111 protein-coding genes, 1 tRNA gene and 2 pseudogenes (1 of these 114 cut by a window edge) are annotated in these 115,343 nt (G+C 45.3%); 48 read left to right on the top strand and 66 right to left on the bottom strand.

Features of this window, described 5'->3' with window-relative positions:
- Positions 1-90: the 5' portion of a formate dehydrogenase accessory sulfurtransferase FdhD gene (gene fdhD, locus CSHOW_RS02270; protein WP_004321086.1), read on the bottom strand. It extends 693 nt beyond the left edge of the window; the window shows 90 of its 783 coding nt (coding positions 1-90); its start codon is at positions 88-90; its stop codon lies off the left edge, out of view.
- Positions 91-547: 457 nt separating this feature from the next.
- Here fdhD and CSHOW_RS02265 point away from each other — a divergent pair, with 457 nt between their 5' ends.
- Positions 548-967, top strand: a complete 420-nt coding sequence (locus CSHOW_RS02265; protein ID WP_004321088.1) for a TOBE domain-containing protein — start codon at positions 548-550, stop codon at positions 965-967.
- Between the two features lie 142 nt (positions 968-1,109).
- Here the strand turns inward: CSHOW_RS02265 and CSHOW_RS02260 are convergent, their stop codons facing one another.
- The 20 genes and pseudogenes from CSHOW_RS02260 to CSHOW_RS02170 all read right to left on the bottom strand — a co-directional run bounded on the left by CSHOW_RS02260 (position 1,110) and on the right by CSHOW_RS02170 (position 20,837).
- Entirely contained in the window at positions 1,110-1,691 is a 582-nt protein-coding gene (locus CSHOW_RS02260; RefSeq protein WP_232501993.1) for a class I SAM-dependent methyltransferase, read from the bottom strand.
- On the bottom strand, positions 1,633-1,887 hold the full coding sequence (locus CSHOW_RS10390; RefSeq protein WP_004321090.1) for a hypothetical protein: 255 nt from the start codon (positions 1,885-1,887) through the stop codon (positions 1,633-1,635). Before CSHOW_RS10390 ends, CSHOW_RS02260 begins: the two co-directional genes overlap by 59 nt.
- Positions 1,884-2,384 (bottom strand): ABC transporter ATP-binding protein, encoded by a 501-nt coding sequence (locus CSHOW_RS02255; protein ID WP_232501994.1) that lies wholly within the window; start codon positions 2,382-2,384, stop codon positions 1,884-1,886. Before CSHOW_RS02255 ends, CSHOW_RS10390 begins: the two co-directional genes overlap by 4 nt.
- On the bottom strand, positions 2,330-2,626 hold the full coding sequence (locus tag CSHOW_RS02250; protein ID WP_004321092.1) for a hypothetical protein: 297 nt from the start codon (positions 2,624-2,626) through the stop codon (positions 2,330-2,332). Before CSHOW_RS02250 ends, CSHOW_RS02255 begins: the two co-directional genes overlap by 55 nt.
- Positions 2,627-2,636: 10 nt before the next feature.
- A complete protein-coding gene (locus CSHOW_RS02245; RefSeq protein WP_004321093.1) occupies positions 2,637-3,692 on the bottom strand; it encodes an ABC transporter substrate-binding protein in 1,056 nt (351 codons plus the stop codon).
- A gap of 64 nt (positions 3,693-3,756) precedes the next feature.
- Positions 3,757-4,591, bottom strand: a pseudogene (locus CSHOW_RS02240) (IS1595 family transposase).
- A 229-nt stretch (positions 4,592-4,820) separates the two neighbouring features.
- Positions 4,821-5,486 (bottom strand): M48 family metallopeptidase, encoded by a 666-nt coding sequence (locus tag CSHOW_RS02235; protein ID WP_004321095.1) that lies wholly within the window; start codon positions 5,484-5,486, stop codon positions 4,821-4,823.
- Positions 5,476-8,559, bottom strand: coding sequence for a type I restriction endonuclease subunit R (locus tag CSHOW_RS02230; RefSeq protein WP_004321096.1), 3,084 nt, complete (start codon positions 8,557-8,559; stop codon positions 5,476-5,478). Before CSHOW_RS02230 ends, CSHOW_RS02235 begins: the two co-directional genes overlap by 11 nt.
- A 17-nt stretch (positions 8,560-8,576) precedes the next feature.
- Positions 8,577-9,818, bottom strand: coding sequence for an HAD family hydrolase (locus CSHOW_RS02225; protein ID WP_198400665.1), 1,242 nt, complete (start codon positions 9,816-9,818; stop codon positions 8,577-8,579).
- A gap of 2 nt (positions 9,819-9,820) precedes the next feature.
- Positions 9,821-11,038 carry a restriction endonuclease subunit S gene (locus CSHOW_RS02220; protein ID WP_081451799.1) on the bottom strand — a complete coding sequence of 406 codons (1,218 nt, stop codon included), beginning with the start codon at positions 11,036-11,038 and terminating at the stop codon, positions 9,821-9,823.
- A complete protein-coding gene (locus tag CSHOW_RS02215; protein ID WP_004321099.1) occupies positions 11,035-12,525 on the bottom strand; it encodes a type I restriction-modification system subunit M in 1,491 nt (496 codons plus the stop codon). The genes CSHOW_RS02220 and CSHOW_RS02215 overlap by 4 nt, the downstream gene beginning before the upstream one ends.
- Position 12,526: 1 nt before the next feature.
- Positions 12,527-13,114: a restriction endonuclease subunit S gene (locus tag CSHOW_RS02210; protein WP_004321100.1), complete on the bottom strand. Its 588-nt coding sequence runs from the start codon at positions 13,112-13,114 to the stop codon at positions 12,527-12,529.
- A gap of 265 nt (positions 13,115-13,379) precedes the next feature.
- Positions 13,380-13,454, bottom strand: a tRNA-Asn gene (locus CSHOW_RS02205).
- A gap of 116 nt (positions 13,455-13,570) precedes the next feature.
- A complete protein-coding gene (locus CSHOW_RS02200) occupies positions 13,571-14,476 on the bottom strand; it encodes a radical SAM protein (protein WP_004321101.1) in 906 nt (301 codons plus the stop codon).
- A gap of 264 nt (positions 14,477-14,740) precedes the next feature.
- The gene (locus CSHOW_RS10690; protein ID WP_004321105.1) at positions 14,741-16,693 is read right to left on the bottom strand and encodes a methyl-accepting chemotaxis protein; all 1,953 of its coding nucleotides are present in this window, start codon (positions 16,691-16,693) and stop codon (positions 14,741-14,743) included.
- 10 nt (positions 16,694-16,703) lie between these two features.
- Positions 16,704-17,726: a uroporphyrinogen decarboxylase gene (gene hemE / locus CSHOW_RS02190; protein WP_004321107.1), complete on the bottom strand. Its 1,023-nt coding sequence runs from the start codon at positions 17,724-17,726 to the stop codon at positions 16,704-16,706.
- A gap of 48 nt (positions 17,727-17,774) precedes the next feature.
- Complete coding sequence (locus CSHOW_RS02185) at positions 17,775-19,073, bottom strand: dicarboxylate/amino acid:cation symporter (RefSeq protein WP_004321109.1); 1,299 nt, start codon at positions 19,071-19,073, stop codon at positions 17,775-17,777.
- Positions 19,074-19,192: 119 nt separating this feature from the next.
- Positions 19,193-19,615: an Rrf2 family transcriptional regulator gene (locus CSHOW_RS02180; RefSeq protein ID WP_039895152.1), complete on the bottom strand. Its 423-nt coding sequence runs from the start codon at positions 19,613-19,615 to the stop codon at positions 19,193-19,195.
- An 80-nt stretch (positions 19,616-19,695) separates the two neighbouring features.
- Positions 19,696-20,331 carry an NAD(P)-dependent oxidoreductase gene (locus CSHOW_RS02175; RefSeq protein WP_039895147.1) on the bottom strand — a complete coding sequence of 212 codons (636 nt, stop codon included), beginning with the start codon at positions 20,329-20,331 and terminating at the stop codon, positions 19,696-19,698.
- A gap of 131 nt (positions 20,332-20,462) precedes the next feature.
- Entirely contained in the window at positions 20,463-20,837 is a 375-nt protein-coding gene (locus tag CSHOW_RS02170; protein WP_004321117.1) for a cupin domain-containing protein, read from the bottom strand.
- A 166-nt stretch (positions 20,838-21,003) separates the two neighbouring features.
- Here CSHOW_RS02170 and CSHOW_RS02165 point away from each other — a divergent pair, with 166 nt between their 5' ends.
- The 15 genes from CSHOW_RS02165 (at position 21,004) to CSHOW_RS02100 (ending at position 38,683) form a co-directional block, all read left to right on the top strand.
- Positions 21,004-21,879, top strand: a complete 876-nt coding sequence (locus tag CSHOW_RS02165; RefSeq protein WP_004321118.1) for an ABC transporter six-transmembrane domain-containing protein — start codon at positions 21,004-21,006, stop codon at positions 21,877-21,879.
- A gap of 52 nt (positions 21,880-21,931) precedes the next feature.
- Positions 21,932-22,888: a cation diffusion facilitator family transporter gene (locus tag CSHOW_RS02160; protein ID WP_004321120.1), complete on the top strand. Its 957-nt coding sequence runs from the start codon at positions 21,932-21,934 to the stop codon at positions 22,886-22,888.
- Between the two features lie 123 nt (positions 22,889-23,011).
- Positions 23,012-23,395 (top strand): hypothetical protein, encoded by a 384-nt coding sequence (locus tag CSHOW_RS02155; protein WP_004321121.1) that lies wholly within the window; start codon positions 23,012-23,014, stop codon positions 23,393-23,395.
- 135 nt (positions 23,396-23,530) lie between these two features.
- Positions 23,531-25,321 carry a translation elongation factor 4 gene (gene lepA / locus CSHOW_RS02150; protein WP_004321122.1) on the top strand — a complete coding sequence of 597 codons (1,791 nt, stop codon included), beginning with the start codon at positions 23,531-23,533 and terminating at the stop codon, positions 25,319-25,321.
- A gap of 275 nt (positions 25,322-25,596) precedes the next feature.
- Positions 25,597-26,286, top strand: coding sequence for a hypothetical protein (locus tag CSHOW_RS02145; protein WP_039895153.1), 690 nt, complete (start codon positions 25,597-25,599; stop codon positions 26,284-26,286).
- Positions 26,287-26,295: 9 nt separating this feature from the next.
- A complete protein-coding gene (locus tag CSHOW_RS02140) occupies positions 26,296-26,856 on the top strand; it encodes a YajG family lipoprotein (RefSeq protein WP_004321126.1) in 561 nt (186 codons plus the stop codon).
- Entirely contained in the window at positions 26,856-27,428 is a 573-nt protein-coding gene (locus tag CSHOW_RS02135) for a ComF family protein (protein WP_004321127.1), read from the top strand. The genes CSHOW_RS02140 and CSHOW_RS02135 overlap by 1 nt, the downstream gene beginning before the upstream one ends.
- Positions 27,429-27,613: 185 nt before the next feature.
- The gene (gyrA, locus tag CSHOW_RS02130) at positions 27,614-30,232 is read left to right on the top strand and encodes a DNA gyrase subunit A (protein ID WP_004321129.1); all 2,619 of its coding nucleotides are present in this window, start codon (positions 27,614-27,616) and stop codon (positions 30,230-30,232) included.
- Between the two features lie 73 nt (positions 30,233-30,305).
- Positions 30,306-30,812, top strand: coding sequence for an LPP20 family lipoprotein (locus CSHOW_RS02125; protein WP_004321130.1), 507 nt, complete (start codon positions 30,306-30,308; stop codon positions 30,810-30,812).
- Entirely contained in the window at positions 30,788-31,186 is a 399-nt protein-coding gene (locus CSHOW_RS02120; RefSeq protein WP_004321131.1) for a hypothetical protein, read from the top strand. Before CSHOW_RS02125 ends, CSHOW_RS02120 begins: the two co-directional genes overlap by 25 nt.
- A gap of 3 nt (positions 31,187-31,189) precedes the next feature.
- Positions 31,190-32,359: a sigma-54-dependent transcriptional regulator gene (locus tag CSHOW_RS02115; RefSeq protein WP_004321132.1), complete on the top strand. Its 1,170-nt coding sequence runs from the start codon at positions 31,190-31,192 to the stop codon at positions 32,357-32,359.
- Positions 32,360-32,755: 396 nt separating this feature from the next.
- Positions 32,756-33,781, top strand: a complete 1,026-nt coding sequence (locus tag CSHOW_RS02110; RefSeq protein WP_004321134.1) for an aspartate-semialdehyde dehydrogenase — start codon at positions 32,756-32,758, stop codon at positions 33,779-33,781.
- 441 nt (positions 33,782-34,222) lie between these two features.
- Positions 34,223-35,605, top strand: coding sequence for a hypothetical protein (locus tag CSHOW_RS10310; protein ID WP_004321136.1), 1,383 nt, complete (start codon positions 34,223-34,225; stop codon positions 35,603-35,605).
- Positions 35,583-38,078: a hypothetical protein gene (locus tag CSHOW_RS10305; protein WP_198400666.1), complete on the top strand. Its 2,496-nt coding sequence runs from the start codon at positions 35,583-35,585 to the stop codon at positions 38,076-38,078. Before CSHOW_RS10310 ends, CSHOW_RS10305 begins: the two co-directional genes overlap by 23 nt.
- 101 nt (positions 38,079-38,179) lie before the next feature.
- A complete protein-coding gene (locus CSHOW_RS02100) occupies positions 38,180-38,683 on the top strand; it encodes a YqhA family protein (RefSeq protein WP_004321139.1) in 504 nt (167 codons plus the stop codon).
- A 413-nt stretch (positions 38,684-39,096) separates the two neighbouring features.
- Here CSHOW_RS02100 and CSHOW_RS02095 read toward each other — a convergent pair whose 3' ends face one another.
- A complete protein-coding gene (locus tag CSHOW_RS02095; protein WP_004321147.1) occupies positions 39,097-40,026 on the bottom strand; it encodes a ribose-phosphate pyrophosphokinase in 930 nt (309 codons plus the stop codon).
- A 462-nt stretch (positions 40,027-40,488) separates the two neighbouring features.
- Positions 40,489-43,899, bottom strand: a complete 3,411-nt coding sequence (locus CSHOW_RS02090) for a DUF748 domain-containing protein (protein WP_004321150.1) — start codon at positions 43,897-43,899, stop codon at positions 40,489-40,491.
- Between the two features lie 268 nt (positions 43,900-44,167).
- Here CSHOW_RS02090 and CSHOW_RS02085 point away from each other — a divergent pair, with 268 nt between their 5' ends.
- A complete protein-coding gene (locus CSHOW_RS02085) occupies positions 44,168-44,530 on the top strand; it encodes a DUF488 domain-containing protein (RefSeq protein ID WP_004321159.1) in 363 nt (120 codons plus the stop codon).
- 333 nt (positions 44,531-44,863) lie between these two features.
- Positions 44,864-49,138, top strand: coding sequence for a beta strand repeat-containing protein (locus CSHOW_RS02080; RefSeq protein ID WP_171992803.1), 4,275 nt, complete (start codon positions 44,864-44,866; stop codon positions 49,136-49,138).
- Positions 49,139-49,590: 452 nt separating this feature from the next.
- On the opposite strand, the gene mnmA is transcribed toward CSHOW_RS02080, so the two are convergent.
- Positions 49,591-50,607, bottom strand: coding sequence for a tRNA 2-thiouridine(34) synthase MnmA (gene mnmA / locus CSHOW_RS02075; protein ID WP_002947569.1), 1,017 nt, complete (start codon positions 50,605-50,607; stop codon positions 49,591-49,593).
- 641 nt (positions 50,608-51,248) lie between these two features.
- Between mnmA and CSHOW_RS10515 the strand changes: the two genes are divergently transcribed.
- Entirely contained in the window at positions 51,249-51,383 is a 135-nt protein-coding gene (locus CSHOW_RS10515; RefSeq protein WP_002947564.1) for a hypothetical protein, read from the top strand.
- 9 nt (positions 51,384-51,392) lie between these two features.
- On the opposite strand, the gene CSHOW_RS02070 is transcribed toward CSHOW_RS10515, so the two are convergent.
- The 10 genes and pseudogenes from CSHOW_RS02070 to aroQ all read right to left on the bottom strand — a co-directional run bounded on the left by CSHOW_RS02070 (position 51,393) and on the right by aroQ (position 59,755).
- Entirely contained in the window at positions 51,393-51,989 is a 597-nt protein-coding gene (locus CSHOW_RS02070) for an LOG family protein (RefSeq protein WP_039895134.1), read from the bottom strand.
- A gap of 381 nt (positions 51,990-52,370) precedes the next feature.
- Positions 52,371-53,204, bottom strand: coding sequence for a flagellar motor switch protein FliY (gene fliY, locus CSHOW_RS02065; RefSeq protein ID WP_002947560.1), 834 nt, complete (start codon positions 53,202-53,204; stop codon positions 52,371-52,373).
- Positions 53,197-54,303 (bottom strand): flagellar motor switch protein FliM, encoded by a 1,107-nt coding sequence (gene fliM / locus CSHOW_RS02060; RefSeq protein ID WP_002947559.1) that lies wholly within the window; start codon positions 54,301-54,303, stop codon positions 53,197-53,199. Before fliM ends, fliY begins: the two co-directional genes overlap by 8 nt.
- On the bottom strand, positions 54,303-54,998 hold the full coding sequence (locus CSHOW_RS02055; RefSeq protein WP_171992833.1) for an RNA polymerase sigma factor FliA: 696 nt from the start codon (positions 54,996-54,998) through the stop codon (positions 54,303-54,305). Before CSHOW_RS02055 ends, fliM begins: the two co-directional genes overlap by 1 nt.
- Positions 54,982-55,335, bottom strand: coding sequence for a hypothetical protein (locus CSHOW_RS02050; protein WP_002947554.1), 354 nt, complete (start codon positions 55,333-55,335; stop codon positions 54,982-54,984). The genes CSHOW_RS02055 and CSHOW_RS02050 overlap by 17 nt, the downstream gene beginning before the upstream one ends.
- A gap of 15 nt (positions 55,336-55,350) precedes the next feature.
- Positions 55,351-56,217, bottom strand: coding sequence for a MinD/ParA family protein (locus tag CSHOW_RS02045; RefSeq protein WP_002947552.1), 867 nt, complete (start codon positions 56,215-56,217; stop codon positions 55,351-55,353).
- Positions 56,210-57,618 (bottom strand): annotated as a pseudogene (gene flhF, locus CSHOW_RS02040) (flagellar biosynthesis protein FlhF). The gene CSHOW_RS02045 and the pseudogene flhF overlap by 8 nt, the downstream one beginning before the upstream one ends.
- Positions 57,619-57,730: 112 nt before the next feature.
- Positions 57,731-58,231, bottom strand: coding sequence for a 2-amino-4-hydroxy-6-hydroxymethyldihydropteridine diphosphokinase (gene folK, locus CSHOW_RS02035; protein ID WP_002947549.1), 501 nt, complete (start codon positions 58,229-58,231; stop codon positions 57,731-57,733).
- On the bottom strand, positions 58,228-59,253 hold the full coding sequence (locus CSHOW_RS02030) for a M24 family metallopeptidase (protein ID WP_002947548.1): 1,026 nt from the start codon (positions 59,251-59,253) through the stop codon (positions 58,228-58,230). The genes folK and CSHOW_RS02030 overlap by 4 nt, the downstream gene beginning before the upstream one ends.
- A gap of 13 nt (positions 59,254-59,266) precedes the next feature.
- The gene (aroQ, locus tag CSHOW_RS02025) at positions 59,267-59,755 is read right to left on the bottom strand and encodes a type II 3-dehydroquinate dehydratase (protein WP_002947547.1); all 489 of its coding nucleotides are present in this window, start codon (positions 59,753-59,755) and stop codon (positions 59,267-59,269) included.
- 91 nt (positions 59,756-59,846) lie between these two features.
- Here aroQ and mqnF point away from each other — a divergent pair, with 91 nt between their 5' ends.
- From mqnF to CSHOW_RS02005, 4 genes are all read left to right on the top strand, one after another.
- Positions 59,847-61,073: an aminofutalosine deaminase family hydrolase gene (gene mqnF / locus CSHOW_RS02020; protein ID WP_002947546.1), complete on the top strand. Its 1,227-nt coding sequence runs from the start codon at positions 59,847-59,849 to the stop codon at positions 61,071-61,073.
- 155 nt (positions 61,074-61,228) lie between these two features.
- Positions 61,229-62,098: a signal peptide peptidase SppA gene (sppA, locus tag CSHOW_RS02015; RefSeq protein WP_002947545.1), complete on the top strand. Its 870-nt coding sequence runs from the start codon at positions 61,229-61,231 to the stop codon at positions 62,096-62,098.
- A gap of 15 nt (positions 62,099-62,113) precedes the next feature.
- Positions 62,114-62,428, top strand: a complete 315-nt coding sequence (locus CSHOW_RS02010) for a hypothetical protein (RefSeq protein WP_002947544.1) — start codon at positions 62,114-62,116, stop codon at positions 62,426-62,428.
- 107 nt (positions 62,429-62,535) lie between these two features.
- Complete coding sequence (locus CSHOW_RS02005; protein WP_002947543.1) at positions 62,536-62,835, top strand: hypothetical protein; 300 nt, start codon at positions 62,536-62,538, stop codon at positions 62,833-62,835.
- 371 nt (positions 62,836-63,206) lie between these two features.
- Here CSHOW_RS02005 and thiF read toward each other — a convergent pair whose 3' ends face one another.
- The 3 genes from thiF to ribD all read right to left on the bottom strand — a co-directional run bounded on the left by thiF (position 63,207) and on the right by ribD (position 66,018).
- On the bottom strand, positions 63,207-64,061 hold the full coding sequence (gene thiF, locus CSHOW_RS02000) for a sulfur carrier protein ThiS adenylyltransferase ThiF (RefSeq protein ID WP_002947541.1): 855 nt from the start codon (positions 64,059-64,061) through the stop codon (positions 63,207-63,209).
- A 127-nt stretch (positions 64,062-64,188) separates the two neighbouring features.
- Positions 64,189-64,725: a hypothetical protein gene (locus CSHOW_RS01995; protein ID WP_002947540.1), complete on the bottom strand. Its 537-nt coding sequence runs from the start codon at positions 64,723-64,725 to the stop codon at positions 64,189-64,191.
- A gap of 177 nt (positions 64,726-64,902) precedes the next feature.
- Entirely contained in the window at positions 64,903-66,018 is a 1,116-nt protein-coding gene (gene ribD / locus CSHOW_RS01990; protein ID WP_002947538.1) for a bifunctional diaminohydroxyphosphoribosylaminopyrimidine deaminase/5-amino-6-(5-phosphoribosylamino)uracil reductase RibD, read from the bottom strand.
- A 162-nt stretch (positions 66,019-66,180) separates the two neighbouring features.
- Between ribD and CSHOW_RS10375 the strand changes: the two genes are divergently transcribed.
- A complete protein-coding gene (locus CSHOW_RS10375) occupies positions 66,181-67,002 on the top strand; it encodes a DUF3137 domain-containing protein (protein WP_002947537.1) in 822 nt (273 codons plus the stop codon).
- A 289-nt stretch (positions 67,003-67,291) separates the two neighbouring features.
- Here CSHOW_RS10375 and bamA read toward each other — a convergent pair whose 3' ends face one another.
- Complete coding sequence (bamA, locus tag CSHOW_RS01975; RefSeq protein ID WP_002947535.1) at positions 67,292-69,562, bottom strand: outer membrane protein assembly factor BamA; 2,271 nt, start codon at positions 69,560-69,562, stop codon at positions 67,292-67,294.
- A gap of 80 nt (positions 69,563-69,642) precedes the next feature.
- On the opposite strand from bamA, the gene CSHOW_RS01970 reads away from it, so the two are divergent.
- The 16 genes from CSHOW_RS01970 to CSHOW_RS01895 all read left to right on the top strand — a co-directional run bounded on the left by CSHOW_RS01970 (position 69,643) and on the right by CSHOW_RS01895 (position 84,043).
- On the top strand, positions 69,643-70,473 hold the full coding sequence (locus tag CSHOW_RS01970) for a prephenate dehydrogenase (RefSeq protein WP_002947534.1): 831 nt from the start codon (positions 69,643-69,645) through the stop codon (positions 70,471-70,473).
- A 73-nt stretch (positions 70,474-70,546) separates the two neighbouring features.
- Complete coding sequence (pgp6, locus tag CSHOW_RS01965) at positions 70,547-71,914, top strand: peptidoglycan metallopeptidase Pgp6 (protein WP_002947533.1); 1,368 nt, start codon at positions 70,547-70,549, stop codon at positions 71,912-71,914.
- Between the two features lie 63 nt (positions 71,915-71,977).
- Positions 71,978-72,862, top strand: coding sequence for a UDP-3-O-acyl-N-acetylglucosamine deacetylase (gene lpxC / locus CSHOW_RS01960; protein ID WP_002947532.1), 885 nt, complete (start codon positions 71,978-71,980; stop codon positions 72,860-72,862).
- A 125-nt stretch (positions 72,863-72,987) separates the two neighbouring features.
- Positions 72,988-73,314, top strand: a complete 327-nt coding sequence (locus CSHOW_RS01955; RefSeq protein ID WP_002947521.1) for a hypothetical protein — start codon at positions 72,988-72,990, stop codon at positions 73,312-73,314.
- An 8-nt stretch (positions 73,315-73,322) separates the two neighbouring features.
- Positions 73,323-74,207 carry a homoserine kinase gene (gene thrB, locus CSHOW_RS01950; RefSeq protein WP_002947519.1) on the top strand — a complete coding sequence of 295 codons (885 nt, stop codon included), beginning with the start codon at positions 73,323-73,325 and terminating at the stop codon, positions 74,205-74,207.
- Between the two features lie 25 nt (positions 74,208-74,232).
- Positions 74,233-74,517, top strand: a complete 285-nt coding sequence (locus CSHOW_RS01945) for a YlxR family protein (protein ID WP_002947517.1) — start codon at positions 74,233-74,235, stop codon at positions 74,515-74,517.
- On the top strand, positions 74,483-77,179 hold the full coding sequence (infB, locus tag CSHOW_RS01940) for a translation initiation factor IF-2 (protein ID WP_002947516.1): 2,697 nt from the start codon (positions 74,483-74,485) through the stop codon (positions 77,177-77,179). The genes CSHOW_RS01945 and infB overlap by 35 nt, the downstream gene beginning before the upstream one ends.
- Positions 77,176-77,547, top strand: coding sequence for a 30S ribosome-binding factor RbfA (gene rbfA / locus CSHOW_RS01935; protein ID WP_002943703.1), 372 nt, complete (start codon positions 77,176-77,178; stop codon positions 77,545-77,547). The genes infB and rbfA overlap by 4 nt, the downstream gene beginning before the upstream one ends.
- Positions 77,534-77,962 (top strand): ribosome maturation factor RimP, encoded by a 429-nt coding sequence (rimP, locus tag CSHOW_RS01930; RefSeq protein WP_002947514.1) that lies wholly within the window; start codon positions 77,534-77,536, stop codon positions 77,960-77,962. Before rbfA ends, rimP begins: the two co-directional genes overlap by 14 nt.
- Positions 77,963-78,270: 308 nt before the next feature.
- Positions 78,271-79,164 carry an acetyl-CoA carboxylase, carboxyltransferase subunit beta gene (gene accD, locus CSHOW_RS01925; RefSeq protein ID WP_002947513.1) on the top strand — a complete coding sequence of 298 codons (894 nt, stop codon included), beginning with the start codon at positions 78,271-78,273 and terminating at the stop codon, positions 79,162-79,164.
- Between the two features lie 2 nt (positions 79,165-79,166).
- Complete coding sequence (locus CSHOW_RS01920) at positions 79,167-79,622, top strand: 23S rRNA (pseudouridine(1915)-N(3))-methyltransferase RlmH (protein WP_002947511.1); 456 nt, start codon at positions 79,167-79,169, stop codon at positions 79,620-79,622.
- Positions 79,623-79,631: 9 nt separating this feature from the next.
- On the top strand, positions 79,632-79,985 hold the full coding sequence (dksA, locus tag CSHOW_RS01915) for an RNA polymerase-binding protein DksA (protein WP_002947510.1): 354 nt from the start codon (positions 79,632-79,634) through the stop codon (positions 79,983-79,985).
- Between the two features lie 9 nt (positions 79,986-79,994).
- Positions 79,995-81,032, top strand: a complete 1,038-nt coding sequence (locus CSHOW_RS01910; protein WP_002947508.1) for a hypothetical protein — start codon at positions 79,995-79,997, stop codon at positions 81,030-81,032.
- Entirely contained in the window at positions 81,029-81,946 is a 918-nt protein-coding gene (locus tag CSHOW_RS01905) for a tRNA dihydrouridine synthase (protein ID WP_039895141.1), read from the top strand. The genes CSHOW_RS01910 and CSHOW_RS01905 overlap by 4 nt, the downstream gene beginning before the upstream one ends.
- A 2-nt stretch (positions 81,947-81,948) precedes the next feature.
- A complete protein-coding gene (gene recO, locus CSHOW_RS01900; protein WP_002947505.1) occupies positions 81,949-82,563 on the top strand; it encodes a recombination protein RecO in 615 nt (204 codons plus the stop codon).
- 190 nt (positions 82,564-82,753) lie between these two features.
- On the top strand, positions 82,754-84,043 hold the full coding sequence (locus CSHOW_RS01895) for an ankyrin repeat domain-containing protein (RefSeq protein WP_002947500.1): 1,290 nt from the start codon (positions 82,754-82,756) through the stop codon (positions 84,041-84,043).
- Positions 84,044-84,151: 108 nt separating this feature from the next.
- On the opposite strand, the gene CSHOW_RS01890 is transcribed toward CSHOW_RS01895, so the two are convergent.
- The 27 genes from CSHOW_RS01890 to CSHOW_RS01760 all read right to left on the bottom strand — a co-directional run bounded on the left by CSHOW_RS01890 (position 84,152) and on the right by CSHOW_RS01760 (position 105,108).
- Entirely contained in the window at positions 84,152-84,919 is a 768-nt protein-coding gene (locus CSHOW_RS01890) for a tRNA 2-thiocytidine(32) synthetase TtcA (protein ID WP_002947499.1), read from the bottom strand.
- The gene (locus CSHOW_RS01885; protein ID WP_002947498.1) at positions 84,916-85,599 is read right to left on the bottom strand and encodes a 5'-methylthioadenosine/adenosylhomocysteine nucleosidase; all 684 of its coding nucleotides are present in this window, start codon (positions 85,597-85,599) and stop codon (positions 84,916-84,918) included. Before CSHOW_RS01885 ends, CSHOW_RS01890 begins: the two co-directional genes overlap by 4 nt.
- The gene (gene fabD, locus CSHOW_RS01880) at positions 85,596-86,516 is read right to left on the bottom strand and encodes an ACP S-malonyltransferase (RefSeq protein WP_002947497.1); all 921 of its coding nucleotides are present in this window, start codon (positions 86,514-86,516) and stop codon (positions 85,596-85,598) included. The genes CSHOW_RS01885 and fabD overlap by 4 nt, the downstream gene beginning before the upstream one ends.
- Positions 86,517-86,526: 10 nt before the next feature.
- Entirely contained in the window at positions 86,527-87,108 is a 582-nt protein-coding gene (locus tag CSHOW_RS01875) for an FKBP-type peptidyl-prolyl cis-trans isomerase (protein WP_002947496.1), read from the bottom strand.
- A gap of 59 nt (positions 87,109-87,167) precedes the next feature.
- Positions 87,168-88,064: a tetratricopeptide repeat protein gene (locus tag CSHOW_RS01870; protein ID WP_002947495.1), complete on the bottom strand. Its 897-nt coding sequence runs from the start codon at positions 88,062-88,064 to the stop codon at positions 87,168-87,170.
- An 8-nt stretch (positions 88,065-88,072) separates the two neighbouring features.
- A complete protein-coding gene (locus tag CSHOW_RS01865) occupies positions 88,073-88,591 on the bottom strand; it encodes an OmpA family protein (protein ID WP_039895131.1) in 519 nt (172 codons plus the stop codon).
- A 53-nt stretch (positions 88,592-88,644) separates the two neighbouring features.
- Positions 88,645-89,919 (bottom strand): Tol-Pal system protein TolB, encoded by a 1,275-nt coding sequence (tolB, locus tag CSHOW_RS01860; protein WP_002947485.1) that lies wholly within the window; start codon positions 89,917-89,919, stop codon positions 88,645-88,647.
- A gap of 10 nt (positions 89,920-89,929) precedes the next feature.
- A complete protein-coding gene (locus CSHOW_RS01855) occupies positions 89,930-90,754 on the bottom strand; it encodes a TonB C-terminal domain-containing protein (RefSeq protein WP_002947484.1) in 825 nt (274 codons plus the stop codon).
- Positions 90,747-91,139 (bottom strand): biopolymer transporter ExbD, encoded by a 393-nt coding sequence (locus CSHOW_RS01850; RefSeq protein ID WP_002947482.1) that lies wholly within the window; start codon positions 91,137-91,139, stop codon positions 90,747-90,749. The genes CSHOW_RS01855 and CSHOW_RS01850 overlap by 8 nt, the downstream gene beginning before the upstream one ends.
- A complete protein-coding gene (locus CSHOW_RS01845) occupies positions 91,136-91,600 on the bottom strand; it encodes a MotA/TolQ/ExbB proton channel family protein (RefSeq protein WP_415874024.1) in 465 nt (154 codons plus the stop codon). The genes CSHOW_RS01850 and CSHOW_RS01845 overlap by 4 nt, the downstream gene beginning before the upstream one ends.
- A 116-nt stretch (positions 91,601-91,716) precedes the next feature.
- On the bottom strand, positions 91,717-92,106 hold the full coding sequence (gene atpC, locus CSHOW_RS01840; protein ID WP_002947478.1) for an ATP synthase F1 subunit epsilon: 390 nt from the start codon (positions 92,104-92,106) through the stop codon (positions 91,717-91,719).
- Between the two features lie 17 nt (positions 92,107-92,123).
- Positions 92,124-93,521, bottom strand: coding sequence for a F0F1 ATP synthase subunit beta (atpD, locus tag CSHOW_RS01835; protein ID WP_002947477.1), 1,398 nt, complete (start codon positions 93,519-93,521; stop codon positions 92,124-92,126).
- Between the two features lie 13 nt (positions 93,522-93,534).
- On the bottom strand, positions 93,535-94,419 hold the full coding sequence (gene atpG / locus CSHOW_RS01830; RefSeq protein WP_002947474.1) for an ATP synthase F1 subunit gamma: 885 nt from the start codon (positions 94,417-94,419) through the stop codon (positions 93,535-93,537).
- Positions 94,420-94,428: 9 nt separating this feature from the next.
- Positions 94,429-95,946 (bottom strand): F0F1 ATP synthase subunit alpha, encoded by a 1,518-nt coding sequence (gene atpA, locus CSHOW_RS01825; RefSeq protein ID WP_002947472.1) that lies wholly within the window; start codon positions 95,944-95,946, stop codon positions 94,429-94,431.
- A gap of 12 nt (positions 95,947-95,958) precedes the next feature.
- Positions 95,959-96,489, bottom strand: coding sequence for a F0F1 ATP synthase subunit delta (locus tag CSHOW_RS01820; RefSeq protein ID WP_002947471.1), 531 nt, complete (start codon positions 96,487-96,489; stop codon positions 95,959-95,961).
- Entirely contained in the window at positions 96,489-96,986 is a 498-nt protein-coding gene (locus CSHOW_RS01815; protein WP_002947469.1) for a F0F1 ATP synthase subunit B, read from the bottom strand. The genes CSHOW_RS01820 and CSHOW_RS01815 overlap by 1 nt, the downstream gene beginning before the upstream one ends.
- A 1-nt stretch (position 96,987) precedes the next feature.
- Complete coding sequence (locus CSHOW_RS01810) at positions 96,988-97,410, bottom strand: F0F1 ATP synthase subunit B family protein (RefSeq protein ID WP_002947466.1); 423 nt, start codon at positions 97,408-97,410, stop codon at positions 96,988-96,990.
- 98 nt (positions 97,411-97,508) lie between these two features.
- Positions 97,509-98,363, bottom strand: coding sequence for a ParB/RepB/Spo0J family partition protein (locus CSHOW_RS01805; protein WP_002947464.1), 855 nt, complete (start codon positions 98,361-98,363; stop codon positions 97,509-97,511).
- 3 nt (positions 98,364-98,366) lie between these two features.
- The gene (locus CSHOW_RS01800; RefSeq protein WP_002947459.1) at positions 98,367-99,149 is read right to left on the bottom strand and encodes a ParA family protein; all 783 of its coding nucleotides are present in this window, start codon (positions 99,147-99,149) and stop codon (positions 98,367-98,369) included.
- Positions 99,150-99,308: 159 nt separating this feature from the next.
- Positions 99,309-99,944, bottom strand: a complete 636-nt coding sequence (locus CSHOW_RS01795; protein WP_002947452.1) for a biotin--[acetyl-CoA-carboxylase] ligase — start codon at positions 99,942-99,944, stop codon at positions 99,309-99,311.
- 91 nt (positions 99,945-100,035) lie between these two features.
- Positions 100,036-100,956: a methionyl-tRNA formyltransferase gene (fmt, locus tag CSHOW_RS01790; RefSeq protein WP_002947451.1), complete on the bottom strand. Its 921-nt coding sequence runs from the start codon at positions 100,954-100,956 to the stop codon at positions 100,036-100,038.
- 114 nt (positions 100,957-101,070) lie between these two features.
- Positions 101,071-101,412: an EF-hand domain-containing protein gene (locus CSHOW_RS01785; RefSeq protein WP_002947450.1), complete on the bottom strand. Its 342-nt coding sequence runs from the start codon at positions 101,410-101,412 to the stop codon at positions 101,071-101,073.
- Between the two features lie 127 nt (positions 101,413-101,539).
- Positions 101,540-102,595 carry a GTPase ObgE gene (gene obgE, locus CSHOW_RS01780; RefSeq protein ID WP_002947449.1) on the bottom strand — a complete coding sequence of 352 codons (1,056 nt, stop codon included), beginning with the start codon at positions 102,593-102,595 and terminating at the stop codon, positions 101,540-101,542.
- A gap of 274 nt (positions 102,596-102,869) precedes the next feature.
- Entirely contained in the window at positions 102,870-103,127 is a 258-nt protein-coding gene (gene rpmA / locus CSHOW_RS01775) for a 50S ribosomal protein L27 (RefSeq protein WP_002943616.1), read from the bottom strand.
- Between the two features lie 11 nt (positions 103,128-103,138).
- On the bottom strand, positions 103,139-103,453 hold the full coding sequence (gene rplU / locus CSHOW_RS01770) for a 50S ribosomal protein L21 (protein WP_002947447.1): 315 nt from the start codon (positions 103,451-103,453) through the stop codon (positions 103,139-103,141).
- Between the two features lie 100 nt (positions 103,454-103,553).
- Entirely contained in the window at positions 103,554-104,552 is a 999-nt protein-coding gene (locus CSHOW_RS01765) for a hypothetical protein (RefSeq protein ID WP_039895129.1), read from the bottom strand.
- The gene (locus tag CSHOW_RS01760) at positions 104,497-105,108 is read right to left on the bottom strand and encodes a hypothetical protein (RefSeq protein ID WP_039895128.1); all 612 of its coding nucleotides are present in this window, start codon (positions 105,106-105,108) and stop codon (positions 104,497-104,499) included. Before CSHOW_RS01760 ends, CSHOW_RS01765 begins: the two co-directional genes overlap by 56 nt.
- 89 nt (positions 105,109-105,197) lie before the next feature.
- Here CSHOW_RS01760 and flhB point away from each other — a divergent pair, with 89 nt between their 5' ends.
- Positions 105,198-106,274: a flagellar biosynthesis protein FlhB gene (gene flhB, locus CSHOW_RS01755; protein WP_002947441.1), complete on the top strand. Its 1,077-nt coding sequence runs from the start codon at positions 105,198-105,200 to the stop codon at positions 106,272-106,274.
- Between the two features lie 519 nt (positions 106,275-106,793).
- On the opposite strand, the gene CSHOW_RS01750 is transcribed toward flhB, so the two are convergent.
- A complete protein-coding gene (locus tag CSHOW_RS01750; RefSeq protein WP_002947435.1) occupies positions 106,794-108,473 on the bottom strand; it encodes an anaerobic C4-dicarboxylate transporter in 1,680 nt (559 codons plus the stop codon).
- A 214-nt stretch (positions 108,474-108,687) separates the two neighbouring features.
- On the opposite strand from CSHOW_RS01750, the gene CSHOW_RS01745 reads away from it, so the two are divergent.
- From CSHOW_RS01745 to ttdB, 7 genes are read left to right on the top strand one after another with little or no spacing between them, the layout of a single operon-like run.
- The gene (locus CSHOW_RS01745; RefSeq protein WP_002947429.1) at positions 108,688-109,938 is read left to right on the top strand and encodes a lactate racemase domain-containing protein; all 1,251 of its coding nucleotides are present in this window, start codon (positions 108,688-108,690) and stop codon (positions 109,936-109,938) included.
- A 2-nt stretch (positions 109,939-109,940) separates the two neighbouring features.
- Positions 109,941-111,185 carry a nickel pincer cofactor biosynthesis protein LarC gene (gene larC, locus CSHOW_RS01740; protein ID WP_002947427.1) on the top strand — a complete coding sequence of 415 codons (1,245 nt, stop codon included), beginning with the start codon at positions 109,941-109,943 and terminating at the stop codon, positions 111,183-111,185.
- Positions 111,157-111,939, top strand: a complete 783-nt coding sequence (gene larE, locus CSHOW_RS01735) for an ATP-dependent sacrificial sulfur transferase LarE (RefSeq protein ID WP_002947426.1) — start codon at positions 111,157-111,159, stop codon at positions 111,937-111,939. Before larC ends, larE begins: the two co-directional genes overlap by 29 nt.
- Positions 111,926-112,672 (top strand): nickel pincer cofactor biosynthesis protein LarB, encoded by a 747-nt coding sequence (gene larB, locus CSHOW_RS01730; protein WP_002947425.1) that lies wholly within the window; start codon positions 111,926-111,928, stop codon positions 112,670-112,672. Before larE ends, larB begins: the two co-directional genes overlap by 14 nt.
- A 51-nt stretch (positions 112,673-112,723) precedes the next feature.
- On the top strand, positions 112,724-113,182 hold the full coding sequence (locus tag CSHOW_RS01725) for a ribosomal maturation YjgA family protein (protein WP_002947424.1): 459 nt from the start codon (positions 112,724-112,726) through the stop codon (positions 113,180-113,182).
- On the top strand, positions 113,175-114,068 hold the full coding sequence (gene ttdA / locus CSHOW_RS01720) for a L(+)-tartrate dehydratase subunit alpha (protein WP_002947423.1): 894 nt from the start codon (positions 113,175-113,177) through the stop codon (positions 114,066-114,068). The genes CSHOW_RS01725 and ttdA overlap by 8 nt, the downstream gene beginning before the upstream one ends.
- Positions 114,065-114,676 (top strand): L(+)-tartrate dehydratase subunit beta, encoded by a 612-nt coding sequence (gene ttdB / locus CSHOW_RS01715; RefSeq protein WP_002947422.1) that lies wholly within the window; start codon positions 114,065-114,067, stop codon positions 114,674-114,676. Before ttdA ends, ttdB begins: the two co-directional genes overlap by 4 nt.
- The last annotated feature ends 667 nt before the right edge of the window (positions 114,677-115,343 follow it).

Below are 115,343 nucleotides of genomic sequence, written 5' to 3'. Positions count from 1 at the left end.
AAGCTTGATCTCGCGCACCAAAATATCATCAACGGCACTTTTTTGCGCGCCTTTAAATTTGATGATTTGCGTCGTAAAAATAGGTTGCATGATTTTCCTTAATTTTTGCGAAATGATAGCTTGAAAATCTAAATTTAAGATTTGATTGTAGTGAATTATTGCTTAAATCAAGCAAAAACTTAAACTATTTTTAGTGCGATTTTATCGGTATCTGATGATGATTTATATATGCGAATTTAGCATATATCTTAAATACAAAATTTCCGTAACCGCCACAAAAAGCTTCACTACTAGTTTAGTCTAAATTTGACTTTTTCTTTCCGCATTTAACTCAAAAAATATTTGCCCCGAATTCCAATTTACGAAATTAAATTTTTCTACTTCATTTATCAAAATACCTAAAATTCCGATAATCGTTAATGTAGAATATTTTAGTGACAAAGTTAGAATTTTGCATATTCGTTTTTTAAGTTTTATAAAAGTTTAAGTTGTTAATATTCGCTCAGATTTTAATACGAAATCAAATTTAATCACAAAGGAAAACGCAATGTTTAGCGCAAGAAATCAACTGTCAGCTCAAATCACAGAGGTAAGAGAGGGAGCGGTAAACTCTCTAGTAGTAGCAAAGTTGCAAGGCGGAGAAACTGTAAAAGCAACCGTAACCGTAGATAGCCAAAAGGCTCTAGATCTAGTAGCAGGTAAAAAGGTAGTTTATCTATTTAAAGCTTCTTATATCATAGTAGCTAAAGGCGAGAATGGTCTAAAGCTAAGCGCTACTAACCAACTAAAAGGTAAGGTAGTAAAAGTAGTAGAGGGTGCGGTAAACGCTGAAGTAGATATCGAGATAGCAGGTGGCGATAAGCTAAGCGCTATCATCACTAACGAGTCTGCTAAAAACCTAGCTCTAAAAGCAGGCGATGAAGTAACGGCTATAATCAAAGCTAGCCACATCATTATAGGTGCTTAATTTCTTTAAATAGCGAGCGTTTTAATTAATGCTCGCTATTTCAAATTTGCTAACTCAAATTTACTAACTTAACTAGCAAGGCGGAGCGGCTTTGCTGATTTAAATTTGATCCCAATTTATCTTACTTAATCAAAAACCAAATTTAACCGTTTTTATCTACCTGCACGAACGCCCAGTGCATAAATTCTTGCCTCGGTTTGTATTTACCGCTGTTAAAATACTCCGCTAGCCGCGCCTCCTCCGTTTCGCTTAGCTCGCCGCCAAGCCCCCAGCGCGTCTTTTGTATGAGCTCCTGCGCGCTTGTTTCCGGGCCCGCATGGCACTTAGCTTTTATGTAGCTTAGGCTTGGCAAATAGCCCATTTGAAACAAGATGTTTAAAAGATAGACGAAGTCGGGCTTTTGCTCTATCTTGCGCCCTATCGCATCCAAAATCTCGTCATCCACGAAGCTTCCGCCGACCTTAAATGTGATATAAAGCGATTTTTTGGTCTTTGAAAGAAGCTTGTTAAGTGCGGTTTTTAGATCGCCCACCTCAAGGCAGCGCGAGGCAAAAACCACGTCGCACGCGGGCACGTCCGACCAGTCGTCCTCAAAGGCTTTTTGCGCAAATTTAACGTTTTTTACGCCGTAAATTTGAGCGTTTTGCCTGGCAAACTCTAGCATCTTAGGCGAAAAGTCGTAGCCGCAAATTTGATCCGCTTTTTTCGCCGCAAGCAAAATCAAGCAACGTAGAAACGCCCGTAAAATCGACCTTATCTATAAATTCTTGCGCGTAGACGCTTTTCATCACGCCCTCGTTGAAGCTGGGCGCCTTTTTGTCCCAATCCGCGGCAAATTTTTTACCAAACGAGCTTCTTGCCTTTTGCGCCTTATAAAGCGCGTCAAAGTCGATCTCGTCGTAGTTTGAAGGTAAAATCATAATCTATCCTCGTATCTTTCGTAGTTTATGCCGTATATTTTATCGATATTTTCGGCGTTTATGAGCTGCTCGCTGCGCCCAAAGGCTAAAATTTCGCCATCCTTTATAAATAGCGTCAAATTTGAAACGAACTTCGCGTGACGCGGGTAGTGCGTCGTCTGTACGAAGGTGTATCCCTCATCCCCCAGCGCCTTTATCATCTCGAGCAATTTGATTTGATTGCCAAAGTCCAGCCCGTTTGTAGGCTCGTCCATAAAGATCACTTTCGCGCCCTGAACCAGCGTGCGCGCGATGTACGCCAGCTGCCGCTCGCCGCCGCTGACCTTTGTGTAGGACGCATTTTTTAGATGCGCGATGCCCATCTTTTCCAGCGCCTGCTCGGCTAGCTTTTTATCCGCCGCGCTAAAGCTAGAAAACAGCGGCGTCCTGCACAGCGCGCCCATCAGAGCGACGTCAAAGACGCTGTAGTCATACGACGGCGCGTGTGTCTGCGGCACGTAGGCGACGAGGGATGCGAGCTCGCGTTTGCCGTAGTCGCGCACGCAAGTATGCGCGGCAGGCGGATCTCGAGCAAGAGCGTGTGCATGACCTCGAAATCTTTTAAGCTTTCGCCCCGCAACAGCGCCGTGACGTAGCGCGCGTAGTCCTCTGCGCCAAAGCCGTATTTGCCAAGCAGCAGCGAACCTGCGACGCAAAGCGCCAGCAGTAGGGCTAAAAATGCAAACGCCTTTTTACTCATTTTTCTTTACTCACTCCGCACCCCGTCCTAAAATTTTATAAATTTGCGCGTCTGTAAGCTCAAGGTCCAAAAATAGCTTGTAAAACTCGCGCGTCTCGCGGACCATGTCAAATTTAAACGCTTCGGGGTAGATTAAATTTACCAGCCATTTTAACCCCAAAAACCTCATAAACGAAGGCGGGCGGTCAAACCACGAAAAAGGCTCGCGCGGGATGTAGTAGGCCTTTTTGTTTTTCACCGCGCCCAGCAGCTGCCACTTCGGATCGCCGTAAATTTTATCAAACAGCTCTTTTTCGTAGATGAGGATGACGTCGGGGTCGTATTTAACGAGCTGTTCGAAGCTGATCTTTACGCGCCCGAAGGATTTGGCGTTTGGATCCTCGCTGCACTTATGCACGTTCTGTGCGCCGGCTCGCTCGATGAGCGTCGCGTGCCACGAGCCCTCGCACTCGGTGGCTAGCCCGTCGCCGCCTTGCGCGTAGTAAATTTTCACCTTTTGCAGGTTGTTTTTCTTGATGTATTCCTCGATCTGCGCGGTCAAATTTAGCGACTCTTTCGCATAGTTTATGAGACGTGCGGCGCGCTCCTGTTTACCCGTCACTTCGCCTAAAATTTCAAACCCGTCCAGATAATCCTCGAGCTTCGTCGCGCTTAGATAGAGCATCGGTTTTTTGATAGAGCCGAAAACCTCGCTCATCTTTTTGGTGTTGCGCGAGCTTGCGTTTACGAGGATGAGATCGGGATTTAGGCGTAGCAGCATCTCGACGTTTGGAATTTTACCCTGACCGAAAAAGCCGCCCACGACGGGCTGCTCTTGCACCTCTTTTTTGACGTAGGGCCGCTCGTAGTCGTTCCACTCGAAATTCGTACCGCTGATTTTAGCGGGATCAAGCGCGTAGAGCATATATAAAAGCGGCGGCGAGCTGGCGTAAATTTTAGACGGAGTGCCTTGCAGCTGCTCTATGTTTTCGCTATTTTGGGCGATGTAGTCCTTGATCTGCTCAGGCGTCATCGCAAAGCAAAAGCCCAAAAACGCAAAGAAAAACAACATGATTTTTTTAAACATTTTTCGCCTTTAAATGATTTTGTAAAGTATAGCTAAAGAAATTTTAAAATAGATTTTATTAGGCTCAACGGAACTTAAGCGGATTCTCTATTATCATCTTTAGTAGAATATGATAGAACTCCTTCGTATCTTTACTGTTATTGTATCTAAATTCACATTCTTTTAAATGAAGCAAGAAATTTTCTTTCTTTATCCCTTTAAATTTAGCTAGTCTATGTTTAGCATATCCCCGTCTGTTTACAGTAGCAAGACGAAGTCGCAGCTAAAAGTTTTCTATACCGTTTATATGATTTTTACCATTAGCGAATTCATTTTTAGAGTGCTTCACTCTGTAGTGAGCCAAGGCTGCGTAATCAACCAATCCGTCATAAGCTTTCCAGCAATCAGAATAAATCACACTCTCGTCTAATTCACTCTTGTGCTTGCACTCTCTTTGAGAAACTCCGATAATATCGGTATCAGTTCATTTGCAGAGCAGTTTTTAACTATTTGGGTATAGACTTTACCGTCACGCTTTAGCATTCCGAACACTGGTGTTTTATTTGCTGCTCCTCTACCTCTTTTCTCAAAGAGAGTGCAAGCACAAGACCTCTTACTCTTTTAGATCCAAAGTAACTTTCATCTATTTCAAAGCGGAGCTTCTAGGCGAGCTTGCGAGCTGGAAATTTCACCTGAAAACTTAGATATCTTCTCACACTCTTTAGACATCAAAATTCTGATATTTTTAGTTATTTTCTCAAAGAGAGTGCAAGCGCAAGGTTGATTGTTTTTTCTGAGATATCAGTAAATTCTGCTATTTTTACAGCTTCTATATCGGCTGAGAAATACCATAGAATTTCTCTAAATTTCTTTTCCGAAATTCGGGAACGGACTATATATTTATTTTTCATCGAACTCATCGTAACTTAATGCTCCTTGTATTTGTATTAAGTTCCGTTGAGCCTTTTATTATATAAATAGAGTCGAATTTTAAGCGGAATCGCCCTTTTTAGAGCGATCTCCGTACGACTGTGCTTTTAGGCACTGGAGCGCGGAGGGCTTTACCTGCGCGATTTTTCTAAAAACTTAACCGCTCGGCAAAATCATATTTCTTACGCTTTTTTAGAAAACTCGAGTCTCAAAAATATTTTACGACACGGCTCTATCTAAAATTTCCTTGCGTTTTTGCCAGTCGGGCATATAAAGCGTCAGATAGTCATAAAATTTCTTTGAGTGGTCGAGATACAGCAAGTGAGCTAGCTCGTGAAATACGACATACTCGATACACGCCTTTGGCTTTTTTATAAGCTCTATGTTTAAATTTATATATGATTTATATGGATTGCAGCTTCCCCATCTTGTTTTCATCTGCCTTATTTTTACGCTTTTGATATCTTGCTTTACTATCTTGTTAAACTCTTGCAAGATGTTAAAAAAATATAGCATCGCCTTTTCATGATACCACTCATAAATCAAATTTTCTTTTCGCTTTAGGTCGCTTTTATCTTTTACAAATAGCTCTAGATAACCCCTTTGAAGCTTTACGCACTCCTCCTTAGACTGCACCACTTTTAGCCGGTAACTTCGCCCAAGATATCTAAAATCCTCGCCGCTTACATACTCTTTTTGCGGCGTCTTAAACGAAGCAAAAAACGCCCGTTTTTGCGATATCCACTGGGCTCTTTTTTGCATGATAAATTTTATATGCTCATCGTTTGCCGAATTTGGCGCAGTTAGTATCGCTTCGCCGTTTGGCCTAACTTTTAAAGTGATATTTTTTACATCTTTTTTGATGATTTTTACGTCACTTTGCATAAAAGCTTATCCCTATACCACGGATAGTTTGATAAATTTTCTCTTTATCATCGATAGAAACACCGTATTCATCCTCTACGTCCCAAAGAGCGTCTTCCATCGCGCTTGTTATCTCGTTTTCCACGTCCATATTTTTGTGCCATTCTGGTTTTTTAGAGGCTTCTTCATAAATTTCATAAAATTTCACGCTCAAATTTTTAGCAACTACCTCAACATCCACAAGCTCCACATCTGCCAAAATGTCAAGCAAATTATCATAAATAGCAAATAAAATTTTCTTACCATTAAATTCTTTTGGATACCTGTCTTCATTTGGCTTTAAAGCACCAGTTATTAGGTCTTTTAGTAGTTTTGCTTTGGCAAGTTTTTCTTCCTCACTTAGCCTTTTTGCTTTATACTCGTCGATGATGTCTTGTATCTGCTGCGCTATTGATTTATAAAATGCTGGATTTGAGTCCATTTTCTCTTTTACCACCGCACTTACGGCGCTGATAATCGTATCAGCCTTTGCGTTTTTGCCCTCTACCCTTTGCACCTCATCGTCAAATTCCGTCTCAAAGATATTTACAAGCTTCGTAAGCTCATTGACCCCTTGTGCATTTACGTAAGTATCGAGCAGCTTTTGCATCTGCGCTTCGTATTTGCCAAAGTCACAAGCCTCGTGATATCTTAGCTGTACCGCCTTTCTTAGCTCGTTATAAAATTTAACCCTCTGCTTATAAGCTTTGATCTCCTCTTCGCTTAATATGTCATAAATTTTCTCACTTGAAAGCGCTAGTTTAAACGCCCTAGCAAACTGTGATAGCCACTCTTTAAAGTCATCTCGTTTTTGCACGTCCTCTAAAACCGCCACGTAGCTTTCTAGATCGTCTTTAAATTTCACACTGCTAAAAAGATCGTCCAGATGAGTATAGTAAGTCTTTGCCTTTATTATCTCGCTTCTTACATCTATCACGGCTCCAGTTATATCTTCTGGGTCAAAGCCACTTAGCGAAGCATAGCTAGTAAGCGCCTGATCAAGCTCGCCTAAAAGCCCTCTATAATCAATAATGTAGCCGTAGTCTTTCCCGTCATAAAGCCTATTTACTCTAGCTATTGCTTGGAGCAAATTGTGCTCTTTTAGCTGTTTATCTATATAAAGCGTGCTTGCTCTCGGTGCGTCAAATCCCGTTAAAAGCTTATCCACAACAATAAGCAAGTCTATCTCGTCGCCATAAATAAATTCATCCTTCACATGCTTTAGATACTCTTCCTCGCTGCCGTAGCCCCTTATAGTCTCTTGCCACGCTTTTGCGACATACTCTTTATGTCCGCCCTCAAGCTCCTCATGCTCGTTACTTGATATCACATAAGCACTTTTTATCTCTCCAAATTCTTCAAATATCTCATAATATTTTATGGCGTCATATTTTCTTTGCGTTGCTAGCATCGCCTTAAAACCGCCTTTTGCCATCTTTAAACTCTTTTTAAAATGCTCATTTATATCAACCGCTATTAGCTCTAGCCTTTGCTCGCTTGATGCCACACGCTCAAACCTTGCCCACTTTTGCTGCAAGTCCCTCTTAGCTTCATCGCCAAGCTCTCTTGATATGAGGTCAAATTTCCTAGTTAGCCCCTCAGGGTCTAGCACCTCTTGACCCACATATCGCCCCTCGTAAAGTAGTGGCAACACAGCTCCGTCTTTTACCGCGTCATCTATCGTATATCTATGAATTTCTCCGCCAAATTTAGCAAAGCTGTTTTTCTCACGCTTTAAAAGCGGCGTGCCGGTAAATCCTATATAACAAGCAAGAGGCAGCGCTTTTTTCATAGCCTTATGTAAATCTCCGCCTTGCGTGCGGTGGCTCTCATCCACTAGCACAAATATATCGCCATCTCTTATCACTACCTTTTGATTTTTCACCTTTTCAAATTTATGCACGAGCGTAGTTATCACGCTAATGCCGCTTTGTAGCTTTTCTATCAGATCGCTTCCGCTACTTGCTCGCCCTGCTTTCATGTCCGTATTTTCAAAAGTCTCGTGTATCTGTCCATCTAGATCTATCCTGTCAGTTACGACGATGATCTTTGAGTTTATGTAAATTTGCTTTAAAAGCTTTGTTAGCATCACCATCGTGAGCGACTTGCCGCTTCCTTGCGTGTGCCAGATGAGTCCGCCCGCTCTTGCTCCGTCTTTTTTCGCCGATACCCTCTTTAGCGTCTCTTCGATAGCGAAGAACTGCTGATATCTGCAAACTTTTTTCATCCTTTTATCAAACACTATATAGTGCCTAACTAGCCTTAGCAGCCTATCTTTAGATAGTAGCGCAAAGAGCGTCATATCAAGCGCGCTTACCTCTCTACCATTTATCACGCTTTTTAAGCTCTCTTTTGCCTTGGCTTCGTCCTGCTCTTTCCACACGCTATAAAATTTAAACGGCGTACCAGTAGTGCCGTATCTTGCCCCACTTCCATTTGCCGCGATGGTTAGCTGGATGTATTTAAAAAGGTGCGCTATCTCATCTTTGCCCTGCTCTTTTTCAAGCTGCTTTATGCCGTTTTCAAAGCTCACGCTTGATTTTTTAAGCTCGATCACGACTATTGGTATGCCGTTTATAAAAAGCACGAGATCAGGCCTTCTGTGCTTTTGTGCGTCGCTCTGGCTTACTCTGCTTACTTCAAATTCTTCCGTTACATAAAAATCGTTGTTTTGTAAATTTTCAAAGTCTATAAATTTAAAAGAGAAGCTCCTTTTTGTCTCATCTTCTAAATTTTCTTCTAAACTAGTGCCAAGCAAGAGTAAATTTGTGATCCTTTCATTTGCGACCATTAGCCCTTCGTTTAAAGATACCCCAGCTAGCTCATCGACCGCTTTTAAGACATTACTTTGGCTAAATTTATACCTCTTGCCCTTATACTCGTAGCCGTTTATCTCGCCAAGCTTTTGGGTTAAAATTTCCCTAAACAAAACCTCGCTTGATTTACCGCCACGAAGCCTTAAATTTTCCTCCCTGCTTATAAATTTATAGCCCAAGCTTTGAAGTAAATTTATGCTGTTTTGCTGGATCTTATTTTCTGAAGTATCTGGGGTCATTTGGTATCCTTATTTGGCTAACTTCTCTTTAAAGATTTTTTTACAATTTCATTATTATCGTATTTATTAGTATTACTAATATCATTCAATAAAAACCTCAATGCCTCTTTAGTCTCTTCATCTATCTCATCTTTTTTAAAGCGTATAACAGAGAAAAAATCATCATCTAACTTATCAAAATTCTTCTCCAGTAAATCTGCAGTATGCTCATTTTTATTTTGATTTAATTTCGCTATTTTAGCTGTTCCAATATAATTTCCATTATTCCATATATAAAACGAGGTTTGATATCTGTGGTCATCCCATGAATATTTTTTTAAATATATTTTATTTGTTTTGTTAGTATCTTCTAATTTAAATCCTTCCGTTTTAAGAACACTTAAATAATATTGTTTATTCCTTGCTTGATTATTGGATTTTTGTATGTTTTTTTCTACAATATTTTGCTTATTATATATTTGCAATTTTCCATTTTTTAAATTTAAACTAATTCTATCTATCGTAGATTTTATAATAGCATCTATCTCCGATCCATCAGTATAATCAGCTTTGGCAATATAATTAACTCTATTTTGCTCCAAAAGTGTTTTGGCAGTCTCTTTATTTTCATCATAAACAGCAATTGAAGTTCCACCATTAGTTTTTAGTAACTTCATAGCTGGAACATCAGTTTCTCCATCACCTATATATATCATGTTCTCAAATAAAATACTTCTTTCATTCTCTGGTATATATTTATTAATTAGTTTATTGTCCCAAGCGTTAAGAATTCCTTTGCTTATCCTGTATAAATATTGAGTTTTTGTCGTATAGTTAATTGCCAAAGCTGGCCAAGTCGGTTTGCCGTATTCATCATACATAAATGATGACGCATAAATATTTTTAAATTTATTCGCTATAGTCGTTCCATCGATCATTTCTTTGGTACCTGATGATACTATATAATGCTCAATCGATATCCCCTTTTGTGCAGCATAATCATTAATCCTTTCAAAAAACTCTTCCACGCCGTTAAAGTATTTAACAGTTTTACCGTGTTTGCTAAGCTCCTCTCTTGTAATTTTTGCACCAGCACCATATGCTTTTGTCACAATCAAATACATATATGACAATATCTCATCCATATTGTTTTCTTCAGATAGTTCCTTTACGTTGTTCCAAAAATCTTCTTTTTTTATACCTAGCGTTGTTGGTATAAAAGAATTTTCTTGTATATTGCCTCTTGCTAGTGTTCCGTCAAAATCATATGCGATTGCCATTATTACATTGCTTTTTTCACATAACATGTTCTTATTTCTCCTTTTAGTAGTTTTTGCATCAAGCCTTGTTTTTGTTTTTTCAAATTTTCCAGCTTTAAATTTAGTAAATTTATCTCATCATCGCAAGCCATTAAAACCTCTGCGATTTTTTGTTGCTCGTCTAAATTTATAGGCACTAGAATGCTTCTTGATAAAAAAGTATCATTACTAATATTTATGGTGTTTTTTGCCCCCTTTTGTATAATTGGCTTCAAATAGTTATTTGTCCTTATTGATGATTCAAAAAAGTAATGCAATAAAGTACCTAAAAATTTATTTATCGGCTCAAATACTCCATACAATGGAGAAACAATAACATTAAAAGGGTTTAAATTTTGCTTTATAATGCCGAATGGAAAGTCCCCCGTTGGACTTTTTGTATACACCAAATCAAATGGCTTTACCAAATTATAATTTGATGTATCTTCAGCTGAAAAACTACGTCCCAAATGTTCTATTTGGTTAATAATCCCCTTATGAACAGATACAGAAAAAACCTCACTTTTGTTATCACTTTTAATTTTATGCTCTTTTAAAATTTTACCCAGCTTTGTTTCCTTCCACTCGTCTTTGAACTGGGGAAAGCGGATCTTGGCCGTGAGTAAATTTTGCATAAGAGCTTTTTTAAACTGCTTTTTGCTTTCTATCAAATTTATAGTTAAATTTATAGCCTCATCCCAAGTAGATAAAATTTCCGCTATCTTTTTTTGCTCGTCTAATGGCGGAAGTGGAATTTTAAAATTTAATAAATTACCATTATTGATTGAATTTATCGTTGCCCCAAGATCGTTTTTTACTTGTTTAAAAAACGTATTTGTTTTAAAGATATGTATCAAGAATAAATTATAGTTGCTTCGAAAAATAGCCATAAACGCACCAAATGCTAAATCCTTATATTTTTCTGTAATTAATGCACTTTTACCAATTAAATTTTTACTACCATTTCTCACGCAAATTAAAATATCATTTTCTAGCGTTTTATTAAATTTTGATATGCCTTTTACATATACATCATCATTATTAAGAACAATAGAATTATCATTTATGTTTGACGAGCGTAAGACCAACAATCCATTATTTGAAACATTTTCAGGACTATATGTTAGCCCGTTTACTATTTTTCCAATTTCCCCGAGTCTCACGACTTTCCACCCGCTCGGTAAATTTTTAAATTCGCTCATAATCCAAGCTCCGCAAGATATTCGCTCATCTTGCCTTGAACGCTTTTTAGCTCGGCTTCAAGGCGTGAAATCTCAGCCTTCGTCGCCTCGATATCCACAGCCTCTTCTTCCTCAAATGTATCGACATAACGAGGGATATTAAGGTTGTAGTCGTTCTCTTTTATCTCGCTAAGGCTTGCTAGGTGGGAGTATTTTTCTATCTCGCTTCTATTTTTATAGACTGAGACTATTTTGTCGATATTTTGAGCAGTTAGGGAGTTTTGGTTTTTGCCCTTCTCAAATTCTTTGCTAGCGTCGATAAATAGCACGTCTTCGTTTGAGCGGTTTTTCTTAAAAACGAGTATGCAAGCAGGTATGCTCGTGCCGTAAAATAAATTTGCCGGTAGGCCGATAACGGCGTCAAGCAAATTTTCCTCGATCAGCTTTTGGCGTATCTTGCCCTCGCTAGATCCGCGAAATAGCACGCCGTGCGGAAGCACGACGCCCATTTTGCCGTTTTTATTTAGGCTTTTTATCATATGCACGACAAATGCGTAGTCGCCCTTACTCTTAGGCGGTAAAGCATAGCTGCTAAATCTCATAAAAGGATCGTTCCCAGCAAAATCAGCGCCCCATTTATCTAGGCTAAATGGGGGATTTGCCACGACAATATCAAATGTTTTGATGAGGTTATCATGCAGGTGGAGCGGATTTCTGATCGTGTCACCCCACTCGATAACGGCGTCGTTTATCTCGTGTAAGAACATATTCATCTTGCAAAGCGCGTGAGTTTGGCCGTTTTTCTCCTGTCCGTAAAGGCGGAAATTTTTGCTGCCGACCTCTTTTGAAGCCTTGATAAGAAGTGAGCCGGAGCCACAAGTAGGATCATAGATCATGTCGCCGTCTTTTGGCTCGACTAGCTTTGCAAGAAGCGTAGAAACCTCGCTAGGCGTGTAGAACTCTCCGCCTTTTTTGCCTGCGTCGCTTGCAAAATGAGCTATGAGATACTCGTATGCGTCGCCGATTATGTCGTTGCCCTCTAGCATAGATGGGCGAAGGTCTAGCCTGCTATCGTTAAAATCCTCTAGTAAATTTTGCAAGATGGCGTTTCTCTCTTTCGTGTCGCCGAGCTTATTTTTGTTGTTAAAATCTATACTTCTAAATATGCCTTCAAGCTTGTCTTTGTTGTCTTCTTCGATCTTTTCTAGCGTTTTGTTCATTATCTCGCCTAAATTTACCGCCTCTTTGTGCGCCAAAAGATACTCAAATGTGCAGCTCTCATCAAGCTTAAATTTCTCTTTCTTTAGCTTTGCTTCGATCCTCTCGGTCTTGTCGCCGTACTCTGCTCTGAGCTGCTCGAGCTTTTCTTTGTAAAAATCAGATAGGTATTTAACGAAAAGCATAGTTAAAACATAGTCTTTATAATCGCTTCCGTCCATCGTGCCGCGAAATGTGTCGCAGGCTTTCCAAACTACGTTGTTTATGGTCTCTTGTGTGGTCTTTTGCATTTTAGTTCTCCTCTTTTTTTATCAAATTTTCAAATATGCTTTTGTTGTATTTTTGCTTTGCTGCCATCAAAATTTGTAAAATTTCGCTCTCTTGGCGGACTAAATTTAGGTATTTTACTATCTTGTTTTGAGTTTGCAAATTTAGCGTCGGTATTTTTATGTTGTTTATGCTTGCGACGCTTATCATCGCTATAGTAGTGCCTGAAACATCGGGTGCAAGAGCTTTTTTAACGGCGCTGCTATTTAGATAATGCGCCACAAAATGCGGATCAAATTTATCGCTGCTAACCCTTATGCGAACCATCAAAGACGTATAGACAAGGTCACTATAATCCTTGTCTATGTAAACGGCAAAATTTGGCTCCCTAAGCCGTAGCAAGATATCGCCTCGGCTCACTTTATAATCTTCGTTTATTTGCTCGCTCGATATAAATTCATCAGCAAAAGCGTCGTCGTAATATGTATCTTCTGCAAACGACTTTAGCGATACGATTTTATACGAGTGCTCGGACGGACTATGTGCCTCGGCCTTTTTTCTACTTAACACTAAGCCAGTTTTTATTTCGGCTATTTTGTTTAAATTTATCATTATAAAGCCTTTTATGTATTACTTGTAGATAATACTAGGCGAAGTATATCAAGTAAGATAGAAAATGTCAAGATTTTTTATATTATTTGCAAATAATACAATAGAAATAATATAGTGAGAAAAAATTATTTGATAGAATTTTGGCTTGTAAAATATTTGATAGTGAAATAAATTGTTCTGAAAATATTTTAGAATATTAAATAAAGATTGGAAAACTGCTGAAAATATTTTAAAATTTGGATTTTGAATGGATTTGATAGTAAAATGGCTCCGGATGCTGGATTCGAACCAGCGACCAATCGGTTAACAGCCGACTACTCTACCGCTGAGCTAATCCGGAACGTTTTAAAAGAAGTCGTATTATAGGCAAAAAAACATAGTTTGTCAATAAATTTTAGCTTAATTTTTTGGATATCAAAAAAATTAGTAGAAAAAGAGTAAATTTTACCGTAGAAATCACGCAAGTCGGTAAAATTTAGTCCCCGCCGCATCTACTACTTTTATCATTCCGTCCGCTAAAAGCTCATGCAAATTTTGCTTCGAGCTTTCAGAGAAGCTATTTATCACGTCGTTTTCGCTTTGCGGACGGCGTTTTAATAGCTCAAGTAGCTCCTCTTTGCTAAGCTCGAATTTTTCATCGCCGTATTTTGCCGACGCTATCACGCACAGTACGCCGGAAATTTGCTGCGCAAGCTCATGCAAGAGCTCACGGCTCACGCCTTTGACCGGGTATGCGGGAGGGCGGTCGATGGTACTTATATCCACGCGGGCTGGTGAAATTTGATTTAGCGCCGCATTTAGCGCCACAAATTCCACCTTCGTATCATTTAACCCCTTTACGACCAGGATTTCAAGCACTAGCTCGCCTTTAAATTCTCGCCTAAATTTAGCCATCGCAGCCACCAGCTCGCCAACATCGATATTATCGTCCGAACGGTCGATCCTAGCAAAGGTTTTTTGCACAGCGCTATCAAGGCTAAATTTTACGATATCAAGCCCCTTTAGCGCCTCGCAAATTTTAGGATCAAGCGCGCCCGAGCCATTTGAGAGGATGAGCGTTTTAGCCCGGCCTTTTATCAAATTTAGCTCGCGTACTAGCCGCGCCAGATCCGGGTAGAGCGTCGGTTCGCCGTTTGCCGTGAGCGTGATGACGTCGATATGCGGATGCACGACAAGCGCGGCCTTCACCTCGGCGATCACTTGCTCTACGCTTGGCGGATTTTTTATAGCCGCGACGGGTTTTGCCGCCGTGAGTTCACAGTAAACGCAGTCAAAGTTACAGCATTTTTGCGCGGGCGACAGATCGACACCCAGCGAAACGCCAAACCTGCGCGAGCTAACGGGACCAAAGACGATTTGCATTGATTTTCCTAAATTTAAGATGTGCGATTATACTAAAAGCGGGGATAAATTTTATTAAAGCAGATAACAAGAAAAGTATTTAAATTTAATACAACCTGGTAGCAAATTTTAAAACGAAATTCATCTACCACACAAAAGTTTTTTAAAAGACATAAAGCAAAATTTGAAAATTTAGTTTCTCTCAAATTTTGCTTTACCCCAATTTAAAAATCATACATAAGAGTCAAATTTGACGGTTCTGCACAAAAAGAACCGTCAAAATGGCTAAAATTTCTTACGTCTTACATCTTCTACTATCGCCTTTGCCATGCTGTCTACCTCGGCGGTTACGACGCTCGTATCGTTTGCGACCCTTACGTTTTGCTTAGTTAGCTCATCGACCTCGGCTACGCCTTGATTTATCATATTGATAGCTTCACTTTGCTCCCTGATGCTTTCGCTCATCTCATTGATGCTTTGAGCTAGCACGTTTGCGTTGGCTTCGATTTCGCCGAGAGATTTTTGCGTACGTTCGGCTAGTTTTCTTACCTCGTCGGCCACGACGGCAAAGCCTCTGCCGTGTTCGCCTGCGCGCGCTGCTTCGATGGCTGCGTTAAGCGCTAGCAAGTTTGTCTGATCGGCGATATCGCGGATGATGACGATGATGTTTTTGATCTCCTCGCTTTGGCGCGTTACATCTTCGGCCTTTTGGCTGATAGCATTCATAGAGCTACTCATCTCCTCGACTGCTGCGGCGCTCTCTTGTAGCGAATTAGCCTGCGAATTAGCGCCTTGCGTGACTTGCTGCATCGAACGAGCCAAAAACTCCGCCTTTTCTTCAAGCGTATGCGCCTGCTCTAAATTTGCCCTTAGCATCCCGGCTATCTCTTCGCCTAAAGCATTGATACCGGCAGCTACTTTACCTTCATCGTCAAGCCTTTTTGTAAAATCCTGATTTTTAAAGCTTTCGAGCAAATTTAAGACCTCGTCGCCGCTTGCGGCTATGGCTTGTTTTAGCGCGACTTGTAGGTCTTTAAAAGTCTGTTTTAGCTGGCTAAGAGCCGGATTTGAGGTATCGGCGTTTAGCTGGGCTACATAGTTGCCCTTGCCTATCTGCCCTACAAATGCGTTTGCCTCTTTTATGAAGCTATTTTGCTCGGCGAGATTTGCCTCGATTTGCCTGATATTTTCGTTTATTAGCGTGCTCATCTGTCCGATCTCGTCGCTCCCGCTGCGCTCTAACGTTTCGGCTTTGTCGGTTTTATTGTTTAAAAATTCGAAAAATCTCACAAGGCCGTTTTTAGTCTGATCGATACCTGAGATTAAATTTTTACCGATTATGATAGAAGCCAGCAACATCAAAAGCACACACACGGCGATAATAATACCGCTAAATACGAGCTGTGCCGTCGCTTCACTTTTTACCTGCGAGGCTGCATTTTTCATATCGCTTAATAGCTTTAGCTCTAGCTCCCTCATCGCATCTATAGATAGAGTTATTTTTGAGAACCAAGTCGCGGGGTCGTATGATATATCCTCGGTAGCGACTACGTTTTTGATGATGTTCATCGCATCGTTAAAGTCCGCTTTTTTTCTAGCGATAGTATCAAATTCAGCGCTAAATTCTTTTGGATTGTAATCGTCGAAATCCTGCATAAATTTATTGATTACGCTATTTAGGGCGACTACTTTGTTGTAGTCTTCTTTGCTTATACTTTTTTTAGTAAAAACTCCGTTTAGCGTAGCGCGTAAGATACCAAACGATTCCTTTATCTCCCCGACGATAATAATGCGTTCTAAATCATCAACGAGGCTAGGCTCTAGTTTGTCGCTATATCCGTTTATAGCGATTACCTCTTTTCTTAGTATTTTAGTTATACGTCCGATTAGATTATCGCCGCTCCTTTGATCTACGCCTGAGCGAATGCTAGCTATCTCCGGAGCTATTTCGTTCTTTTCCGCAAGCTTCTCAAGCGCCGCATCCACGTTCTTGCGCTGAACCACGAGTTTAGCATTATCTCCGCCGGCTAACACTCCAGAGCTAAAACCGCGCTCTTTTTGCATCTCGTGAATGAAGTCGTTTTGATTTATGATCGTATCTACTATACGCTCGCTGTAATCGGCTTTATCGCGAGTTTTGATAATACCGTTTAACATATAGGCGCTAATGATACCAAGACCTATTAGCCCGACTAGAGCTATGACTAAAATTTTAAGTTTTATGCTCAGATTGTTCATCTTTCCTCCTTTATCTTGCGCTTTTTTCTTGCACTCGTTTTATAAAATATTTCGCGTTTTCTACGGGAACGTCGGGCAAAATACCGTGTCCGAGATTAAAGATATGCGGCGCGTTTTTCATCGTTTGCAAAATTCGTTCCACACCCGCGTCGATCGCCTCTTTGCTATAAAGGCGCGTAGGCTCCATATTTCCTTGAAGGACGTATTTTGGGCTTAGTTTTTCTTTAGCAAGCTCGATCGGCGTACTCCAATCGACGCCAAAAACCTCAAAATTTCCCGAAATTTTATCCAGATATCCGCTTATACCTTTTGGAAAAACGATAACCGGAATTTGAGGAAATTCGGCCTTAAGCGCATCCACTATATCCATGATATACTTCCAGCCAAACTCAAAATACGCCTCATCCTCCAGCGCAGCCGCCCAGCTATCAAAAATTTGCACAGCATTTACGCCGGCTTTTATCTGCTCTTTCATGTAGCCTATGAGCGCGGCCGTGACCTTGGCTAAAATTTGATGCATAAACTCGGGGTTTGAATATAAAAGCTTTTTGCTAACCGCATAGGTTTTCGTCCCGCCGCCCTCGATCATATACGTAGCTATCGTCCACGGCGCCCCGCAAAAGCCGATCAGAGCCTTATCCTGCACCAAATTTTCGCGCGTTAGCTTAATCGTATCGTATACGTAGTCTAAATTTTTGATTGATTTTTGAACATCCAGCCTATCTAGATCATCTTTCGTCTTGATAGGATCGCTAAATACGGGTCCTTCGCCTTGGACAAATTTAAGATCCATGCCCATCTCAAGCGGTACGACGAGGATATCGCTAAAAAGTATCGCCGCATCGACGCCTAAAATTTCAACCGGCTGGATTGTGACCTCGCTGGCTTTTTTATAATCCTTGCAAAGTGATAAAAAATCTCCTGCAGCAGCTCGAACCCTCATGTACTCGGGTAGATACCGACCCGCCTGCCGCATCATCCAAACAGGCGTATAGGGTGTCGGTTTTTTTAAACAAGCGTCGATGAAAATCATATATTTCCTTTAAATTTTTAGCGATTTTATCTAAATATTTATTAAATTCTAATCCGCCCACTTGCTTTCGTCTAATTTTTTTTCATTTTTGGCCACAACTAGCGCGCCCAGCATATCTCCCGTCACGTTCATCGACGTGCGTCCCATATCAAGGATCGCATCGATGCCCAAAATCAGCGCATACGCCGCAGCTACTGCGCTTCCGCCCTCGACTTTTAGACCGACTGATTCAAGCACCATCAAAAGCATTATCGCGCCCGCTCCAGGCACTCCGGCAGTTCCCACGGCGGCAAGGACGGCCGTTAGTATTATGGTCATTTTAGCCCCAGAGTCAAGCTCCACGCCTACAGCGTTAGCGATAAACATCGCGCAGATGCCCAGATATATGATCGTGCCGTTCATATTTACGGTGGCGCCCACGGGAAGCGCAAATCCGTAAATTTGCTTTGGGATACCCATGTCTTCTTCGGCCGTTTTCATCGAGATAGGCAGCGTTCCGCCCGAGCTTCTGGTTACAAAAGCCGTCAGCATAGGCGATCGAACTTTTTTTAGAAATTTAAACGGATTGATTTTAACGATCAAGCAAATCAAGAAATAAACGACGAAAATTTGAGCCGCAAAGCCGATATACACGCTAACCGTGACGCCTAAAAGCGGTCCGAAAGCCTTTACGCCCTGCTGCGAAAATACGATAAATATAAGAGCGAAAACGCCAAACGGCGCGTACTCCATGATCCATCTTATAATGTAAAACATGATATGGTTGATTCCGTCAAATACGTCGTAGATCAAATTTCCAAGCTTACTTAGCCTCTCGTCTTTGCTATCTTTTAAAAACGAAAGCGCGACGCCGAAAAATAAGCTAAAAGTTATGATTTGTAAAATTTCGCCCTTTGCAATAGCTTCAAAAGGGTTGGTTGGAAATAAATTTACGAGTATCGACGACATACTAGGCGCATTTGCAGCCTTGCCTGCTACGTCGCCGCTGCCGGTTATATGCAGTCCGGCTCCCGGTTCCAAGATAAGCCCGACCGCAAGCCCGACTATGATGGCTAAAAACGACGTCAATATGTAAAAAATCAGCACCTTTGCCCCCACTCTGCCAAGATCGGAAGGCGAGATGGAGCTACAGCCCACGATGAGCGAGGCCATAACGATAGGCACGATGATCATTTTAAGAAGCCTTATGAACACGTCGCCAAAAGGCTTTAGGATAACTATCGCGTCCTTTGCGTCTTGAAAAATGATGCCGCAAACAGCGCCCAAAATAAGCCCGGCTAAAATTTTTAGAAGCAAATTCGCCTCGAAATATTTCTGAACTATTCCGCGTTTAGCGTTTGATTGCACGAAATCTCCTTTAAATTTAATCCGTGAATTATAAGTAAATTTTTCTTAAACTACAAATACTTCTGTTTTTTGAATTACGGATTAAATTTAAAGCGAGAAAAAATTAAAAGGCGCAAATTTTAGTTTTTAGCCGCCAGTTCGTCTAGCAAATTTTGCAAATTTACGCCCGCTAAGCTATCAAACATCGCTTGTTGCGCGGAGCCAAATTTAGGCGTCAAAAGCGCCTCGATCCTGCCTCCTAGCGGACAAGGCGGCGGCGAGTTTTTGTGGATTTTAAAGATATCGTTTTCGCCCTCATTTACCGCCGAAAATATATCAAAAAGCGTGATCTGCTCAGGCTTCTTAGCTAGGCTCGCCCCGCCCGTGCCCGCACTCACGTTTATTAAATTTGCCGATTTTAAAAGCCTGATTATATTTCGCACGATGACGGGGTTCGTGCCGATCGTGCCGGCTAAAAACTCACTCGTGTTTTTCTCGTCCTTAAAAAACTCGCAGCTAAGTAATATATGTATAGCGATGGAAAATTTTTGTCCTATTTGCATAACCGGCCTTGGTTTAAATTTAAAACCGCACATTAGTTCCGTGCGACGTTATTTTAGCTAAATTACGCAAAATTTTAAACTCACGCTCTCTCGCCGACTGCGGTAAAGCGCTTTTGCACGAAATTTCTATTTTTTAGCTCGTCGATGATCGCGATTGCAAGATCGGCGTAGCTGATGTAGCTATCGTTTTGCGAGTTTAATATGACGTGATCGTTGCCAAGGACGTATTTGCCCGTGCGAGCGCCCTGATCGTCGTATTCGCCGGCCGGGCTTACGTAAGTCCAAAGCACATCGGTTCTGCCTTTTAGCTCGAAAAACGACTCCGCCGTAGCCTTTGCGACGCCCATATACTCAGGCGGGAAGCCCGGCGTATCCATAGCCATAGTGCCTTTATCGTCCACATATAGCGTACCCGCGCCGCCGATGACTAGTAGCCTCGTTTTCGTACCGCTAAGCGCGTCCGCGAGGTGCTTTGCTACCTTTTTATGAAGCCCAAATGTTTCGGGCGTCCATGCCGCAAATGCGCTGATAACGGCGTCAAAGCCCTCCAAATCGGCTTTGCTAAGCTCAAAAACGTCTTTATAAACGACTTTTACGTCGCCGTTTTTATACTCTTTGTTTCGCACGATAGCCGTTACGTCGTAGCCTTGCTTTAGGGCTTCTTGCACCAAATTTGAACCTGATTTTCCGTTTGCTCCGATGATTGCTACTTTCATTGTTTTTCCTTTAAATTTGATTTGTTTGATCGCACAGCCGCTGCGGTTAATGCGCTCGCACATTTGGCGTCGTCTTGCCGCGCTGCGCAGTTTAAAATTTACGCTCGCGTTTGCCGCGCGCCTTGCGAAATTTACAGCCAGCTCGGCTTTACATCGTCGTTTATCACGCCGTCGCCGTTAGTGTACTGCTCCAGGCTGCCGCGTTTGGTCTGGATGCAGATAAATTTCATCCCCTGCGCGCCCGCCTTGAAGCACCTTTTGCCCGCGGGATCGATGCGTATCGCGTCGCCCTCACCGACCGCCTTCTCCTCGCCGTCTATAAAAAGCGTGCCGCCGCCTTTTAGCACCAAGTAAAGCTCCTCGTTTTGCTTGTGCGAATGCACGAAAGGCACGCTCGCGTTTGCGGGGAGCTCATTGATAGAAAGCTCGCAGCCGCTTAAATTTAGAGCGGTTTTCAGCTCGACTCTCGGCGCATTTTTGGTTGAAACGATCTTGTAGTTTGACATCTTTGTCTCCTTAGATTTTTTGTTGTAATGCTATAATTTACAACCGATGAGCGAAGTATAATAAAATTTTGTTGTAATGTCAAGAGTTACAGCAAAAAATTTTCAAAAATTTGACGCGAATTTTAAAATCAGCTAGAATCCGCGCGATTTTAAACAAAGGAATTTTATGCAAAATAGCGCATTTAAGACACTAACGCTCATAGCAAAGAAAAACTTTAAAAAGCTGTTCTTGACGTTTAGCCTGGTTTTAGCGGAAAACGGGCTATTTCTCGTCTATCCCGTGCTCGCTGGCATCGCCATAAACGCCATCGTAGCGGGCGACACGCTTTTGGCACTTAGCTACTCGTGCATGGTGTTCGTGGGTTGGGGGCTTGGCTCGATTAGACGGCGCGTGGATACGCAGGTGTTTACTAGGATATATGCAGGACTTGCCGTAAGCGTGATAATGAACGAAAAAAGAGCCACGAAAGACGAAAGCGCCGTAATCGCAAGAGCAAATTTATCTCGCGAATTCGTGGATTTTTTCGAGCAGCACTTTCCCGTGTTTTTCACCTCGGTCGTCTCGATTTTCGGCTCGGCGATCATGCTTTTATTTATCGAGTTCTACGTGGGTTTGGCTGTTTTTGCCCTGCTCGTGGTTTTTGGAGTTTTGCTACCCAAATACATCGCCAAAAACGACCGCTTGTATCTCAAGCTAAACAACCAGTTAGAGCGCGAGGCAGGACGCATAAGCGCAGGCGATGAGCGCACGCTAAAGCGCCACTACGACGTACTTTCAAAGCTTCGTATCCGCATATCAAACAGAGAGGCGATGAGCTTTTTCATCATCGGGGCGAGCGCGGCGGCGATTTTTAGCTTGGCGATATTTATGCTATCACACAAGCAGGCAAACGCGGGCCACATCTACTCGGTGCTTACCTACCTCTGGACGTTTGCAATCAGCTTAGATGACGCGCCGAGACTGATAGAGGAGTTTAGCAAACTAAAAGACATCGGCAAGCGCGTAGATGCCGGGCTAGAAGGCGATATAGATAAAATTTAAGCGCTTTTTTGAGGTATAATTTAACTAAAATTTGCCCAAAAGCGAGGTCAAAATGCACGAAAATCACGCCCACTGCGCGCATTCGCACGCGTCAAACAAGGTCGTTTTGAAAAATTCCTTCCTTATAATCTCCGCTTTTATGCTAGTCGAGATCGCGGGCGGCTTTGCGACAAACTCGCTCGCCCTGCTTTCCGACGCCGGACACATGCTATCAGACGCCGCAGCGCTCGGGCTTTCGCTGTTTGCGTTTAAATTCGGCGAACGCAAGGGCAATCTGCAAAAGACCTTCGGCTACAGGCGGATCGAAATTTTAGCCGCGACGATAAACGCCGTCACGCTCATCGTCATCGCCGTTTTTATCGTCATCGAGGCGGCGAGGCGCCTGCAAAATCCGCCCGAAGTAGCCACCGCTGGCATGCTCGCTATCAGCACGCTGGGTCTTGCCGTAAACATCGTCGTGGCGCTATACATGCTGCGCGGCGGCGACGTAAGAGAAAACGTCAATATGCGCGGCGCCTACCTGCACGTGCTGAGCGACGCTGCGGGCTCGGTGGGCGCGATCGCGGCTGCGCTAGCGATGATGTGCTTTGGCTGGGGCTGGGCGGACGCGGCAGCTAGCCTGCTCGTGGCTGCGCTCATCGTAAAAAGCGGCTGGGGCGTGCTAAAAGACAGCCTAAACATCCTAATGGAGGGCTCGCCAAAAGGCGTGAGCCTAGACGCGCTCGTCACGCAGATCAGGGGTGTGGACGGAGTACTTTCGGTGCACGACCTGCACGTCTGGAGCATAACAAGCGGCGCAAACGCGCTCACGGCTCACGTGGTGGTCAGCGGCGAGCTGCGCGTGCGCGAAGCGGAGCGGATCATGGCCGAAATATCGCACGAAATGGAGCATCTGGGCATCACGCACACGACGCTGCAGCTTGAGAGCAGCGAGAGCGAATGCGCCGACGAGCTCATCTGCGAAGTAAGATCAAGCGATACGGGCGGGCATTTGGGGCATAGTCATTAAAATTTAGGCAAATTTGGGGCGAAATTTTGCGATCTAGCATATCAAATCAAATCCGTAGCCCGAAACAAATAAATTTTTGCTAAAATTTAAATCGACTCATTTTTATAAAAGGGGCGAATTTAGATGAAAAAATATATACTAGTCGTGATTTTCGGCCTGCATTGCGCCCTTGGGGACGGCAACTATACAGGTTTTCTCATCGCGTTAAATTTCGCGGTAGCCTTGGTTTGCGCCGCTTTTCCTTTTATAAAAAAGAATTATATATTTTTGTTACTGCTCGCGCTAAATTTAACCTTGTATTTCAACACTATCGACACTCCTTTTGAAAAGCCTGAGCTTTGGACGTATCATATACCCGCACTCGCAAACGCGACATACGGGCTAATCACTCTAGTTTACGCCTCGGGATTCGTAGCTTTTGCTCCGCTTGCGGCATATATCTGTTTTTTATATTCGCTCTGCGTCGTTATCTGTGCCGTGCGCGAAAGACTTCAAAATTTACGTTAAATTTTACGAACCGAATCCGCGTCAAATTTATTCCAAATCCCCCGCCTCAAGCAGCCACCCGTTTAACGAAAGCTAAATTTACTCTACTTTAACGAAAATTTTTATACAATCGCCCAAAATTTAACTAGGGATTTCATGAAAAACATCAGAAATTTTAGCATCATCGCTCATATCGACCACGGCAAAAGTACGCTCGCAGACCGCCTGATACAGGAGTGCGGCGCCGTCAGCGACCGCGAGATGAGCAGCCAAATCATGGACACGATGGATATCGAAAAAGAGCGCGGCATCACGATCAAGGCTCAGTCCGTGCGTCTAAACTACGCGCTAGGCGGGCAAAATTTCGTCCTAAATTTGATCGACACTCCGGGCCACGTGGATTTTAGCTACGAGGTGAGCCGTTCTCTTGCTAGCTGCGAGGGCGCGCTGCTCGTGGTGGATGCTTCTCAGGGTGTAGAGGCGCAAACCATCGCAAACGTCTACATAGCACTTGAAAACAACCTCGAAATCATCCCCGTTATCAACAAAATCGACCTCCCCGCAGCAGACCCGGAGCGCGTAAAAAATGAGATCGAGCACGTTATAGGGCTTGACTGTAGCGGCGCGGTCGAGGTTAGCGCCAAAAGCGGCATCGGTATCAAAGAGCTGCTAGAAGCCATCATCACGCGCATCCCGGCTCCTGGCGGCGAGGCGGAAAAACCGCTAAAAACTCTCATCTACGACAGCTGGTTTGACAACTACCTAGGTGCGCTGGCACTCGTGCGCGTCTATGACGGCGAGCTAAAGAAAAACGACGAGATCCTAGTCATGGGCACGGGCAAAAAACACATCGTGCTAGACCTCATGTATCCAAACCCTATCGCGCCGATAAAAACGGCAAATTTGGGCGCGGGCGAGGTCGGTATCGTGGTGCTGGGGCTAAAAAACGTCAGCGACGTACAGGTAGGAGATACCATCACGCTGGCTCGTAATCCCGTAAAAGAGCCGGTCGGCGGCTTTGAGCGGGCTAAACCGTTCGTATTTGCGGGACTCTACCCGATCGAAACGGATAAATTTGAAGATCTGCGCGACGCACTTGATAAACTAAAGCTAAACGATAGCTCTATCAGCTACGAGCCCGAAACCTCGGTCGCGCTTGGGTTTGGCTTTCGCGTCGGATTTTTGGGGCTGCTGCATATGGAGGTTATCAAGGAGCGCTTGGAGCGCGAATTTGACCTCGACCTCATCGCCACGGCTCCGACCGTGACCTATGAGGTGGTGCAAACCGACGGTCAAATTTTACGCATCCAAAACCCGAGCCAGCTCCCTCCGGTCAATAAAATCGAGCACGTCAAAGAGCCGTACGTAAAGTCCACGATCATCACGCCTAGCGAGTTTTTGGGCAACATCATCACGCTGCTAAACAACCGCCGCGCCGTGCAGACCAAGATGGACTACATCACGCCCGAGCGCGTGCTGCTCGAGTACGACATCCCGATGAACGAGATCGTGATGGACTTTTACGACAAGCTAAAATCGAGCACCAAAGGTTACGCGAGCTTTGACTACGAGCCTAGCGACTACCGCGTGGGCGATCTGGTGAAGCTTGATATCAAGGTCGCGGGCGAGACCGTGGACGCGCTCTCCATCATCGTGCCAGAGTCCAAAGCCCAGTCCAAAGGACGCGACTTCGTAAAAGCAATGAAAGAGATCGTGCCGCGCCAGCTCTTTGAGGTCGCGATACAAGCCAGCATCGGCAACAAAGTCATCGCGCGCGAAACGGTAAAATCAATGGGCAAAAACGTAACCGCCAAGTGCTACGGCGGCGACATCACGCGTAAGCGCAAGCTGCTAGAAAAGCAAAAAGAGGGCAAAAAGCGCATGAAAGCCATCGGCAAGGTAAATTTGCCGCAGGAAGCCTTTCTCTCGGTCCTAAAAATAGACTAGCGGTATTTCGCGAGCGTTTTTGCTGCGCTCGCGGCTGCTTATTTATTATCTCGCAGTCAAATTTGAGCTCAAATTTACAAAATTTGATCCGCCCATACCCGCACCGCGAAAATGCCAAATTTGACGCTATATCCGCTTTTAAAATCTCAAAAGTCAAACTTAATAAAATTTATACAAATTTCCAATTTCCCCCAAATTTTACGCAAATTTGGAAATTCATCTCAAATTTGGATAGAATTTTGCTTGCGCGATGTAAAATTTACGAAAGGATTTTTATGAAAAATTTTATACTTTTATTTGCGGTGTTCCTTTTTACGGGATGTTTTGGGCTTTTTGAGAGCTCGCCGGAGGTCGCTCAAACCGAGGACGGCAACGCCAAAGGCTACAAAGAGGTGATGCGTATCAAAGCAGACTGCTCCTCGTGCGCTAGCGGCGGTCAAGACATCAAGATAAACGGCACGGACTACACTAGCGACGTCGCGATAAAATGCTGCATCGCTCAAAGCAGGATCGACACGAACGCGGCTATCAAAAAAGTCTATATCCACAAAATAGCCGACGAAAGAGTAGCGGATAGCGGTATAAAATTTATCTCCAAAAACGGCGCGAAAATGCTCTATCCAAAAGAGCGCCTTGAGAGGCTTTTTCATCTTTTCTTGCAGGACGAGCTGTTAAATCGCGGCATCATGGTCGTAGATAGCCAGACCTCGCCTTACACCTACCGCGTGGATTTTGCATTTACCGATTATGCAGCCTCGTATAGCGAGCCGTCGCAGTATCTAAGCGCGGCGATGAAGGGCAAACTAGGCGTCAAAAACATAAACAAAACCCGCGTGCTAAACATCTCCACCAGACAAGACGTACGCAAGCTTGAGGCCGAGGATACGGATGATTTTAATCTCTACGTCTACCTTCTCGTTAAACAAGCCGCCAACAAAGCCGCCGAAGAGATATCAAAACTATAAAGGAAAAATATGAAAAAATTAGCTTTTTACGCCATTGCCGCCGCGCTTTTTGCTGCGGTCATGAGCGGATGTTCGCAGCGCAGCTCGGTGTTAAATTTGACCCCGTATCAATCAACCTCAAACCAGATGGGCTACCAAAAAAATATCCGAATAAATAGCATCGAGGACGCTCGCGCAAACAAAAGCATCGTCGCCACGATCACGGGTAGCAACGGCAACGTCAAAGAATACGTCACGCTGCAAAACAGCATAGAGAGCTGGCTGCAAGACGGCCTTAGCACCGAGCTAAAGCGTCTGGGAGCAAATTTGAGCGACTTTGGCGATATCGTCGTGGACGTGAGGATCGTCGAGCTTAAAGCAAATCTAAGCGGCTACTCCACGGACAATCTAAAGGGCTCGGCAAAGCTTGCGATAACGGTACATAGAGGCGATCAAACCATCACCAAAAACGTCTCGCAGGAGCAGACCAAATTTGCCCCGATTCACACGAGCGGCGCGTTTAAGAGCTTCTTTGACGAGCTACTCCAAGACATCGTAAAACGCGCGGCGATCCAGATCCTAAAAAGCTAATGAGATGCGCTAACTGCGGGCATCTGAGCCTCGGCGTGATCTGTCAAATTTGCAAAGATCACCTGCTCGCCTCGCCCGCAAGAACGCGCGTTTTGGACGGCGATTTTAAAATTTACAGCTTTTTTGACTACTCCGAAGTTAAAAATTTACTCCACTCAAAGCACCTATTTCACGGCTCTTTCGTTTATAGCGCGCTCGCAAATTTGAGTTTTAAGATTTTTGCGCGAAAATTTAGCTTCGGCTCGCCAGTAAATGCCGTACCTATCGACGACAAAACAACTAGCGGCTACTCGCATACGGCGATCCTAGCTCGCGCGTTAAAAAGTGCGGAAATCCATCCACTTTACGCCTGTTTGCACGCGTGCTCAAACGTCAGCTATCACGGCAAAGACCTCGCCTTTCGCCTAAAAAATCCGAGAAATTTTAAGCTCTTAAAAACGCCAAAATTTCCCGTTATCTTGATAGATGATATCGTGACGACGGGCACTACGATAGACGAAGCCAGACGGACGCTAGAAAAATCAGGCTACGAGGTGCTTTTCGCGCTAACGCTTGCGGATGCGAGATACTAAAATTTGACTCAATCAAGGTAAAATGCGGACTCAAATTTAGCATTTTAAAGCTAGCAAAGTAAAATTCTCAAACATCCCCAAATTTCGGTCAAATTTAACCTCATCAAGCCACTATAAAACATATCTATTTAGCAAGTTTTTATCAAATTTAAGCTAAAATCGGCAAGTAAATTTTAAGGAAAAATATGGAAAATATATTTGAAAACAATCAAGACATCCAAGCCGTCGATATCGAAGAGTCGATAAAAACGAGCTACCTCGACTACTCGATGAGCGTCATCGTCGGTCGCGCCCTGCCAGATGCCAGAGACGGTCTAAAGCCCGTTCATAGACGTATCCTCTACGCGATGAACAACCTCGGAGTCGGCAGTCGCAGTCCGTATATGAAGTCCGCGCGTATCGTGGGCGACGTCATCGGTAAGTATCACCCGCACGGCGACACGGCCGTTTACGACGCACTCGTGCGTATGGCGCAGAAATTTTCCATGCGCTATCCGGCGGTCGACGGCCAAGGCAACTTCGGCTCCATCGACGGCGACGGCGCGGCTGCGATGCGTTATACCGAAGCTAGGATGACCAATCTCACCGAAGAAATCCTGCGCGATATCGAAAAAGACACGGTCGATTTTATCCCAAACTACGACGATAGAGAGACCGAGCCCGACGTCCTGCCTAGCCGCGTGCCAAATTTGCTGCTAAACGGCTCTAGTGGTATCGCCGTCGGTATGGCGACGAATATCCCGCCGCACAGCCTCGACGAGCTAATCGACGGGCTTTTGCTAGTGCTCGAAAATAAAAACGCGACGCTAGAAGAGGTGATGCAGTACATAAAAGGGCCGGATTTCCCGACTGGCGGGATAATATTTGGCAAAAAAGGCATCATCGAGGCCTACCGCACGGGACGCGGCCGCGTAAAACTACGCGCCAAAACCCACATCGAAAAAAAGCCGAACAAAGACGTCATCGTCGTAGACGAGCTGCCGTATCAGACAAACAAAGCCCGCCTCATCGAGCAAATCGCCGAGCTAGTCAAAGAAAAACAGATTGAAGGCATCAGCGAGGTGCGCGACGAGTCCGATAAAGACGGTATCCGCGTCGTCATCGAGCTAAAACGCGATGCGATGAGCGACATCGTGCTAAACAATCTCTTTAAATCCACGACGATGGAGAGTACGTTTGGCGTCATTATGCTTGCGATAAACAACAAAGAGCCGAAGGTATTTAACCTAATCGAGCTTTTGAAGCTATTTTTAAATCACAGAAAAACCGTCATCATCCGCCGTACGATATTTGACCTGGAAAAAGCCAGAGCTAGAGCGCATATCTTAGAGGGTTTAAAAATCGCGCTGGATAATATCGACGAGGTGATCGAGCTCATCAAAAATAGCGCCGACACGCCGAGCGCTCGCGAGGGATTGGTGGCGAAATTCGGCCTTAGCGAGCTACAAGCAAACGCCATCCTAGATATGAGGCTAAGCAAGCTAACGGGTCTTGAGCGCGAAAAACTAGAAGCCGAGCTAGCCGAGCTGATGGCCGAGATCGCGCGCCTTGATGAAATTTTAAAGAGCGAAACCTTGCTAGAAAAACTAATCAAAGACGAGCTGCTTGAGATAAAAAATAAATTTAAAGTGCCGCGCATCACCGAGATCGTAGACGACTACGACGACATCGACATCGAGGACCTCATCCCTAACGAAAACATGGTCGTAACCATCACGCACCGAGGCTACATCAAGCGCGTGCCGAGCAAGCAGTACGAGAAGCAAAAACGCGGCGGCAAGGGCAAGGTCGCGGTAACTACGTACGACGACGACTTCATCGAGAGCTTCTTTACGAGCAACACTCACGATACGCTGATGTTCGTGACTGATCGCGGACAGCTCTACTGGCTAAAAGTCTATAAGATCCCTGAAGGAAGCCGCACCGCAAAAGGTAAAGCGGTAGTAAATCTCATCCAGCTGCAGCCTGACGAAAAGATCAAAGCGATCATTCCGACGACTGATTTTGCCGAAAGCAAATCGCTCGCGTTTTTCACTAAAAACGGCATCGTAAAACGCACGAATTTAAGCGAATTTAAAAACATCCGCTCTATCGGCGTGCGCGCTATCAACCTAGACGAGAACGACGAGCTAGTAACGGCTCTCATCGTCGAGGGCGAGGAAGAGCCGATAAATCTAATCGACGAGCTTGGCGTAGAGACCGAGATAAACGAGATAGAGGCGATAGAAGCTCAGATCGATGAAGAAAATAGCGAGGAAAACGACGAGAACGCGGCCGAAGGAAGCGACGATAGCGAAAAGATGCTATTTATCGTAACCAAAAAGGGAATGTGCCTCAAATTTAAACTCAGCAAAGTTCGCCAGATGGGCAGAACGGCCCGCGGCGTGACGGGTATCAAATTTAAAGAAGCCGGCGACGAGGTCGTTGGCGCTGCCGTCATCGAAAACAACGATCAAGAGGTGCTAAGTATATCTCAAAAAGGTATCGGCAAGCGTACTACCGCAGAAGAATACCGCCTAACAAATCGCGGCGGAAAGGGCGTAATCTGCATGAAGCTAACGAATCGTACCGGCGATCTAATCGGCGTCGTAATGGTCGATGACGAACAAGATCTGATGGCTCTAACCTCAAGCGGCAAGATGATTCGCGTCGATATGCAAAGCATCCGCAAAGCCGGCCGTAACACTAGCGGCGTCATCGTCGTAAACGTGGACGGCGACGACGTAGTCAGTATCGCCAAGTGTCCGAAAGCCGATGATGGCGAGGATGAGAGCAGCGAAGAGACGCTAGAAAATTTAGAATGAATTTAGTGTTTTTGGAATACAATTTGCTAGTAAATTTGCAAACAAAAAAACAACTAAATTTAAAGGTTCAAGAATGAAAAAAATTACATTCGCGGTTTTAGGCGCAGTAGTATTTTTGACGAGCGGTTGCTCTTTTAACAACCCTTTTGCTTCCGACGACGCAACATCGGCAAAGCAAGACATCGTCATCCAAAAGGTCGATAAAGAAGACATCAGAAGCGTGATGAAACAAGAAAAGATGATATACGATATCGAACCGGCCGATGCGGTATTTGGCGCCGTGGGTGAGGGTATCGCTCCGACCAACACCGTCTCTCACGCCCAGTCTCTAGCACTAGCTAAACGCGCGGCCATCGCGGATGCGCACAGACAGCTAGCCGAGAAACTCTACGGAGTCAAGATAAACTCCAAAGATACGGTTAGAGACGCGATGCTTAGAGACTCGACCATCACGGCTCAAGTAGCAGGCCTCATTAAAAATGCTTCCATCGTCGAGCACGACTTTAAAGACGGGCTATATCGCGTCAGAATGGAAATGAAAATAGACCAAAGCAAGTGGCAAGAAATTTTTGCTTACTGATTGCCGCTGCGGCGCTTCTTTACAGCTCGGAGGAGTTTATCCTCTGGGCTAAAATCTCTACTAAAAATCACACCGTCGTTTACGACGATATCGCGCTTTCAAAGGCAATGGTTCTAAGCGAGCTAGAGTACGAGTATCTATGCGAAATAGACGCCTCAAAGCAGCCCGCGCAAAGTTCGCTGGATTTTTTAAATTTACATAAAAACGAGCTTTTCGAGTGCTTTTTGCCATACAAATTTAAGGTCGAAGATCGCTTCGTCCAACGCAACAAAAATATGAACTCCGCAACCGATCTCACGCTGCTTCCCGTGCGATTTACGGTGAAATTTAAGCTCTCTTCGGCTATCATAAGCGTATTTAAAAACAAAGAGTAAAAGATGAACATCGTAATAGTAGAAGACGACATAAACATGCGCAAGTCCCTAGAGATCGCGCTTGGCGAATACGACGATCTAAAAATCAAAAGCTACAAAAGCGCGGTCGAAGCGCTTAAAAAAATGGGCGAGGACGTCGATCTCATAATCACCGACATCAACATGCCCCAGATGGACGGGCTGGAGTTTATCAAGCGTCTGGAGGGCAAATTTGACGTCATCATAATGACGGGCAACGCGACGCTAAACAAAGCCATCGAGAGCGTGCGCCTTGGCGTCAAGGACTTCCTCACGAAGCCTTTTGACGCGCAAACGCTATATGAGGCGATAAAAAGGGTCGAAATTTTACGCCGAAAGCTACCTGCTGCGAGCCTAAAAGCCGCGCAAAACGGGTCAAATTCGCAGGCCGATTCGACCGATTTCGTAGCTAGCTCGCCCGCGCTTGCTAACGCGCTAAATTTAGCCTCGCGCGTCGCAAAAACGGATGCTTCGGCGATGCTAATGGGCGAAAGCGGCGTGGGCAAGGAGCTGTTTGCTAAATTTATCCACAAAAACTCGCCGCGCAAGGACGGTCCGTTTATCGCGATAAACATGGCTGCAATCCCCGAAAATTTGATAGAAAGCGAGCTTTTCGGCTTTGAAAAGGGCGCATTTACCGACGCCTCGGCGATGAAAAAGGGGCAGTTCGAGCTAGCAAGCGGCGGCACGTTATTTTTAGACGAGATCGGCGAGATGCCGCTAAATTTGCAGCCAAAACTCCTGCGCGCGATCCAGGAGCGCGAGATCACGCGCCTTGGCGCCACAAAGAGCGTCAAAATCGACGTTCGCATCATATCCGCGACGAATGCAAACCTGCCCGCGATGATCAGCGAGGGTAAATTTAGAGAGGATCTGTTTTACCGCCTAAACACCGTGCCCGTCGCCATCCCGCCGCTAAGAGAGCGAAAAGAGGAGATCTTGCCTATCGCAGAGCGCTTTTTGAAACAAAGCTGCGAGGAGTTTAATCTCGGCGCAAAAAGCTTTTCCGAAGCGGCGGTAAAAGAGCTTGAGAACTACGATTTCCCGGGCAATATCCGCGAGCTCATCTCCGTCGTGCAGCGAGCAGCGATACTGAGCGAAGGCGAGGAAATACAACCCGGCGATCTTTTTTTGCAGGCTCGCAGCAGAAAATAGCTTAAATTTAAGCTTTACGCGAGTAAAATAAGCAGAATTTTAGTTTAAATTTAGCCGGCCGAGACGGCGACGCTGAAAATGCGGCGTGCAGTTTGGCAAATTTGAGCAGGCGAGAAGCAAAATTCAATCGCAAATTGGAGTTAAATTTAGCGAACAAGAGCGGTAGCGATTAGCTTTTTATGCCAAAAACCTAAATTTAGCCCGCGAAACAAGTTTGGTCTTAAGCGCGCGACGCAACCGACGAGGCTAACCGCAAGACGGCAAGCCGTCTAAGAAACAAACAAAATTTAGTCTGCAAAGCCTGAGGAGTCTTTGGCGCCGGGTCAAGCCAAATAGGCTTGTCGCGAGGGCTTTGCCGACCGAGAAGTAAAAACAAAAATCAAAAAAGGAGCCAAAATGAGAAAATTTAACGTTGCCGTCGTAGGCGCGACTGGCGCAGTCGGAGAGGAGCTTTTCCGCGTCATGGAGGAGGTGGATTTCCCGGTCGGCGAGCTACTACCGCTAGCAAGCGCGAAAAGCGCGGGCACCCAAATAGAGTTTAAAGGCAAAAACCACAAAGTCGTGGAGCTCACCGAGACCGTTTTTGACGAGCATGAGATCGATATAGCGTTTTTTAGCGCGGGCGGATCGGTATCCGAAAAATACGCTAAATTTGCAGCCGCCAGCGGTGCCGTCGTCATCGACAACACCAGCCACTTTAGGATGGACGCAGACGTGCCGCTAGTCGTACCCGAGTGCAATCCCGAGGACATCGCCCAGTGGAAAACCCGCGGTATCATCGCCAACCCAAACTGCTCGACCATCCAGATGGTACAAATTTTAAAACCGCTAGACGACGCATACGGCATCAACCGCGTGGACGTCTCCACCTATCAGGCGGCTTCGGGTGCCGGTAAAGAGGGTATGGAGGAGTTAGTCACGCAGCTACAAAAGTTTTTCGAGTTTAAGCTTGATGAGTGCGAGCCAAAGGTCTTCGCGCACCAGCTAGCCTTTAACGTCATCCCGCACATCGACGTGTTTTTAGACAACGACTACACAAAAGAGGAGATGAAAATGGTCAACGAGACCCAAAAAATCCTCCACAAAAATATGGAAGTGAGCGCGACCTGCGTGCGCGTGCCGGTGCTTCGCAGCCACTCTGAGGCAATCACGATTCATTTTGATAGAGACGTGGACGCCGCAGCCGCCCGCGAAATCTTGCGCAAAGCGCCTAGTATCGTGGTCGTGGATGAGCCAGCCGCGAAAAAATACCCGATGCCGAGCATCTCAAGCGATACCAACGAGACCTACGTCGGACGCATCCGCACGGATAACTACCGCAAAAACGTCCTGCATCTATGGTGCAGCGCCGACCAGATCCGCGTGGGAGCAGCGACTAATGCCGTAAGAATCGCGCAAAAATGGATAGAGATGCAGGAATAATTGGCCCGCGTTTTTTAAATTTGCCGAATTTGCGCTTTGGTTTGGCAGGCACAACTTGCCGCGCTTTGGCGTAAATTCGGCTAAATTTTGTCTAAATTACGCTTATCTTACTTGAGCATAAATTTGGTGTAGGTTTTGGGCGTGGGTTAGTTTTCAGCTCTCTTGTCAAAGCCTTGCAAAGCTTGGATTTTCAGATTAAATTTTGATTATTTTAGAAAATGAAACCGTGTTTTTGTCGTATTAATTTTTTGATCTGCACACGATCTTTTGTAAATTTCACATATACATTTACCTGCATCTTTGCGATAAACAGTTACAAATAGGTCTTAAAATTGCTATACCATATTAAAGCACAATTTACTTAAAAATTTTAGAAAGCAAATTTTGTGAAATAAAGCTAAAAATATATAAAATGCTATCAAAAAAAAGGATACTTGAATCATGAAATACACAAGCATTATAACTCCTAACGATTTGGCACGATATGCAGATACGCGTGAAAGCCAGGGAATAATTCCGGAGCTTATTTATCTACTTATCAAGCAATCTGCACCCGATATAAAGGAGTGTCGCATACCTTACGGCGATGCCGTAAATCAATCCGGTATGGATGGTCTTGTATATTGCGAGACCGGATTTTTGGAATTTGTTCCTGCGGGGAAATCCTATTGGGAAATAGGCACCGGAAAAGATCCTCAAGAAAAAGCAAGTAGCGACTTTCAAAAAAGAACTGATGAACTGAGCAATGAAGAGCGGGCAAATTTCACTTTCGTCTTCGCTACTCCGCGTTCGGCCGAAGCAAATGGTTGGGATGAGCCAAAACAGAGGGCTTGGATTAAAAGGCGGCAAAATACAGGATGGAAACGAATTATAATAATAGATGGGGTAAAGCTAGCGGATTGGCTTAGAGAATTTCCCGCTATCGGTAAGTGGATGGCTTGCAAAATAGGAATTTCGTCAAATTTAGGTGATATCATAACCCCGCTTGAACACTGGAATTTAACTCAATCTAAATTTAAAAATTGCAACTTGATCCAGTCACAATTTAATGGGCTGGCTCTTACGCCCGAGCTTTTTATCTCTTCTCGCGATAAGGCTTGTAGTGCGCTTGAGAGTATCTTTTTGGGCAAAGCCAAAAAGCTATTTATTATTGCTGAGAGCGAAAATGACGTAGATGATTTTGTGGCGGCTTACCTTATGACGCTTGGAAAAGAAAAGGCGCAAAAATATGCAGATAAGTGTCTTTTTATAAAAGATAAAGATACATGGCAAGCGATATCCGAGTTGCGACGATCACATGTATTGGTTGCTAGCCCTAGATTGGATTTAGATGATGAGCAACAAAATTTGCTTACGTTGGCTATAGAAAAAGGGCATGGAGTGATCGTGCCGTTTTGCGATGCCTCATCAAACGGCAATGACGATGTTATAGACCTTAAAAGTCCTCCATCATATCAGATCAAAGAGATACTGACGAAAGCGCAATTTCCAGATGCTCTTGCAGAGGAATTTGCTAAAATAGGAAATAGGAGGCTGTCTGCACTTATGAGGTATCTCGTAGGAGCCGCTGCGCCGTCATATGCGAAACGAAATACTGCTCGCGAATTGGCAAAAGCCTGTTTAATAGGTCGTTGGGACGAGGAAAACAAAGCGGACATTCAAGCCATAGAAGAATTTGTCGGCAAAAGCTATAAAGAATGGATAGAAAAATTTAGGGCTGACGCACTGCGTCCAGACTCTCCACTTGCTTTGATAGAAGGAAAATGGAAGGTTGTTTCTCGTGATGAGGCATGGGATGTCCTTGGAGGTAATGATCTCGAATGACGATCTAGCCCGTTTTAAGAATATGGCGATTTCATCTTTAGAAGAAAGAGATCCGGCGCTTGATCTACCAAAGGAAGAACGATGTGCCGCTAGTATTTATGGAAAACAATTAAACTATTCGCAAAATATTAGAAAAGGAATTTCTCAAACGCTTGCTTTGATGGGTAGTCGCCCTAAAGCGCTTAGTAACTGCTCTTGCAATGAGGCTTTAAACACTGTAAATTTTATTGTGCGCACATTGCTTGATGGGGCGGATTGGGAGCGATGGGCGAGTATAGATTACTACTTACCGCTTTTAGCAGAAGCCGCGCCCAGCGAATTTCTTGATGCTGTAGAGTCGTCATTGGTTGATATTTCAAATTCCCCTTTTCATGAAATATTTGAACAAGAGGGAGGCGGAATCGAAGGTCGTAATTATATGTGCGGCCTGTTGTGGGCTCTTGAAGGGTTAGCATGGTCCCCTGATTATTTATCAAGAGTAGCGGTTGTCTTGGCGGATCTTGCCTCTATTGATCCCGGCGGATCTTGGGCAAATCGTCCTATAAGATCGCTTGTGAATATATTTTTACCTTGGCATGTGCAAACTGCCGCAAAATTTGATAAAAGAAAAGCGGCGATCAAAGCCGTGATAAAAAATCAACCCAAAATCGGATGGTCCCTGCTGCTAGAGTTGCTTCCGGAAGGTTGCCACACTACAAGCGGAAACTACCGTCCTATTTGGCGAGATTTTATACCTTTAGATTGGAAGGATGGCGTATTTCAAGATGAATATTTGGAGCAAATTACCGTGCTATCTGAGCTTGTGATTGATTTAGCAAAAGAAGACGTGGATAAATTTATTGAGCTTATAGAAAGGCTTTCAAATTTACCCAAAAATGCATATGATTTTATTCTTGATCATTGCTTATCGGATAGCATAATAAATTTGCCCGAAGAAAAGCTCTATTTAGTTTGGGAAAAACTTGATGAGATTGTGCGTCGCCATAGAAAATTTTCTGATACTAACTGGGCATTGCTCGAAGAAGAACTTTGCAAAATCGAAAACTTAGCCGATAGTCTTGCGCCATCTTCGCCGGAAATAAAATATCGTTATTTATTTAATGGCGTAGTTTTTGAGTTGTTGGACGAAGATGATAGCTATGATAAACAAATAGAAAAGCTCGCTAAAAAACGCAATTCCGCCATAAAGGAAATTTTGGATATCGGAGGCTTGATGAGTTGTATAAATTTTGCCAAAAAAGTAGCTTCGCCATTTGATGTAGGTCGAGCTTTGGACGAAATAGAATATGATTTGATTGAAAATGAACTATTGCCAACATTTCTTGATTCAAATGATGAAGTTGAAAAGCAGGTTTTAAGCGGGTATGCACGGATCAAATTTTATAAAATCGGCATTGATTGGGTTGATATGATTATGCAAAAAGATTGGTCTTTAGAGCAACGCGCTAAATTTCTGTTGCTTTTACCTTTCAATGAAGAGGTATGGGAAACGGTTTCTAAATATTTAGGAGAAAATAGCGAGGGTCTGTACTGGAAAAACGTCAAAGTTAATCCTTATGAATCAGACGGCTATCTAAATGAAGCAACCGAAAAATTGCTTATGCATGGGCGCGAAGGTGCAGCCGTCATCTGCGCTGCTCACAGGGCAAATAAAGCCGAAATTAATGAAGCCTTAGCGGTTCGTTCGCTTATCTCGGTCCTTGATAGTAAAAGCGGTAAGCAAGAACTTACCGACTATAGCTATGTGGCCTATGATGTAGTTGAGCTAATTAATTGCCTTCAAAAATCAAAAACGATTGATCAAGACGTGCTACTTAAAATCGAATTTAATTTCTTTCCTTGGTTAAAAAGATTTTCAAGAGAAAAATCCCATACCGCAATCGAGAAAAAACTCGCTTCTGATCCGCAATTCTTTGCCGATATGATTGCCCTTGCCTTTCGGTCCAAACATGACAAAAGCGACGATACTAAAGAAATAGATGAGAATAAACGCTATCTGGCCGAAAATGCCTGCGATATTTTATATGAATGGAAACTTTGTCCAGGAGTTAAAGAAGATGAAAATTTCGACGAAAATACGCTTAAAGAGTGGATCAAAGAAGCCAAAAGGATCACCGAAGAGATGGGGCATATAGGAGTTGCCAGGCACTATATCGGACAAAGTTTAACCTACGCGCCTGCTGATCCGGGCGGGCTTTGGATACATAAGGCCGTGGCCGATATTTTAGATGAGCGGGATGCCGACAAAATACGCTCCGAATTCACGCTCGCGCTTTTTAATCGGCGCGGAATGCATACCTTTACTTACGGGTGGGAAGAGCGAGAGCTTGCTAAGAAAAATCAAGAAAAAGCCGAAGCCCTTGATGCGGAAGGTTTTACTAGATTTGCAGCAGCTATGCGCAAGTTTGCCGAGCAATATACAAAAGAAGCGGAAATGGAAGAAAAAAGAGATATTTATGAAGAATACGATTAAATTTTTACTTTTTAGCTCCAGTTATCTTTGCTAGTTTATGAGCCTAATCTTTAAGGAAAATATTATAAAATACGCGTTTTATTTTTCAACAAAGGAAATTAATGCGTAAATCTTTTGAAAAAATTCTGCTCTTTAGCAACAACTTCACGCTGCTTCCCGTGGTGTTTGGCTTGCTCGGCGCTATCGTGCTTTTCGTCATCGCCAGCTACGACGTAGGCAAGGTTTTCGTCGCCGTTTATCACTACTTTTTCGGCGATTTTCACCCGGAGAACTTCCACTCAGAAGTCGTCGGCGAGATCGTGGGCGCGATCGACCTCTACCTCATGGCGCTCGTGCTTTACATCTTTAGCTTCGGCATTTACGAGCTGTTTATCTCCGAAATCGAGGAGCTCAAGCAGTCCAAACAGAGCAAAGTCCTCGAGGTGCACTCGCTCGACGAGCTTAAGGATAAACTTGGCAAAGTCATCATCATGGTGCTTATCGTTAACTTTTTCCAGCGCGTTTTGCACGCAAATTTCACTACGCCGCTTGAGATGACCTACCTTGCGGCCTCGATTTTGGCGCTTTGCTTGGGGCTTTATTTCCTACACAAGGGCGAGCACTGATGCCATTTGCGAGCCTGGATTCGGGCTCGCTTTTTAAATTTCGATTCAAATTTTACCGCTTCGCTATATGTGAATAACTTTTAAATTTTGCTTTTATCGTTAAGTTTGATTTCGAAATTTTGCCAAATTTAAAGCTATATAAATTTAAGTTATTTTTTAGTGACAAATGCCGATTTTATGGGCTTTTGGGATTAAATTTAAGATTACAAAATTAACCAAAATAATATAAATTATTTCACTTTTCACTCCGTGAAAAAAACGTGAAAAGTTACGTTTAATTTCAGTCCTTTTTGAGTAAATTTGACGCAGTTAAATTTGATCGGCACGAGCCGCATCTTTACGGCGCAAACTCGTCGCATGCGCCGTTAAGGGGTAAATTTAATCAAAACCGGCGACCAAAGCACCGCCTAAAATCAGTCAAATAGCGAATTTACGCTTTCGTTATGATACACGCGCCTGATCACTTCGCCAAAAATCGGAGCTACGCTGAGTACTTTTATCTTTTCGTTTTCCTCGCGTAGCGGTATCGTGTCGGTCACCACTAGCTCGTCTAGCGCGCTATCTGCGAGGTTTTCGTAGGCCTTACCCGAGAGTACCGCATGCGTGCAGCACGCCATCACCGAGGTTGCGCCGCGCTCTTTAAAGACTTTTGCCGCCTTTACTATCGTGCCGCCCGTATCGATCATATCATCGACCAGGATCACGTCCTTGCCCGCCACGTCGCCGATTACGTTCATTACTTCGCTTTCGTTAGCTTTTTCGCGGCGTTTATCGACGATGACGATATCGAGATTTAGGGCTTTTGCGACGCTTCTAGCGCGCGCGACGCCGCCGATATCGGGGCTAGCGATGATTGGATTTTTGAGATTTTTATTTTTGATATGGTCGTTAAAGATGATCGAACCGTAGAGGTTATCGACGGGGATATCAAAAAAACCCTGAATTTGGCCCGCATGAAGATCGATCGTGACGACACGGTCGATGCCCGCCGTTTGCATCATGTTTGCCACGAGTTTTGCCGTGATAGGCACGCGAGGAGCGGCTTTGCGGTCTTGGCGCGCGTAGCCGAAGTACGGCACCACCGCCGTTATCGAGCTAGCCGAGCTGCGCTTAAGCGCGTCGGTTAGGATCAAAAGCTCCATCAAATTTACGTTTGCCGGCGCGCAGGTAGGCTGGATGATGAAAATGTCCTTGCCGCGCACGCTCTCGCCGATCTGTACGCTGATCTCGCCGTCGCTAAAGCGCTTGATCGTGGCTTCGCTGAGCGGAAGCGATAAATAATGCGAAATTTTCTTTGAAAACGCCGGATTTGCGGTACCCGAAAAGATTTTGTAACCTCTCATAACGATTAACCTTTATAAAATTTTTATCTAATTTTACCGAACTAAAACTTAAATTCGTAGATTTTTGCGGATAAATTTTATCTTTTGTCGGCTCAAATTTCAGTTTCTAGCGCGCTAACTCGGGCTGTCGGCAAACTAATCTTTTTAAAAATTATACGACGCTGACTACCTTAATAGAGCTATTTTTGAGTCAAATTTTATCTCTAGCTTTAAAATATCGCGAATTTATCTCGCGTCAAATTTGGCCTTAAAAACTGCAATCCTGAAAACGCGAAATTTAAGCCTCGCTAGAGCTTGGCGTCAAATTTAACTAAATCAAATTTAGCGTTTTGCCGTACGGGTCTGGGAGGGTCAAATTTGCAAATTTATCCGCAAGATGCTTTTGGCGTAAGCAAAGCGGATAAACGATTACGCACTCAAAATCAAGCAAAACCATACGACAAAGGCCGCAACCGCGCAAATTTAGTCCGCCACGCCCATCATCACGCTTGAGTATTCGCCCTGTTTGACGTCCGTTTTTTCGGGCTTTTTAACCGTCACCCTATCTTCGGCCAGTCCAGCCTGCGCTAGGGCCGCCTTGATAGCCTGAGCTCTTGCGTTAGCGAGATCTAGCAGCTGCTCTTTTTTCACCTCGATGCCTTTTAGCGCAGCCTCCCGCAGCGCCTTTTCGTCGCTGCTTTTTTCTTTTGGAGCTAGCGATGCGAGCGCTCCTGCGTAGTCCTTGCCCGTTTGCGCCATCGTTTGACTGATTTTTTCGTTTAGTTTCGCGTTTTTTAGCGCCGTTACGTCCACGTCCGAGTAGGCCGGAGTGATGCTTAGCTTCATCTTAGGTTTTGCCGTCGTTAGCTTGATAAAATCAGCTATCTTAGCCTGCTCGGATACGATTAGCTCGGCATTTGCTGGCATAAAGTCGATAGTATTTAGATCATTGCTGCTTAACCCTAGCATATTACCCAAAAATCTAAACGGAGCCAGCGTGATGTCGGCAAATAGCTTCTTAACCGCTTCCCAGACGATACCGCCGTATTTAAAGTCTGGGTCGTTTAGGTCGCCCGTCACCGGCAGATCGATGTTTATCTGATTGTTTTGATCGCTCAAGATCGAGATAGCAAGCGATAGAGGTAAATCTACCGCGTCTTTAGACTCGACCTTTTCGCCAAGCGTTAGCGTGTCTAGATTTACGACATTGCTACCGTTTAGCTTAGAGTCCTTAACATCGTAGTTTAGAGTCAAATTTAGCTTGCCTTTTTCTATCTTGTAGCCCAAAAACTGCCCGCTATAAGGCGTCACGTCGACTAGATCGATATCTTTAAAGCTAAATTTGACCTCCGTGCTCTTTTTCGGGTCGTACGGCAGTAGCTTGAGCCCGATCTTGCTAAAGCCGCTCTTGCCGACCACGCCCTCAAACGTACCCATCGTCGGGCGAGTACTGTCGATATCCATCAGCACGCCTTCTAGCTTGGTGATCTTAGTCGCAAACGGCATAAATAGCGACGCGTCGGAGAAGTCTACATCGCCGTTTTCTACGAGGATGTTCTTGATAGCGAAGTCAAACTCGCCCTCTTTTTTCTGCTGTTTTGCTGCCTCTGCGGCCTTTTCGTTTTTAGGGGCGGCTTGTTTTACGTCCGCATTTTGCGTACTTTCGCTCTCACTCTTTTTCACTAGACTGCTTAGATTTAGTTCGCGTTCTTTATTTAAATGCGCCTTTAAAAACGGTGCGCTCAGAGTCACTCGCTCTAAATTTAAAAAATTTTTCGCAAACGAAATTTTAGATAGCTTGAGGTTTTTAAAGGCAAAAACCTTATCGCCAGAGCCGTCCGCAAGCTCGATATTTGCGATGTTTGCCTTACCGCTTACGGAGGCGTCCGCGGCGTATTTTACGTTTAGTTCGGCATTTAGCTCGCCGCTTTTTAGGCTCGCGTCCAGATAGTTTTTAGCGTAGACGAAGTAGCGAGACAGATTTGCGTCATTTAGTTTTATATCGGCTTCGATACTTAGGGGCTCTGGCGTGATTTTACCCTTAAGAGCCAAATTTAGCTTTTGCGAGCTTTTCATGTCGATTTTAGCGGTCACTGGTGCAGCTAAATTTTCGCTGATATTTTGCAAATTTATATTTAGTCCGTCAAATTTGTGCGCTATCTTTTGCCCCTCAAAGATATGGGTTATACCTATATCCGCACCCGTAACGGCGACGTTTTTGACGCTAAATTTAAATCCGCTCTTTGCATCTTGAGCGCTTTTTTGCTCGGTTTTTTTACTTTTTTTCGCGGCGCTTTTTTCTGCCGTTTTTTGAGATTTGGCAGGTTTTTTCGCGCTTTCGGTTTTGCTTTTTGTATTTGTTTTTTTAGCGGCTGTTTTTTCGCCGTTTAGTCCAAGCTCACTAATAGCGCTAAGCTCGCCGTTTTCTTTTATATCGGTTGCAAATTTAGGCTTATTTATACTTACGCTTTCGATGCGAAGCGCAGTTTTGGCTAGATCAAAATCCGCGTCCTTCACGCCGATTTCAGCGACGGCGGCGATCTCTTTATTTTTAGTTTTTAGCACGATTTTTTGAGCTTTTATCTCGCCGATAGAAGCAGTGCTGGCATTATTTTCCAGCGTAAATTTAGGCGCGTTTATAACGAGCTTTTCTAGGCTTGCCGCACTGTTTTTACCGACCGGGGCGGAGGCGACGTTAAGCGTCAAATTTTTTAGGCCAGCTGCGATATTTTGCCCTTTTATTTTAGCATCCAGCTCACTTGCATTTGCGTCTTTTAGCTTTATCTCGCCGACGCTTTTTTCGGTCAAATTTATCCCGCTAACGCCCAGAGCTTTGAGCGCTGCGGAGGCGTTTATATCGCCCTTTTCGTTTATATCGGCCTTAAGCGCGACGCCGCTTAAATTTAGATTGTTTAAATTTGCCTGCGCCTCGCCTTTAAAGCTCGTGTTTTTAAATTTTATCTCGCTAATATCGGCCGCAAAGCTTCTTTTTTCGCTAACGTCGGCATTTACCTCGATGGCAGGTAGATCAAGCTCCTCTAGGCTCAAATTTTGCCCATCAAGTTGCGCTTCAAACGACTTTAAATTTAAAGCTGCGTTTTTTAAAGCAGCCTTGATAACGCCGCCGTCCGCACTTAGTTCGTAGCTCGTTTTTGCATTTACGAGCGCGCTATTTATGCGTAGATCCTTCGTATCGATGAAGCTAAGAGCGACGGGGCGGACGTTAAAGTCCTTTAGGCTAAGCTCGCCGTAAACGCGAAGCGGCGCGAGGTCGATGCCGCCCTGCCAGTCCAGCTTTTGCGCTAGCGTGGAGTTTGCGTCAAAAACGTGCTTGCCCGCGCTATTTTGCTCGGTATTTATGCCTGAGATTTCGTAGTTTATGCCCTCAAATTTGGCGCTAAAAGGCTGCTTTAAACTCTCGTCCGAGTAGGCAAACGAGCCGCCGATTATCTTTGTGCTGTTTAGAGCGAAATTTATGCTACTAGTTTCGTTGTTTTCGGTGCTAGTAGCGTTTGACTCGCCTAAAAACGTAGCTAAATTTAGCGTGCCGTTTTTATCTCTAGCGATATTTACGCTTGGGCTTTTTAGGCGCAAGATATCGACTTCTGCTAGCTTTTTAAAGAGCGAAAAAGGCTTAAGTTTGACGTCGATTTGCTCCGCGCTAAAAAGCGGCGCGGTCGTGTTTAGCTCGGGGCGTGTGACGTTTAGCTCGAAGGTAAAAGGGTTAAATTTAGCCTCCGCCACGCTAAGGCTAGCGTTTATATCTTTTAGCTTTGTGGGCAAGGTATTTTTGAGTGCGTAAGGAACGCCTAAAAAGCCTGCGAGCGTGTAGATGAGCAGCAAGCCCGCAAGCGAGCCTAGGATAATAAGAGCGATTTTTTTACTTTTTTGCATAAATTTGCCTCGATTTTTTTGGCGAATTTTACTAGGATTTTGATTAAAGGGCGGTTATTTTGGCGTATTCATACGAAAAATTAGCACCGTTTCTTATAAAATTAAAGCCGATATTTGATGCAAATAAACAAAAATCAAATACGGCGCAAGATCTCTTTTTGATAAAACTTGGCACCCGTAAACTACGGAGATAATTTAAAATCTAGTCGATAAAATAGCGATTTTACTGTAAAATTCGGAATCAAATTTGTCAAACCGGGGAGTAAAAATGTTTCAGGCTTTCAGAATTTACGATTTTGTAAAAGGCGATGAAAATAGCGATTTTTACGGCGTATTTATCGATAGACTCTATCCTCGCGGAGTGAAAAAGGAGATATTTTGCTCGTTTTTATGGCTAAAGTCGGTTACTCCGTCAAACGAGCTTAGGTCTTGGTTTCATGAGGATAAAGAAGCTAGATTTGAGGAATTTAAAGTTAAATTTAAGACCGAACTAGCCGATAAAGAGGCGACGGCAGGACTGAACGAGCTAAAAATTCTAGAAAAAAAGCACGGCAAAATCGCTCTATTAACCGCGACTAAAGATATAAATTTAAGCCACGTTGCGGTACTTTTAGAACTACTCAGGGAGTAAAATTTAATTTACCTTTTATTTTTCATATTTTTTCGCTATAATCCCCCGACTTTTTAAATCGATTTTTAAGTTTATAGCATCTAGTTAAATTTATAAATATCATTAAAATTAAGATTTGCGATTTAATCGCTAAAGCCTAAAGATAAGTGTACCTTTTTCTGCGTTTAGATTTGAGCGATCATAATTTCGGTGCAGTAAATTTTATCCTAAAACTAGACCCGATTAGGCGCCGCAATCTACCCGCGAATTAAGCCTAGTCGGGCTTACTTTTTAAACTCGTAAATCGTATTTAAAACGTTAAACCTATAACCGTAACTAAACAAGGAGTCCTCAATGGCAGTAACTCAAGCGCAAGTAGCACAGCTTTACGTAGCGTTATTTAACCGCGCACCCGAAGGAGCAGGCTTTAACGCATGGGTAAACGCGGGAGCAAACAGTACGATAGCTAAGATGGCTAACGATATGCTATCTTCTCCGGCGGCCCTAGCCTATTTTAACGGCAGCATAGATCACGATAGAGATTTCGTAGAGATGCTCTATAAAAATATCTTAGGCAAAGACTATTCTCAAGACCCGGACGGTATTAACGCATGGGTAAAACACATTCAACTAGGTAACTCAAGAGGAGATACCGTAGCTAAACTATTTGAAGTAGCTACTTCTGCTATAGCAAAAGCAGCCGACCCTGTAGCCGCTAAGGTATTTGAAAATAAAACGGCCATCTCTCAGTATATGGCCGAGAAGATAGCAGATATTCCGGCCGATCAAACCGGAGCTTACGACTACTCTTTATTCCAAGAGATAATAGCGACTACGAATAATACCAACCTAGACGAGCAAAAAGCAAAAATAGACGCTCTTATAGCTCCTACTATCCACAATCTTTCAGCAGACGCTAACGACGTAAGCGGAACAGGCAAATCAGACGTATTTAACGGAGCAGTATCTGCTACCGTAGGACAAACTACGTTTAAAGCTACCGATAAGCTAGACGGCAAGGGCGGAAACGATACTTTAAATTTAGACCTATACACTAACTTCTACGGAATGACTAACGGAACCGGAGAGGTTAAAAATATAGAGAATCTAAATTTGACCAACAAGACCAACGGCGATTTAAGATTTGACACTAAATATATCCATAACCTAGAAACCATCACCTTAAACGGCGAGAATAAGGTAGACGTTATTAACCCGGAGAACAAAGTAAAACTTTTAGTCAACGATCTAAAACTAAGCGGAAACGGCGATACGGGAAGATTAAATCTAATCTATAATACCGACGTATTAGCCGGAAGCAACGATAACCAGGAAATCGTCGTAAATAATGTAAACATGGATAAAGACGCTAGAATAAACATAACTACCGTTAACGGAGACCATATAGAAGCTCTAACCATTAACGCCGTAGGAGGAGCTAGCAAGCTAACTAATTTTACATCAAATACGATTAGACAACCAGACCAAGTTGCAAGCATAAAGACTATGCATATAAAAGGAACGGCTGATCTAACGGTAGATACTACGAGCGGGCTATATAGCTTTGACGCTACCGAATATAAAGGCAACAAACTAATCGCAAACGTAAAAGCCAACGGATACGTTCAAAGCATAAAAGGCAGCGGACAAGACGACGTATTTAACGTAACCGGAGCCAGCGGAAGAATCATACCTATCGACGGAGGAGCCGGCAAGGATACGGTAAACTTCATAGACGCTATAAACGGAAACCAACACGTAGAGATGACGGGAGTGGAAGTACTAAATATCAACACCAACGCTTCAGTGCTAGACTTTACCAGAGCGCAAGAGATAACCGAGCTTGGCATAAACGGAACTAGCGCCACCGTAAATATACTTAACTCTAAGATAGCAAAAGTAAACGCAAAAGCTACCAACTCTACAAACGTAACTATAAACAATAGTACCGATATAAGAGATTTCGTTATAGAAAAAGGTAACGGCAGCATAACCGCAAACGGAACAGAAAAGCTAAACGTCAAAGTAGCCAACGCTAGCGACGTACCTGCAAGCCAAGGCACCACTAGTGCAAGCGTAGTCTCAAATACCGTAAAAGAGCTAGACTTTACCCTAGAAAATACTACGGCTAACAGTAGTACTTTTTATCAAGATATAAACAGCGTATTTGCTCTTGAAACGCTAAACGTAGTAAATAAGACCGATAAAGATATAACGGCTAGTATTACGGCGTTAAACGCTTCGGGAAGCCACGATACGAATGCCTACAACCTAAAGACTCTAAACGTGGAGACAAAGGGAGACTATACTATAAACAATAAGCTAAGCGGCATCAGTAAAATCAATCTAAAAGGTACAGGCGACGACACTAGCGTAACTCTTAGAGCAGTAGGCGATAAGACCTATCTTCCGGTTCCTCTTCAAGGCGTTCAAGATATTTCTTTAAAAGCCGAAGGATTAAAGAATTTAAGCGTAGCCGCAAACGATAAAATATATACCACCAGAAACGTAAGCCTAACCTCTACTACCGATAAAGAGGACTCTACGGTAGCGTACGGAGAGATAGGAGATAGAGATAACGATAAAAAGGTAAACAACGTAACCGTAAGCGCCGTAGGACAAAAAACGTTAACCGTAGGAAATATAACCGCAGTGGGAGATGTAAGTCTGACGAGTAAATTTACGCAGGAGGGGTCTGTGGCTAACTACAATGCAGGAACCGTGCGCACAACCGGCGACATAACCATAAATCATACCTCAAATTCGAATATAACTGACGGCGTGATAAATTTCCTATCACACGCCGAGGCAAGAAATTTTACCGTAAATGCAAGCGGATATAAAGAACTAAATATAAACAACAGTACAAACCAAAGAATAACCGCGACGGGCGATATGACGTTTAACTTAAAAGCTAGCGTAGCAGGAAGTATCGCAGACATAGGGCATACCCTTCCTTTTGACATCAACAATGCGCCTATAAAAGCTAAAAGTTTAACATTAAACGCTACCGCAGACTACGGCATAACGGACGCCGTTTTAAAGCTAGGCGACTACTGGGGCGACATGGGCCAGGGCGGCGACATAAATATAACCGCCGTAAATCAAAAAACCGTAAGCCTAGGCTGGCTAAGAGGCCTAAACAGCGGAAACGATAACAAAAAGAGCGACGTAAATATAAATTTAAGTACAGATATACAAGATAGTGACGTAACCATAGGCTACACTACATCAATACATCCGTACACTAAAGGCATAGGTCATAATGGAAGCCAGATGGTGAAAAACGTAAATTTAAAAGCACACGGACAAAAGACGTTTAAGGCCGAAGCCATCATGGCCGCTAAAGATACAAAAATAAACATAAATGGTAGCGGATTGGATTCTACGGCAGAATTTAATAGGATTATCAGTCGCGAAGGCATTACTATAAAAGCAGACAACTTAAAAGAGCTAAAAACTGGATCTATATTGGCATCTCAAGGTAATATAAATATAAGCACCGGAAGTTTTGACGCTATGCAATATGCAGAATTTAACTCTGGCTCAAATAGTGTTCATATGGCTGGAGTGAATATAAATTTGGACATCTCAAATGTCATAGAACCCGTAAACAGCCGTGTATCGCAACCAGGGCAACATTGGGATAAAGCTCTATATTTAAGTGCAGGTAAAGCGCTTAATATCAAAGGCTACGTCGGAGATGACGTAACAAAGATATACGCCAGACTCGGTGCCGCAGAAAAGAATGCGACGGCCGACATCGTAAACGTAAAAGGAACGATAATGGGGGGATTGTCTATATCGCCGAACAATAAAACCGAAACCATGACCATAAAAGGCGGTATAACCAATCCCGCAAGTATCCTAGCTATAGACGGCGGCGTAAATCATAACTCAAATCTAACGGTAGACTTAAGCTACATGCCTAAACTAAAATCAATCGATCTAAGCGGCTACAACAATGCAAGCGGTACGAACAAAATAATTATCCGATCGACCGAACTAGAAATATCGTCAATCAAAGGTTCGTCTACCAAAGACGACATAAGTATAGCCTATGCTACAAACACCAAACTAAAGACCGTAGATACCGGTACGGGCGACGACGAGGTAACCTTTGGCGGAAATACTACTCAAACCCACGATATAACCGTCAACCTAGGCGAAGGAAACGATACTGTCACTACTGCGGCATTAACCGCTAATAAAAAATTCCAAATCAGCGGCGGAGCGGGTAACGATACGTTTAACCTAGGAGCTTCTACGACAGACGCTAGCGCTAGCAAATACGTAACGATAACCGATGCAAACAGAGGCGATAAGATAAGCTTAGGTAGCGCCGGTGCAGCTACGTTACAAAAAATAGCTCTAAACGTAGACGGCAGAGCCGATCTAAAAACGGCTATAAACGATGCGCTAGGTAGTCTAAGCTCTACAGCGGCAAATACTATCTATGCGGTATACTACGGTAACGATACGTATCTAGTAAGAGATGCTAACAGCAATAAGGCCTTAGACGCTAACGATAACTTAGTTAAACTAGCAGGTATCTCAAATTTTGACTTGTTAAACGCTAACTCGGTAACCGAGGGCGGAATAAACTATATCCAGATAACTAACGCGTAATCTTAAGTGGAGCGGAGTTTTTCCGCTCCCTACGCTATACGACTAACGCCTATCAACTCTATAGCCAATTTTACGCAAACATATCTAAATGTAACTCTTTTTAGCAAATTTAAACCCTAACTACTAACCGAGCAACAATCTTTCGCGGTTAGTCTCTTAGCGAGCATACAAATCAGTAAAACCAACTTTTACTCCACGAGGCCATAAAGGCACTTTTCCTACAAACCAAACCATACGCAAAGCGATTTCCGATTTTAAAAAAAGCAAATTTAGATCGTGAATACTGGACTCCTAAAACTCGATTATTTATAAATTTAAGCGCATAAAAAAAGGTCGCCAAACAGTAAAATTTGAAGTTAAATTTGTAGATTTCGCCGAAACGCTGCTACCGCAAACGCCTCGGCAAGAGAGTCAAATTTGACCGCTCGAAGCGATCAAATTTAAGATAAAATTTACAGTATAAAACCGCTACCGATAACCAACTCGCCTCTGTAAAATACCGCAAGCTGCCCGCTAGCCACGCCAAATGCGCTCTGCTTTAGCTCGACCTCGGCAGTGCCGCCATCTAGCACTTTTACGTGCGCGTTTAGCCCGATGCTGCGGTAGCGAACCTTGACGTCGCAGTCAAACTCGCTCTCGTCCACGAACAAATTTAGGCTATTTACCGCGATTTTGCCGCGCTCGAGCTCCTCTTTTGGGCCCACGACGATGCGGTTATTTTGCGCATCGATAGCGAGTACGAAATGCGGCTCGTGCGCCCCAAACACCTCAAATCCGCGCCTCTTGCCGATCGTATAGTGCATATAGCCGCTGTGCCGCCCGATCACCCTGCCGGCGCTATCGACCACGTCGCCTGGCAGGTCGGTCTCGTAGTGCTTGTTTAGCACCTCGATATAGGTGTCCTCGACGAAGCAAATCTCGCTACTCTCGGCCTGCTCGCCGTATTCGCGAAAGCTCGGCAGCGACTTTGCCAGCTCTTTTATGTCTTTTTTAAATTTATCCCCGAGCGGGAAAATCATATCGGCGATTATCTCTTTTGGCACCTGTGCGACGAAGTAGCTCTGATCTTTGCTAGGATCGGCGGCGACTCTGATCAGACCGTCTTGCACGCGGATATAGTGGCCCGTGGCGAGCTTTTCGCAGCCGATACTTTTAGCAAATTTTAGCAGCTCGCCGAATTTTATAAAGTGGTTGCAAAGCGCGCAGGGATTTGGCGTCTTGCCCTCTTTATAGGAGCTAACAAACGGCGTATAGACGTATCTGTCAAACTGCTCTTGCAAATCAAGCACGTGATAGGGGATGCCCAGATACCCGCACGCACGGGCGACTTTATCGATATTTTTTTCATGATATCCGGGCTTTTTGTGTAGCTTCATATAGCAGCCCACGACCTCGTGACCCGCTTCTAGCAGCATTTTGGCGCTCATGGTGGAGTCGACGCCGCCGCTCATGGCCATTAGTATTTTCATTTTTCTTCCTATTGTGAGGGCTTGTCTTTTTAGCGCTTTTTGCGGAGTTTGTAAATTTTCGGCTTGATGAACTATATGTTCTATCTACGCCAAAAATTTACAAACTCCGCAAAAATCACCTAAAAATACCGCACCCTAAAGTTTTGTATTTTAAATTCAGCTTTAAAATTTACAAATCTCACCCTAGCCCCACAATAAGGCAAATTCGTATAAATTCGGTGCGATTATATAAAAATTAGCTTAATGCGCTATAAATTTGTAAATCTAGGTTCGCAAGCAGGGTCAGCATTTATCTTTGCTTTGCTTTAAATTTTATGCGCCGAGACGATGTAGAATTTGCAAACGGCGATGACGCGGTTAAATTTACCGCTTTTTACGTAAAAAATAGGCTTCGTGGGCAGAGAAAATGTATAAATTTAAACAGGGTGCTTGGAGCGTAAATTTGAAAGATTTCCTCACTAAATTTACTAAAATGCAGGCGGGCTAAATTTGCAAAAATCAAAATTTAACGCCGAACGCTAGATAAATGTAGCCGGCAAATTTACCGAGCGAATTTAACTAACCCTCAAGCCTTGTAGTATTTTAGAGCTTTAAATTTTCGCGTACCGTATGCGCCGTCGTAGCGGCAGTTAAAATCAGCAGTGGACGCGAGCAGCGTCAAATTTGAGAGCGATACGGCCACAAATAGCGATAAAAACGAGGCAAATCAGCACAAAAGCGATCCTATCTCGCATCCCGTCAAGCTTCGCCAAATCCTCGAAATTTATAAAATTTAGCGCACTCGCCTAGTCTAAAATCCGCAAAATTTCATCCCGCACGGCATCCAGATCGTCGCTGATCGTATAAAGCGACAAATCCTCCTTGCTGACGGCCTTCTCGCGTATCAGCGTGGTTTTGATGAAATCATCCAGCTTGCTCCAAAACTCTCTACCGATGAGGAAAATTTTAGCTTTTTTAGCGCCGATTTGTGCTAGCACCAGGATCTCAAATAGCTCATCAAGCGTCCCAAAACCGCCAGGAAACACCAAAAATGCGCTTGAACGCTCGATAAGAGCGAATTTGCGAGCGGATAGGTTAGAAAAAATAAAGCTCGTCGTGGCGTATTTGTTCGTCACTTGCTCAAACGGAAGCACGATATTTAGCCCGACGGACGGACTTTTACCGCTCTCGTACGCGCCCTTGTTCGCCGCCTCCATCACGCCCGGCCCTCCACCGCTAATCACGGCAAAACCGCCGTTTGCAAGCTCTTTTGCGAGACTAAAAGCCATTTTGCAGTATTTGCTATTTTCGTCAAATCTTGCCGAGCCGAAAAACGTAACGCTCGGATTTTTGTATGTCATAAAATCCCTAAATTTAGCCAGATCGTTTAAGATTTCATCCATCGTCTCTCTTTTTAGTTTAAATTTACGCGCTAGAACCGTAAACCGCTACCGAATTTACCGCGCAAGCATAAAAGCGATGATAGCTAAAACGGATTTAAAAATAGATGACGCGCGATTAAATTCGAGATAAATTTAAGTATGTTTTAAATTTGCAAAATCGCTAAGACGGTTTAAATTTAGCCGAATTTATCAAAGGCTTTGGTATCAAACGACGCAAAACCCACAAAACCGTCGCCTTAGTTTTTAGTGCGTAAATTTATTCTCCGGTTTCTAAAAATAGGCCCGCTCGTAAATTTAGCCTACGCCGCGATTTTGCTCTAAATTCGGCCCGGCCGCGGCTTGATTTTAAACGCCTTTAGAAAAATTCGTCCAAATTTAGCCCTAACGTAGCTGCTCTAGGCGCTCTTTTTTAGTACCGATCTGAGTAATCTGGATGCCGAAGTTGCCGTCTACGATGACGACCTCGCCTAGGGCTACGACCTTGTCGCTGATCAAAATCTCAAGCGGGTCATTTGCGAGCTGATTTAGCTCGATGACCGAGCCTATGTCCATCGTGAGCACGTCTTTAAGCAGCATTCTTTTTGAGCCTATGCGAACGTGAAGCGGCAGGCACACATCCATTATGAGCCCGATATTTCGCATTTCCTCGATGCTTAAATCGCCTTTTGCGGGGGTTGCTTGCTGGGCGGGCTCTTTGTGATCTTTATTTAAAAATTTCACCAATGCAAAATCAAGCACTACGGCGATTTGCTCGCTGACGTCTCCGATTTTAACGGAATAGACGTATATTTTTTCAAACGCGTTCAAATCAAAATTTGCGCTCTCGTCGAGGAAATTTACTTTCGCGACCTCGAAATTTAGCTTCGGCATGCCTTTTTGCGCGCCAAGGCTCGTAGAAAATGCGCCCATGATATTTGAAAACACCTCTTTAGCGGCATCCAGCTCGTCCTCGCTTAGATTTTCGTTGCGCGAGATCTCTTCTTCTCCGAGCATCCACTCGCCGATCGCGCTCATCAGTACCGGCGTGGCTACTAGTATCATCTTTGCCGTCGTATCGCCGCTAACAGCTATGTTTGCAACGGCTAGAGGCGGCTTTATGCCCTCTTGCTTAGGAGCGTCGTATTCGTTTCTCTCGCCTATCTCGGGCGTCCTACCCGTTAGCCCTTCGACCGTAGCCTTTACCTCGTTTACGAAAATTTTAAAAAAATCATTCATTGTTTTCATCCTCGCCTAATATATCATCGTCTTCGTACTCATCCTCGTGCTCTGTGCTCATGAGTTTTGCTCTGCGCTCTTCTTCGTACTGCTCGAGGATGTTTTTGATCTCGTCTTTGTCGCTTCTGATTAGCTCTTCTATACGGATAGATTTTCTAAATCTATGCAGCCCGACCTCAGCCAAAAACACCTCTTTTTTATCGATCGTTACGATAGCTTTGTCGTTTGCCGAGCGGTCAAGGCGCAGTATGTCGCCCTCTTTTAAATTTAAAAACTCGTTTACGCTAACTATGCTTTTACCCAGTATCGCCTCATATAGCACCTCGGCGCGCCCGATCAGCGTTTTTAGCTCTTTGTTTCGGCTCTTTTTCGCGCTCGTTTCGCCTAGCATTATATCGCGGTTAGCTAGGCGGCTTAAGATCGGCTCTAGGTAGATGACCGGATAGCAGATATTTATCATGCCGCTTGAGTTGCCTACAATGATCTCCATGACGACCATTATCACGATCTCGTTTTGGCTTACGATTTGCACGACGTTTGGGCTACTTTCTTTAGCCTCGACGTTTGGGTACATATCGGTGATCATCGACCAGCTCTCTTTTAGGCGCTGCATCATCATCCTTAGGATCGCATCGAGCAAATTTACCTCGATATCAGTTAGCTCCCTGCTGGTCTCAAAGCCCTCACCGTTACCGCCTAGCAAGCGATCTATCATCGGAAACGCGATGCTTGGGTTTATCTCCAAAACGCAGTTGCCGTCAAGCGGCTTGATCGAAAAGACGTTAAAGCTAGTGGGACTTGGCAAACTCATCAAAAACTCGCCGTACGTCATCTGATCGACGCTATGCAGGCGGATCTCCACGATACTTCTCATAACGCTTGAAATTTGAGAAGCCAAATTTCTCGCAAGCTTGTCGTGTATGCCCTTTATCGCGCGCAGCTGCTCTTTACTCACGCGGTTTGGGCGTTTAAAATCGTAAATTATTACCTGCTGCTGTTCTTCTTTTTTTGATTTTTCGCCGATAGATTCGCTAGCATCGTCGTCGTCCACGACTTCTAGTAGCGCGTCTATCTCTTCTTGACTTAGAATGTCCGCCATTATTTACCCTCAAGCTTTTTTCTTATTTTTTCCATCAAGCGCTTATGTATCTGCGAGATTCTGCTTTCGGTTATTTGCAAAATTTCGCTGATCTCCTTTAAGCTCAGCTCTTCGTAATAATAAAGCTGTACGATGAGCTGATCGCGCTCCTCAAATTCGTTTAAAATTTGAGTTATCTTTTCTATCAAATCCTCTTTTTCGACCCGTTCTAGCGTATTCTCCTCGCTCATTAGCTCCATTTGATCGTCGATGTTTAGGACGGCGACGACGGCGCTCACGTTTCTTGCTTCGCTTACTTTTTCTACGTCGATACCTAGCTTGCCTGCGATATATACATCGTCGGGTTCGCACTCGAATTTATTAAAATACTCATTTACTAAAGCCTCGATAGACTTTACCAAAGTACGGTCCGAGCGGCTAACCACGTCAAGCCCGCGTAAAAAATCAAGCATCGCGCCGTAAACTCGCTTTTGCGCATAACCCCAAAACGAGTCGTTTTGCTCTTTGTCGTATTTTCTAGAGAGCTTTACCATCTCCTCTAGCCCAGCGCCTATCAGATCGCTAACGTCGATATGAGCGGGCAGGCGTTCCTTTAGCCTAAAAGCCATCGCGCGAAGAGCGGGCGTGTAGGCTAGCACGACCTCGTCTTGTTCTTTTTTTAAATTTGAGGCATAAGGATTATGCGGCTTTTGCATTTCTTTCGCCATTTTTGCCTAGCGCTTGTTTTATTAGGATATTTTCGCTAGCTAGCTTACTTAATATATTATCTATACGCTTTTCTCTAAGAGCCAGTTCGCCGATAAGATAATCAGCTGTTTGCTCGTATTGCTCTTTATCAAATCTCTTTTTAAGAGATAATCTTACGTCGATATAGTTCATTATGATAACGTGAATCACGAGATAAAAGAAAAACGTAATCACGAAAGTATAAAGCAACATCTGTATCGGGTCGCTTAACTTTAACGCCGAAAAAACGACTCCCGTAAAAAATCCGCAAACAGTAAAAAATGCTATAAAATTTTCCGCTTTCAAAACTAAATCCTAAATTTAAAATTGCTCAATCATGCGCCTAAAAAAGGCGCTAAAGCTATTGACTTGACCATCTTTAAGCACTTTTTGTTCCAATCTTGAAATAAGTCTTTGAGCTATCTGATTTAACTCCAAGCTCGGCAGGCAAAATTCGCTATCGTCGGTAAATAGCGTGCGCTGTTTTATACTCTTTGAGACGTTTTTATCCTCGCTAATAGCGCCTAAAAACTCCAAATTTAACGGATTTTCGATATTTGCCTTGGCTACTTTTTGAATATGCTCAAATATCCTCATTGCCTCTTTTTCGTTTTTCACCATGTTAAAAACCATCAAAAGATTGTCTTTATCTTTTGAAGTGATTTTTATAACGGCATAGGCATCCGTTATCGCTGCAGGATCGGGCATAGTAACCACCACGACCTCGTCTGCCGCCTCTAAAAATAGCCGCGTGTTTCCGCCTATACCCGCGCCCGTGTCGATGATGATAAAATCAAGCCCGTCAAGGTTCGCCGACTCGGCAAAAAACTGCTCGCACAAAAATTGATTGTTAAATTTTAATATCTCCTCGCCGCTTTCACCGGGAATCAGCGTCAAATTCGGCTTTATTTCGATCAAAATATCTTTTAAGGAACATTCGCCTTTTAGCACGTGAAGCAAATTTTTATTAACGCGCACGTTTAAGATAACGTCTAAATTCGCCAGCCCGATATCCGCGTCAAAAAGAGCGACTCTATACCCGCTTTTGGCCAAGACGTTAGCCAAATTTGCGCTTATGGTGCTTTTACCTACTCCGCCCTTTCCGCTAGTTACAGCGATAAAATACGTAGTTTTTGCTTTGGCTTGGGCGGCCACTATGCCTTTTAGTTTCTCGGCCTGATTACTCATTATGTTCCTTGCTAAATCCCTCTAATACGCAACTTACTAAAAATTCGCTCTTTGCCACCAAGATATCGTCCGGTACTTCCTGTCCGACGGAAAAAAAACTAACCGGCTTGTTCGTCTCGTAAACTAGCGAAAATACGTTACCGAAAATTTTGGTTTCGTCAAATTTGGTGATAATCAGGGTATCGATGTCAAGAAAGCTAAAACCGTTGTAAATTTCAAGCATATCTTCGATCTTTGCCCCAGCCGATAGCACCAGATGCACGTCTATATGCGTATCCGAGCTTTTTAAAAATTTTTCTAGCCTTGATAGCTTTTCTTTATCGTACTGCGAGCTACCCGTGGTGTCTATGAGGATAACCTCACAGTGATTTAGCTGCTTTAGAGCGTTTTTAAAATCATCAACTTCGATAACGTCAAGGATCGGAAGCTTCATCATCTTGGCGTATTGAAACAGCTGCTCGACCGCCCCGATACGGTAGGTATCAAGCGTGATGATGCCAGTTTTTGCACGCTTACCGTCTCCATACGCAAATCTTGCAGCAAGTTTAGCTAGAGTCGTAGTTTTACCCACTCCGGTCGGCCCAACCAGCATCATTATCTTTTGTTTTCTATCATCCTCTTCGCTCCTGCACGGCAGCATCTTTCTAAGCAGCGAGCTAAAATATCTCCTAACCGCAGTCGGATTAGCCTTCATCTGAGGCGACATATTTTCCACGGTTATTTTCATTATCTGCTCTAGGTGCTCTTCTTTCATGCCGCTATTTTTGGCATCTTTGTAGATGCTGGCAAACTCGGGCGGTATGCTTAGGTTGTTTCTAGCACCCGCTCGCTCCTCCCAGAACATATCGGCTATCATATTTACTTTTTCGCTTAGCATACTTACTTGCCTTGCGACGTCGTCTATCTTTTTATCGTAGTTTTGATCTTGGCGACTAGGCATAGTTTCGATATTTGCTATTTGGCTTATCTCTTTTGCGGCTTTTGAGATGTTTAGGAGTATGTCCTCGCCGCTATTTTGAACTGTTTTGTAGTTTTGATTTTGCGAGGCTGAGCTCGTGGAATTTTGGCTAAAATTTGCCGAAGCTAAAGCGCTTTGAGCTTCGACTTCAAAAAGCTCGCGCTCGTCTAAAATGATCTTTTGCGGCCTTTCCTCTTTTGCTACCTGAGCGCGCAAAAAGTCCTCGTAGCCCTTTAAATTTTGCTTTTGCGGCTGATTTTTTTTCTGCTCGCTCGCATCCTCTTCGACGCTGACTAAAATTTCATAAAGCGGCTTTTTGTTTATCGTCTTTGGCTGAATTTGCTTCGTCGTTACCAAGATCGCCCTCTCGCCGCACTGAGCCTGCGCCTTTTTAGCGCCTCCATACTGCTCTCGCCGGTAAACGTATAAAACTTCGTCGCCAAATCTTCTCCTTCGTTTCTCGCTAAATTTCGCCGCCTCTAGCCAAAATCGTCGCGGCAAAGGCTATGCATTTTCCGTTCCCGCTTCAAATTTAGGCTTTGCGGCCGCTAAATTTTAAAATCTCACTCCGCTTTTATAAACGCGTTTCATCGTCCCAAGCGGCAAAATCACGCTAGCCCTGCTTTGCGCGCCAGGATGGGGCAATGTTAGCCGCACGTCGTTTCTGCTTCTTCCGCTAAAATACAAAATGTCTATATCAAGCGTCCTAGGCGCGTTTTTAAAGCTTCTCACGCGTCCAAAACGCCTTTCCAAATTTGCCGTTATTTTTAAAATTTGCCTCGCGGCAAGGCTCGTTTGCACAAGCATAACGGCGTTTGTGAAATCCGCCTGCTCTTTAAACCCAAACGCCTCGTTGATAAGGAGCACCGAGTTTTCTACGACGTGAAACCTACTATCTCGGCTAAGTTTAAAATGCAGCCGACAAAAGCGCTTTTTCACGTCGCCGATATTACCGCCAAGCCCTAAAATAACGCTATTTTTAAAACCAGGTCTAAAATCAAAAACCTTCGGGAAAAAGAGGCATTTATCAAACCGTCTCGCCCCCGCTACCCTCATAAAATTTCAGCCCCGTTTTCGCGCACGACCACGACGTCCTCGATGCGCACGCCAAATTCGCCGGGCAGATAGATCCCAGGCTCCACGCTAAAGACCATCCCCTCTTTTAGCACGGCCTCTCCGCGCTTTGAGATAAACGGAAGCTCGTGGATATCGACTCCGACGCCGTGTCCGGTGCTGTGAAAAAACGCTTCGCCAAGGCCCTGAGCGGCGATAAAATCCCTAGCCGCAGCATCGATCTCGCTCGCTTTTTTGCCGGGCATAACCGCCACGATAGCAAGAGTTTGCGCCTCTTTTACGATCTCGTAAATTTCTTGCTGTTTGGCGTTTTTAAAATTTTGCTCCTTGCCGAAGTTAAAATTTTCGTCAAAGCACGCCGTACGCGTCCTATCCGAGCAGTAGCGATTAAATTTAACCCCCGCGTCAAGCAGGAGTAAATCGCCCTGCCGTAGCCGCTTTTTACTAGGCAGAGCGTGCGCCTTGGCGGCGTTTTCGTTGATCGCGACGATAGGCGAAAAGCTAAGCGCGAGCTCGCCCTTTTTCTTAAAAATAAGCTCGGCGTTAAAAAACAGCTCCTCTTCGCTCATCCCTTCGCCGTTTTCGCGCACGAACGCGGCAAATTCGTCAAACCTTTGGGCGCCTAGTTGCGCCGCGCGTTTTAAAATTTTTATCTCGTCTTCGGTTTTTACTATGCGCGAAATTTGCGAAAAATTTGACCGCGCCTTAAATCTTATTCTAAGTCCTTTGCTAAGCGCTTCCCACTCGCCCGCGCTAAAATCGTAGGGGTTGTAACTAAGCTCACGAACGCCCGCCTTTCGCAAAAACAGCCGCGCGTCTTTTATCAAATTTCGCTCGACCTCGATCACCTCGGTGTCTTTGCAAAGCTCGCGCGCCTCGATGCTATAACGCGCGTCGGTGAGGAAAAATTTGCGCCCCGCGAGACTCAAAAATATCGCGTTGTCGCAGCTGTATCCGCACTCGTAAAATACGGCGTTTTCGTCCTTTAGGATAAAATTTTTCAAATTTTGCCTCGTTTTACTCCGCTTTTTCGCCCACTCTTGCGGCTTTCATAGCTTTTATCTGCTCGAAAATTTGCAGCATCGCAATCATGGCCAGGTGGTAGCCCACAGGCCCAAAGCCCACGATCTGTCCCGCGGTTACCGGCGCTATGAGGCTTTTTTGGCGGAATTCTTCGCGGCGGTGGATGTTGCTGATATGCACCTCGATGACCGGAAGTCCGACGGCTGCGATAGCGTCGCGGATCGCGATAGATGTGTGCGTGTAGGCGGCTGGGTTTATGATGATGCCGTCAAATTCGCCGAAGCACTCTTGGATCTTATCCACCAGCTCGCCCTCGAAATTGCTCTGAAAAAACTCGATCTCTATATCGTTTTGCTCGGCAAAAAGCTTCATCTGCGCGTGGATATCCTCCATCTTCATCGAGCCGTAGACATCGGTCTCGCGCGTGCCTAGCATGTTGATATTCGGGCCTTGGATGACCATTAGTTTAGATTTTGTTTCCATTTTTAGCCTTTTAAAAGATTTAAATTTAGCCTTGATTATACATTTTTTAAGCTAAATTTTCGCTACAATCACGAAAAATAGGAGCTTAAAAATGATCATCGTTAAACCGAAATTTACAATGCCGTGCGACGAAAATTTTACAGTTTTAGAGGACGGGGCGGTCGCTTTTGATGAGCGTATCCAGGCGGTTGGGGAGGCCGAGGAACTACGCAAAAGATACGAGGGCGCGCAGTTTTTCGAGTATCCTGACGCCGTTTTGGCGCCGGCATTCATCAACCCGCACGTGCACCTGGAATTTAGCGCGAACAAAACCAGCCTCGTTTACGGCGATTTTTTAGAGTGGCTAAGCTCGGTTATCGCCTCTCGCGGCGCGCTCTCGCAGGCAGCAAACAAGGACGTCATCGCCTCCGCGATAAAAACCATGCAGCGTAGCGGCGTGGCGAGCTTCGGAGCGGTTTCTAGCTTTGGCGGGGATTTGGATGCATGCGCGAACTGCGGTGGCAGGGTCGTGTTTTTTAACGAAATTTTAGGTACGAATGAAGCTGCGTTAGAGCAAAATTTGGCAAATTTTACCGCCCGATTTGACGCGTCGCTAGAGCGCAAAAGTCCGCTTTTTACGCCTGCGGTTTCGGTACATTCGCCCTACTCTACGCACCCTGATTTGGCCGCTGCGGCGCTAAATTTAGCCCGCGAGCGTGGGCTGGTCGTATCAACGCATTTTATGGAGAGCGAATACGAAAAAAGCTGGCTAGAGGGCGGTACGGGCGGCTTTAAGGAGTGGCTGGGCAAATTTAACCCAGCCGCGCGCCCGCTTTATACGCCAAGCTCGTTTGTAGCGATGTTTGCGGGCGTTCGCACGCTCTTTACGCACTGCGTTTGGGTGGATGATTTTTCGGGCTTTGACCGCGAGCTTCACAGTCTCACGCACTGCGCGGTTTCAAACAGGCTACTTAGCAAACGCACGCTAAATTTACGCACCGCGCTAGATGCTGGAGTGAGCATAAATATCGGCACGGACGGGCTTAGCTCAAATATAAGCCTAAATTTCCTTGACGAACTGCGGGCAAATTTACTCATTCACGCAGATTTTGATCCGCTAGAGCTAGCTAAAATCTTGCTTCTATCATCGACAAAAAACGCGGCAAATGCGCTAAATTTAGACGCAGGCGAGATAAAAACAGGCAAGCTAGCCGACCTCGCGCTCTACGGCGGTTTTGCAGACGCTGACGCGGCACAGCTACCGCTCATGCTCATCTTGCACGCCAAGGGCTGCGAGCGGTTATTTGTAGGCGGTGCAGAGGTAAATTCAAACGATTAAGCCGAATTTGCGGTTTAGACTTTGGCGCGGCAAATGCCAAATTTAAGCTCAAATTTGAGTCCGTTTTCCTAAAATCCGTCCGCTAGCTAAATTTATAAATTTAAATGGTAAAATGCGCCCGAATTTCACGAAAACGATAAATTTAAAGGAAAAAAATGGGATTTTTAAGATTTATTTTTGCGCCGATCGCGGCGATTTTTAGGTTCATAAACACCTATTTTAAGGCGATGTTGTTTTTGCTCATTGTATTTTTGATATTTTTTAGCGGCAAAGGCGAGAGCGTAAATCCGCCCAACCTAACCCAGATCAACCTCTCAGGCGCGATCATGGACGCCGGCGAAGCGCTAGAAAAGATCGAAGCCGCGCGCAAGGACGGTAACATCAAGGGAGTCCTGCTCTACATCGATAGCCCGGGCGGCGCGCTGGCGCCTAGCGTCGAGCTGCACCTCGCTGTCAAAAATCTACGCGCCGCAAAGCCCGTAGTCGCGTATGCGGGCGGGTCGATGACTAGCGGTAGCTACTACGCGGGTGCCGGCGCAAACAAAATTTTGGCAAATCCGGGCGCGTTTATCGGATCGATCGGCGTGATAATGCAAGGCGCGGATGCTAGCGAGCTAGCGGCTAAAATCGGCGTCTCGCAGCAAGTCGTAAAAGCGGGCGAGTATAAAGAGGCGGGGACGTTTCTGCGCCCGTGGAGCAAGATCGAGCGCGAGCAACTGCAAGAGCTCGTAAACGCCAGCTACGAGATGTTCGTAAGCGACGTGGCGGCCGATAGAAATCTAGACGCAAACAAAAGCAAAGAGTGGGCAAACGCGCGGGTATTTCTCGCCAGCGACGCCGCAAAACTCGGGCTCATCGACGAGGTGAGCGATTATTATTCTGCGCGCGCTGAGCTAGAAAAGCTAAGCGGCGTGGCCGAACCCGTCTGGGCAAAGCCGTCCGTCTACGAAAAAGCGATGCAAAAATTTATAAATCAAGGCGCAAATTCGCTAATCTCGGCGTTTTTTGAGGCTAAGGCGAGGTAAATTTAAAGGCGCGCCGTGAAAATAATCTCGAAATTTAAAGATAATTACGACTTTATGGTGTCAAAATACGGCCTTGACGAGACGTTGGTCTACGACCGTAGAAACTCGACTCCAGTCGGCGCGGATGAGCTATGGAAACTAAACCAAATAAATCAAATAGATTTTGAGCAAAAACTGGGCGGCTACCGATTTACTGACGGTAAATTTATAAATTTAAACAAAACCGACGTCAATGAAGTTCCGCGCCTGCTGCACTCCATCATCTTTATCGGTCAAAATTTGGTCCATATTTTCGCCGCTGACGGCAAGATCTATACCACCTCGATCTAAAAGAAACCGACAATAAAACTGGGATCTTGACGTTTAACAACGGTTTTCGCGCCTATCCCATTTCGCAGTTTCGGCAAACCAGCGATTATGCTACGAGAAAGGATATTTTGCTCGACATAAAATACCCCCTAGACGCCCCCTGCGAAAAATCGTTAAAAAACATCGTTCGCGACGGTAAAGCGATAAGCGCAGACGAGATTTTAAATGCACCGATCGTGCTTTTTAAAAAGACGCAAACTACCGACTTCGTAGAGATAAATCCGCAGCTTAGCGCGATGGGGCTTTATCTGGACGCTGATTTCGTGTGGCAGAGCTTAGTAGAGTTTTTATCCGCCAAAAAGGACGCCTCCGTCCCGGTAGGCGCAATCCCAAACGATATAAAATCGCCGGCAAGGGCTTTGACGTAAAACGCTCGTTTCATCCAAAGATGAAGTAGCATAGGCAAATTTACTTTTTGCTGGGCAGGCGGCCACTTGGATAAATTTTGCTACAAAATTTGAAACTAAACTTCGATGCGACCAGCCAAGCAAAAACGACTAGCAATAGACCTGGTAGGTAAATTTGGTCAAATGTTATATAAATTAGACGCAAATTTACAAATTTTGCATACGATAAATAACCGATTTTAAAGCCAAATTTGACGCTGCAAAAATGCAAACTCTCAACTTTATCGCAACGAAATTTCCTCAAATTTAACACAATCAAAAACTCGCCAAAGCCAAATTTGAGCGCGAGTTAAAAATGCCAAACCACTCGCCAAACGTCACTGCCGCCAAATTTAAACCTCCTCAAGCCCCATCAAAAGCCTGATGGCGAGGTTTGCTTGATGATTTGCGCAGATCGCCACGCGCGCGGCCATGAGCCCCTGCCCTACGCCAGCGGCGTTTTGCAGGTCTCCGCATAGATATACGTTTCGCGCAAATTTGACCGTTTTTATGAGATTTGAGCTAAAGTGCCCCGCCATGCCCGACGCGCCGACGATCTTTTTATCCCGCAGGCTAGCACCAGCTTCGTTTACTATCATCGCCTTGCCAGCGACGTTGTCAAACGCCTCGCAGATGACGCCACACGGCGCAAAAATCTCGGCGACGTTGCCCGCATCTAGCGTCACGTCGTGCGTCTCAACCTCGACGAAGGGATTTACCTCGGAGATGAGCTCTTTTAGCGCGTCCGTTTTTTTCATGCCGATGTGGCGGACGAAGTACTGCTGGCGGTTTAGGTTGCTAGGCTCCACGACGTCAAAGTCGGCCAGCACGAGCTTGGCGACGCCCGTGCGAGCTAGGCTTAGCGCGATATTTGAGCCAAGACCGCCCAGCCCGGCCACGCCCACGCAGCCGCTAGCTAGCGCCGCGTTTAGCTCGGGGCTGTTCCTGGAGGCGATCATAGCTTTTAGCACTTCGCGCCCAGGCATCACGCCCCGCCTGATAAATACTACATTTGAGCCCTCTTTTAGCTCCAAATTTTCCTTCGTCGCAAAGCCGTCTAGGATAAAGATATCGGGCTCGCTCGCGTTAAATTTGGCTAGAAATTTATACATCTCGCCATTTTTATCGCCCAGAGCCTCGTTTTTTAGCTCATCCATCGTGTTTGCCGCGACATGGAATTTCTCTCCGTTTAGCGTTATCTCTTTCATTTTTCTCCTTTAAATTTACAAAATCATAGCGCAAATTTATAAAATATTTCGTTAAAAAGTCGGCATAGTCGCGTTTTTAAATATTTGCGTAATCTACCGTACGCAAAATACGGGCGCTAGTTTTATCTTAAATTTTAGGTTTTGCCGTTTGCTTTTTATATAAGATAAACGTAACTACTAGCGGCATAAAAAACAAGATAAACGCCACAATAAACTCTAGCAAACTTGCACGGTTTGACGCAAGCGCCATCGCGCCGGAAAAAGCCAAAAATCCACTGGTGCCAAAAGCGATGCCGAAAATTATTTTTTTAAACGGCGACATAACTGCTTTGTTGCACTCGCTTTTAATATCCTCATAGCTTTTTTGGCGTTTTTGAGCTATGGTTTGTAAGATGGCTTCATTAGGATTCGTTTCGGTATGCACCTTGCTTAGTATTTCGTCTATTTCAAACACCAAATCAGTCAGCCGTTCGCGCCTTTTAGCAGATAGCGCTCCTGAAAAATTTATTTTTTGAATTTCGAGACCTATTTCTTTTTGTATCCATATGAGCCTATCAAATAATGCGTTATTTTCGCTTCTTTTGAAAAAATCTGAGCTATTTAGGCCAAAATCGCTAATTGCTACATATGTTATCGTTTTTACGTCGTATCCACATCTTTGCAAAAAATCGCCTAGGCAAAATTGGGAGACTTAAGCTACGTTTTTTAAAAATTGTTCCTTTTTGGCTACGGCTATCTGTGTCTGCGTCATCTTTTTTGCCCCGAAGCTTTGACTCAAATAAATCCTAAAGCCGCCGCCAAGACTTTTACTAAAACTCAATCGCATGTAAATCTCCTCGTCTTATAAGATGCCGCGCGTAATCAAATTTTGAAACGAATTTATAAATTTATACCACCCGTAAACGTCGCCATCAAGCTCGCCGTGAAACAGCGGCTTGAGCTTTAAATTTAGCCTCGCCGCGGGCGCGTCTAAAAACTCGCTTGAGTGGTAGAGTAGTAGCCATTTTGCGCGCTCGTCTAGGGTTTTTAGCGCATTTTCGCCACCCTCAAACATCGTTAAACGCGGCGCAAAGGCTTCGTTTATATCGCTCGTTACGCGCACGCTCCTGCCCTCCACGCCAAAAAGCGGTATAGACGCGTCAAACTCGCGCTCGCGCGAGTAGATCATCACGTTTGGATTTTTGCCGTGCTCTATCAGCCTGGTATCTAGCCTCGGGCGGTCGGCGCGGACGGTGGCGCCGCCGATAACTAGCAGCTCGGCCGCGCTACGCAGGCGGTGAGAGTGCGTGCGGCTGGCTAGATTTGAGATGATTTTGTTCTGCGCGGTACCGACTGCGACGCCGTTTGCGCTAAGGGCGAGCTTGAAAAAGCTAAAATTTCCGCTCTGCCACGCCAGAAAAGGCTCCACCAGCTCATCCGCCTCACGCCTTAACACGTCAAATTTGACTGATATGCCGCTGCTTTTCAGGATATTCGCACCGCCGCTTGCTACGGTATTTTCGTCGCCTCTAGCGATGACGACCTCAGCAAATTTTAGCCGACTTAAAAGCTCGGCGCAAGGCGGCGTTTTACCGCGGTGGGCGCAGGGCTCGAGCGTCACGTAGGCCTTGGCGCCTTTTAGCAGATCGCCGTGATTTTGCAGGATGTATTCATACGTGAAATTTGGCTCCAAGTCCGCGTTTTCAAGCTCGGCCGCGTTTTCAAATTTGACGCCCAAAGCCGCATGATAATCGCGCAAAAAATCGCGTAAAAATGCCTCGCACTTTTGGCAGAGCGCCAAAAGAATCGCGCTTGGCTCGGCATGTAGAAAGCCCGCCTTTTTATGCGCGGCGACCGAGAGTAGCCTACCGCTGGAATCTAAAATCACGCAACCGACGGCTGGATTTGGGTAGGTTAAAATTTGAAACTCCCAAGCCTTTTTTATCGCTAGAGACATGTAAAATTCGTCGTTTATCATCGCTTTTGCCTAGTTAAATTTGGGGTATTATACTAAAATTTGCGCGGCGGATTTTTAAATTTAGCGACTTATTTTTACTATTTTGATCTCCAAACCCGCACCTTCACGGCGTAAATTTCGCTAAAATTTGCTCTAAACGTAAAATCCTAAAAGAGGCAAAATTTGAACATAAACGAAGCCATAAAGGCAACCGCAAAAAAGCAAAAAGAGTGCATACGTGCGTTTGTAAAGTATCTGTTTTTAGGGGTTTTGTTTATAGCTGTTCTGCCCGTGGGCGGTGCATTCGCCGCAAAGTATCTCTTGGATAGCAACCCTGCTTCGCTATTTTTCATCATTATCTATATCCCGTTTTTTCTCGTCGCGTTAATGGCTAACGCAAGCCGAGCGATTGACGAGCTGAGGGATTACGAAGCGTTTTACAAAAACGTTTTCGTCCGCGCGGCTATCCATGATGTTGATCTAAATTTTAGCTATGACCCGCTTGCTGGCATCAGCCGTAAAGAATTTCGCAGGATCGGCATTTATTCGCCTGACGAGTTTCGCGCCGAAGACCTAATTAGCGGAACGTATAAGGGCGTCAAATTTAGCCTCAGCGAAGCGGTCGATATCCCAAACGACGCGAAGCTAAATTTAGGCGACTCGGCGGCGTTAAATTTACTCTCCGCGATAGTTTTTGCATGGGAGACGATGAAGGATATGCAGGCATTCAGCGGCTCGGTCTTGGTCTGCGAGTTTTACAAGAAATTTAGCAGTCAAACGATAGTCGCGAGCCGCACGCTAAATACCAAATTTATAGGTGAAAAAGAGCAGATGGACGATACTCTTTTTAACGATGAATTTAGAGTTTTTACAGACAACAAGGTCGAAGCAAGATATCTTTTGACGCCTACGTTTATGAGACGTTTGTACGAGCTAAAGGAAAAATTTGCGGGAGATATGGGAGTGAGCGCGGCGTTTATGGACGATAAATTTACCTATTTTTAAACGGAGCAAAAAACAAATTTGAGACGACGCTCTTTTCGCTACCGCCGAGCCTTTATGACGTAAATCAGATAAAAAAGGAAATTTCAGAGCTTTTATCTATCATAGATGAGTTAAATTTAAACCTTGATATTTTTAAGTGAGGGAAAATTGGGATTTTGTAGACAAAATTAAATCGCAACGCAAATAAGGCAAAATTTACTATAAATTTATATCGAGATAAAAGCTGTATTTATGGGATAGAAAGTTAAAAACGGCGTCTTACCACACAAAACGCCGTTTTATTGTAATATTAGAAACGTTGTCCGATCGTAAATTCAAACGTACTCGTATCGTCGCCGTCTTGCTTTTTGAGCGGTTTGGCAAAGATTAGCTGTAGCGGCCCCATAGGCGTTACCCACTCGATACCTGCGCCCGCGCTATATCTGCTGATACGCCCGTCGACATAATCCACGATGCCAGGCGCAGTTACGTTTGCGATTCTGCCGCGAATGACGCCGTAGTCAACAAACAGCACTCCGCGCATCTTTACGCGTTCTATTAGCGGGAAGCTAAGTTCCGCCGAGCTGTTAAACGATGTATCGCCGCCCGTCTCGTACCAGCTACCGCTGGCGACTTTGACTTTAGGCGAGACAGTTCTACTCTCAAATCCGCGTAGATTTCTGATGCCGCCTAGATATAGTCTCTCGTTGATAGGCACCCAGCCACGGTCCCAAATTTTACCGAAGCTTGATTTGAATCTAAAAATAAGGTCGTAGTCCACCCACTCTCTGATACCTTGATACCAGTTAAAATTCGTTCTGCTCTTTAAAAATTTCTCGTCGCCGCCAACGCCTGCAAACTCTAGGCTAGTGCTTGCGATGATGCCCGTGCGAGGTAGGTAATAATCATCCGTGCTGTTATATGTAATAGACGGTATGAGCGAGCTTTTTAAGCTCTTGCCGTCTTTGTACCCGACGGTTTTTAGCACGTCGCTAAGCCCACTGATACGGCTTTGCTCTATGATGTAACCCAAAGACGCGCTTAGATTTCTAGTTAGTTTTCTACCTACGACGACGTTTAGACCGTATGATTTCTCGTCGTAGTTATTCCAGCTATAGTCGTTAGCATATAGCGTGCCGCCTAGGCTGTACTCTGAGTCAAAAAGGCGCGGGTTGGTTAAACCTATCTGGCCGGAGAGCTCGTTGTCACTCCTATCAACGCTTATGACGCCTTTCATGCCGCTACCAAATACGTTCGTATCAGACACGCTCGCGTTAAGTAGCAAACCGTCCGAGCTACCGTATCCAATACCGCCGCTGATCGAGCCCGTGGAGGCCTCTTTTACTTTTACGAGTAGATCGACTTGGTTTGCTCCGACGCGCTGCTCCTCGATCTCGACCTCATCAAAATAACTCGTTCGCTTTAGCGCGTCCTTACTGTCTTGTAGGTCGGTTCTGCTGTATAAATTTCCCTCCGTGAGATATAGTTCACGCCTAACGACCCTATCCACGGTTCTGTCGTTACCTGAAATTTGCACGTTTCTTATATATACTTTTTCGTCCGGCACAACCTCATAGACAATACTTACCGTCTTATCCTCGACGTTTTTCTCGGTTTTTGGATTTATCCTTACAAACGCATAACCCTTGTCCGCTACGATATCGTCGAGCTTTTTCATGTCTTGTCTTAGGCGAGCTGAGTTCATCACGTCGCCGCTTTCTAGCCTAAAGTCTTTTAAAATTTTCTCTTTATCAAGCTCTAAAAACTCAGGCGCTTCTATATCTACGCTAGATACTCTATACTGCTCGCCCTCGGTTACGTAGTAGGTGAGATCTGCCGTGTAGTTGTCCATGTAGGCGTTTAGATACGGGTTTGAAACCGTCGCGTCTAGGTAGCCTTTTTGGTAGTATTTATCTTGGATTCTCGCAGGATCGTTTGGTAGCTCGAAAAGCTTAACCTTACCGTCGTTTCTGCCCCACATCCAGCCCATAAATTCGCGCTCTTTGTTCGCTACTACGGGCTCTACGTCGTCATAATCAAAAAGCTTCGCGCCGACTAAATTTACGTTTTCTATTATGATATTTTCGCCGCGGTTTATGTTCATCGTGACAAAAAGACTGCTTTCATTGCCCGCCACCGGCTCTTTGGTTACGTCTATGACCGTGTCGAAGTAGCCTTTTGACTCGTAGTACTGCCTAATGCGCTCTTTTGCGCGCTCGATGGCTAACTCGTCGTACATATTGCCTTGCTTGATGTTGATTAGTCCGTCGATGGCGGTTTTATCGTTAGTCACTACGCCTTTGATATCGATACGAGCGATGCTAGGCTTTTCTTTTACCGTTACGGTCACGTCGCCGCCCTTGTTTTCGATGTAGATATCGTCGAAATAGCCCTGTCTAAACAGCTTTGCGATCGCCCTATCCGTGCTATCGACATTTAGCTCGTCTCCGACTTTTAGCCCCATTATCTCCTTTGCAGTTTCTGGGGACAGATGCACGAGACCTTTAAAATTTATGGAAGTTATCTGCTCGGCATTCGCCAAAACTGCGCCCAAAAGTAGTAGAAAAACGCTTTTTTTCATTGATTTAACCTAAAAATGATGATAAGGCTGTATAATAGCACATTTTATTTTTAAACAATATAAATTTAAAAGGCGAATTTATGAAAATCGGTATCGTAGGCCTAGGACTCATCGGCGGCTCGCTAGGTCTTAGCCTAAAAAACGAAAAACTAATCAGCTGCGTTAGCGGCATGGATCTAAGCAAAGAGCACGAAAAACAGGCGATGCAGCTCGGCCTCGTGCATGAAATTTTAACCCTTGAGCAGATGAAGCAAAAGTGCGATATGATATTTCTAGCCATCCCAGTCGAAGGCATCATAAAAATCGTCAAAGAATTTGAAGGCATCGGCGAAAACACGACCATCATCGATCTTGGTAGCACTAAGCAAAAAATAATCGAAGCCGTACCCGAGAGCATCAGGCAAAATTTCATCCCCGCTCACCCGATGGCAGGCACCGAGTACTCCGGCCCTACTGCAGCTTTTTCGGGACTTTTTAAAGACGCCGTCGTAGCCATTTGCGACTTTAAAGAAAGCGGCGAGATGCACGTCAAGCGCTCGGTCGAGCTGTTTTCGCACCTGGGCATGAAGATCATTTTTATGAGCGCGGCGGAGCACGACCATCACGCCAGCGTCATCTCTCACCTACCCCACGCCATCAGCTTTTCGCTAGCTAGCAGCGTACTAAAAAAGGAAAACAAAAAAAATATCATCGCGCTAAGTGGCACGGGATTTAACGGCATGATCAGGATCGCCAAAAGCTCGCCCGTGATGTGGACGGATATCTTTAAACAAAACAAGCAAAATTTGATAAATTCGATAGACCTTTTCAAAAAAGAGCTGGACGAATGCGAAAATTTAATCAAAAACGAGAAGTGGGACGAGCTGCGAGAATGGATGAGCGAAGCTAGAAAAATACGCGAAATTTTATAAATTCAGGCGCAAATTTACCTTAAATTTATCGCTTTTTAGTAAAATCGGTCTCTTTAAGATTTAGGAGATTTTTATGAGAAGACGCGGCAATCCAAATTTGATATTTTTCGGCGTTATTATTTTACTTTTAGTTGCGGCGGTAGCTTTTTTATTTACATCAAAAACATTTGAGCGCGAAGCCCCAAACATCGCCATCTCAGATCAAATTTACTGGAACCTAACCTCGCCTCTACCGATCAAGATAACCGACGAAGGCGGCGTAAAATCAGTTAAAATTTCACTCGTTGACGAAAAAGGCAGCGTAAATTTGCTAACTCAAAAATTTGAAGCGCCGTCTGAAATCGTAGATTTAAATTTGACCTTTCCCAAAACGGGATTTGGCGCGCAAAAAGACATCTACAACATCGTAATAGAGGCCACAGATACTAGCAAATGGGGATTTTTCCTCGGCAACACGCAAAAAAAAGAGGTCAAAATCACCGTCGATAACAAAAAACCCGACGTAAATATCCTAAATCACTCCTACGCCATCACCAAAGGCGGCAGCGCGACGGTCGTGTTTAAGGCGACTGATGAAATGCTAAAAGAGGTCTATATCGAGACAAATTACGGTAAAAAATTTATCCCGAGCAAATTCGTAAAAGACGGCTACTACGCCTCGCTAGTGGCTTGGCCGGCACAGCAAGGCTCGTTTAGCGCCGACGTCGTGGCGCTTGACGCGGCGGGAAACATAACCAAAAGCAAGATAAGATTTTTCTACCAAGATAAAAAATACCGCATTTCAAAGATAAAGCTAGACGGTCAAAGTAGATTTTTAAACGAAAAAATCCCCGAGCTAGCGCAACAATACGCTAAAAACTACGACGCAATGAGCAATCTGGAAAAAATGAAATTCGTAAATGAAAATCTCCGCGAGGCAAATGAGAAAATAATCTCACAAATCGCCGCAAAAGTAGAAATAGACGCTGCGGAAAACTTTAGCGTAAATAAATTTTATCCGCTAAAAAACGGCAAAGCCGTAGCAAGCTTCGGCGATCACAGATACTACACCTTTGAGGATAAAGACGTCAGCGAAAGCTGGCACATGGGTATCGACCTGGCCTCAACACAAAAAGCCGACATCGTCGCTAGCAATGACGGCATAGTCGAATTTGCCGCAGAAAACGGCATCTATGGGCGCAACGTCCTGATAAATCACGGATTTGGGCTATTTTCTCTCTACGGACACTGCAGCTCGCTAAACGTCAAAGCCGGCGACTCCGTCAAAGCCGGCGACATCATAGCAAACACCGGAGTTACGGGCCTAGCGATGGGCGATCACTTGCACTTTGGCATGCTAGTACAAGGCATAGAAGTGCGCCCGGAGGAGTGGATGGATAACGGCTGGATGAAGGATAACGTAACCGGCGTTTTAAGCGCGGCTAAAAAAATGGTCGAATAAATTTGCCATTTTGTTGCAAATTTGTTGTATAATGACAAGAACAAGAAAAATAAGGGCGAAAATTTGAAACAAACAACTATAAAATCAGCCGTAGAAGGCGTAGGTATCGGGCTTCACAAGGGCGAGCCGATAAAAATCACGCTTGAACCGCTCGGGGCAAATTCGGGAATAATATTTTACAGAAAAGACCTCGGAGTGAGCTTTAAAGCAGAGCCGAAAAACGTGATAAACACTCAAATGGCAACCGTAATCGGCGGCAAAGAGGGCTACATTTCGACGATCGAGCACCTGCTAAGCGCGATAAACGGCTACGGCATCGACAACGTCCGTATCGTCCTGGACGCCAACGAGGTGCCGGTCATGGACGGCTCGGCGATAAGCTACTGCATGATGCTGGATGAAGCCGGCACAGCGGAGCTTGACGCAGATAAAAAGGTAATCGTAATCAAACGCCCGGTAGAAGTAAATAAAAACGGAAAATTCGCCAGAGTAACGCCGTCGAATAACCCAAAATTAGACTTTACTATCAAATTTGCCCACCCGATAATCGGCGAGCAAAACTACGTGTTTGAGTTTAGCAAACAAGCCTACATTGAGGAGATCGCACGCGCTAGGACGTTTGGATTTTTAAAAGACGTACAGATGTTAAGAGCGCAAAATTTAGCCCTCGGCGGTAGCCTAGATAACGCCGTGGTTATCGACGATAATAAAATTTTAAATCCTGAAGGCCTGCGCTTTGAAAACGAATTCGTTCGTCATAAAATTTTAGACGCGATCGGCGATCTAAGCCTGATGGGTGCGCCATTGATGGCTGATTATACAAGCTTTGCGGGCAGTCACGAGCTAAACCACGAGCTAACGCTAGCTATCCTAAGCGACGATAAAAACTACGAAATCGTCACGCTAAAAGGCGATTTCGCACGCGAATATCAAAAGGTATTTGCATAAAAAATATCCAAATTTTAGTTATCGCTCTTAGCTCACCGCTAATCGTCGGCGTTTATGACGAAAACGGCGAGCTTCTAGAGCAAATTTCTAGCGAAGAAAAATCCGACGTCTCTCTCGTAAAAATAATGGACAAGATCTTAAACGGCGGCAAATTTAACCTACAAAAAATCATCTACGCAAACGGCCCGGGAAGCTTCATGGGTGTAAAAGTCGCTTACGTCGTTTTAAAGACGATTAGTATAGTAAAAGAGTGCGAATTTTACGCAGTTAGCGGCTTTGAGCTAAACGGCGGCGCACCGATACGGGCAAATAAAAATTTAAGCTTCGTAGATATGCCAGGGGGCATCAAACTGCAAAGAGCAGAGGCCGGCGAATTTGCCTTGCCGCAAAATTTAGCGGTTTTAAATCTAATTTTAGATACTCTACCAAATTACGTTATTCAAGCCGTTTAGGAGATTTCTTGCAAATTTTAGTTCCCGCCACGAGCGCAAACATTGGCCCCGGTTTTGACGCTCTAGGACTTGCTTTAGAGCTACATAACACAGTCGAGATAACGAGGGCAAATTTCGCCTCGGTAAGCATTTTAGGCGAAGGTAAAGACAACGCGCTTCTTAAAAAAAACAACATTTTTTTATCTATTTTCAATGAAATTTACGTCAAACTAACGGGCAAAAAAGATACTTTTCGCATGATTTTTACCAATCAAATTCCTTTCTCTCGCGGCCTTGGCAGCTCCTCTGCAGTTATCACTTCAGCCATTGCAGCAGCCTACGCGGCGGCTGGATTTAAGGCGGATAAAAGCGCGATTTTAAACCAGGCTCTAGTTTACGAAAACCACCCCGACAACATCGCTCCGGCGACGCTTGGCGGCTTTGTTAGCTCCGTCGTTGAAAACGGCAAGGTAAAATCTCTAAAAAAACCTTTAAGCGCTGATATAAAAGCCGTCATCGTGATCCCCGACAAGCCCATGAGCACAAATGAATCGCGCGCCAAGCTACCTAAAAATTTCACTATGGGCGAGTGCGTTAGCAACCTCTCTCACGCCGCATTTCTCACGGCTTGCTTTTTTAGCGAAAATTACGAACTTTTAAGAACGGCGGCAAAAGACGTCATGCACGAACAAATCCGCATGCAAAGCCTACCCGAGCTCTTTGAAGTGCGCAAGATAGCTTACGAAAACGGTGCGCTTTTAAGCACGCTTTCTGGCAGCGGATCGAGCTTTTTAAATATAGTTTACGCGGGCGATACGGCAAATTTAAAACAAAAACTGCAAGATAAATTTAAGAGCTTTCGAGTTGAAATTTTTAATTTTGACAACGACGGGATAAAAATCCTACAAAGCTAAAAAAAAGCTAAAAGAAGTTATAATAATGGCTCAAAAATTTATCCCTATCAGGACGTGCGTAGTCTGCAAAAAGCGCTTTGAACAGCAAATTTTGCGTAGATACAGACTGATAAATTCTTCGCTATTTTTCGGAAACGGAAACGGACGCAGCTTTTATCTTTGCGAGGAATGTCTAAAAAAAGACGAGAAAATTTTAAGAAAATCGCTCGGAAGAGTCGCAGGCAGCTTTATAGCGACGCTACAAAACGGGCAAAATTTAAAGGAGATACTCTTAAATGGGGACTGTTCGAATTTCAGAGATAGCAAATGAGCTCGGCTACAATAGCAAAGAGGTTTTAGAAAAGGCTATTGAGCTTGGGCTAAAGGTCAAAACGCACTCAAGCGGCGTTAGTCCTGAAGAAGCGGCGGCGCTATACACCTACATCCAAACTGGCGAGATCCCCGAAGCTCTCAAGAAAAAACCGGAAAAGAAAAAACCGACCGTCAAAAAGGCGGAAACTAAAGAGAGCAAAGAGGAAAAAGAGAGCAAACCTAAAGAGGCCAAAAAACCAAGCGCCGCAAAAGAAGAAAAGCCTTTGCCGAAAGAAAAAGTAGAAACAAAAAGCGACGAAAAATCTGAAAAAGAACAAAAAATAGCCACTCAAAAACCGGCCGAAAAAGCGTCAGAACCAAAAACTCCAGCAGCGCCAAAAGAGGAACCGAAGGCCGAGTCTACAGCCGTCGAGCCGGTTCAGCCAAAAGAAAGCCTGGCCGACGTTAGCCTACAAAAAAGACGCGGCCTAGTTATCGTAAAAAAGAAAAAAGACGAGCAACCAGCGCCTAGGACAAGCGAGAGAAAAGAGTCTGCGCCGGCACTAAATTTGGAAAGTATGTTTAAATTTAGCGACGAAAAAATCGAGCGCAAAAAGAAAAAAGAGAAAAAACCGGTCATCGCAACCAAAAAAGACGGCGCTACAAAGATGGATCTACTCGGCGACCGCGACATGGCCGACATCGTGATCGAGGATGAGGACGTGGTTATATTGCCTGATTTTTCCGTACGAACGCAAACCCCGGAGCCTCAAAAAACAAGACAACCTGCAAATACCAGCTACAAACCGGTACTAAATACATCGGTAAGTTCATTTCTAGAGCAAGGCACTGCGCGCAGGCCTCGCAAAAAACATAAAAAATCACAACGCGCCGACCATAACGGCGAAGCAGTAACCTACGTCGAGATACCAAAAGAGATCCGTCTTTACGAATTTGCCGACAAGATCAACAAGCAACCGAGCGAAATCATCGGCAAGCTCTTTATGCTAGGCATGATGACGACCAAAAACGACTTCCTAGACGAGGATGCGATAGAAATTTTAGCCGATGAATTCGGTATCGAGGTAAATATCGTCGATACGCAAGAAGCATTTGACTACGTTAAAGCCTACGACGAAGAAGAGGAGCAGCTGGATGATGCAAATTTGACCGTCCGAGCTCCGGTTATCACCATCATGGGTCACGTCGACCACGGCAAAACCTCTCTACTAGACTACATCAGAAGCTCGCGAGTAGCAGCAGGCGAAGCTGGCGGCATCACGCAGCACGTAGGCGCCTATATGGTAAATAAAAACGGCAAAAACATTACCTTTATCGATACTCCGGGCCACGAGGCTTTCACAGCTATGCGCGCTAGAGGAGCCAAGATCACCGATATCGTTATCATCGTGGTCGCAGCCGACGACGGCGTAAAACCGCAGACCAAAGAGGCCGTGAGCCACGCAAAAGCCGCCGGCGTACCGATCATCATCGCGATAAACAAGATGGATAAAGAGGCTGCAAACCCCGACAAAGTAAAAAGCGAACTAGCAGAGCTGGATATCCTATCTACCGACTGGGGCGGCACGTACGAGTTCGTACCGATCTCCGCAAAAACAGGTATGGGTATAGACGATCTGCTTGAGATCGTACTCTTGCAGGCTGAAATTTTAGAGCTAAAAGCAAACGCAAAAGCAAACGCAAAAGCCGCTATAATAGAAAGCTCTCAGCAAAAAGGCCGCGGTCCGGTAGCTACGGTTATCGTAGAAAACGGTACTCTAAGAGTCGGCGATATCGTGGTCGCAGGCATCGCATACGGCAAGATAAGAACGATAACCGACGATCAAGGTAAAATTTTAAAAGAGATAAAACCTGGCGAATGCGGCGTGATAATGGGACTTAGCGAAATTCCTGAAGCTGGTGAAACGCTAATAAGCGTCAAAACCGACAAAGAAGCCCGTGAATACGCACAGAAAAAGGCCGAATATTTGCGCCAAAAAGAGCTCAGCAAGACTACCAAAGTAAGCCTAGAGGAGCTTAGCGAGAAGATCGCCGAGGGCGAGCTAAAATCGCTCCCTGTCATCGTAAAAGCCGACGTTGGCGGCTCGCTAGAAGCCATCAAGGCAAGCCTAGAAAAACTTCGCAACGACGAGATAAAAGTAAATATCATCCACTCGGGCGTGGGCGGCATTACCCAAAGCGATGTGGAGTTGGCCAGAGCGAGCGAAAACTCCGTGATTTTAGGCTTTAACATAAGGCCGACGGGCGAAGTGAAAGAAAAAGCCAAAGAAAGCGGCGTCGAGATCAAAACCTATAACGTCATCTATAACCTGATCGACGACGTCAAGGCGATCCTAAGCGGTCTAATGTCGCCTGTCATCCACGAGGAGCAGCTCGGCCAAGCACAAGTACGCCAAGTCATCAACGTCCCTAAGGTAGGCGCGATCGCAGGCTGCATGGTAACCGAAGGCACGATAAACCGCGGCGCGAAAATCCGCCTGATCAGAAACGGCGTGGTCGTACACGAGGGTACGGTAAGCTCGCTAAAACGCTTCAAAGACGACGTGAGAGAGGTTGCTCGCGGCTTTGAGTGCGGCGTGGGCATAGACGGCTACAACGACATCAGAGAGGGCGACTACATTGAGAGCTTTAAAGAAGTAGAGGAGCAAGCTAGCCTATGAACCCCTCGGAGATAAAACGTCTGCGCACGCAAAGCGTGTTAAAAGAGCTACTACCCGAAGCTCTATCTACGCTCGAGGACGAGCTTTTACGCGGACTTTGCGTAACCGACGTCGAGTGCAAAAAGGGCAGATACGACGCGTTCGTTTATCTAGATAAAATGATGTTTGACGAGCGCGAGCAGGCATATATACTAGACCGCCTAAAGCGAGTATCAAAGCACCTACAAAACCACTGCATGGCGGCCGAGGGCTGGTATAGAGCGCCGAATTTTCACTTCAAATTCGACGACAGACTCGAGTACCAAAACCACATGGACGATTTATTTGAAAAAATCTCAGAGGATCTAAACAAAAATGCAAAATCTTGAAAATCTGATCTCGCAGTGCGGCGTGCAGCTCTACGACGTCGAGGTCGCGAACGAAAACGGCAGAGCCATTTATAGGATCTACATCGCAAAGCCCGGCGGCGTAAATTTGGACGACTGCGAAAAGGTTTCGCGCATACTCTCGCCGATATTTGACGTCGAGCCGCCGCTTACCGGAGACTACGTACTAGAGGTTAGCTCGCCCGGACTTGAGCGAAAGTTAGAAAAACCGAGCCATTTTATCTTGAGTATCGGTGAACTGGCTAAAATTTCAGCCGAAGTAGACGGCGAAAACAAAAAACTAAAAGGCAAAATTTTATCCGCCGACGATGAAGAAATATCGTTTGAGAGCGAAGGTCAAATTTTAAAAATAAAAATCGCGAATATAAAAAAGGCAAAAACCTATATCGAGTGGTAAGCCGTAAATTTAAAGGCTCAAATTTGTACAGCAAGATAGTCTAAATTTCTGCAAATTTGAGCATTTTAAATTTACATTTCCAAATTTAAACATACCACAGTAAAATCTCTTAAATTTAACCTTTCAAATCTTAAAACCGCCTCCGCATAAATTTAAATTTCCCCCAAAAGCATAAAAAATGGCGCCGTAAATTTTAGCGATTCTACCCGCCTACTCCCCCAAAGCGCGCAGCGTAAATTTAATACCCGACTAGCAAAACATAAGCTAACTTTGGCTATAATCCCTAAATTTTTTAAAAAGTAGGAATCATGAGCTTTTTAGATATTTTTTCCAAAACAAGAAAGCAACAATCCGCTCCTAGCGAGGCTCCGGCGCACTGGGTCAAATGCGACAGCTGTCACTCGCTGATGTATTACAAAGAGGTCGAGGCAAATTTTAACGTCTGTCCAAAGTGCGGTTTTCACATGAGATTAGCCGCCGATAAGAGGATAGCGATGATCTGCGACGAAGGCAGTTTCGTCGAGCTTGATACCAAGCTAAAGCCCGTCGATCCGATCAAATTCGTCGATAAAAAATCCTATAAAAAACGTATAAGCGAAAACGAGGAAAAGACGGGCAGAAGCTCGGCCGTGATCTGCGGCGAAGCCAAGATAGACGGCATGAATGTACAGCTAGCGGTTTTTGATTTTGGCTTTATGGGCGGCTCTTTAGGCTCGGTCGAGGGCGAAAAGATCGTGCGCGCCGTAAAAAGATCGCTCGATAAAAAACAGCCTCTCATAATCGTTTCGGCTTCGGGCGGAGCGAGGATGCAGGAGAGTACGTTTTCGCTAATGCAGATGTCAAAGACTTCCGCCGCGCTAAAGTTGCTTGACGAGGCTAAGGTGCCCTATATATCGGTCCTAACCGATCCTACGATGGGCGGAGTGAGCGCGTCTTTCGCGTGGCTGGGCGATGTCATCATCGCAGAGCCTGGCGCTCTCATAGGATTTGCCGGGCAGCGCGTTATCAAACAAACCATCGGAGCTGATTTGCCTGAGGGCTTTCAAAGGTCTGAGTTTTTGCTAGAGCACGGCCTAATAGACGCCATAGTCGAGCGCAAAGAGCATAAGCAGTTTTTAAGCGATATGATAAGGCTGCTCTCAAACAACCCGGCCTACGCCGCTAAGCAGCCGAGCGCTCAAAGCTTGGACGACGAGGAATAAATTTGGAAATTTCCGTGTTTTGCATCCAAAAGTCAAAACGTGAAAATTTTGAAAACGAGATCAAAGAGTACGCGAAAATGTCGTCGAAATTCGCCAAAATTTCAGACGTCGTTATCTTTAACGACAAAATCGCCAAAGCCCAAAGCAAAGGGCGAGATGAGGCGCTAAAAGCCTACGACGAGGTTTATGAGCCAAATTTAAACGGCTTTTGCGTGGCTCTTGACGAAGCGGGTCGCGAATTTAACAGCGAGGAGTTTGCCAAACTCATCTCGGACAAGGCTCAAATTTCGTTTTTTATCGGCGGAGCTTACGGGCTGAGCCAAAATTTTAAACAAAAAACCGACGCCGTCGTTAGCCTAAGCCGCATGACGATGGCGCACAAGATCGCTAAACTTATGCTTCACGAGCAGATTTTCAGAGCTCTTTGCATAAACGCGAACCACCCATATCACAAATAAAGGAAAAAAATGCGCAAAAGCGACCTGGAGCAGTTTAAGGCACTTTTACTGGAGCGAAAAGCACAGATAACTAAAAATATTTTTGACTCGTCAAACGAGATGGCAGGACTACGCCAAAGCGGCGTCAGCGACGAGTTTGATATCGCCTCCGTAAACGCCGATCAACTCATCGAGCAATCAATCAGCGCTCAACAAAGACAAGAACTAGCCGAGATCGACGTCTCGCTGCGAAAGATCGCCGACAAAACCTACGGCATCTGCGAGATGTGCGAGGAAGATATCGGACTGGCGCGTTTGCGCGTCAAACCGCACGCAAAATACTGCATCACATGCCGTGAGATAGTGGAAAAAACCGCAAAATAGGGGTACGCCATGCAAATCAAACGTTTTATAGCTTGCGCCGTGCTTTACCTGGTCGTAGTCGGCGCGATAGTTTATCTTTTCGAGGGAGGCTCTTACGAGCTTCATCTTAAATTTGCCTTTTTAGGCAGCGACGTAGAGTATGCGTTAAATTTACCCGTCGCCGTGTGGATGATATTGCCGCCTGCGATTTTGACGATATTTTGCGTGCTTCATATGGCCTATCACGGCTTTAAATTTTACGCTTTTAAACGTAAAATTTCGCACGACGAGAAATTTTATAGAGACCTCGGCAAAGAAATTTTACTCGGCCTTGATACGAACAAAGACTTTAAAACGAACTTTTATAAAATCCCATCCCAGATAGCCAGAGTCCTCTCGCCGTGGGATAGATACAAGGACGCAAATATCGAGGGCGAGGAACTACAAAACGCCTTAGATATAATGCGCACGGTCAAAAACGGCGAAGTTGCAGACCTAAAGAAATTTAAGCTACCTAAAGACAATCCGCTCTTTATCAAAAACGAGCTAAACAAGATAGCAAATTTGGACGGATACTATCTGGAAACGCTTAAAAAATCTATGGGCGATCAAGGCGAAATCGCTCGCGAAGCAAGGCAAAAGCTAATAAATTTAGGCTCGCTCGCCGATATCAAAAAATTTGCTCCAGATCTGGACGAAAAAGAGATCATGACGCTTATCGCCCGCTTTGCCAAAGACGAGATAAATTTGAGCAACGACGAGATTTTAGAGCTGTTAAATTCGGATAAAATTTCAAAAGATAGCTTTAGTATCAGCGCCGCGACGCTAAAAAGCAAAATCGCTCCGGACGCTATCATCGGCATCTTCGAGCGGCTCAAAAACGAACGTCAAGAGGCGCAGGAAGCATACATCTATCTGCTATTTGAGTTTGAGATGCTCGAGCGCGCGCAGGAGGTCTTGGCGGGTCTTGAAGCCGGCGAATATCAAAATTTCCGCACCCTGCTCTACCTCAGACAAAACGGCAAAAACGTCCCGACCGATCTATTTTTCAAGCACGCCCATTGCTGATAGATTTTTCAAAAAAGCCGCTTTTTCTAGCTCCGCTCGCGGGCTTTTCGGACCTGCCGCTTAGAAGCGTGGTCAAGCAGTTTGGTTGCGACGTGACTGTAAGTGAGATGATAAGCGCAAACGCCCTAGTCTATGAAGGCAGCAAAACGCTTGAAATGCTCAAAAAATCGCCGCTTGAAACGCCATATATCGTGCAGATCGCAGGCAGCGACGCGGACATCGTCAAAAAAGCGGTGGAAATTTTAAACGGTATCGACGGTATCGACGGTATCGATCTAAACTGCGGTTGCCCCGTGCCAAAGGTCGTCAAACAGTCCGCGGGCTCGGCTCTGCTAAAAGATATCTCGAACCTAAAACGCATCGTAGAAACCATCAAAAAAACCTCAAATAAGCAAATGACTAGCGTCAAATTGCGCCTGGGCTTTGATGAAAAAATCCCTGAGATTTTAGCCATCGCCGCGCAGGACGCCGGAGCCGACTACATCGCATTTCACGGGCGCACGAGAGCGGGCGGCTACACGACAGCGGTAGATTACGCCGCGATCGGCCGAGCCAAAGAAGCTGTAACCATCCCTGTCATCGCAAACGGCGACATCTCGCCGGAAAACGCAGCCCAGACGCTAAATTTGACCAACGCCGACGCTCTGATGATAGGACGCGCTTGCATCGGCAAGCCGTGGGTTTTCCACGAGATAAAAACGGGCGGCAGTATTGACGCGGCGACGAAAAAGGCGATCATTTTGGCGCATTTTGACGCGATGATCGAGCACTACGGCGAGCACGGAGCGGCGATATTTCGCAAGCACCTACACCGCTACTCCAAAGGCATAGACGGCGCCAGCGCCTTTCGCGACGAGATAAATCACATCGCCGAGCCTGAGATCCTGCGCCAAAAAATCCAAACATTTTTCTAGCCATGCAAGGCTACATCCTGCACACGCAAAAGGTGCGTGACGAGGACCTGCTCGTCTACATCCTCACGCCCTCGCTGCTGGTTAAATCCTACCGATTCTACGGCGCGCGCCACTCAAACGTCCTGCAAGGTTACAAGATCGACTTCGAGCTAGAAGGCGGCGAAAACTTCCTCCCGCACCTGCGCAGCGTCCTACACCTAGGCTACCGCTGGCTGCTCTCGCGCGAGCGACTGCTCGTGTGGCAACAGTTTATGCGCCTACTCTACGCCCACCTGCGAGACGTAGAGCAGATAGACGAGGTGTATTTTCGCGAGCTTGAGCTTTGCGCCTCGCGCTTTGACAGAGGCGCTCCCAAACGCCTACTCATCGAGAGCTACGTGCGCATTTTGGAGGCAGAGGGCAGGCTACACGATGAGCTTTTTTGCTTTATCTGCGATGAGCCAGTGGAGGATAACGTGGCGCTAGCTAGGAGCTTTTTACCCGCTCACGAGCACTGCGCTGCGCAAAAGGGTTTTGAAATAGAAAAGATAAAAATGCTCTTTAGCGAGCGCTCTACGTTGCTACTTGACGACGACGAGATAGACGCGCTTTACTCCATTTTGCTTCAGGGGCTTTGATCAAATTTGGCATTTCAAATTTGACTTGCCAGAGTTTGCTTTCAAATTTAACCCGCTCAAATTTTATGCAAACGGATCTCGCCGTGCCCTACTCCCGATATCCAAATTTATCAGCTCAAATTGCATCAAATTTACCGCCTCTTTACCTAGTTTTGGCTAAGATTTTGCAAATTTGACTTAAGGGATAAATTTGAAAAAATTCGCACTCGGCTTTGCCGCCCTTTTTCTCGTCGTTTTTGTAAATTTCCTCTACGAAAAGCTATCTCGCCCTACGCATTTTACCGTCACTCCCGATACTAAAATAGACCCAAACTCCGAGCTAGCCAAATACGTAACGCAAGAGGAGATAGACGATTTTGCTTTTAGATACTGGGATATAGACGAATACGAGGAAAACAACGCCACTCTTAACGCTTTAAGAAATTTGCTGAGGCTAAAAGATACCGATAAAATTTTAAATTTTATGACAAGAAACGGGCTTAGCGCCGACGTAAAGATGAAGGCAAACACGACTCCGCTGATGTACGCTAGCTTTTACGACGACGAAGCCACGGCAAAAAGACTTATAGATATGGGCGCAAACGCTCATGCGAAAGATAACTACAAACTCTCGCCCCTGGCCTACGCCATAGAAAACAACTCTACAAAGACCGCCAAGCTCTTGCTTGATAGCGGGGTTAAATTTAGCAATAAAGAAAAAATTCAAAGATATTTAAAAGCGCCCCAAAACGATAGGATCAAAAGCTTGACTATCGACGGAGATAATATATTTGTAGAGTACGAAGCAAAATACGGTCAGAAAAACGAAGGCTCAAAAGGCTGGATATTGCCTTTTGATTATATTACCTTTGGCAACTTTACCGAGATGCTACAAATACTATTTAGTATGGGGTATTTTGACGAGAACGGCAACTATTTTAAAGATATGAAATATATGCCAAACTACGAACCTATGCTAAATTTGCTACTAGACAATAACGTTTCGGGGCAGCCTACTAGCGAGGAGCGGAAAGAGGCGTATAAAAAGTGTCACGATAAAGTTGGAGTTTTTACTGCAGCAAAGGAAGGCTATATCTATAAAATGAATAAAGGCAGAGACGAAGAAGGCGAGGCTAGGTTGCGCAAAAACGACAAATATAGGCATTTATGTACCGAGTGCTTATATCATGAAGGTCTTTTAAAATACAAACCAAAGCCGCCAGATCCCGAACAAATAAAAAGATTTGACGATACTATAAATTTTTACTCTAAACACTGTTTGGACGAAAATGCTACATTTAAAGACACCGAATCTTTTGTAAAATGGGCAAATGAAGAAGAAAGACGAGAGAATATATTGCGGTTTTTAGAAGCGCACAAAAACAACCCCGCAAAGGTAATCTATATCGACGCCAATACAAGTAGTCAAAACAAAGAAAAGCTAATATCCAATAAACTAATCCAAAAATTAAGGAGTAAAGATGCCGCAGAGCGACGATGATAGATTGCTATATAGCGCAGTGAAGGTTGTCGGGCAAATTTGAGCCGACTAGCAAAAGTCAAATTTGACCGAAAGAGCAGTCAAATTTAAGCTAAATTTGACGACTCCTCACTCCTCGTCGGTCAAATTTTGCGCCCCAGCGGCGAAAAACGTATCGCTGTGGATGTTTTCAAAAGCAGCCTTTAGCGAGACGAAAAGCTTTGGATTTTGCTTTTCTAAATTTGCCAAAAGCTCCTTAGTTTCAGCTCTGGCGTGAGGCATCTTGATGTCAAATCGCATCGCCGGACACGCCTCGTCGCCGATAACCGTAAGCCCGTTTCGCACGGCATTTTCGCGTAGCTGTCTTTCGCGCACGAATATAAACGGCCTGATAACCTCGATACCGTTTGCCGCGACGTATTTTGGAGCAAGCGTTCGCAGCGCACCGTTATAAGTAAAGTTCATAAAAAAGCTCTCGACCGCGTCGTCGAGGTGGTGAGCGATGGCGAGCTTGTTAAAGCCGTGCTCGAGCGCATAGGTGTAGAGATAGCCACGCCTCATACGCGAGAAAAAGCTGCAAAAGCTGGAGTTTTTGCGGATCTTGTCCTTCGATATCTCGAATATCGAGCTGTCGATCACGTCGTGCTCGATGCCGTGCTCGGCGCAGTGGCGCGTGAGGTAGGCATAGTCCTCGCCCATGCCATAGCTCAGCGTCACGGCCTTAAACTCAAATTTTTCGGGTGTGACGTTTTGCATGTGTTTTAGTACGTGCGCGAGCGCGAGGCTGTCCTTACCGCCGCTAAGACCGAGCAAAATTTTATCCCCGCCGCGCACCATGCGGTATCTGGCGTTGGTCTGCCCGACCTGGCGCAGCAGCCGCTTGCTAAGCTCTATCATAGCCGCTCGATCATCGCGAGCATGAACTGCGCGCCGACGTTTGCCGAGTCTTGTAAAAATTTATCGAAGTCAAACTCCGCGCTGCCGCCCGCCTCGTCACTAATCGCGCGAAGCACGAAAAACGGCACGCCAAGACTCTCGCAAACCAGCGCCACGCTAGCGCCCTCCATCTCGGCCGCATCGGCTTTGAAGGTCGCTTTTAGCCACTCTTTTTTAGCATTGTCGCAGATAAACTGATCGCCCGTAGCTATGATGCCGCCTTTTAGCTCGATGCCTTTTTCGGCCGCGACGCTAGAGGCTAACGCATTTAGAGCGTCGTCGCTTTTGATAAAGATACTGGTCTCGGGCACGTAGCCGTACGGGTGCCCAAACGCCGTGATATCGACGTCGTGCTGTACAAGGCTAGTCGCGTAAAGCATATCTCCGATTTTCAAATTTGGATTTAGCGCGCCTGCGACGCCGGTAAAAAGCAGCTTCTGGGCGCCAAATTTCTCTATCATCGCGCTTGCGGTAAGAGCGGCGTTTACCTTGCCAATCTTTGAGTAGGCGATCACGAGCTCTTTACCGCCGAAATTTGCGAGGTAAAATACGTTATTCGCGTGCTTAACCTCTTTGTAATCCTTGATGCGCTCGAGCAGAGGAGCGACCTCCTCGCGCATCGCGCCTAAGATCGCTATCATTTAAGCTCCTTTAAAAGCTCTTCAAGGCTGCCAAGATCGGTGACGCTAAATGTCGGCTTCTCGGTGATTTTTTTGTTGATGCCTTTTAGCACGCTACCGCCGAACTCCACGAAAATATCGATCTCGTTTTCGATGTCTTTGATACTTTGTTTGTATAAAACGGGGCTAACAAGCTGAGCTTTTAGTAAATTTAGCGCTTCATCTTTCGTGCCGTAAGGCTTCGCCGATGCATTTGAAATGACCGTGTCAAATTTAGCTGCCAACGCTGGCTCTAGCTGCGCCGTTAGTTTCTCGCTAGCGCTCTTTAAAAGCGGGCAGTGGCTAATGACGGACATGTTTAGAGGCAACACACGCTTAGCGCCCGCTTCTTTAAACGCCGACTCAAATTTGGCGATGTCCTCTTTTAGTCCCGCGATCACGATCTGACCGTCGCAGTTGTAGTTCGCGGCGTAAATTTGATGGCCGTCATCTTGTGCGTTTTTGCAAATTTGCTCTACCGTCTCGTCGCTAAGACCCAAAATAACGCTCATCGTTACGTCTTTGCCCGCGCAGTCCTCTTGCATAAATTTACCGCGCAAATTTACGATCCTAAGCGCACCAGCAAAATCAAACGCTCCGCTAACCGCAAGCGCGCTAAACTCGCCCAAAGAGTGGCCAAGCGCGAAGCTAGGCTCTAAATTTACGCTTTGCTTTAGCGCGAGATAGCACATAAGCGAGTTTAAGACGATGGCAGGCTGGGTAAATTCGCTCCTATTTATAAGGTCATTTTCGTTGAAAAGTAGATTTGAAAAGTCGATTTTTAGGCTGTCGCTTGCATTTTGCAAAAGCTCGGCGGCCGGGCGGAAATTTTCGTAAATTTCCTTACCCATACCGACGCTTTGCGAGCCTTGCCCGGGAAATATAAACGCTGCTCTCATCTAGGCTCTCTTAGTGGCAGCCGCATCCGCCGTCGCCGTGGTGGTGACCGTGGTCATGGTGTCCGTGTCCGCAGCATCCGCCCTCGCCGTGATGATGGTCGTGATCGTGTCCTCCGCATCCGCATGTGTGAGCGCCGGCTACCATACCGGTAGCTATCTCGTCCTCTGTAGCATCGCGTTTGTCGAAAATTTGAACCTTAAACTCCAAATCTTTGCCTGCGTAAGGGTGGTTAAAATCAACCGTTACGTCGTCCTCGCCGATAGATTTTACTATCACGCGTACGCTCTCGCCGTGCTCGCCTTGACCGAAAAGCTCCATGCCCTCTTTTAGCTCTATGCCCGCAAATTGCTCTTTAGGTAGCATTTGAACAGCATTAGAGTCGTACTCGCCGCAAGCTTGCGCAGCCGGGATAACGATAACCTTCGTTTCGCCTTTTTCTAGTTTGGCAACCTCTTCTTCTAGTTTCTCGATGATATGTCCGCGGCCCGTTAAAAAGGAAATTTCCTGCCCTACTTGCATATTGGACTCTAAAATTTCGCCCGTTTTTGCGTCTTTTAGCTCATAAAACATAGCTATAACTTGTTCTTTCACGTTCTTCTCCTATTTATGAAAATAACGTGATTATATCGTTAAATTTATTAAAGAATGTTTTAGTTTCGAGTAGGTGCGGCTTTGGCTTCTTTACTGTCCGGATAGCCTAGTTTTAGCGCTTTGTAAAATTTATTTGCACTTGCCGTGTCTTTTATCTTATCAAAGCTGATGGCAGTGTGATAAAGAAGCTTTGGGGTATAGTCGGCCTTGTCGTACAGCTGGATGCTCTGCTGGTAGTATTTTATGGCGTTGTTGTAAGCTTTTTGCTGATACGCTATCTCACCGAGATAAAAATTCGCCATCGCAGGCTTATGATCTTTGCTTAAAAGATACTCGTATCTAGCTTTTGCATCGTCGAGCTTACCTGTATCAAATAGCTTTTTAGCTTCGCTTGCTACGTCTTGATTTTTTTGTTTAGTAAAATCAGTCTTTGGAGTTTGCAGCTCAGCATCCGGGCTACTGCTAGCTACCGGCTTGTCTTCATCGTTTTTTTTTGTGGTAGCTGGCGCAGCGTTACTCTTATCTATCAAAGCGCCCATATCCTTAAGGGCTTTGGTGATTTTAGCGTTGTTGGCCTCTTGTATTTTTCGGCTTTCTTCTACGTATTTTTTAAGCTCGTCGAAATCGCTTTTTGCGGTAGAATTTCCGTCGTTTCCTTCAAGATCGTTTAGTCTTTTTTCTATCCTAGACATTCTCGAGTTTAGTCCGTCTAGCACGCTTTGCAAGCCTTCTAGGCGCTCTTGCATGGCATTTAAATTTGACTCGACGTCACCCATATTTCTACTTAGATTTTCTACGTTTTGTTTGTTTTTTAGAAATGTTTTTTCGTTATCAGTCAAACCGTAGGGGCTAGAGCTATCTAAATTTCCAGCGTCAAATACCGAAATTTCATTGGAAGCGGAATAAGAGAGAGTGGCTCCTATAAAAAGAGCCACGAAAGTTTTTAAATTCGTCATAAATTTAATTATGGAAGAACTTTAAATTCAGCACGTCTGTTTTGAGCGTCGCAAGCTTTTGTTTTGTCTGTGCAAACAGGGTTGCTTTCGCCGTAGCTTACAACGGTGATTCTATCAGCAGCAACGCCTTGTTTTACAAGAGCGTCTTTAGCAGCTTTTGCTCTTTTTAGACCAAGCGCATAGTTGTACTCGTCTGTACCCCACTCGTCGCAGTTACCCTCTACTTTTACAGAAAGAGCTTGAGCCTCTGATTGATTAAATAGGCCTGCGTTTGTGTTGATAGCAGACTGCATGTCGCCTTTGATGTTAAATTTGTCAAAGTCAAAGTATACAGTTTGAACTTGACCTTCGATGCTTGAAATTAATTGTTGCAATCTCTCGCTATCGCTCATCATGTTATCGCTTGAGTTCATACCGCCCATATTTTGATTGGCGTCAGCGCTCATATCAACTTCAGGGTTTTTAGAGCTACAACCGCTCAACAATAAAGCTGCAATAGCAGCAGAAGTTAAAACTACTTTTTTCATTTTCATCCTTTTATAGAAATTTAACGTGATTATATCATAAAATTTACTAAATATTACCAATCAATAGACTGAATTTTACCGATTTTTAATGGAAATTGGAAACTTTTGTTCTCATTTACGCGAATTATACCAAGAGAACTCTGGCCGCCAAGCTCTTTGATAAACACTACGCTTTGTCCGTCGCTAGAAAATCTAGGGTATAAATTTTTACCGCTTGCAGTGAGCTGTCTAATGTAATCAGTCTGCGTAGAGATCATATATATGTTAAAATCTCTTGTTCCAAAGCTACTCTTACCGTCTTCTCTACTAGAGTACACTATATAGTTCTGATAGGTGCTGACGGAGTTGTTGTTTTTGCCGTGATAGACCAACTGCTCAAAACCGCTTCCATCTACATTTTGCGCGAAAACATTAGGATAGCCAAGTCTATCGGAAACAAAAACTACGCGTCTGTCGCCGTCAACGAAGTTGCCGTTGACGTCTATACCGCTATAGTTAGTTACCTGAGATAGTCTTTTTGAATTTAGATCGTATATATAGATATCAGGCTGATCTTGCGGAGCCATAGTTAGCAAAATTTTATCTCCGTTTTGGCTAACGTCGGAGGCTATAAGCATACCGCCCTTGCTATCTAAAATTTTAGTTTTTTGGCCGCTTGCAACATCGTATCTATAAAGAACTAAGTTTTTACCGCTGTAATCAGAGTAGTAAAACGCGCTCTGATCAGCTCCTACCCATTTAGGAAATATATTCAAACCGCCGCGAACAAGTACTTTTTGGTAGGTCAAAGTGTAGTCGGCTATAACGATCTCGCTTTGCTTTGAACCGGTTCCTTTGGCAAAGATGATAAATTTCTCCATCCAGTTTACAGGTGGCATTTTTAGCTCGTTAATGAGCTCAACTATCGCTTTGTGTGCGATAAACGGATACTTTGCTCCATCATTCATATTGTAAATTTTCTCGTACTGAGTAGTCGCCGTTTTTGCATTTATAAGCTTAACCCTAAGGCTTAGAGGCGAGTTTGGAGAACCCTCAAGCGCGTATCTAAATATAAGCTGCGCGCCCTTTTCGCTCATGACGTTCGTGTTCGAGTCGCCCTCATAGCTACTGGCGATATATTCGTCCACAACCTCAAAATCAGAGCTTACCTTTAGGTCTCCCAGCATAATTTTGTGAAATTTGCCCTTAAAAGTTTGATCTCCGACAGCCGTTGTGGCATCTTGAAGCACGATTTTTGGTAGGGCTAAGCCTTTGTTAACGACCGAAATGGTGGCGTCAACGGCAAAAAGCCAACTGGCAAAAGCAAGAAAAAGTAAAATTTTCTTCATTTCTCCTCCGTTATTCTAGTTTGTCTTCTAGTTTAGTTCCGAGCCTAACGGCTCTGCCTATCTGTGTAGGCGGCGGAAATTTCTCAAAAGTCATACTTTGCAAGAAATCCCTAACTTTGTTATTAAATTCGCTATTATACGATAACTTTTTTATATCGTAACTAAACGATCCGTCAATGTCAATGACGATCTCAACCTCTGCCTCATCGCTAGAATCGGCCTTATAAGCGCTCCATTTACTCTGCAAAATTCTGCTAATCATACCGAAGTATTCGTTATATTCGCCCGTCATTTGCGACTTTGGAGTCTTAGCAACCTGATCTAAGGTAAGCGCATTTATAACGTCGCTAGCTTTTTTTTGCTGGCTCGTTATCTGGACTTTTTCCGGTTTTTTACGACTTTGCTCTTTTGGTTGTTCTTTTTTCTTAGCAACCTTGTCCTCTTTTAGCTTAGATGTATCGATACTGCCAAATAGATCCTTTAAATTTGGCTCTTCTATCTTTTTTTCTTCGGGTTTTGGCGGTGCAGGATCGGGCTCAGGTGGCTTGTTTGTAGTGTCCGGCTTAGATTCTTCTTTTTTAACCTCTTCCTTTACCGGTTGAGGTTTTTCTTCTTTTACGACCTCTTTTTTAGGCTCAGGCGCTTTTACGGTGATGTCGGGCTCACGCTCAACTATCATAATATCCATAAAGGCGTCTTTAGTATCAGTATATTTTTTTGGCTCTTCCTTAAAGTAAGTAAGCTTGATAAAAATACCGCTTATGATGCAAAGGTAAAGAAAAGCCGATAGTAGGAAATAGCCGGAGGTGTTAAATTTGAGATCAAATTTATCCATTAGTCTGGAGCGCTACCTTTGTAAAGCCTGCGTTTTTTACGCTCTTTAGAACAAACATCACATCATCGTATATGAGGCTTTTGTCAGCCTTAATATAAACAGGCGAGTTTTTATCGTATTTTGCCCCGATAAGCACTATATTGTCAGGAAGTTCGCGCAAATTCATGGTATTTTGATCTATTCTAACCTTTTTTGTGGCATCAACGATAACAGTCAAATCTTTTTTTTGAGCCGAGGATGTTTTAGTTTTTGAGCCGTCCGGTAGCAAAATTTGCTCATCATAAACGATAGTAGGCGTCGTAACCATAAGGATCGCCAGCAAAACAAGCATGATATCCACAAGCGGAGTTATGTTTAGCTCCGGAGTTTCGTCGAGATTTATCATTGATCTTCTTTAAGCGTTACTAGGATATCGACTTCGCGCCTGATGACGCCCATAAGCTCGTAAGCTTTCCTCTTGATAAGCAAGCTAAACGTATAAGCAGGTATCGCTACAAATATACCCGCCCCAGTTGCGACTAGCGCTTCGCTGATGGCGGGAGCTATAACGTTTAGAGATGAATTTCCGCCGCCTTGTCCAAGCTGAGAAAAGGTCTCCAAGATAGAAACAACCGTGCCGAAAAGCCCGATAAAAGGCGACGTAGAGGCAACTATACTAAGCCAAGTAATACCGCTAGTTGCATTTCGCTCAGCGATACTAACGGCGACCGAGAGCTTCTCTCTAGATATCGAACCGCTTACGAACCGTTTTAAAATGGATTCGTTTAAAACATGTTTAGACCCGCCCATTAATAACGACTCAAGAGCATTTTGTTCTTTTTTTTGCCATGATCTAAGCCCTGCCATACGAGAAAATAGTATAGTAAGGCTTATAATGAAATAAAAAGAAAGCCAGCTCAGCACGAATATAGTGATAAAACTACTTCTAGATAAGTAGTTTAAAAAAATATCAAGTCCAGCCACTATCTTGCCCGAGCCATGCTGTCTAATTTTGCCACAGTAGCAGCCATAGCGTTGTTCTCGCTACTCATGCCGGCAATTAAATCCTTCGCCTTTTGCAATGAATTTGCTATCTCGCTCTCAGAATTTCCCGACACGTGAACGGCGCCATCGGCAAGGATCGTGGCCTTGCCCTCGTTTATCTCGGCATATCCCCAGTTGATCGCGACGGCATCATGGCTTTTATCTTCGCTCTCGATGTCTATAACGCCGGCTTTTAAAAGCGATATAAGCGAGGCGTGTCCGGGCAAAACCCCAAACTCGCCCTCGCTACCGGGCAAAACTACGCTTTTGATATCGTTTGAAAACACTAAACCCTCAGGCGTAACGATTTCTAAATGTAATTTATTCATTACTTTTTCCTTTAAATTTAGGCTTTAAGTTTTTCAGCTTTCGCTATCGCCTCGTCGATGTTTCCTACCATATAAAATGCGTTTTCCGGCAAATCATCATATTTACCTTCCAAAATTCCCTTAAAGCCAGCGATATTCTCTTCAAGACTTACGTACTTACCAGGGCTTCCCGTAAATACCTCGGCAACGAAGAACGGCTGAGATAAAAATCTCTCAATCTTTCTAGCGCGGTCGACGGTAACCTTATCTTCCTCGCTAAGCTCGTCCATACCAAGGATCGCGATGATGTCTTGAAGGTCTTTATATTTTTGCAAAACCGCCTGTACGCCGCGAGCGACTTTATAGTGCTCACCGCCCAAAATTTGAGGATCGAGCATTCTTGATGTCGAATCAAGCGGGTCAACCGCAGGATAAATTCCCTTTTCCGCGATAGCTCTGTTTAAAACGGTAGTCGCATCAAGGTGTGCGAAAACGGTCGCAGGAGCCGGGTCGGTAAGGTCGTCCGCAGGAACGTAAACAGCCTGAACCGATGTAATCGAACCTTTTTTGGTTGATGTAATTCTCTCTTGGAATTTACCCATTTCGCTCGCCAAAGTCGGCTGATAACCAACGGCAGACGGGATACGTCCAAGAAGCGCCGACATCTCTGCGCCAGACTGAGAGAAACGGAAGATGTTATCGATAAACATCAACACATCAAGTCCCATCTCGTCGCGGAAGTACTCAGCCATTGTTAGACCTGTTAGAGCTATGCGGTTTCTTGCCCCCGGTGGCTCGTTCATTTGGCCGTAGCACAAGGCGACTTTGTCCAAAACGTTACTTTCTTTCATCTCGTGATAAAGGTCGTTTCCTTCGCGAGTTCTCTCGCCAACACCTGCAAATACAGAGTAACCGCTGTGTTTAAATGCAACGTTGTGGATAAGCTCCATGATAATAACCGTTTTGCCAACGCCGGCACCGCCGAATAGTCCGACCTTACCACCCTTTGCGTAAGGAGCCAAAAGGTCAACTACCTTTATGCCTGTCTCAAAAATTTCACTTTTTGTGCTTTGCTCTTCAAACGGTGGAGGATCGCGGTGAATAGACCATTTTTTGTCAAATTCTACACCTTCGCCTTCGTCGATTAGATCGCCGACGACGTTGAAAATTCTACCCAAAACTTTTTCGCCAACCGGAACGCTAATAGGCGCGCCAAGAGCCGTAGCCTCAAGGCCTCTAGTTAAACCTTCACTCATATCCATGGCGATCGTTCTTACGCGGTTATCGCCAAGGTGCGCGGCAACCTCTAGTACAAGTCTATTTTGCTTGCCCTCAACCTCGAAATTTACTTCGACGGCTTCGTTGATCTTGGGTAAATAATCCGTGAAATCGACGTCGACTACCGGACCCATTACCTGAGAAATGATACCTTTCATCCATACTCCTTAATTATTTCATTGATTCGACGCCACTGATGATCTCGATAAGCTCAGTGGTGATAGACTCTTGGCGAGCCTTGTTATACGATAGTTTTAGCTGTGCGACGCGCTCTTTGGCGTTGTTGGTCGCATTATCCATCGCTTGCATTCTAGCGCTGTGCTCTGCCGCAAGGCTATCAACTAAAGCGTAATACATACTATACTCAAAATACTTCGTAAGTAGTTCGTTTAAAATTTTACCGTCATCGCTTGGTTCAAATTCCATCAAAGAATTCGTCTCAACCTCAACGAGTTTCGGCGGCTCGACCGGCACGATATCGTTTATACGAATTTGTTGAGAGATCATGTTATTGTAGCCGTTATGCACCAAAATAACCTTATCCGTCGCACCGCTTATAAAGTCGTCTATCGCGTCTTTTATGATATTTTGAGCTTTCTCATAAGTCGGAGATGAGCTCACGCCGACGTATTTTTCAAGCAAATTTATACCCTGGAAGCTAAAAAATTCTATACCTTTTTTACCTACTGCGCGAAGTCTTATCTTTACTTTTTTCGCCTTAAATTCGTTAATCATATTTCTAACGGTTTTAATAGTCTGAATATTAAAACCGCCACAAAGTCCCTTGTCTGCGGTAACAAATATAATATCGACCTTCTCGATATTCTCCTTAGCGTCGAAAAATTTGCTCTCGGCATTTACGGAGCGATATTGGTTGATCTTATAGGCGATTTCAGATAAAACTTCGTTGATCTTGAGCGCATAAACCCTAGAGTGACGAGCAGCTTCCTCAGCCTTGCGAAGTTTGGCTGTAGATACCAGCTTCATCGCACGCGTCGTCTTTTGAGTGTTTTGGACGCTCTTGATCTTTCGTTTTATATCTTTTAAATTTGACATATTTTAGCCTTAGTTAGCGGCAAACGTCGCTTTAAAGTCTTTTAGCGCCTTATGCAAAAGCTCCTCAATTTCTTTGTCAAGTGCTTTTTTGGTTCGAATTTGCTCGAAAATTTCAGGATACTTCGCCTCTATATAAGGATAAAGCTCAGCTTCAAATTTTGTAACCGCTATAGTCGGGATATCATCCAGGTAGCCTTTTGTGCCGGCAAAGATAATAACGACTTGCTTTTCAACGGCTAGCGGGCTATAAGGAGGCTGCTTTAATACCTCGACCATCCTTTGACCGCGCTCAAGCTGTTTTCTAGAACTCTCGTCAAGGTCACTAGCAAATTGTGCAAATGCTTGAAGTTCGCGGTATTGCGCAAGGTCAAGTCTTAATGTTCCAGAAACTTGCTTGGTTGCTTTTATCTGAGCTGCGCCGCCGACGCGAGAAACCGAAAGGCCGACGTTGATCGCAGGGCGGATACCTGAGTTAAATAGATCGGATTCAAGGAAAATTTGACCGTCGGTGATAGAAATAACGTTTGTCGGAATATACGCCGAAACGTCGCCAGCTTGCGTCTCGATAATAGGAAGAGCTGTTAGAGAACCCGCTCCTAGCTTATCGTTTAGCTTAGATGCGCGCTCTAACAAGCGGGAGTGTAGGTAGAAAACGTCGCCTGGATAAGCTTCGCGGCCCGGCGGTCTGCGAAGAATCAAGCTCATTTCGCGGTATGCGACGGCATGCTTTGAAAGATCGTCATAGATGATTAGGGCATGGCGAGAATTATCTCTAAAATATTCGCCCATAGTTACGCCCGCATAAGGAGCTAGGTACTGAAGCGCAGCAGCGTCGGAAGCGCCTGCATTTACGACAATGGTATATTCCATAGCGCCGTACTCTTCGAGTTTTTTAACAACTTGCGCGACTGTTGATTGTTTTTGTCCGATCGCGACATAGATACAAATAACGTCTTGACCTTTTTGGTTGATGATAGTATCTATCGCGACGGTAGTTTTACCGGTTTGGCGGTCGCCGATGATGAGCTCGCGTTGTCCGCGACCGATCGGTACTAGCGCGTCGATAGCCTTGATGCCTGTTTGAAGCGGCTCGTGAACGCTCTTTCTAGCCATGATACCTTTTGCTTTTTCCTCGACGAATCTAGTCTCGCTAGCTTCGATCGGGCCTTTAGCGTCTATCGGCTCGCCGAGTGAATTTACGACGCGGCCTATCAAAGCATCACCGACAGGGACGCGTAAAAGTTTAGCTAGGCGTTTTACGCTCGAACCCTCTTTGATACCGTCCGTTTTACCCAAGATAACGATACCGACGCTACTTTCTTCTAGGTTTAGAGCCATGCCTTTTTCGCCGTTCTCAAACTCGACCATCTCGCCGGCCATAACGTTTTTTAGGCCGTAAACGTTAGCAACGCCGTCAGCTACGGATATAACCTTGCCCGTCTCGTTTACATCGACGTTAAGGCTGAAATTTTCAATCCTCTCCTTGATGATGGCGCTGATTTCATCTGCTTTTATTTTTGCACTCACGCTTTTTCTCCTTTATATTGCTTTTAATATGTATTCGCTCATTTGGGCTTTTAGCCTATCTACCGAAAAGCTAGCCTCCACGCCCAAGTCGTCTAGTTCGATCTTGATACCGTTGTAGTCGCTTTTTACCGGCTCTAAAATGATTTTTGCGTTAAATCTCTTAGAAAAGCTGCTTTCAAGCTCTGAAATTTGAGCCTGGCTGATCTGCGAGCCGCCGTAAATTTTGCCGTAAAAAACATTATCCATTTTTGACTTTTGCGCTAAAAGCTCCGAAACGATATTAGGCAAAATATCAAGCCTTTTATTTTCGCCGAGCAGTTTTATGAAATTTACAAATTTTTGATCCGCCTCACCGACTAAAGATAGAACAAAATCCGCTTTTTGGCTATTTTTTAAATTTGGTGAAACGATGATGTTTTGAAATTTTTCGTTTGCAAATGCGTTTGCGATCTCTTGTAGCTTGGCGGTAAAGTTATTAAACCCATCCTTGCTAAGGTCGCTAACTAGGGCTTTTACGTATTTTTTTGCAATAAGTTCTTTCATTAGCCAACCCTCTTAAGCATGATATTGATAAGCTCGCTTTGATCCATTTTCACGCTGTCGCTTGCAAAAATTTCATTTAAAATTTCGCCCACAACAGACTTAACCATGCGTCTTTTTTCAAATTCTTTTTGATCCTGGAAACTTTTTTCTAAATTTGCGACCTCTTGTCTGGTTTCTTCTTTGATACGCTCAGAAATCAAAACAGCCTCTTTTCTAGCCGTTTCTACTAGGCTAGCCGCATTTGCTTTAGCCTCTTCTACGCGCCTTAGAGCGTCGTCTTTTTTGGCTTTTGAGTCCTTTAGCTTTTGCTCGATATTATCAAGTCTCGCCGCGATACCGGCGATTCTTCCTTTGTAGGCATTTTTGATAGGGTTCGCTATAAAATAATACAAAATCGCGGCAAAAACGATAAAGTTTATCGTCCTAGGCACGATGTCGTATCCGCCGTCCGCCATTAAAATAAAAGGACATAATAAAAGTAAAATTTTGCTTTTCATATTAAATCCTTGCGAGTTTTGCTTTTAAAGCAGCTTGAAGTTCAGGCAGTTTTTGCTGTAAATTAGCTCTAAAATCGCTCTTTTGAGAGTTTAAATTTTGGATAAAAGCATCGTAATCAGCCTCCAAAACTCCGCGCTTTTCGCTGACTATCTTAGCGGCCGCGTCTTTTGCGGCGTTGATAGCCTCCTGCTTGATCTTGCCGGCCTCGCTTCTTGCGGCAGCTATGAGCTGTTCTATCTGCGCTTCATACACGCCAAGATCGCTCGTATTTTTACTAGCGCTCTCTTCGTCATTTTTTATCGCATCGTTTCTAGCGTCTATAAATTTAAGTAGAGGCTTGTAAAGGATGGAATTTAAAACGGCGATAAGCCCTAGAAAAATAACTGCCGTTAGGACGACTAGCGGCAAATTAATTTCCAACATCAAATCTCCTTAAAGTTTAATATTTTCTTAAGCATAATAAAACCGTGCTTATTTTACAAAAAAAAAGGATAAAACAAGCTAAATTTAAATAAATATTTTTATTTTATCTTGTTTATTAGCCTATCGATATCAGCTATATCATCAAATTCGATAGTGATTTTTTTGCCTTTTATCTTAACCGGTACGTCAAATTTAGAAAAAATCTCTTTTAAATTTGTTAGTCTTTCAAGATATCTATCATCTAACTTAAGTGCTGTTTTAGGCGGCAATTTATTTTTTAAATTTTTTACCAAATTTTCCGTCTCGCGCACGCTAAGGCGCTGTCCGATGATGGTATCGACCGCCGTTTTTTCGTCGTTTGGCTCAAGGCCTACGATGACTTTAGCGTGCCCTTGCGTTAGTTTGCCTTCTTTTATATATTCTTGCGTCACGGCGCTAAGGCTCAAAAGCCTCATAGTATTTGTTATCTGAACCCTGCTTTTGTGGATGATGTTTGCGAGTCCGTCCTGCGTGATTTTATATTCGTCTATGAGCTCTTTATAAGAATTTGCAAGCTCGATCGGATTTAGGTCCTCTCTTTGGATATTTTCTATGAGCGCTAGCTCGCGCAGACTTTGGCTCTCGATGTCGGCAACTATTGCCTTTATCTTGCTTTCGCCAAGCAGTTTAGTCGCGCGAAATCTCCTCTCGCCTGCTATCAGCATATATCCGCTGTCTTTTTCTATAACGATGATCGGCTGGATAAGACCGTGTCTTTTTATACTTTCACTAAGCTCTCTTAGTGCCGTTTCGTCGAAATTTTTACGCGGTTGATACGGGTTTTCGGTAATCAACTCAAGGTCTATTTCTTTTATTATTTCGCTGTTACCTTCGTTTATTTCGGCTTTATACGCTAGCTCTACATCACCCAAAATCGCTTCTAGTCCACGCCCTAATCCGCCTTTTTTAGCCATTCGTTATCCTAAAATACAGCATGCCAAATTTTGATACGCTACCGAGCCGGGTGATTTTATGTCGTATAAAATCACCGGCTTACCGAAGCTCGGGCTTTCGGCAAGCTTTACGTTTCGCGGTACTATCACGAACTCATCGCCCATATCCTTGTTTTTAAACAGTTTATTTTCAAAATGCTGCTTTAAATTTGCTACCGTTTCCTTGGCGAGGTTATTTTGCGAACTGTACATAGTCGGTAAAAATCCTTTAATATTTAGCTTTGGATTTATGGTTTTTTTGATGATTTTTACCGTATTTAAAATTTGTGCAAGCCCCTCTAATGCGTAAAATTCGCACTGTATAGGGATTATCACGCTATCGCTAGCACTTAGTGCGTTTACGGTGATACTGCCTAGCGCCGGAGGACTGTCAATGATGATAAAATCATACTGCCCCTCGACCTCTTCGATCTTGCTTTTTAGTATCTTTTGATAGTCTTTGTTTTGTTCGCTTAGTTCTTGCTCTATACCCACGAGACCGATGTTTGAAGGTGCTAGAAAAAGCGTCGGTATCTCGGTTTTTAGCACTATTTGCGAGAGCTTTTTGCGACCCGTGAGCACATGGTAGATGTTGTACTCATAGTCGTTTCTGCTAAAGCCCATTCCAGTCGTCGCATTTGCTTGCGGATCGATGTCGATGAGTAGGACTTTTTTTTCGGCCACCGCCAGCGATGCGGCCAAATTTACCGCCGTAGTCGTCTTTCCGACGCCGCCTTTCTGGTTTGCAATGGTTATAATTTCACACATGAGAATTTTCCAAATTTTGTTTTTTTAATTGATTAATTTTACAAAAAACTTACTTTGTCCAAGTTTAGTTTCAGCTTTAAAATTTCTGAAAGAATTTCGCGGATCGTCCCCGCCGATATTTCATAAAAATATTAAATTTCACGTCAAATTTAAGCAAATTTATCTGAGCGAAAAAACCCTTCGCCCACCTATATCCAAAGAGCCGTCAGATAGGAGTTTTGCGTCTTTGAGCGACATTTCTTCGCCCTCAAAGTGCGTGACAAATTCTCTTGATTTTTCAAATTCGCTCTCAAATTTTTTAAAAATTTCCGCCCAAGACGGAGCCGTTTGCAGCCTCTTGCAAAACTCTCCGACCGCGGCACTAGGGCTAACATCTATATCTAAAATTCCGGCGTTTTCGGGCGCGTTTTTTAGATTTATACCCATGCCGCAAACGTAAATTTCGCCAACCCTCGTCGTCAAAGTTCCGCCGATTTTTTTGTCGCCAACATAAAAATCATTCGGCCATTTTAGCCAAATTTTCGAGCCGCGAGCCGCAAGTACTTCGCGCATTATCATCGAAAAGTAAATCGACGCCGACTCGCCCTTTAGATCACCTGGCAGCGCCGTTTCGCTCATGCAAAATGAAAAAAACAGATTGCCTTCTAGCCCGCTCCAAGTGTTGTTTCTGCTGCCGATACCTTGCGTCTGCTCCTTTGCCACGAGCGCAAAAGGCGGCTGTATTTCGCCGTTTCGCAGCCCTTCGACCAAAACTTTTTGCGTAGAGGGGACGCTATCTGCGAACTCTATTCTCAAATTTTATTCCTTTTAAATTTGCTTATTAATTTTACATTGCGAGCGCATTCGTATCATTAGATTTACGCAACAAGCTTCGCTCGATTTAAATTTACGACACTATATCGCCGATGCCAAGGCGCTTGCCGTTTAGATACGCGCTAGCCTCCACGGGCCTTTTGCCCGGCTCTTGCACCTTTATGATCTTGACCGCACCCTCGCCGCAAGAAACGCAAAAGCCGAGCTTATCAACGTGCAGAATTTCGCCTGTGCGCTGAAATTTACGCCCACAGGATTCGCGCAGAATTTCTAAATCCAAAATTTTTAACCCGCTAGCTAGATAAATCCCCGGCCAGGGCGTTAGCGCGCGAAATTTATTATAAATTTGCTCCGCGCTCTGCTCAAAGCCAAAAAGCCCGTCGGATTTGCTTATCTTTTTGCAGTGCGTGGCCTGCGTGCCGTCCTGCTTTAGCGGCTTTAAGTTTGCAAAATTTTGTAGCACTCGCACGATAAGCTCACCCGCCAAATCCCCGAGCTCGTCAAACAGCTGCGCCGCCGTTTTATCCTCGCAAGGCGTGTAGGCAAAATCAAGCATATCGCCTGTGTCAAGCCCCGCATCCATCAGCATCGCCGTCACGCCGGTCTGCTTCTCGCCCGCCAAGATCGCGCTTTGAATAGGGCTCGCGCCGCGATATTTAGGCAGGATCGAAGCGTGCAGGTTTATGCAAGGCGCGATATCAAGCACGCTTTGCGGCAAAATTTTACCGTATGCGGCAACCACGATGAAATCAGGCTTTAGCTCTTTTATTTGCGCAGCGACCGCCTCGTCTTTGAGTGTTGCGGGCTGAAAGATCGGCACGGCAGGCAGATGCTTTTGCGCATAAACTTTAACCTCGCTAGGCGTTAAAATTTGCTTCCTGCCCACAGGCTTATCAGGCTGCGTGAAGACAGCCGCGATCTCAAATTTCGCCACCGTAAGCGCGCACAAAATTTTAGCCGCATACTCGGGCGTTCCCATAAAAACTATATTCATTCTTTTCCTTTAAATTTAGCCAAATCAGGGCGCGAGCGATCATACGGGCGCAATCGTGCTCGCAATAAATTTTACGCATACCGCAGTGCAAACACGGGTTCACGCTCGTGCGCCTTATTTAACGGCGGATTGATTTTTATCCTCGGATCCGTCCGACCAAGGCCAAAAAGCGCACGGATCTTCGGACCAATAAATCTTTGCAGACGGTTTTGCCCCCAGCTCATCAAGGCTAATCTTGCCGTCACGATTAGCATCGAGCCTATTAAATTCCGAGCCTGAGCGTAGATTTAACTCTACTCTCAGCCCAGACGGCACCTCGCTCGCCGTCCACTCCTGCAAGCTCAGTGCGCCGTCGTGATCCTTGTCGTTAAAGTCCATAGAATTCGGCACCGGATCGGCGGGATCGCAACCGTATGCGCCGAAACATAACAGCGCAAGTATAAAAATTTTATTCATTTCGCCTTCTTAAATTTTATCTTTTTGCGGCGTTTGCGAGCGATAAAAATAAAATTTAACCGCGTATGTGAGCGCCTTAAGGCCTACGTTCGTTAAAACCCCTCTACGGCGCGGCTTTTAGCGCAGCCTACAGCTCCTTTTTAAGCAGCTCAAGCAGGTTGAATTTTAGCTCGTTTATATTTTGTCCCGTCGCCGAGGATATCGGCATAACAAAAAACGGCTTAGCGGCGTCAAACTCATAAATATCTTGTTTAAATTTCATCTCGCCCGCCGTACCCGAAAGCCTCAAATGCGCCAAAAACGCGTCAAATTTTTCCTGCAAATTTTCAGCCGCATCAGCGCGAGTTAGAGCGATCGCGTAGTCTCTTTTTGTAAGCTCTCCCGAAAATTTCGCCGTCTCGGCCCGCAGCGCGTCAAACTGCTCCTCGAGGCTGCGGTAGTTCGCAAGATCAAGCATAAAAAGCAAAATTTTCGTGCGTTCGACGTGCCTTAAAAACTGCACGCCAAGACCGCGCCCCTCGCTTGCGCCCTCGATAATGCCCGGAATATCGGCCATGACAAAGCCGCTGTATTCGTCCACCTCGACGAGGCCGAGCTTTGGCGTGAGAGTGGTAAATTCGTAGTTTGCGATCTGAGGCTTGGCATTTGAGACGGTCGAGATAAGCGTGCTTTTACCGACGTTTGGAAAGCCCACTAGCCCCACGTCGGCGATGAGTTTTAGCTCCAGCCGCACCTCACGCGTTTCGCCTTCGAGACCTTTTTGTGCGTATTCTGGGGCTTGGTTGATCGAGCTTTTAAAGTGTACGTTGCCAAGCCCGCCTTTGCCGCCTTTTAAAAATAGCTCGCGCTGCCCCTCGCTAGTTAAGTCGCAGAGCAGCTCGCCCGTCTCGGCGTCTAGCACTGCGGTGCCGGGAGGCACGATGAGCTCGAGATGCTCGCCTCTTTTGCCGTGCATCCTGCGCCCCATCCCAGCCTCGCCGTTTTGCGCATGCATGGCCTTTTTGCCTTTATACACCGCCAGCGTGTGAGTGTTGTTATCGGCGACGAAATACACATCCCCGCCGTCGCCGCCGTCGCCGCCGTCCGGTCCGCCTAAAATCACGTGTTTTTCGCGGCGAAAGCTCACTGAGCCAGCTCCGCCGTGACCCGAGCTTAGAGTTAAATTTACGCTATCTATAAACATTTTTTGCCTTAGTTTTTAAATTTTATTCTATTATTTTTAGTTTGTTATTTTGCGAAATTTTCGGATTATATCGGTTTATTGATTAAAATTTGATTTGCCGAAAAGTTCAAAGGATTTGCCAAGCGCCATTATTAGTACAATATAAATTTAAGCAGTTTGGGTCAAATTTTAAAAATTGACAAATAACGTAACGATTATTTATTTAGGTAAAAGCTTTTTAGATTTTAAAAATTTGGGTGGTTTTAAAAGAAAAAAGGGGCTTTCGCCCCAAGGATTACGCAGCAGGATAAACTGAAACTTTTTTTCTATTTTTATCTAGTCTTTCGAATTTAACGAAACCGTCGATTAGAGCGAAAATCGTGTGATCTTTGCCTAGACCGACGTTACTGCCCGCGTGAGTAGCGGTACCGCGCTGGCGGATGATGATGTTGCCCGCGCGAACGAATTCGCCGCCGAATTTTTTAACGCCTAAGCGTCGTCCGATACTATCTCGGTTATTCTGGGTTGAGCCTTGACCTTTTTTGTGTGCCATTTCTTATCTCCTTAAGCTGCGATACTTACGACTTTTACGCGTGTGAACTGTCTTCTAAAACCGCGTTTTAGTTTTGAGTCTTTGCGTCTGCGTTTTTTGTAAATAACGACTTTTTTATCCTTGCCCTCGTTTACGACTTCAAGAACGACTTTCGCACCCTTTACGAACGGCGCGCCTACCTTTACTTCACCGTCGTTTACGCACAAAACGTCCGTAATCTCGACTGATGATTTTGCTTCAGCACTGAAATGGTCAAGCTTAAGATATTCGCCTTCGCTGACGCGATACTGCTTGCCGCCGTGCTTAAATATAGCGTATTTTGACATACTCTACCTTTCTAAATTTGGTAAGACCAAAAAGCGCTTTTGGATTTCAAAAGACTTGAGGAGCTTTGTTGGTTGTAAGAGACGGATGATACCCAAAAATTTATAAATTTTGGTTTAATGTCCTAGCTTTTAAAATTTCATCCGCTAAATTTTCGACCATCGCGTCGTGATCTAGGAAGCGTATTTGATCGCTCGGCGAAGGCCCGTCAAAAGGCTGATAAAGTACGGTTTTAGCCGGCGGCGCGTTTAAAATTTGATTAAAAACGTCAAATTCAGGTGGAAAACTAAAGTATAATTTTGGCTGCGCCGGTTTGCCGTCCAAAAGCCTTTTTGCGTAAATTTCGCTAAAATTTTTAGCTTTTGGCAAGCAAATACACTCAAAAATCTCAAAAAGTAAGAGGTAGTGCGCCAAGGCGTAAAGTCCGTGCGCGAAAAAACTAATCCTCTTTTCAAATTGCGGCGCGGCGGTTCTAGCGACTTTTACGCAAAAATTACTCAAACTCTCGCTCATCGCGGCCGCGTCTTTTTCGTGCAAGGCAAGGATGAATTTTACCGCTTCTCTTTCGTTTATCGGCTTTTTGGAGTCTGCAAATCTGCGCGCTTTTTTCAGTGCGGGCTCGAGCGATTTTTTATCATCCCATAGCAGCGCCGAAACCAGATCGCTCATCACGCACAAAAATCTATAACCGTTCGTGCTGGGCGGCATAGAGTGCGTAAGTACGTTTTTCACGCCATCCATGTCGCCGCACGCCAGCGCGAGAAACGAGTGTATCAGCCTCTCGCACTGATCATATCCGCCCTCGCAGCCCGGTAGCAGCTCGTTTCTGGCGTACTGAAAAACTAGATCGTTTAGAGCCTCCACATCGCCGCTTTCTATACATTTTTCGAGCCAAACTTCATAAGGAATTTGCGGTATCGAAAAAGCCATCAGTTTTATCAGCTCGCACAAAAACTCGCGCTCGCTCAAATTTTTCTTTTTTGGCTTAGCTAAAACTTCGCCGCACTCGTCCAAAAGCAGCTCGGTTTCGCTTTTTTGCGGTTTTTTAGATTGTGAAAATTTGCGGAAATTCTCCTGCGAGTCTTGTGAAAACAGTTTCATCTACATACTTCCTATTTTTATTTATTTTATCAAAAACTTCTTGCGCCTGCGGCAGATGCGCACCGTATCTGGCCAAATATAGCCAGTCTAGCCCTTCGCACGGCGTTTTAGCAAGCGCCTTGCCGCCTTTGGTCGCCTTAGCCGAATACTCCAAAACTAAAGGCAAGGCCGAGTGCGCCGTGTCTTCTTTATATAAAATTCCCGTCATCGCGTAAAATTTAGCGCGGTACTCTTTGCTAGAAAGCAAACTCGCTAAAAAGCCGTTCTCGCCGCCGTCCGCTAAAAACGCGGTAGTTAAAGCCGCGTTACCTTGTACGTCTAGGCTTTTAAATTTGACGGCGCCTTTTAGAGCAGGTATCGCACGCACCGTGCCTAGCTCGCGCAGGGCGACGGCGGCCCAAAGGAGGTCAAATTTATCCTGCGAGCTTTGCAGAACCTCTATCAAATTTGACTCGTCGTAGGGGATTTTACGGCTTTTAAAGTGATCCGCGGCAACCTCGTTACGCACCCTCATCCGCCAAAACCACTCGCTTACGTGATCGTCAAGCTTTTGCATTTTTATCCTTTAAATTTAGGCAATTGTAGCGTAAAATTTAACCTCGTTTTAGATATAATCGCCCAAATTTAAGCAAATTCAGGATAGAGATGGCAGGCGAAGACCAAGAAAAAACCGAAGAACCCACCTCCAAAAAGATTGAAGACGCGCGCAAGGACGGCAACGTCCCCAAAAGCCAAGACCTCGCGGGCTTCGTCACGCTCGCGGTCGCGATCTTTGTCGTAGTGGCGCTTCTTGGCTTCATCGGCGATCAGTTTTTCACGCTATACAACTACTATCAGAGTCTAATCGGCCAGGAGTTTACGCGCAAGCTGCTCTTTAGCGTCGCGATCACGACGATATTTCGCACGCTGCTCATCATCCTACCTATCGCCGTTTGCATCGCGATCGCGGGCGTCGTCGCCAACCTCATGCAGTTTGGATTTATATTTACAACTAAACCTTTGGAGCCAAATTTAAACAAAATCAACCCGATAAAAGGGCTCAAAAATCTCTTTTCTCTTAAAAAACTGATAGACGGCATCAAAATGGTACTCAAGGTCACGGCGGTTTTTACGGTCGGATTTTTGATGTTTTTAAGCTTTATCAAAGAGCTGCCGCATACGCTGTTTTTCTCGATGGCGGCGCAGCTAGCGTGGCTAAAAGAAAAGATGCTGATTTTAGCCGCCGTGATGCTAATCGTGATGTTTATCATCGGGCTTCTTGACGTGCTGATCGTGCGTTTTCAGTATTTTCGCGACCTAAGAATGAGCAAGCAAGAAATCAAGGACGAATACAAACAAATGGAGGGCGACCCGCAGGTAAAAGGCCGCATCCGCCAGCTACAAATGCGAGCCGCGCGCAACAGAATGATGCAAAATATCCCGCAAGCAGACGTCATCATCACAAACCCGACTCACTACGCCGTCGCGCTTCGCTACGATAAAACAAAGGAAAAAGCGCCCGTGATCCTCGCTAAGGGCGTGGATTTTCTAGCGCTTCGCATCAAGCAAATCGGAGTGCAAAATAACGTCAAAATCGTTGAAAATCCGCCGCTAGCGCGCGAGCTGTACAAGATGTGCGAGGTAAACGATATGATACCTGCAGAGCTCTTTCGCGCCGTCGCCGAGGTGCTAAGCTTCGTCTACATGAGCGACAAACAAAAATTCGGCGATAGATTGAAGTGAAATTTAAATTTGGCTTTTTAGCTGTAAATTTGAAGCCAAATTCGGAGTCAAATTTGCGTCGCTCAAATTTGGATAAATTTGCAAATTTTACCTGCCGAGACCTGTACCGCAAAAATGCCAAAATTTGGTTTTGTCAAATTTAAGATTCTCTAAAATTTTTTTAGTTTTTCTTTTTCTTGGGAGGCGGAAGGGGTTTCTACTTACGAAGCGTCGCCCCTTCCGCCCCCAAACCCCTACCAACCCCACTGCACGTGAGAGGTGGCGACATAGCTTTGCTAGTGCAAAGCGGCGCAAGTTTAAATTTACATTTTCAAGGCGTGGGTCTCGGCGACTCAAATTTGCAAATTTAATATCAAATTTGAGCACAAAACGATAAGGCGAAGTATTTTTGTTCTAGGCAAGGCGGATCTAAATTTTACGACGGGAGCTGCCTTGTCGGTAGTGATCGAGTAAAATTTAAATCCAACGAAGTATAAAGGGAAAAGACAAGCCGCAAAAGCAGCTTGTCTAAAAGCAAGATTATTTAATAAATCCGTAAAGATTAGCCAACACCCAACCCACTGCGCACGAACTAAACACGCCGATAAGGCCCGGGATGATAAAGCTGTGGTTGATGACGTATTTGCCGATCTTAGTCGTACCTGAGCGGTCAAACTGGATCGCGGCAAGGTCGCTTGGATATGTTGGAAGGATAAAGTATCCGTAGCAAGCCGTAGCAAACGCGACGATGATGCCTGGATCCACGCCGATCTGAACGGCAAGCGGTACGAATGTCGCGGCAGCTGCTGCTTGAGAGTTTAGGAACTTAGAAATCAGCATACCTACGACGATATACATCCACGGATAGGCCTTCATCACCTCTCCTAGCGAGCCTTTTAGCATCTCGATGTGAGAGTGGAACATCGTATCGGCCATCCAGCTGATACCGTAGATCGCTACTAGCGCAACCATACCGCTGTGGAAGATTTCGTTTTGAGCGATCTTAGCAGCCTTGATGCCTGAGTAGATCATCATGATAGACGCGGCCAGTAGCATGAAAATTTGGATCGTATCGACCATGCCTAGAGGTGCGGTCTTTTTCATAGTATCTTTTACTACGATACTAGCGTTTGCGACGGTTTCGGTTTTACCCTCTTTGGTTATGACGACGTTACCGTCTTGAAGTACGAAGCTTTGAGTTACTTTTTTGTCTTTATCTAGAACTTCTACGTTCATAAATTTAGTAGCATCTTTTACTTTACTGTCTTTTACGTTTGAGACTACTTTGCTACTATCTACGGTAGAGACTACTTGTCCGTCTTTTACGGTGATGTTTTTAACTACTTTTTTATCCACTACGATTTCGATAGATTTACCCGGGACGTCGCTAGTCCAGCTAGGGCGAAGCTGTTTATAGTAGCCTAGAACCGCCACGATAGCGATGGTAGCTAGGAATATCCACATCACGTTCCACTGTTTAGCAGGAAGTTTTACGCCGATTAGCGAGTGAGATTCGTCTGAGCCGTAGATATATTTTCTTTGCTCAGGGTCTTTGATCCTCTCTTGGAAATCAGGGTCTTTATCTAGGTCTTTACCTCTAAAGATCGAGTAAGTACCGATAATAAGCATACCGATAAAGGTTGACGGGATAGTGACTTTTAGTAGATCTACGTAGCTAGTAAAGCCGTCGATATGAACGGTGCCCGTGCCTAGCAAAACGGCGACCATAGATACGCCCGCAACCGAAACCGGGCTAGCGATGATAGCTAGCTGAGACGAGATCGTAGTCGCAGCCAGCGGTCTTTCCGGACGGATGCCGCTTTTGATAGATACGTCGTAAATGATCGGTAGCAGCGTATAAGCCGTGTGTCCGGTGCCGCATAGAACCGTTAGCATCCAGCCGCAAAGAGGGGCTAGGATACAGACGAATTTAGGATTTTTTCTTAGCGCTTTTTCCGCTATCTGAAGCATAACGTCAAGACCGCCCGCGGCTTGTAGCGTGGAGCTTGCTACGACGACGGCTAGGATCGTGAGGATAACGTCTACTGCGGGTTTGCCCGGCTTCATACCGAATGCAAATACCAAGATAACAAGACCGATGCCGCCTAGTACGCCTAGCGCCATACCGCCTTTTTTAGCGCCGTAGAATAAACATCCGAGCACTACGATTAGCTGGAGAGTGAACTGAGTGCTTTCACTCAAACTGGTTAGGAATTCCATTTTTTCTCCTTTTAGGAAATTACGGCGCGATTATATAAATATTAAAATTAAATACTAATAAAAAAATTAAAAATACATTTGTAAGTATTAATCATATATTTAACCAAATTTGACGCGGCCGCTAGTCAAATTTAATTGATCTAAATGCATTTAAAAGAAAATTTGATATATAATCCCAAGACAAAAAATTAATAAATCTGCTTAAGGAGGAAATATGCAAATCCCTATCGCGTACGGCAAAGATGATCATCTAAGCTTAGAGATAAACGAGAAAAATTTGCTCGGCGTTTTCGATCCAAACCCCGTGGCCAAATTTGACGAAACGGTGCTCATAGCAAAGGCTCTGGCAAATCCGATAAATCAAAAAAGCTTTGATGAGTTTATCGCGGGCGATGAAAAGATCGTCATCATCGTAAACGACGGAACTCGTCCAACGCCGACGGCAAAAGTTTTAAAGCAAATTTACCCAAAAATCCGCGAGAAAAATAAAATTTTCATCATCGCTACGGGCTGCCATAGAGAGGGTACGCTCGATGAGTACGAGATGATCTTCGGCAAAGAAATTTACGCCGAGCTTAACGCCAAAGGCGAAGTTCACGATCACGACTCCAAACACGATGAGATGGTGTTTTTAGGCGAGAGCAAAAACGGCACGCAGATGTATCTAAACAAAGCCGTGGCAGAGGCGAAAAAGGTGATCGTCATAGGCTCGGTCGAGCCGCACTATTTCGCGGGCTACACGGGCGGCAGAAAGGCCTTTTTGCCGGGCACGGCGTCTTATGAGAGCATCACGCAAAACCATAAACTAGCTCTTAGCGCCGACGCTCAGGCACTGCGCCTAGAGGGCAATCCCGTGCACGAGGATATGATCGACGCAATGAAGGTGCTCGCGCACATCGACGTTTTTTCGATCCAGACGGTGCTTGATAGCGAGCACGGCGTGTATTACGCAAGCGCGGGCGATTTAAACGACAGCTTTTACGACTGCGTGAAAAAGGCAGACGAGGTCTTTTGCGTAAATATCCCGCGCAAGGCAGATATCGTGATCTCGGTCGCGCCCTATCCGATGGACGTCGATCTCTATCAGGCGCAAAAAGCCCTAGATAACGGCAAACTAGCACTCGCACAGGATGGAATTTTAATAATGGTCGCAAAGTGCCGCACCGGCATCGGACCAAAGCCGTTTTTTGATCTGATGGCTTCCGCGGATACGCCTAAAAAGGTGCTAGAAAAGATCAGCGCGGGCTTTAAGCTCGGCTATCACAAGGCCGCTAAGATGGCTGAAATCTCGCTCTGGGCGCAGACTTGGGCGGTGAGTGATCTAAGCGACGAGGAGATGCGCGCCGTGCATCTAAAGCCATACCACGACATCCAAAAGGCCGTGGACGACGCGCTTACGCAAAAGGGTGCGGACGCTAAAATCATCATCCTGCCGTTTGGCTCGATGACGGTGCCTAAGGCGTAAGTTTGGCTAAAATTTTATATTACGACGCGAGCTGCGGCATTAGCGGCGATATGAATTTAGGCGCGCTGGTGGGGCTCGGAGTGGATTTTGACTATCTTTGCGCCGAGCTTGAGAAGTTAAATTTAGACGGCGAATTTCGCTTGGAACGTAAAAACGTGCTAAAAAACGGCATCGCCGCGACAAAAATCGACGTCGTGCCTCTAAAATCGCAGCCCCACGCCCGAAGCTACGCCGATATTAGGCAAATTTTAGAGAGTTCAAATTTAAGCCAGAGCTGCAAACAAAGAGCGGGCGCGATATTTCGCACAGTTGCCGAGGCCGAGGCCAAAGTCCACGGCACGCAGATAGATCGGGTGCATTTCCACGAGCTTGGCGCGATAGACTCTATCGTCGATATAGCGGGCGCGGCGATCTGTTTTGAATATCTTTTTGAAAATTTAGGCGTCTCACGCGTACTAAGCTCCAAAATCGAGCTTGGCGGCGGCGTAGCGATCTGCGATCACGGCGCGCTTAGCGTGCCAGCACCCGCCGTTTGCGAAATTTTAAAAGGCGTGCCTGTAGGCCTCGGGCGCGCAAATTTTGAGATGACTACGCCCACGGGAGCGGCGATTTTAAAGGCTTGCGCGGACGAATTTGCAGACAGCGCGAGCTTTAAAATAGAAAAGATCGGCTACGGCGCGGGCGGTAAGGACGCCGCTGGTTTTGCAAACGTGCTTCGCGTAATGCTTTGCGAAACGAGCGAGGATTTAGGCGCGAGCGGCGAGCCGAATTTAAGCGCGAAAAGCGGCTACGGCGAGGTTTGCGAGCAGATTTTAATCTCCACCAACATCGACGATATGGACGCCGAGAGCTTCGCGCTTGCCTGCGATATTTTGCGAGATAGCGGCGCGCTGGACGTGTTTAGCAGGTCTATTTTTATGAAAAAAGGACGCGCGGGTTTTGAGCTAAACGCGCTGTGCCGCAAGAAGGACGCCGCACGGATAAAAGGGCTTATTTTCGCGCACACGACGGCGATCGGAGTTAGAGAGTGCGCCGTGAGGAAAACCGAGCTTGCGCGCGAGTTTTGCGAAGTAGAGACTAAATACGGCAAAATAAGGCTTAAAATTTCTGGCAACGGCCAAATGCAAAAAGCAAAACCAGAATTTGACGAGTGCAAGGCCGCGGCGCTCGCGCACGGCACGACGATCGAGCGGGTGCGAAAAGAGGCGGTGAAGATCTATGACGAAACTAGAAAAACTAAAGGCTGATCTGCGCGGGCTGGGCGAACTAGCAGTCGCATTTAGCGGCGGCGCGGACAGCTCGCTGTTGCTGCGCGCAGCGCACGACGCTCTGGGCGAGCGCGCGATCGGCATAACAATCAGATCGCCCTATATGTCCTCGCGCGAGATCGCCGAAGCCGTGGAATTTGCCCGCATCTACGGCATCAGGCACGAAATTTTAGAGCTAGGCGTCGCGGAGGAGATCAAAGATAACCCCGAAAATCGCTGCTATCTGTGCAAAAAGGCGGTGTTTTCGCGCCTGATCGAGCGCGCCCGTGAGCTTGGCTTTAGCCGCGTCGCAGACGGCACGAACCGCGACGATCTGGGCGAACACCGCCCCGGGCTCAAAGCAAAAGAGGAGCTAGGCGTACTCTCGCCGCTGATAAATTTAACCAAATCCGAGATCCGCGAGCTATCTCGCGAGCTGGGCTTGCCAACCGCCGAAAAGCCCGGCTACGCGTGCTTGCTAACGCGCCTGCCGCACGGGCGCGAGATCGATGAGAGCGAGCTAAATTTGATAGAAGCCGCGGAAAATCTACTCATCGTAAGCGGTTACGCAAACGTCCGCGCGCGGTGCGACCGCAAAAATATAAAGCTGCAAATGCCCTTTTCTAGCATGCGAGACTTCCTAAACGACGCGAAATTTAAAAGCGTCGTTAGGCAGCTCGTGATGCTCGGCGCTGCGGATGTGACGCTCGATCTAAAGGGGCTTAGAGAGGATGTTTTGCATGAGAGAGGATGAAATTTTAGAGCTTTTTGCGGGGATAAAAAGCGGCCGAGTGAACGAGCAAGAGGCACTAAAATACCTGAAAAACTACCCCTACGAGGACGTGGGCTGCGCCAAAATCGACACCCAGCGCGCCCTGCGAAACGGCGCGGGCGAAGTAATCTACGGCGAGGGCAAGACGGATGATGAAATTTTACGTATCGCTGGTGCGATCGGCGCGAGAGGGCAAAACATCCTGATCACGCGCACAAACGAGCGGGTTTTCAAGCGGGTGCTCGAAATCTTGCCGCAGGCGGAGTTTAACGCTCGCGGCCGCGTCATCAGCGTCAAATTTAAAGAGCCCGCGCTCACGCAAAGCTACATCGCGATAGTCTCCGCGGGCACCGCAGATGGCGCGGTAGTAGAGGAGGCATACGAAACGGCGAGATTTCTAGGTAACGACGCGCGCAAATTTAGCGATGCGGGCGTGGCGGGACTGCATAGGCTGATCGCAAATTTAGAGCAGATACGCGGCGCAAAGGTCGTGATCGCAGTAGCCGGCATGGAGGGTGCACTAGCTAGCGTGCTGGCAGGCCTCGTGAGGGTGCCGGTGATCGCGGTGCCCACCAGCGTGGGATACGGCGCGAGCTTTGGCGGGCTAGCGGCGCTGCTAGCGATGCTAAACAGCTGCGCAAACGGCGTGAGCGTCGTAAATATCGACAACGGCTTCGGCGCCGCGTACAACGCGAGCCTGATAAATCATCTCTGAATTTACGCCACGCGCGAGGCAAATTTAACGGCTAAATTTAAAAGGAAAGCGTTGCGAGAGGCAAATTTAAGAGAGCAAAAAAGCGCTACAAAGCTTGCGCAAAATATGCAAACGAGGCAAAGCGCGAGAACGAGGCTAGCGTTTTTAGCCGTGGCGGTTTTGATTTTAGCGATCGAAATTTACATAGCGATCTGCGTAAAGGGCGGCTTCGTGCGCCACTACGCGGGCGATGTTTTGGCGGTTATCTTGCTTTACACGTTGACGCGGGCTACTTTTAGCGAGCCGCCTTTAAATTTACCGCTTAAAATTTTCGCGTTTGCGGCAGCTTTGGAGCTTGCGCAGTATCTGGGCGCCGTGCAAATTTTAGGCATAGAAAATAAAATTTTAAAAGTAATGATCGGCGGGACGTTTGATTTCGCCGATCTGCTCTGCTACGCTGCGGGCTGCGTCCTAGCGGGCGCCGCCGAAAAATTTGAAAGTAAAAACCAGCAAAGGAGAAGCGATGGATAAAGAAAAAGCCGTGCAAAAGATGACCGAGGTCATGGCGAAATTCGTCGGCTACACGGGCAAGGTGCTGCCCGATGACGTGACGGCGAAACTAAGCGAGCTCGCCGAGCGCGAGACGCAGCCGCTGGCGAGAGAGATCTACAAAACGATGTTTGAAAATCAGCGCCTAGCCAAGGAGCTAGATCGTCCGTCCTGCCAGGATACGGGCGTGATACAGTTTTTCGTGCGCTGCGGAGCGAACTTCCCGCTCATCGGCGAGCTTGAGGAGCTGCTGCGCGAGGCAGTACTGCGAGCGACGCGCGAGGCTCCGCTGCGTCACAACAGCGTCGAGACCTTTGACGAGTACAACACCGGTAAAAACGTCGGCAAGGGCACGCCGAGCGTATTTTGGGAGATCGTGCCGCAAAGCAGCGAGTGCGAGATACACACCTATATGGCTGGCGGCGGCTGTAGCCTGCCCGGCAAGGCGACCGTGCTGATGCCCGGCATGGGCTATGAGGGCGTCGTGAAATTCGTCATGGATATAATGACGAGCTACGGCATAAACGCCTGTCCGCCGCTACTAGTGGGCGTGGGCACCTCGATCGACGTGGCATCCTTGCTATCTAAAAAAGCATTGATGAGGCCTCTTGGCTCGACAAATCCAAACGAGCGAGCCGCGCTAACCGAAAAGCTACTCGAAGATGGCATAAATAAAATCGGCCTCGGCCCGCAAGGCATGAGCGGCGCAAGCTCGGTCATGGGCGTGCATATCGAAAACTGCGCCCGCCATCCTAGCGTCATCGCCGTCGCCGTAAACGTGGGCTGCTGGTCGCACCGCAAAGGGCACATCGTCTGGGATGCGGGGCTAAATTTCGACGTAAAATCGCACAAGGAGTTCGCGCTATGAGTAAGAAAATTTTAACCACGCCGATCGCGCCCGATGATCTAGCGGATATCAAAATCGGCGACGTGATCTACCTAACCGGACACATCGTCACCTGCCGCGACGTGCCGCACAGACGCGTCGTGCAGGAGGGCCGCGAGCTACCGCTTGATATCCGCGGTGGCGCGATCTTGCACGCGGGGCCGATCATCAGAAAAACCGGTGAAAAAAGCTTTGAAATAGTCTCCGTGGGGCCGACTACGAGCATGCGGATGGAGAAATTCGAGCGCGAATTTATCGCTAAAACGGGCGTGCGCCTGATAGTCGGCAAAGGTGGCATGGGAGAGGGCACGATGAGCGGCTGCAAGGAGTTTGGCGCGATACACTGCGTATTTCCTGCGGGCTGCGCGGTGGTGGCCGCGACGCAGGTCGAGGAGATCGAGAGCGCGGACTGGACGGAGCTTGGGATGCCAGAGACGTTGTGGAAGTACCGCGTGAAGGAGTTTGGTCCGCTCATCGTCTCCATAGACGCGCACGGAAATAATCTTTTTGAGCAAAACAAGGTCAAATTTAACGAGAAAAAGGACGCGGCACTAGCTGAAATTTTACCGCAGGTCGGGTTCATAAAGTAGCTAAATTTGGGCCGTGTGGCAGGGCTGATGCGATTTAAATTTGCGCTAAATTTGCAAATTTAAATTGGCTTTGGAATTCGCACAGTATTTTGGGATCGCGCAAATTTTAGGTGCGGAAAATCAAATTTTAAAGATCATAATTGCTGACACATTTGATCTCGCCGACGTCGCGTGCCGCGGGCGTGTTACGTGATTTGCTACGGCGTCAACCGGGCGGTTTCGTCACCGTACGGGCAAATATCGGCTAAATTTAAAGATAATCTTTTGCATTAGGGGTTTAAATGCTTAAAAAATAGATGAAATGAAACGCGCGCCGCTTGAGCAAATCTCAAAGGCGTGCCGTTTGCAAAAGGCCTGCAAAGGCAGTCAAATTTAGCCCAAATTTAGGTACAATTGCGCCTAGATGTCCCAGCTCTCGCGAAGGTATCACTAGAAAGTCGAGGCGCTCGGCAAAACGCGCAAAAACGGCCAATTTACGGACAAAAAATAGGCATGAAAAATAAAATTAACATATCCTCGTTGCGAACAACGATGACCTGAAACTCAGCTTCCTTTGCTGAAGTTGTCCGATCCCAAACCGTGATCTTTTGCTTCATCAGGATGCGGTTCCGCTTCTCCAAATATTTTCTACCACCATATTCTAGCTCACGATCCAGATGTAGGCTGT

The sequence above is a fragment of the Campylobacter showae genome (assembly GCF_004803815.1).
Classification (GTDB): domain Bacteria; phylum Campylobacterota; class Campylobacteria; order Campylobacterales; family Campylobacteraceae; genus Campylobacter_A; species Campylobacter_A showae.
This window is presented reverse-complemented; position numbering and strand designations above follow the sequence as displayed.

Coding starts and splice junctions, on each gene's coding strand:
- mqnF (WP_002947546.1), top strand. CDS start 59,847: ATGATCATCGTTAAACCGAAATTTACAATGCCGTGCGACGAAAATTTT.
- CSHOW_RS02265 (WP_004321088.1), top strand. CDS start 548: ATGTTTAGCGCAAGAAATCAACTGTCAGCTCAAATCACAGAGGTAAGA.
- flhB (WP_002947441.1), top strand. CDS start 105,198: ATGGCAGGCGAAGACCAAGAAAAAACCGAAGAACCCACCTCCAAAAAG.
- bamA (WP_002947535.1), bottom strand. CDS start 69,562: ATGAAAAAAAGCGTTTTTCTACTACTTTTGGGCGCAGTTTTGGCGAAT.
- CSHOW_RS02110 (WP_004321134.1), top strand. CDS start 32,756: ATGAGAAAATTTAACGTTGCCGTCGTAGGCGCGACTGGCGCAGTCGGA.
- CSHOW_RS10690 (WP_004321105.1), bottom strand. CDS start 16,693: ATGAACAATCTGAGCATAAAACTTAAAATTTTAGTCATAGCTCTAGTC.
- ribD (WP_002947538.1), bottom strand. CDS start 66,018: ATGATAAACGACGAATTTTACATGTCTCTAGCGATAAAAAAGGCTTGG.
- CSHOW_RS01765 (WP_039895129.1), bottom strand. CDS start 104,552: ATGAAACTGTTTTCACAAGACTCGCAGGAGAATTTCCGCAAATTTTCA.
- thiF (WP_002947541.1), bottom strand. CDS start 64,061: ATGAAAGAGATAACGCTAAACGGAGAGAAATTCCATGTCGCGGCAAAC.
- CSHOW_RS01855 (WP_002947484.1), bottom strand. CDS start 90,754: ATGGATAAATTTGATCTCAAATTTAACACCTCCGGCTATTTCCTACTA.
- rimP (WP_002947514.1), top strand. CDS start 77,534: ATGCAAAATCTTGAAAATCTGATCTCGCAGTGCGGCGTGCAGCTCTAC.
- folK (WP_002947549.1), bottom strand. CDS start 58,231: ATGAGGGTAGCGGGGGCGAGACGGTTTGATAAATGCCTCTTTTTCCCG.
- CSHOW_RS01865 (WP_039895131.1), bottom strand. CDS start 88,591: ATGAAAAAAGTAGTTTTAACTTCTGCTGCTATTGCAGCTTTATTGTTG.
- hemE (WP_004321107.1), bottom strand. CDS start 17,726: ATGATTTTCATCGACGCTTGTTTAAAAAAACCGACACCCTATACGCCT.
- CSHOW_RS02215 (WP_004321099.1), bottom strand. CDS start 12,525: ATGCAAAAGACCACACAAGAGACCATAAACAACGTAGTTTGGAAAGCC.
- CSHOW_RS02170 (WP_004321117.1), bottom strand. CDS start 20,837: ATGTCAAACTACAAGATCGTTTCAACCAAAAATGCGCCGAGAGTCGAG.
- CSHOW_RS02080 (WP_171992803.1), top strand. CDS start 44,864: ATGGCAGTAACTCAAGCGCAAGTAGCACAGCTTTACGTAGCGTTATTT.
- gyrA (WP_004321129.1), top strand. CDS start 27,614: ATGGAAAATATATTTGAAAACAATCAAGACATCCAAGCCGTCGATATC.
- CSHOW_RS01850 (WP_002947482.1), bottom strand. CDS start 91,139: ATGATAAATCTCGACGAAACTCCGGAGCTAAACATAACTCCGCTTGTG.
- CSHOW_RS01870 (WP_002947495.1), bottom strand. CDS start 88,064: ATGACGAATTTAAAAACTTTCGTGGCTCTTTTTATAGGAGCCACTCTC.
- sppA (WP_002947545.1), top strand. CDS start 61,229: ATGGGATTTTTAAGATTTATTTTTGCGCCGATCGCGGCGATTTTTAGG.
- atpC (WP_002947478.1), bottom strand. CDS start 92,106: ATGAATAAATTACATTTAGAAATCGTTACGCCTGAGGGTTTAGTGTTT.
- fliY (WP_002947560.1), bottom strand. CDS start 53,204: ATGAATGATTTTTTTAAAATTTTCGTAAACGAGGTAAAGGCTACGGTC.
- CSHOW_RS01810 (WP_002947466.1), bottom strand. CDS start 97,410: ATGTTGGAAATTAATTTGCCGCTAGTCGTCCTAACGGCAGTTATTTTT.
- CSHOW_RS01805 (WP_002947464.1), bottom strand. CDS start 98,363: ATGGCTAAAAAAGGCGGATTAGGGCGTGGACTAGAAGCGATTTTGGGT.
- CSHOW_RS02070 (WP_039895134.1), bottom strand. CDS start 51,989: ATGGATGAAATCTTAAACGATCTGGCTAAATTTAGGGATTTTATGACA.
- obgE (WP_002947449.1), bottom strand. CDS start 102,595: ATGTTTATAGATAGCGTAAATTTAACTCTAAGCTCGGGTCACGGCGGA.
- lepA (WP_004321122.1), top strand. CDS start 23,531: ATGAAAAACATCAGAAATTTTAGCATCATCGCTCATATCGACCACGGC.
- CSHOW_RS01750 (WP_002947435.1), bottom strand. CDS start 108,473: ATGGAATTCCTAACCAGTTTGAGTGAAAGCACTCAGTTCACTCTCCAG.
- CSHOW_RS01910 (WP_002947508.1), top strand. CDS start 79,995: ATGCAAATCAAACGTTTTATAGCTTGCGCCGTGCTTTACCTGGTCGTA.
- CSHOW_RS02115 (WP_004321132.1), top strand. CDS start 31,190: ATGAACATCGTAATAGTAGAAGACGACATAAACATGCGCAAGTCCCTA.
- CSHOW_RS02085 (WP_004321159.1), top strand. CDS start 44,168: ATGTTTCAGGCTTTCAGAATTTACGATTTTGTAAAAGGCGATGAAAAT.
- fabD (WP_002947497.1), bottom strand. CDS start 86,516: ATGAGAGCAGCGTTTATATTTCCCGGGCAAGGCTCGCAAAGCGTCGGT.
- infB (WP_002947516.1), top strand. CDS start 74,483: ATGGGGACTGTTCGAATTTCAGAGATAGCAAATGAGCTCGGCTACAAT.
- CSHOW_RS02140 (WP_004321126.1), top strand. CDS start 26,296: ATGAAAAAATTAGCTTTTTACGCCATTGCCGCCGCGCTTTTTGCTGCG.
- ttdA (WP_002947423.1), top strand. CDS start 113,175: ATGGATAAAGAAAAAGCCGTGCAAAAGATGACCGAGGTCATGGCGAAA.
- CSHOW_RS02045 (WP_002947552.1), bottom strand. CDS start 56,217: ATGAGTAATCAGGCCGAGAAACTAAAAGGCATAGTGGCCGCCCAAGCC.
- CSHOW_RS02250 (WP_004321092.1), bottom strand. CDS start 2,626: ATGAGTAAAAAGGCGTTTGCATTTTTAGCCCTACTGCTGGCGCTTTGC.
- aroQ (WP_002947547.1), bottom strand. CDS start 59,755: ATGGAAACAAAATCTAAACTAATGGTCATCCAAGGCCCGAATATCAAC.
- CSHOW_RS02055 (WP_171992833.1), bottom strand. CDS start 54,998: ATGCAAAAGCCGCATAATCCTTATGCCTCAAATTTAAAAAAAGAACAA.
- mnmA (WP_002947569.1), bottom strand. CDS start 50,607: ATGAAAATACTAATGGCCATGAGCGGCGGCGTCGACTCCACCATGAGC.
- CSHOW_RS01845 (WP_415874024.1), bottom strand. CDS start 91,600: ATGGCAGGGCTTAGATCATGGCAAAAAAAAGAACAAAATGCTCTTGAG.
- CSHOW_RS01970 (WP_002947534.1), top strand. CDS start 69,643: ATGAAAATCGGTATCGTAGGCCTAGGACTCATCGGCGGCTCGCTAGGT.
- atpD (WP_002947477.1), bottom strand. CDS start 93,521: ATGAAAGGTATCATTTCTCAGGTAATGGGTCCGGTAGTCGACGTCGAT.
- dksA (WP_002947510.1), top strand. CDS start 79,632: ATGCGCAAAAGCGACCTGGAGCAGTTTAAGGCACTTTTACTGGAGCGA.
- CSHOW_RS02175 (WP_039895147.1), bottom strand. CDS start 20,331: ATGAAAGTAGCAATCATCGGAGCAAACGGAAAATCAGGTTCAAATTTG.
- CSHOW_RS01815 (WP_002947469.1), bottom strand. CDS start 96,986: ATGAAAAGCAAAATTTTACTTTTATTATGTCCTTTTATTTTAATGGCG.
- CSHOW_RS01945 (WP_002947517.1), top strand. CDS start 74,233: ATGGCTCAAAAATTTATCCCTATCAGGACGTGCGTAGTCTGCAAAAAG.
- CSHOW_RS01785 (WP_002947450.1), bottom strand. CDS start 101,412: ATGAATAAAATTTTTATACTTGCGCTGTTATGTTTCGGCGCATACGGT.
- CSHOW_RS02225 (WP_198400665.1), bottom strand. CDS start 9,818: ATGGCAATCGCATATGATTTTGACGGAACACTAGCAAGAGGCAATATA.
- accD (WP_002947513.1), top strand. CDS start 78,271: ATGAGCTTTTTAGATATTTTTTCCAAAACAAGAAAGCAACAATCCGCT.
- recO (WP_002947505.1), top strand. CDS start 81,949: ATGCAAGGCTACATCCTGCACACGCAAAAGGTGCGTGACGAGGACCTG.
- rplU (WP_002947447.1), bottom strand. CDS start 103,453: ATGTCAAAATACGCTATATTTAAGCACGGCGGCAAGCAGTATCGCGTC.
- CSHOW_RS01800 (WP_002947459.1), bottom strand. CDS start 99,149: ATGTGTGAAATTATAACCATTGCAAACCAGAAAGGCGGCGTCGGAAAG.
- CSHOW_RS02210 (WP_004321100.1), bottom strand. CDS start 13,114: ATGATAAATTTAAACAAAATAGCCGAAATAAAAACTGGCTTAGTGTTA.
- CSHOW_RS01820 (WP_002947471.1), bottom strand. CDS start 96,489: ATGAAAGAACTTATTGCAAAAAAATACGTAAAAGCCCTAGTTAGCGAC.
- CSHOW_RS02145 (WP_039895153.1), top strand. CDS start 25,597: ATGAAAAATTTTATACTTTTATTTGCGGTGTTCCTTTTTACGGGATGT.
- CSHOW_RS01955 (WP_002947521.1), top strand. CDS start 72,988: ATGGACAAGATCTTAAACGGCGGCAAATTTAACCTACAAAAAATCATC.
- CSHOW_RS02125 (WP_004321130.1), top strand. CDS start 30,306: ATGAAAAAAATTACATTCGCGGTTTTAGGCGCAGTAGTATTTTTGACG.
- CSHOW_RS02230 (WP_004321096.1), bottom strand. CDS start 8,559: ATGACCCCAGATACTTCAGAAAATAAGATCCAGCAAAACAGCATAAAT.
- rbfA (WP_002943703.1), top strand. CDS start 77,176: ATGAACCCCTCGGAGATAAAACGTCTGCGCACGCAAAGCGTGTTAAAA.
- larE (WP_002947426.1), top strand. CDS start 111,157: ATGACGAAACTAGAAAAACTAAAGGCTGATCTGCGCGGGCTGGGCGAA.
- fliM (WP_002947559.1), bottom strand. CDS start 54,303: ATGGCGGACATTCTAAGTCAAGAAGAGATAGACGCGCTACTAGAAGTC.
- CSHOW_RS01885 (WP_002947498.1), bottom strand. CDS start 85,599: ATGATAGCGATCTTAGGCGCGATGCGCGAGGAGGTCGCTCCTCTGCTC.
- CSHOW_RS02235 (WP_004321095.1), bottom strand. CDS start 5,486: ATGCAAAGTGACGTAAAAATCATCAAAAAAGATGTAAAAAATATCACT.
- CSHOW_RS02155 (WP_004321121.1), top strand. CDS start 23,012: ATGAAAAAATATATACTAGTCGTGATTTTCGGCCTGCATTGCGCCCTT.
- rpmA (WP_002943616.1), bottom strand. CDS start 103,127: ATGGCACACAAAAAAGGTCAAGGCTCAACCCAGAATAACCGAGATAGT.
- tolB (WP_002947485.1), bottom strand. CDS start 89,919: ATGAAGAAAATTTTACTTTTTCTTGCTTTTGCCAGTTGGCTTTTTGCC.
- CSHOW_RS02160 (WP_004321120.1), top strand. CDS start 21,932: ATGCACGAAAATCACGCCCACTGCGCGCATTCGCACGCGTCAAACAAG.
- CSHOW_RS02095 (WP_004321147.1), bottom strand. CDS start 40,026: ATGAGAGGTTACAAAATCTTTTCGGGTACCGCAAATCCGGCGTTTTCA.
- larB (WP_002947425.1), top strand. CDS start 111,926: ATGAGAGAGGATGAAATTTTAGAGCTTTTTGCGGGGATAAAAAGCGGC.
- CSHOW_RS02135 (WP_004321127.1), top strand. CDS start 26,856: ATGAGATGCGCTAACTGCGGGCATCTGAGCCTCGGCGTGATCTGTCAA.
- CSHOW_RS02165 (WP_004321118.1), top strand. CDS start 21,004: ATGCAAAATAGCGCATTTAAGACACTAACGCTCATAGCAAAGAAAAAC.
- CSHOW_RS02220 (WP_081451799.1), bottom strand. CDS start 11,038: ATGAGCGAATTTAAAAATTTACCGAGCGGGTGGAAAGTCGTGAGACTC.
- atpG (WP_002947474.1), bottom strand. CDS start 94,419: ATGTCAAATTTAAAAGATATAAAACGAAAGATCAAGAGCGTCCAAAAC.
- CSHOW_RS10310 (WP_004321136.1), top strand. CDS start 34,223: ATGAAATACACAAGCATTATAACTCCTAACGATTTGGCACGATATGCA.
- CSHOW_RS02180 (WP_039895152.1), bottom strand. CDS start 19,615: ATGCAAATAGGACAAAAATTTTCCATCGCTATACATATATTACTTAGC.
- CSHOW_RS02200 (WP_004321101.1), bottom strand. CDS start 14,476: ATGCAAATCGTCTTTGGTCCCGTTAGCTCGCGCAGGTTTGGCGTTTCG.
- pgp6 (WP_002947533.1), top strand. CDS start 70,547: ATGAGAAGACGCGGCAATCCAAATTTGATATTTTTCGGCGTTATTATT.
- CSHOW_RS01760 (WP_039895128.1), bottom strand. CDS start 105,108: ATGCAAAAGCTTGACGATCACGTAAGCGAGTGGTTTTGGCGGATGAGG.
- CSHOW_RS01745 (WP_002947429.1), top strand. CDS start 108,688: ATGCAAATCCCTATCGCGTACGGCAAAGATGATCATCTAAGCTTAGAG.
- fmt (WP_002947451.1), bottom strand. CDS start 100,956: ATGAATATAGTTTTTATGGGAACGCCCGAGTATGCGGCTAAAATTTTG.
- CSHOW_RS02245 (WP_004321093.1), bottom strand. CDS start 3,692: ATGTTTAAAAAAATCATGTTGTTTTTCTTTGCGTTTTTGGGCTTTTGC.
- CSHOW_RS01890 (WP_002947499.1), bottom strand. CDS start 84,919: ATGATAGAGCTTAGCAAGCGGCTGCTGCGCCAGGTCGGGCAGACCAAC.
- CSHOW_RS10390 (WP_004321090.1), bottom strand. CDS start 1,887: ATGATTTTACCTTCAAACTACGACGAGATCGACTTTGACGCGCTTTAT.
- ttdB (WP_002947422.1), top strand. CDS start 114,065: ATGAGTAAGAAAATTTTAACCACGCCGATCGCGCCCGATGATCTAGCG.
- CSHOW_RS02090 (WP_004321150.1), bottom strand. CDS start 43,899: ATGCAAAAAAGTAAAAAAATCGCTCTTATTATCCTAGGCTCGCTTGCG.
- CSHOW_RS02100 (WP_004321139.1), top strand. CDS start 38,180: ATGCGTAAATCTTTTGAAAAAATTCTGCTCTTTAGCAACAACTTCACG.